Genomic DNA, 115343 nt, shown 5'->3' on the forward strand with positions numbered 1-115343 from the left:
CTGTCAGGTGACGTGAAAGACGTACTGCTGCTTGACGTTACGCCTCTGTCGATGGGTATCGAAACCATGGGCGGTGTGATGACCAAGCTGATTGAGAAAAACACCACGATCCCAACAAAGGCGAATCAGGTGTTCTCAACCGCTGAAGACAACCAAAGCGCGGTAACTATTCACGTGATTCAAGGTGAGCGTAAGCAAGCCATGCATAACAAATCACTGGGTCAGTTCAACCTTGAGGGTATTCAGCCTGCGCCACGTGGTGTGCCACAAATCGAAGTGACTTTCGATCTGAACGCTGATGGTATTTTGAACGTCTCTGCAACCGATAAGCAAACCGGTAAAGAGCAAAAGATCACCATCCAAGCGTCAGGTGGTCTGAGCGACGAAGACGTCGAAAAAATGGTTCAAGAAGCCGAAGCCAACAAAGAAGCGGATAAGAAGTTCGAAGAGTTGGTGACGTCACGTAACCAAGCTGACCAACTGGTTCACGGTACGCGTAAGCAAATGGAAGAAGCGGGCGATAAGTTGCCAGCGGAAGACAAAGAGACCATCGAAACCGCTATCTCTGAGCTGGAAACTGCACGCAACGGTGAAGATAAAGAAGACATCGATGCGAAGGTTCAAGCACTGGTTGCCGCGTCATCAAAATTGATGGAAATCGCGCAGCAGCAAGCGCAAGATGAGCAGGCACAGCAAGACGCCGGTGCAGATTCAGCAAAACAAGACGACGACGTTGTCGATGCTGAGTTCGAAGAAGTTAAAGACGACGACAAGAAATAAGCGAAAGCACTGTCGTTAATAAGCACGGGCGTAGGGGAGCAATCTCCTTCGCCCGTCGTTTTATCAAACAGTGATTGGAACGTCTTTGTTTTGTTGACGTAAACAGGTGCAGTCAGACCATGTCTAAAAGAGATTTATATGAAGTGCTCGGCTTAAGCCGTGATGCGAGCGAGCGCGATATCAAAAAAGCCTACAAGCGGCTGGCAATGAAGTATCACCCAGACCGCAATAAAGGCGATGATGCCGACGAAAAATTTAAAGAAGTGAAGTTGGCGTACGAAGTGCTGACCGATCCGCAAAAGCGTGCAGCCTATGATCAGTACGGGCATGCAGCCTTTGAACAAGGTGGAATGGGAAGCGGTGGCCATGGTGGCGGCTTTGGCGGCGGCGGTGCTGACTTTAGCGATATTTTTGGTGACGTATTCGGCGATATATTCGGCGGAGGTCGTCGTGGTGGTCAGCAACGCGCGCAACGTGGTGCCGATTTACGCTACAACATGGAGCTAACGCTTGAAGAAGCGGTCCGTGGCGTCAGCAAAGAGATCGAAGTGCCTACCTATGTTGGTTGTAAAACCTGTGATGGTAGCGGTGCTAAGCCAGGATCGAAAAAGCAAACCTGTGGCACGTGTAACGGGATTGGCCAGGTGCAAATGCGCCAGGGCTTTTTTGCCGTTCAGCAGGCCTGCCCGACGTGTCATGGCAGCGGTACCATTATTAAAGACCCTTGTAACAGCTGTCACGGGCAAGGTCGCGTCAAAGAAACCAAGCACTTGAGTGTGAAGATCCCAGCAGGGGTCGACACTGGCGATCGTATTCGCTTATCGGGTGAAGGTGAAGCCGGTGAAAACGGTGCGCCTGCGGGTGACTTGTATGTACAGGTCCACGTTCGTGAACATCACATATTCACGCGTGATGGCAATAACTTGTACTGCGAAGTGCCGGTTAGCTTTACCATGGCAGCGTTGGGTGGCGAGGTTGAAGTGCCTACCCTTGATGGCCGAGTTAGCTTAAAAGTGCCGCCAGAAACCCAAACAGGCCGCATGTTCCGTATGCGTGGTAAAGGGGTACAGTCCGTGCGTGGCGGAGGCATGGGCGACCTAATTTGTAAAATGGTCGTCGAAACGCCTGTTAACTTAAGTAGCCGTCAAAAAGAGTTACTTCAAGAGCTTGAAGAGTCTTTCAGCGGCAGCGAAGCGAAAAAGCACAAGCCGAAGTCAGAAGGTTTCTTTGACGGTGTCAAAAAGTTCTTTGATGATCTGACCGGATAAGCTTCGCCGAAAGCGCGTTTTTGCGTGCGTGTATCTTTTTTGCATACCTGTATAGCAGAGCGAAAAATGATGTCGACGTTAAGACATTGAATAGCCAGCCTCGAGCTGGCTATTTTTTTATCACGGCTACGGACTACCGTGAGACTGCGTGTTGCGCTGGGGTAAAGGGCAGGAAGTACTTGATGCTGTCGTTGTCACCAACCCATTAGGATAAAGCACCAGCTGACCACATGGATCATCGCGTTGCTGGCTATCCTCCCGAGGGGTTGCCGTAATCTTATATTCTCGTTTCCCGCCGTAAACTCTAAACTGATACTCCGTGGATAACTGACAATCAGGGCACAATGCGTGTTCCTCTAACACCGCAGAGTCGGACTCTGTTGGGTATTGTTCTGTCGTTATGAATCGCGTTTCCACCCAAGCTTGTAACTGAATCAAATGCCGGGTCGCTTCTTTCCTGACTTGTGTTTGTTGGTAGTCCGAGTAATGGGGTACGGTGATCCCCACTAATGTTGCGACTATCGCCAGTACCAACAACATCTCGATCAATGTCACTCCACGATGCAAATAGTGGTGAGGAGATGTGTGCATTTTCGTTAGCCTCTCGAAGACTTGATAACTAAAACGTTAGAGAGCCTAGGGCAGTGGTACGCTGCGCTCAATCGACGAGTAAGGATCTTGGGAGGCAGTATGCGTTTTCGAATCGCCGTCTCAAATCAAAAATTGAGACGAAATAACGGAGTAACGCTTATTGAGTCGTTAGTTGTACTGAGTGTGTTGGCTGTTATTTGTGCTGTTGCGTTTCCCCTTTTTGGCAATGTACGCCAATCGACATTGATTGCTAGCCGGAGTGCAGAGCTTGCAAGCTTATTCCAGCTGGCTCAAAGCCGCGCGATCAGTGAGAACCAAGCTTATTATTTATATTTACACAAAAATGAACATATTCAGTGTGTTATTGCAAGCCACTCAGAGCATAAAGGCGCCGCTGTCAATCAGGCAAGCGTGACGCCATTGATCAATTGCCAGCAAACGGTATCACCCATGGTGCGGATCCCAGAGAAGATCGCCCTACAGAAGAAAGTATCCAAGGGATGGGAGCCTTTGCCTGAAGGCGAACTATTCGAAATTGATTTTAGGACTCAACGGCCGAACCTCAATCTCACGGTCGGATTAGGCGCTAATCAAACGAGCTCGCCAGATTACATAGTGATGGTTCGTCAGTATCTTGGCTTTCACGCTTGTCAACGGGTAAGGGAAGACAATGCGTGCGGTTAATTGTGACGGTTATTCATTGATTGAGCTGTTAGTCGGGCTTTCAGTGAGCATAATGATAACCATGGCGGCGCTTGCGTTAATGACAACAGCAACAACAACTCAAAGTCGCTTGGATGGTAAAACGGTATTGTCTTTAGAAATAAGTCGGCTACTGACGTGGATGGAATCTGATATTCGTCGTGCTGGTCTGTGTTATCAATGTGGTGACACCTCGCCTTACCATTTTAAGCATAGTAACCGTTCTCATCTTCTTGCTATCGGTGGAGAGCTCGATCAATCTGAGGGGCAATGTTTGCGGTTTTCCTACCAACAAACCGAGACCTATCCCACACACTCCATGGGTAAAGATGATGCTAAAGGGTTTCGATTCGATGCGGATTCACAAGCGATAGAAATCTATGAAAATCATCGAGAGATCAAGAACTGGTCATGTGAATCAACGTATTGGCGAGATATCTCTTCACATGCGCTGAAGATAAATTATTTAACGTTTTCTCGTGATGAACAGCGCACGGCGAGCGGGCGGGTTGTGACCTCGCTGACGATCAAGCTTTCTGCGGCTTTGAGAGATAAGCCTAGTGAAAGTGAAACCCTCTCTCGCACACTGGTGCTCGTTAACACGGTTAATCCATCATGAAACAGGTAAAAAGCGGGAAGGGAAGCAATGGTATAGCAACCCTGGCGGTAGTAGCCAGTATTGCACTCATTACGCTTTTGATGGTGTTTGGTGTCAGTCGCCGTGTGGTCAATGATATTCAACAGGCTCAAGCGCGGATCAAAACAGAGCGCTCACTTTCAAAAGCTTGGGCGGCACTCGACTGTGCGGTGGCAAAAATATATCAAGACGGCCTCGACCTCTCATCCGGTGATACAACTGAAGGACTTAAACAGTTATCTGAATGCCAAGGAGTGGCAAACAGTCGGTTGCAGTTAGCGCGGTGGCAGAATAATCCCTCATTGTGGCGTTTGAGTGCTCATTCCCAACACCAGCAAGTAGGAGTGACATTGCAAGGCGCGGGAGGTGGTCGCGCGGCGGCGTTTGTCACTTCAGGTTCGGTGTTATTTTACGGTGGGAATGAGTGGCAGCCGGCGAAGGGTAAAAAACGCGATGGGGGCTATGAATGTCAGTCCATTATTGCAGGTGGTGATGTCAGGATTAGCCCGCGAAAGCCAGGTGAACCCCCCCCGAACGATAAAAGCAAAGACAGTAAAAATAATTTTATCGTCAGTTTAGGAGGAGGTGATGAATGCGCGCCTGAGTATAAAACTGAGGTGCTTGACTACCAAGTGGCAGATAGTACCGACGAGACAGGTGCGCTGCTGAAAAAAGATGTGAAAACCAACGTCGAGGAGATGGATGTATTCCAAGACTACTTTGGTGTCCCGCGTTCACGGTGGCCGATTGCCAAAGAACAGTTTATCGACCAAGGTGGGGTGACCGTTGATACGCATGGCGACGCATCGAAGTGTTTTGACACATTGGTGGAGGCTGTGGGACAAGGGCAATCTAACGTTAAAGTGTGGGTCAATGGTCCTTGTGATTTAAGCCGAGGAGGAAAGTTGCCATTGGCGAATGACTCGCCGATCTTACTGGTTGTACAAGACGGTATTATGGCGCTACGTGGTGCGATGAACCCATTTAACGGTGTCATCTATCAATTTAATCCCACGCTGAACGCGAATGAGTTTGCTAGGCAATGGGGCATGGAAAGCTCTCAGGGTGGGAAGGTGTCATGCACGCACAGTGATGCGACGATTCGCGAGCTTTGCCAGAATATCACTGCCAATGTGAAAAAACCGCAGCAGGCAAGTCGCGTCCCCTTCTGGTTTGATGGCAGTTTTAAAACCAATGGTGCATTTATTGTCGATGTCCCCGATGGCAATACAGTCGTAAATGGTTCGTTAGTTGCCAATTATGACGATGGTAACAAGAGTGCTAGTTTTGAGGGGCTCGGACAGTTACGGCCCTTACCCAATAGCTATTACAACCTGACACCACCCAGTGGAGGATAAGACGATGAAGTGTCAATCCGGTTTCTCCTTCTTAGAAATACTGATTGCGCTGGTCCTGGTGGTGGTGACTGGGGCGGGGGTCTATACCCTGACTGCCGGTATTCAAGCGAAGCAATACAATGTCCGCTTAGCCGAAGGAGCGATGCATCTCGCGAGTGATCAGTTAGCCCACTGGCGATTGATGAACACGGGAGCGTCCTGTAATGGAAGTAAGAGTGGGAACATAGTGTTAGGCAGCTTAGCGCAGTGTTTGATCAACACGGAGGGGACCGTGTATGAATTAGATGTGTCTGAGACAAAAAATATACTTTCCAACAGCGATGGTGTGTATGCAAAAACACTCACACTACTCGTTCGCTGGCAGGACAGTCGTGCTCGTAAGCAGACAATGAGCTTTTATTTCACGGGCTCAACACTGAGGAATCAAGCGCCCTAGTCGTTATCTTCTGTGTTGCGTTGAGAGAAAAAGAGGAATATTGGCTGCTTTTTGTCCGCTTGAAATGTTTTTATCAAAAACCCCTTGCGTCAAAAAATCACCTCTCTATAATGCGCTCTCGTTGGCACGGCAAGCCGCGCTAACAACGGCAAAACAAACAAGCAAAAACAAAAAGCTTGACTTGTTGCCAGGGTGGCGTAAGATGCCACTCCCGCTCAACATTGAGCGGCGCTCTTTAACAATTTGACCTATGCAATCTGTGTGGGCACTCGTTGAGAATAGACAAAAAGATTTATTCGATGAACTGAGTGACCAAACGATAACTTTTAGTTATTCGGCACAGTCAATTCGTTTGTCTCTTAGGAGACGAACAAAACAGTATTTATCGAGCCGTTTGTCTTTCCTTATGGGAAAGCGAACAAAAGAACTTAAATTGAAGAGTTTGATCATGGCTCAGATTGAACGCTGGCGGCAGGCCTAACACATGCAAGTCGAGCGGAAACGGCAGTATTAAAGCTTCGGTGGATTTACTGGACGTCGAGCGGCGGACGGGTGAGTAACGGCTGGGAACCTGCCCTGACGAGGGGGATAACCGTTGGAAACGACGGCTAATACCGCATAATGTCTACGGACCAAAGGTGGCCACTACATGTAAGCTATCGCGTTGGGATGGGCCCAGTTAGGATTAGCTAGTTGGTAAGGTAAAGGCTTACCAAGGCGACGATCCTTAGCTGGTTTGAGAGGATGATCAGCCACACTGGGACTGAGACACGGCCCAGACTCCTACGGGAGGCAGCAGTGGGGAATATTGCACAATGGGGGAGACCCTGATGCAGCCATGCCGCGTGTGTGAAGAAGGCCTTCGGGTTGTAAAGCACTTTCAGCAGTGAGGAAGGTAGTGTACTTAATACGTGCATTGCTTGACGTTAGCTGCAGAAGAAGCACCGGCTAACTCCGTGCCAGCAGCCGCGGTAATACGGAGGGTGCAAGCGTTAATCGGAATTACTGGGCGTAAAGCGCATGCAGGCGGTTTGTTAAGTCAGATGTGAAAGCCCGGGGCTCAACCTCGGAACCGCATTTGAAACTGGCAGGCTAGAGTCTTGTAGAGGGGGGTAGAATTTCAGGTGTAGCGGTGAAATGCGTAGAGATCTGAAGGAATACCAGTGGCGAAGGCGGCCCCCTGGACAAAGACTGACGCTCAGATGCGAAAGCGTGGGTAGCAAACAGGATTAGATACCCTGGTAGTCCACGCTGTAAACGATGTCTACTTGGAGGTTGAGGTTTTAGACTTTGGCTTTCGGCGCTAACGCATTAAGTAGACCGCCTGGGGAGTACGGCCGCAAGGTTAAAACTCAAATGAATTGACGGGGGCCCGCACAAGCGGTGGAGCATGTGGTTTAATTCGATGCAACGCGAAGAACCTTACCTACTCTTGACATCCAGTGAACTTTCCAGAGATGGATTGGTGCCTTCGGGAACACTGAGACAGGTGCTGCATGGCTGTCGTCAGCTCGTGTTGTGAAATGTTGGGTTAAGTCCCGCAACGAGCGCAACCCTTATCCTTGTTTGCCAGCACGTAATGGTGGGAACTCCAGGGAGACTGCCGGTGATAAACCGGAGGAAGGTGGGGACGACGTCAAGTCATCATGGCCCTTACGAGTAGGGCTACACACGTGCTACAATGGCAGATACAGAGGGCAGCGAGACAGCGATGTTAAGCGAATCCCTTAAAGTTTGTCGTAGTCCGGATTGGAGTCTGCAACTCGACTCCATGAAGTCGGAATCGCTAGTAATCGTGGATCAGAATGCCACGGTGAATACGTTCCCGGGCCTTGTACACACCGCCCGTCACACCATGGGAGTGGGCTGCACCAGAAGTAGATAGCTTAACCTTCGGGAGGGCGTTTACCACGGTGTGGTTCATGACTGGGGTGAAGTCGTAACAAGGTAGCCCTAGGGGAACCTGGGGCTGGATCACCTCCTTACTGACGCTATTCTTGCGAGTGTTCACACAGATTGTATAGGTTGAAATTGAAAGAGAGCACATCATTGCTTTGATGGGTCTGTAGCTCAGCTGGTTAGAGCGCACCCCTGATAAGGGTGAGGTCGGTGGTTCAAGTCCACTCAGACCCACCAACACATCCCCAAATGTGTTGGTTAACAAAGTAATCAATGTGGGGCTATAGCTCAGCTGGGAGAGCGCCTGCCTTGCACGCAGGAGGTCAGCAGTTCGATCCTGCTTAGCTCCACCACTTTTTAAGTGCATTTATGATGATAAGTGTCTTTAAAAAGTGGTTTGTCGTATTGATAGAATCACATGCTCTTTAACAATCTGGAAAGCTGACAAAGTCATTCTTTAAGAATGAAAGTAAAGTTCTCAATCAGTGACATGTAATGTCACTCACACAATCAAGTGTGCTTGGGCTTTGTCTTATTTGATAAGCAAAGTCTCTATTTTGAGTCCGGCAAAAACAAAACCTTAGTTGTTTAAACCGTTTGTTTTCACTTTTTAAAAGTGAAAGTAAATAAGCAAGACCTTTTGGGGTTGTATGGTTAAGTGACTAAGCGTAGACGGTGGATGCCTTGGCAGTCAGAGGCGATGAAGGACGTATTAACTTGCGATAAGCCCAGATAAGGCAGTAAAAGCCATTTGAATCTGGGATGTCCGAATGGGGAAACCCACCTGCATAAGCAGGTATCTTAGCGTGAATACATAGCGCTAAGAGGCGAACTCGGGGAACTGAAACATCTAAGTACCCGAAGGAAAAGAAATCAATTGAGATTCCGGCAGTAGCGGCGAGCGACCCCGGAGCAGCCCTTAAGCAGACTTGGCGTTAGGTGAACAGGTTGGAAAACCTGGCAACAAAGGGTGATAGCCCCGTAACCGACGGCGCCATATCTGTGAAAACGAGTAGGACGGGACACGTGATATCTTGTCTGAACATGGGGGGACCATCCTCCAAGGCTAAATACTCCTGACTGACCGATAGTGAACCAGTACCGTGAGGGAAAGGCGAAAAGAACCCCTGTGAGGGGAGTGAAATAGAACCTGAAACCGTCTACGTACAAGCAGTGGGAGCCTCCTTCGTGGGGTGACCGCGTACCTTTTGTATAATGGGTCAGCGACTTAATGTAAGTAGCAAGGTTAACCGCATAGGGGAGCCGTAGGGAAACCGAGTCTTAACTGGGCGCACAGTTGCTTGCATTAGACCCGAAACCGAGTGATCTAGCCATGGGCAGGTTGAAGGTTGAGTAACATCAACTGGAGGACCGAACTCACTAACGTTGAAAAGTTAGGAGATGACCTGTGGCTAGGGGTGAAAGGCCAATCAAACTCGGAGATAGCTGGTTCTCCCCGAAAGCTATTTAGGTAGCGCCTCGGACGAACACTACTGGGGGTAGAGCACTGTTAAGGCTAGGGGGTCATCCCGACTTACCAACCCTTTGCAAACTCCGAATACCAGTAAGTGCTATCCGGGAGACACACGGCGGGTGCTAACGTCCGTCGTGGAGAGGGAAACAACCCAGACCGCCAGCTAAGGTCCCAAAGTTATCGCTAAGTGGGAAACGATGTGGGAAGGCTCAGACAGCCAGGATGTTGGCTTAGAAGCAGCCATCATTTAAAGAAAGCGTAATAGCTCACTGGTCGAGTCGGCCTGCGCGGAAGATGTAACGGGGCTAAGCGATACACCGAAGCTGCGGCAATGCGATTTATCGTATTGGGTAGGGGAGCGTTGTGTAAGCCGTTGAAGGTGTGCTGAGAGGCATGCTGGAGGTATCACAAGTGCGAATGCTGACATGAGTAACGATAATGGGGGTGAAAAACCTCCACGCCGGAAGACCAAGGGTTCCTGTCCAACGTTAATCGGGGCAGGGTAAGTCGGCCCCTAAGGCGAGGCCGAAAGGCGTAGTCGATGGGAAACGGGTTAATATTCCCGTACTGCTACTTACTGCGATGGGGGGACGGAGAAGGCTAGGTGGGCCTGGCGATGGTAGTCCAGGTTCAAGGGTGTAGGCTGTAATCTTAGGCAAATCCGGGATTACACACGGTCGAGACCCGATGTCGAGCCACCAAGGTGGTGAAGTCATTGATGCCATGCTTCCGGGAAAAGCCTCTAAGCTTCAGGTAAGTAGGAACCGTACTCCAAACCGACACAGGTGGTCGGGTAGAGAATACCAAGGCGCTTGAGAGAACTCGGGTGAAGGAACTAGGCAAAATGGTACCGTAACTTCGGGAGAAGGTACGCTGCCCACGGTGAAGTCCCTTGCGGATGGAGCTATGGGCAGTCGCAGATACCAGGTGGCTGCAACTGTTTATTAAAAACACAGCACTGTGCAAAATCGAAAGATGACGTATACGGTGTGACGCCTGCCCGGTGCCGGAAGGTTAATTGATGTGGTTATCGCAAGAGAAGCCATTGATCGAAGCCCCGGTAAACGGCGGCCGTAACTATAACGGTCCTAAGGTAGCGAAATTCCTTGTCGGGTAAGTTCCGACCTGCACGAATGGCGTAATGATGGCCACGCTGTCTCCACCCGAGACTCAGTGAAATTGAAATCGCAGTGAAGATGCTGTGTACCCGCGGCTAGACGGAAAGACCCCGTGAACCTTTACTACAGCTTGGCACTGAACATTGAGCCTACATGTGTAGGATAGGTGGGAGGCTTTGAAACGGCGACGCCAGTTGTCGCGGAGCCAACCTTGAAATACCACCCTTGTATGTTTGATGTTCTAACTTAGCCCCCTTATCGGGGGTGAGGACAGTGCCTGGTGGGTAGTTTGACTGGGGCGGTCTCCTCCCAAAGAGTAACGGAGGAGCACGAAGGTGGGCTAATCACGGTCGGACATCGTGAGGTTAGTGCAATGGCATAAGCCCGCTTAACTGCGAGAGTGACGGCTCGAGCAGGTACGAAAGTAGGTCATAGTGATCCGGTGGTTCTGAATGGAAGGGCCATCGCTCAACGGATAAAAGGTACTCCGGGGATAACAGGCTGATACCGCCCAAGAGTTCATATCGACGGCGGTGTTTGGCACCTCGATGTCGGCTCATCACATCCTGGGGCTGAAGTCGGTCCCAAGGGTATGGCTGTTCGCCATTTAAAGTGGTACGCGAGCTGGGTTTAGAACGTCGTGAGACAGTTCGGTCCCTATCTGCCGTGGGCGTTGGATGATTGAGGGGAGCTGCTCCTAGTACGAGAGGACCGGAGTGGACGAACCGCTGGTGTTCGGGTTGTGTCGCCAGACGCATTGCCCGGTAGCTAAGTTCGGCACAGATAAGCGCTGAAAGCATCTAAGCGCGAAGCTGGCCCCGAGATGAGTCATCCCTAGAGCTTCGAGCTCTCTAAAGGGTTGTCGTAGACTACGACGTTGATAGGCAGGGTGTGTAAGCGCTGTGAGGCGTTGAGCTAACCTGTACTAATTGCCCGTGCGGCTTAACCATACAACACCCAAGAGGTTTTGGGTTGGACTCGAAATAAGCCAGTTGATTGTGGCGAGAACGAACAGCTTTCTAGATTACCGAATTTGCTTGGCGACCATAGCGCTTTGGACCCACCTGACTCCATGCCGAACTCAGTAGTGAAACGAAGCAGCGCCGATGGTAGTGTGGGGTCTCCCCATGTGAGAGTAGGACATCGCCAGGCTTTGATTATAAATTGCGCCTATTGCTTGCGATTTTTGATAGCTGCGATGCTCATGTATTGGCATACATTGTGCGTCTCGCTTCAAAACTCACTGCGCATAGCTCGCAATTTGAGCATCAAAGCTGATTGACGTAAGACTTTGATGAGACAGAATTGGTGCGGAGTGGTAGTTCAGTTGGTTAGAATACCGGCCTGTCACGCCGGGGGTCGCGGGTTCGAGTCCCGTCCACTCCGCCACTACTTAGAAACCCTGCTAAATTTAGTAGGGTTTTTTTGCGTTTGAAGCGCCCCTATAGTGTTAGAGTTATTGCTGGAGAATAAAAGACATAAAAAAAGCGCCTTGCGGCGCTTTTAATGGCTTAGGCCATCCCTTGGATGACCACAAATTTTTCTAGGAGCTGATCCTCAGTCTCGACATTATCGGGATCGGTGATAATGCATTTGGAGATCGGGCAGACCGACTGACACGTTGGCTTGTCGTAATGGCCTTTACACTCGGTACATAAATCTGGCTCGATCTCAAAGATCTCGGAACCCATCGAGATGGCCCCGTTGGGACACTCGGGTTCACACATATCGCAGTTTATGCATTTATCGGTGATGAGTAGTGCCATATTACTTACCCGATGGGTTACGTGTATCTTGTCCTGATTGCAGGTTACGCATCAGTAGCGCGTACTCTAGATCCATATCTTCTGGCACAGGGATAAATACGAAATGGCCGCTGCCTTTGGCATCAGTGATGGTTTCTGATTTGCGGTTCTCCATCGCTTCTAAGGTGAAATGGACATTGCCGCGTGGCGTCATTAGCTCAAGGCTGTCACCGAGCATAAATTTATTCTTCACTTCCACTTCGGCCAGATCGCCACGGCGCTTGCCGGTGAATTCGCCGACAAATTGCTGCTGTTCAGAAATAGAATAGCCGTAATCATAGTTTTGGTAGCTATCGTGGGTGTGGCGACGCAAAAAGCCTTCGGTGTAGCCTCTGTGTGCAAGGTTCTCGAGGGTGTTCATCAGGCTCTCATCGAACGGTTTACCGGCCACGGCATCATCAATCGCTTGGCGATACACCTGTGCTGTGCGTGCGCAATAATAGAAAGACTTAGTACGGCCTTCGATTTTTAGTGAGTGCACACCCATTTGGGTTAGACGTTCAACGTGCTGAATGGCGCGCAAGTCTTTCGAGTTCATGATGTAGGTGCCGTGTTCATCTTCATACGCGGCCATCAACTCCCCCGGGCGTCCACCTTCTTCAAGTAAGACAACCTCATCGACCGGCTCGCCTTCCCCCAGCGTTGGGGTCACTTCTTGGACCTGTACCACCTGGCCTGCATCATCTTCTTTGCCTTTATGAACTTTGTAGTCCCAACGGCAGGCGTTGGTACAGGTGCCTTGGTTTGGATCACGCTTATTAATATAGCCTGACAGCAGACAACGGCCTGAATAGGCCATACATAATGCGCCATGGACAAATATTTCAAGCTCCATCTCTGGGCAGTGCTGGCGAATATCTTCAATTTCTTCTAAAGATAATTCACGCGATAGGATCACGCGTTCGATGCCTTGCTGCTGCCAAAACTTGACCGTTGCCCAGTTAATGGCGTTGGCTTGCACGGAAAGGTGGATAGCCATGTCGGGGAAGTGTTCACGCACCATCATGATAAGGCCTGCATCTGACATGATCAGTGCATCAGGGCCCATCTCTATAATAGGAGTGAGATCACGGATAAAGGTTTTGAGCTTGGCGTTGTGCGGTTGAATATTACAGACCACGTAGAATTTCTTCCCCTGAGCATGGGCTTCATCAATCCCGATTTTCAGGTTATCGTGGTTAAATTCATTGTTGCGCACACGCAGGCTGTAACGTGGTTGGCCGGCATAAACCGCATCAGCCCCATAGGCGAACGCGTAGCGCATATTTTTTAGGCTACCGGCAGGGGAGAGTAATTCTGGCGTAAACATAATTCCAAGCTTGAGTCTGAGTATAAGTCAGGCACCTTCGAATCGAAGGTGAGTGTGGGCGCTATTTTACTGTGGCAGTGCCCACACTACCAGCCGTATTTACCCATTCTTTGTAGGGAATTAATCAGGCGTTCAGTTAATCGGTTTTAAGTCCGTCTAGTGCGGTAAATATACCGTCGAGTAGGGTGTCGAGCTCACCACACATCAGAGACAGATCGGCATCAAGGCGTGCTGCGACATCTTCACGATCAATATCGGCATTTTGATCGCGGATCTCCTCGGAGAATTTGAGCCGCTTTACACTCAGATCGTCGCCAAGAACGAAGTGAACGTGTTCTTGCCAATCCATCGACAGCTTAGTAACGTGTTTATCTGCTTCAAGGTGCGCCTGGATCTCTTCGCTTGTCAGATCTTGTTGTTTGCATTTGATCACGCCGCCTTCTTCGAGTAACGCTTTGAGTTCTGCTTCATCACCCAAGTGGAAGCCTTGCGGGGCTTGACCTTGCTTCACCCACTCCGTCATGGCTTGCTCAGCAGGCGTCTCGGTTTCAACGGGTACCACGGGCAAACTGCCAATGGATTTTCGCAATAGGGCGAGCAACTCTTCGCCTTTTTTGATGCTGGCGGCATCCACTAACACCAAGCCTTTGTCGGCCATGATCAGCGCACACATTTGGCTTTGACGGGTAAAAGCACGCGGCAAGAGCTCCATGACCACATCGTCTTTCAGGCTGTCCTTTTCACGCTTTTTCAGGCGGTGCCCTTGGGCTTGCTCCATCGCTTCCGCTTTTTCTTCTAGAGCATCTTTGATCACCGAGGCAGGGAGGAGTTTGTCCTCTTTACGGGCCCGGATCAGGATATTGTTACCGCTGACATGAGTGAGCATATCGCCGTGTTTACCTAATGCATTATCCCAGCCAAACTTTTGCATGTCTTGGCTACCGCAAGGGGTAAAGTCGAATTCCTTCAGCTGGCTTTCCAGTTGTGCGGGATCGAGGGGAATATCACGGGTAAGACGATAGACGAGTAAATTCTTAAACCAAATCATGGCGAGGCTTTATCCATCCTGTTGTGAGAAAGGCAACATGGTATTGCATTCACTCTCGAATGTCGCTGCAATTAGCGTAGAATTTAACCCTGCTCGCGACTTCAGCGAGACGAACTTGCCCAACTTCTTCAATCAAACGGATTGCCTCAGCTGTGTTAAAAATCATTCATACTTCCGACTGGCATCTTGGACATCAGCTTCATGGCTATGATCGCCAATATGAACATCAAGTCTTTCTTGATTGGCTCAAACAATGCCTCATCAATGAGCAAGCCGATGCGCTGTTAGTGGCGGGCGATGTGTTTGATAGTGCTAACCCGCCCGCCAGCGCTTGGCGAATGCTGTATCGCTTTTTAGCTGACGTTGCCAAAGCACTTCCACACTTAAATGTGGTGATCACCGGAGGGAATCATGACTCACCTAGCAAACTCGACGCGCCACACGAGCTACTAAAAGCCTTTGATTTACACTTAATTGGTGCCATTGCCCGTGACAATCATGGCGATTTAGATACGGAACGAATGCGGGTGCCCATTACCGATAGTACTGGCGATGTGGCAGCTTGGGTGTTGGCCGTGCCTTTTTTACGAAGTGGTGACTTACGTACCGAGGGGTTAGATGAAAAGGACGATCGGCTTATTGAGGGAGTGCGAAGTATTTATCAGCAAACCGAGCAAGCAGGGCGTGAAAACGCGCGTGCCGAGCAGGCGTTGATTGCGATGGGCCATGTGTATATGGCTAGTGGCGAGCTGTCAGAAATGTCTGAACGGCGTATTTTGGGTGGCAACCAGCACGCATTGCCCGCTGATATTTTCAGTGAGGATATTGCGTATGTGGCGCTTGGACATTTACACCTCGCGCAGAAAGTAGCGAAACAAACACGTATCCGTTACAGCGGCTCGCCAATCCCCTTATCACTCTCTGAGCGATACTATCGGCATCAAGTTCTAGTCGTGACCTTAGAAGGTAACCAACTGCATAATGTGGCGTCTCATCTTGTCCCACGTGCCGTCGATTTATGGCGGGTGCCAGAAAAGCCTGAGCCCCTCGATACCGTGCTGGCAACATTGGCAGAATTAGCCCCCGAGCCATTGCCGTTGGCACAGCAACCCTTGCTGGATGTCCCTGTGCTATTGGATAAGCCACAGCCGATGTTACGGGAGAAAGTGTTGGCGGTGTTGGAGGATAAACCTGTACGACTGGCCAAGATTTCGCCGTATTATCGCGAAAAACCGCAAGATGTAGGTTTTCGTCAGCAACGTTTATCTGACGTCGAGCCTTTTCAAGTGCTGCGCCATGGCTGGCAACAAAAGTATCAAGGTGAACCTGATACCGCATTATCAGCAACCTTTTCTCAGTTATTGGAGCAATTGGAACAGGACGAGGACGAATAAACCATGAAAATTCTGGCATTACGTGGCGAGAACTTGGCCAGTATTCAACACCCGTTTGCGTTGGATTTTTCACAAGGGCCGCTCGGTGACAGTGGTCTGTTTGCGATCACGGGTAAAACTGGGGCAGGGAAATCCACCTTATTAGATGCGATTTGCCTGGCACTGTATGACAAAATTCCGCGCTTTCAATCGAATAAAAAGCACGATGCTGATATCGGCCTAGGCGATCCTGCTACCCGAGTCAAAGCCAACGATGTGCGCAGTATTTTGTCGCGCGGGAAAGGTGAAGGGTACGCGGAAGTGGATTTTCTCGCCCATGATGGTAGTCGTTGGCGTGCACACTGGTCGGTGCGTCGTGCTAGAGGCAAAGCAGATGGCCGTATACAGGCCAGTGAACACTGGCTTGAAAATATCACTTCCGGTCAACGTATTGCGGGTAAAAAGCAAGAAGTCTTGAGTGAAATAGAACACTTGGTGGGGCTCAGTTATGAGCAGTTTCGTCGTGCTGTGATGTTGCCGCAAGGGGATTTTGCCGCTTTTTTAAAGGCCTCGGCAGATGATCGAGCGGCCTTGCTGGAGCGAATGACCGGCACTGAAATATACAGCCGACTGTCACAAATGGCGCACGAGCGGGCGCGAGACGAGAAACAAGCCCTGGATCAACTCACTCGCCAGCTAGGGGATATACAGCTACTCAGCGAGGACGATGAGCAGCGATTGCACCAAGAACAGGTTGAGTGTCAGCAACACATTCAAGTGCATCAGAGTGAACTTAAAAGGCTGAATGACTACCGTCAACAGCACGTTCACTTAGCCCAGGCACAGCAAGGGCTCGAATCGGCACAGCAGGCTTTGGATGAGGCGAGTACCGCTCGCGAAGAGGTTGCCACTCGGCGTGAAAAGCTGGATGAGATCGCGCGGGTTCAAGTAGCGAGAGAGGATTGGCAGGCATTACAAACGCATCAGTGGCAGCGACAGGCATTCACGATTGCTCTTCATCAATTAGCCCGAGAAGAGCGAGACATCGCGGAAGACTACGACGCTCAGGCCGAACGCTGGCGAAAGGCGAACCGAGCGTTAGCAGAGGCTGAGCAAGCTTGGTCTGACATTGAGCCTAAGGTACGCGAAGCCCAACAGCTTGATACGCAGCTGGCAGGGTTAGACAGCCAAATGCATGAGCAAAATTTGGCGTTGAATGAGCAACAGCAAAAGTACCGACAAGCGCAAGATACGTTGGCAAAAACGCAGGAGAATGCGCAACAAAAGCAACAGCGTGCACAGGCATTAGAGACGGAAATTAAACGTTATGGGGACTTTTCTCATATTGCTGAACATTACCAGCCTGTGTTCGATAATTTGCGTCAATACCTTGACTGCCAGGAAATACTGGCCGCGATGCAAGAGGAGCACCAGAGGCGTGCTCTCCAGCGCCAGCACTGGGCACCACAGCGAGAAAAGCTTGATAAAGACATCGCCCAAGTTGATGACAGTAGCGCGCAATTAAAAGCGAAACGTCAGGCTGCGAATCCTGATGAACTGTTGGCGGCTCAAGAGGCGGATCAAGCACGCTATAGCACACTGCATAAGCAAAAGCAGCAACAAGAAGCGGTGCTCAGTGAGGGACAAAATTGGCAATACTGGCAAGAGCGCTGTCAGCATAACCAAGCGGAACTTGAAAAGCATCAAGCATTGTTTGCCGACAGCCAAGCGCATTTAGTCCGCTTGAAAGACACGTTGACCCGAGAGCAGGCTCAGGTCGAAGAAGCGCAAAACAGCCTCCAACAGGCGATGGCGGTGGTCGAGCTTGATGATCTGCGCCAAACCCTACAAGTGGGGGACCCTTGCCCACTCTGTGGAGCAACTGAGCATCCTTATCTGCACCATGCCCCTGCGATTGAAGGAATGATCGCGCAGCAGCAGGCGCGTGTGGAGGCATTGCAAGCATCCTACAACCAACACCATGCTGAGTATTATTACTGGCAAAAGCAGCACCAACAAAGCCAGCATGCTTGTGCTGAGCTGAAAGAACAAGGTGCGGTTTGGCGAGCTGAACGACAGCAGTACGAGCGGGGAGTGCATGGGGCGATTGCCGAGTTGGATGAAACCATTGATCTGGCGCGTCCACTCAGCGATATCCTTGGTGAAATTGACGCGCAGGCACAGCAAACCTACGCCGAGTATCAAACCTGTTATCAAGTGATGACAGAGCGCCAACACCAATTAGCCCATATCCAACAAATAGACACCGCGCTCAGCGAATTACAGCAAGCTCGGGAGCAATTAGTGGCACGACGGCATCAACTTGATCAATCATTGACTGAGTGCGAGACGCGACTTCATGCGATTGATGAGCAGTGTCAGCAGCAACATGAGCAACTGACTCGGGTAAGCCAAGCACTTGATCAGCAACTCGGTGCGGGGCAGTGGCTTGCAAGCTTACAGCAGGTCGGCGCTGCGCGCTATATCCGACAAATGGAGCAAAAAATCCAAGGATATCGAGCGCTTCAGGAAGAAAAAGAGGCTTTGGCAACTCAAAAACAGCAGATAGAGACCGAGTTAGCTTCGTTAACACAGCAATGCCAGAGCTTATTAGACGATACGCAAGCACGGCAAGCGCAGTTGGTGATCCTCGCGCAAGATCATCAGCAGCGCAGTACAGCCCGCCAGGCTTTGATTCGTCAGTCAGATTTAGTGTCTCTTGAGCAAGATTATAAATCAGCCATCGAGGCGCAACGTGTCAAGCGAACTCACGCTGAGCAGGCCTATAATCAAGCCAGTGAAAAACGGGCAGGGGTTCAAGCACGCCAGCAAACCTTAATACAACAACGACACGAAGCGGCGCAACATTACCGTGCTAGCGTCAGACGATGGATCCAATGGCAACCGACGTTAGAGATGAGTCAGTATGATGTGCTGCAAGCTTTATCCTACTCTGAGAGTTGGCGCGCCAGTGAGCACCAAGCAATTAGTGAAGTAGAATCTGCGTATCAAGAAGCGAAAACGCGCGTTGATGAGCGTCAGCAGCAGCTGACACATTGCCAGCAAGCGATTGCCGACGCACAGGCTTGGCTTGATGCGCAGCAACTGTCGGACGATGATGAATCACTGGCGGCCCAACACGACGCCTGGCAGCAAGTGTTGGAATCGGCCGAGCAGCGATTATTTACCCTTCGCCATCAATTAGCCGAATCAGAAAAAGCCAAGCTACAGGCGGGGTCGCTGACGGAGAAAATTGACGCTCAGCGCAGCCAAACGGAGCAGTGGCTAAAACTGGCCGATTTAATTGGCTCGGCCAGTGGCGCGAAATTTCGTAATTTGGCGCAATCGCTCACGTTGGCGCAGTTGGTGGACATCGCCAATGAGCATTTAGCCTCGTTATCACCGCGATACGCGTTACAAACGGTGCCAGACAGCCTATTGGCGCTGCAAGTTGTCGATCATGATATGGGCGATGAAGTACGCAGTGTTGAGTCACTGTCTGGCGGCGAGAGCTTTTTGGTGTCTCTCTCACTGGCGCTTGCGCTGGCATCTTTGGCCGCGGATACCCGTCAACTGGGATCGTTATTTATTGATGAAGGGTTCGGTACGCTGGATCCAGACAGCTTAGAAATGGCATTGGCGTGCCTAGATACCTTGCAAGCGGATGGTCGGCAGATTGGGGTGATTTCGCATGTCAGTACCCTGGTTGAGCGGATCGGTGCCCAAGTGCGAGTCGACAGCCAGGGTGGCGGCGCAAGCCGTGTATTGGTATCACAGCAAGGTGTTGGCTAGGTCACACCTTGCTGTGACAGGGCGGAAATTGCTCGCCCTGGGTCACAAAAATGTCATAATAAATCCACATAATGGCGCCAGTTAAATGATAACACTAGGTAATTATCATGGTTAGACGGATTCTTGTTGTTGAAGACGAAGCCCCGATTCGCGAGATGCTTTGCTTTGTACTGGAGCAAAAAGGGTATCAAACGGTTGAGGCAGAAGACTACGACTCAGCGCTGGCGCAAATATGCGAGCCTTACCCAGAAATGATCCTAATGGATTGGATGTTACCTGGTGGGTCGGGGCTCAACCTGATTAAACATTTGAAGCGTGAAGAGCTCACACGTCAAATTCCAGTGGTGATGCTCACCGCTCGCGGTGAAGAAGAAGATAAAGTGCGTGGCCTCGAAGTGGGTGCCGATGATTACATCACCAAACCTTTCTCTCCAAAGGAGTTGATGGCACGCTTAAAAGCGGTCATGCGTCGGGTCTCACCGACTACCTTGGAAGATGTGATTGAAGTACAAGGCTTAAAACTCGATCCTGTCTCACATCGTGTGACGGCCAATGATGAGCCGCTTGATATGGGCCCAACTGAGTTTAAACTCCTGCACTTTTTTATGACCCATCAAGAGCGTGTTTATAGTCGTGAACAGCTGTTGAATAATGTTTGGGGCACCAACGTTTATGTAGAAGACAGAACCGTTGATGTGCATATTCGTCGTTTACGCAAAGTATTAGAAGCGGGAGGGCACGCAAAATTGGTGCAAACTGTACGCGGTGCTGGATATCGCTTCTCAACACGTAGCTAAATCCCGACGCAGTTAAATCCCGCCTACATCAGGTGTAGGCTGCATGGAGACGCAATGGTCGAACGACTGTCTTGGAAAAAGCTAGCCTGGGAGCTGGCTTTTTTTTATTTACCTTGGTTTATCGTGGGTTGGCTGTTTGGTGGCCTACCTTGGCTGTTATTATCCGCCACAGTGGCGATGCTGCTTTGGCACCTGCACCAGCAGATCAAACTATCAGACTGGTTGTGGAAAGATAAAAGCTTGATGCCCCCGTCTGGCACGGGCTCTTGGGAACCATTGTTCAATGGGATCTACCGCCTGCAAAAGCGCAATCGCCGCCGCCGTAAAGAGCTTGCCAATTTGATCCGTCGCTTTCGTAACGGTGCCGAATCGTTGCCCGATGCGGTGGTGGTGTTTGAGCGTGATGGCACCATTGTCTGGTGTAACAAGTTAGCGCAAGAACTACTGGGCTTACGGATGCCGGATGACAATGGCCAACATATCAGTAATTTAATTCGTGCGCCTGAGTTTGTCAGTTATATCGCGAATGCCAATTATGGCATTCCACTAGAAATGCGCTCTCACCTCAACAGCGCGCGTACACTCGAGTTCCGGACCATGCCCTATGCCGAAGGGGAGTACTTGATGGTGGTGCGTGATATTACTCAGCTGAAACAACTTGAAGGGATGCGGCGCAATTTTTTCGCTAACGTTTCGCACGAGCTACGTACCCCGATGACGGTATTGCGTGGGTATTTGGAAATGACGGGGGATCCCGATATGGTTGTCGGTCCGATGTGGCCCAAGGCGCATGGGGTGATGACCGAGCAATTATCTCGGATGGAGTCGCTGGTTGAGCAATTGCTGACACTGTCCAAGATTGAAGCGGCAGCCAAGCCTGACCTTGATCATCATGTCGATGTGCCAGCGATGTTAGATGTCTTACAAAAAGAGGCACAAGCCTTAAGCGGTGATAGTGAACACACACTTACGTTCGATGTCGATACCAGTCTTAAAGTCAAAGGCAATGATGACCAACTACGTAGTGCTATCTCCAATTTAGTTTATAACGCTGTCAAACATACGCCCGCGCACGCTGGAATTACGGTGCGTTGGTATCGCTCGAGAAAAGGCCCGCGTTTGGAAGTGCAAGACAGTGGCGAGGGAATTGCACCGCAACATTTAGATCGGTTGACCGAACGCTTTTATCGAGTTGATAAGGCGCGCTCACGAGAAACTGGCGGTAGTGGGTTAGGGTTGGCGATTGTTAAACATGCACTGAGCCACCACGACGCTGAGTTAGATATAAAAAGTGAATTGGGGGTTGGCAGTACGTTTTCATTTACGTTGCCGGAGCGGTTAGCATGTTAAAGCAAGTTATCTTAGCCACTTGTCTATTGTGGAGTGTTGGCGCCGCTAGCGAGTCTGATCGCTTGCCCGATTATCAACGCAGTAGCGGGGTATCTGGTAATTTGAGCTCAGTGGGTTCTGATACCTTAGCCAATATGATGACGGCTTGGACGGAGGGGTTTAAGCGTCTTCACCCTGGTATTAATGTACAGTTGCAGACCCCTGGATCTGCCTCTGCAGCCCCTGCGCTCGTAGAGGGAACGGCTCAATTCGGGCCGATGAGCCGCCCGATGCGAGTTAGCGAAGAAAACGCCTTTCAAGCACGCTTTGGTTATCCGCCGACAGCTGTCCCTGTTGCCGTTGATGCTATGGCTATTTATGTGCACCAAGATAACCCATTGCGTGCGATTAGTTTTCAACAACTCGATGCCATTTTTTCACGCACCCTATGGTGTGGCGCCCGTGAGCCCGTCACGACTTGGGGGCAGCTTGGTCTTTCAGGGCGTTGGCAGCATCGTGACCTGCAGTTGTTCGGCCGTAATTCGGTATCTGGCACGTATGGCTATTTTAAACAAGCGGCCTTATGTCGTGGGGATTTTCGTGCCAATGTCAATGAGCAGCCTGGGTCTGCGTCTGTGGTACAGTCAGTTGCATCATCGCTTAATGCGATGGGTTATGCTGGTATTGGCCACCAGGCCTCCGGTGCGCGTATGCTTGCGATCTCTCGCCAAGGTGGTAACGCGGTAGTCCCTAATGATCAAACGATAAAAAAAGGTGAGTACCCACTAACACGTTATCTTTACTTATATATCAATAAAGCACCGAACCAGCCGCTTGCCCCCTTAGAAGCGGCGTTCATGCGTTATATTCTCTCTCAGCAGGGGCAAAAAGCGGTGAGTGAGCAAGGGTATATTCCTTTACCCGCTGATACCGTGCGCGCTCAGAGGCAGGGACTTGCATTGGACTAATCGTTTAAAGTCAGACCCCAGTTGGCCGATTGCCAATATTGTTTTTCGGCTTCAAGATCCGCCGCTAACAAGCGATTATCTTGGAGCCAACCGGCAGGAAATTCGAGCTGCCATGTCCCTTTTTTATCCACGTTGAGTGCAATATCAGGCAGCGCTTGATCATTGCGTTGAGAGTGCAATACGCAAGCTAAGCGCAATGCACCAATCAAGGTTTCGATCAGCTTAGGCTTAAACAGCGTAAACTTAGGCATCTCATTGAGTTTGAGTGATTTACGGTGAAATCGAGCCAACGTTGCAAGCACTGTTTGTTGCTCTTGGTTAAACCCTGGCAAATTGGTATTACGCAGGATATAGGCCGAATGCTTGTGATAGCCTGGATAGCCAATGCTTAGGCCCACTTCATGGAGCAGTGCGGCCCAGTTAAGCAGCCCCGCCAATTCTTCTTTTTTACTGCCCTTATCGGGTTCCGCCTGTGCATAAAAGTGGGCCGCTGTTTGCTGCACACGTCGAGCATGGCTAAGATCGATATTGTAGCGAGCCGCCATGTCATCCGTGGTACGCCCGCGAATATCGGTACGTTGAAAACGATCTTCCATCTCATAGAGCAAGCCTTCACGTAATGCTCCATCAGAAAAACGCAGTGATTCGATGGTTAAGGCATCAAAAATCCCAGAGAGAATAGCGACACCCGCCGCGAAAACCGGTTGTCGGTCGGCAGTTAATCCCGGTAAATCGATACTTTCACTGGTTTTAAACTTAAGCAACTTTTCAATTAAAGCATCAAGGCGTTTGCGGGTAATGATGCCATCTTCGTCACCGAGACCGACGATGACTTCACGAATCGCTTTCACTGTCCCGGATGCGCCCAATGCGACTTGCCAGCCAGCCTGACGGTATTGGCTCGCTAAACTTTCTAATTTTTGTTGGGTGGCCAGTTGGGCTGCAGCAAACTGCTTGGCCGTAATGATACCTTTGGGGAAAAAACGCTCATTGTAGCTGACACAGCCCATTCGTTTGCTATTGACCAGAAAAGGATTGAAGTTATCACCAATCACTAACTCGGTACTGCCCCCACCGATATCAACCACCAATTTGCGGCCGACATTTTGCTGAGTATGTGATACCCCCATATAAATCAAACGGGCCTCTTCCTCACCAGAGATAATTTCAATCGGGTAGGGGAGAACGTGATTGGCGCGTTTGATAAAGTCGTCAACATTGCGGGCTTGACGTAAGGTATGCGTAGCCGCAATGCGAACGTTGTCCATTTCGATACCGTTGAGTCGCTCAGCAAACATGGCTAAACAGTCGACACCGCGTTCTATAGCGTCATCACTGAGGCAATAATTATCATCCAGCCCGGCGGCGAGACGCACTCGTTGTTTATGACGACTGACAATCTGCAGCCCTTCACCAACAACGCGTGCGACCACCATATGGAAGCTGTTAGAGCCAAGATCAACCGCGGCTATCTCGCGCGGTTTATCCTTTGATTGGGGGTGTGTCATGTTGCAACTTTTCCGCGTGTTTGAGTGCTTGTCGCTCTATGTGTTTAAGGTAATCATAGGTCTCGATTTGTGAACGGATCTTTTTCTTATTACCGCGTTTGACATAGGCGTTGGACATGGATTTGTCGATGACCCGAGCTTTTGCTCGATCGGCAAATTGAATTTCTAAGATCTCCATGATGCGATCTTGGAGCCGAGGATCTCGGATTGGTGCCCCAACTTCAATACGATTGTCGATGTTTCGGGTCATCCAATCGGCTGACGAAATATAGATATCACGTTCACCGCCGTTTTCAAAGGCGAATACACGTGGGTGCTCTAGGAATCGGTCGACGATACTGATTGCCTTGATATTTTGGCTGACACCTTTTACGCCAGGGACCAACGAGCACATCCCGCGCACTATAATTCGAATTTTCACCCCTTCATTACTGGCTTTGTACAAGAGGTTAACCAAGCCCTTATCAACGAGGTTATTCACTTTGAGTGTAATACCCGATTTACGCTTGGTGCGGGCATGCTCTATCTCGCGCTCGATCAATTTATACATGCGGCGTCGGGAGTTACGTGGTGAGACAATCAAATGATTAAATTTCACGGGTCGATAGGGGTTTTCAATAAACTCAAAGACCTTCCTGATCTCAGAGGTAAGCTGCTGGTCCGCGGTGAAAAGTGCGAAATCCGTGTAAATCCGTGCGGTTTTTTCATGGAAATTACCGGTGCCAATATGGCCGTAATCGCGTAGCACCCCATTTTCACGACGAGAAATTAAGCAGAGCTTAGAATGGATTTTGAGCCCTGGCGTACCAAACACGACTTTGACCCCTGCATCGGTCAGCACGCGTGACCATTCGATATTGGCTTCTTCATCAAATCGAGCCTGGAGTTCGACTACAACGGTGACGCGCTTCCCATTATTGGCCGCATCAATCATTGAATTGATAATGCGTGAATTTTTAGCAACGCGATACACATTAATTCGAATGCTGCGCACCTTGGGATCGAAGGACGCTTGGCGCACCAACTCGGTCATATGACGAAAGGTATGGTAGGGGTAATAAAGCAGAATATCGCGCTCTCGAATCGCCTGAAAGGCGTTATTTTGTAGCTGAAAATCGGCGCATTCGAACGGTGGCAGCGGTGGGTTCTCAAGGTATTTGCGCCCCACATTGGGAAAACCGATAAAGTCCCGGAAATTATGATATCGCGCACCAGGCAGCACACTGTCGTAATCTGAAATTTTTAAGACTTGAATCAACTTGCTGACCATCTCAGGTGGCATATCGCGTTGATAAACAAACCGAACAGGTAGCGCGGTTAAGCGTTGGTCCAAACTTTCTGACATATTTTCAAGCAGGCTGTGTTCGACCTCGTTGGTTAAGTCGTATTCGGCATCACGCGTCATTTTCATGGCGTAGGCGTCGACGGTGTCGTATTCGAAAAAACCACTAAAAATCTGGTCCAAGCAAAGACGGATAATATTATCGAGCAAGATAATGGTCTTGCGCTGCCGTTTTCCCTTGGGCTCAGGGACTTTTACGAAGCGCTCCAATTCGTCGGTGGGGATCTCAATCAGCGCATATTTGGGCTCTTCACCCGTTTTTTTCAGTTGCACGGCTAAATACGAGTATGCGTCTTTTAAGAAGCTTAAAACATCGACATCCTTGTTAAGCATAATGGGGGTGATGTACGGCAAAATATTGCTGCGGAAATAGCGCTTTAGCCATTGGGCCTGATGCTCGGAAAGCTGGCGTTCATTCACTAAAAAGATATTTCGTCGTGCCATTTCCAGCAAAATATCATTATAAAGATGGTCAAAATCTTGGTTGAGTTTGACTACTTTTGCTTGAATTTTACTGAGTAATTCCTTGGCATGGCTGTCTACTCCTCGCTCTTCGTCAATGATGATACGGCGTTTCACATCGGCAAACCGCACTTGATAGAATTCATCAAGGTTGGATGAAAAAATGCCTAAAAAACGAACTCGTTCGATAATCGGCACACTTTTATCGGCGGCCTCTTGCAGCACTCGTTCGTTGAAAGAAAGCCAGCTCAGCTCTTTGTCGATATGATGGGAGTCTAAAGTCATAACGCGTGAGAAAATCCTATTCTACTGAATGATGTTGCTGTCAAAGTCGACGATTAAATCATCGGACAGCGTTTCAAGGGCTTCGTGTAGTATGTTGATATCAGCCTTATCTGGGACGGTTAAATAAAAATCTGCAATGAAAATTTGTCCGCCTGTATTGGCGGCACTTTGTGTTTGCGTATTAAGTTTGTTGATAGTGACGCCGTGAGCCGCAAGTAATTGACTGAGTGTTTGCACAATGCCGCGTCGATCATTACCTGTGACGGATAGGGTATGCGTGATTGGCGATGGCGACACGGGGGTCGCATCGGTAATCAGTAATTGCAAACTATCAAGTGCGCGCAGCGCGTGAACCAACGCATCGGCATAGGTATCTGATACTGAGACATGGATGATGCCAGCAAATTGTCCAGCCAACTGACTTAGGCGACTTGCTTGCCAGCTGCCGTGATGGGCAAAGACTGTGTGTGATATGTGATCAACCAGTCCGGCCCGATCCGGACCCACTAAGGTAATAACAAAGTGCTTCATGCGTGATCCTTACGGCGATTGTTTATACAATTATTGAGGCCCGTCAAAGTGTTGTCTATGCTGCGAGGCGGTAAACTCACAAAAGTGTGCCCAATATCAACCTGGGCTAGCCTAAAGCCCGTTTGTTGCATATTTATTGCGTATGGTTCGGTGACCCATCGTTCCGTTACAGTGTGTACGAAGGCGCAAGCCATGGTGTGGTAGCCATACAAAAACGCGGTGCGCAGATGGCCAGAAAAGGCTGGCAAGCTGTCACAAAATTGTCACTGTAACGACATACAATACAGGGCTCTCTCAAAAATAAGAGGCACGAATGACCCACTCCTCACCATCATTAACGGACACCAATCGGACGCGACGTTTAAAAGACAAACTGACGCGTCAAACGGTACGTTTCGGCGGTGTGATGGTATTAGTGACCTTATTGCTTCTATTCTTTTACCTTTTAACGGTTGTGGTTCCGCTGTTTCATCAAGCCAGTGTGACCTTGAGTGAGCGCTTTTCTGTCTCTACTCTGGGCACGCCGAGGCATATTGGTACTGATAATCGTAACCAACTCGTTTATGGGTTGGATGATAAAGGTGTGTTAACCGTCGCTCGACGTCCCCATCAGTCGTCTGTACCAGAGACGTCGAACACATCGGTTCCGCAGGCTAAGACGGTTTTGCAACGTCCTTTATCAAAGATGGATAATCCTGTCATGAGCCATGTTCCCGCGACGGCTCCCTTTATGGCGGTAGAAAGTACACCGGGTCAGGTGAGTGTCTGGCAGTTGCGCTTTCGCACACACTACCAAGACAATAACGCGGTGGTGCCTCAATTATCGAGCTTGACCGCGTTTGGTGGGCGGGTTGATATGGACCCTCGTGCTCATCCGCTGAGCCAGCTCGCGTTAGCGATGCCTGATAGCTTACATGGGCAACCCATCGCTCCTATACTGGCTGCCGTTACCGCAGAGAATCAACTTGTGGTCTATCGTGGTCACCATCGAGAGGTTGCCTCACTGACGTCATCGGTGGACAACTTGGCGCTATCAGGGGATGGGCAACGGTTGTTTGTCCGTCAGCAAAATACCTTGTCGGTATGGCAGGTAGACGGTGCCGCCCTCAAAAAGCGTGAGACTGTGAACTTAGCCAATGTGGTCGATAGTCCAGTGGTTAAGATGGGACTATTAGCGGGTGGACGTTCGTTAATTTTGCAGCACCAAAATGGTGCGTTTACCCAGTGGTTTGATGTGGTGAAAAATGGAATACCTTCGCTCACTGAAGTACGAACATTCTTACCCGGCACGGGCGCAAAGCAAATCGCGCCGGAGTTGCACCGCAAAAGCCTGGCGACGGTAGATGAGACGGGGCGGCTCAGTCTCGTTCATGTCACCAGTGAAAAACAGCGGCATTTTGATAAGCGTTTTACCTCAGTGCCTGAGGCATTGGCTTTTTCGCCACGCGCCAATGCTCTGATGGCAGTGACACAAAGCCAGTGGCAGTGGTTTTCAGTCGATAATCCTCACCCTGAAGTGAGCATTCACTCTTTATGGCAAAAGGTGTGGTACGAGGGCTATTCTTCTCCCCAATATGTCTGGCAATCGACATCGGCTGACGATACGTTTGAAGCCAAACTCAGTGTGGTGCCCATGATCTTTGGGACATTAAAAGTCGCCCTGTTTGCCCTGGTTTTTGCTGTTCCAATGGCGATAGGGGCGGCAATCTACACGGCTTACTTTATGTCGTCAGAGTTAAGGCGCTGGGTAAAGCCCACGGTGGAAACTATTGAAGCATTGCCGACAGTGATCATTGGCTTTTTGGCGGGGTTGTGGCTTGCTCCCTGGGTTGAATCACATATTGCCAGCGTATTTTTGTTATTGGCTTTGACGCCATTGGTGTTATTGGGGTTGAGTGTTTTCTGGCGCATGATCCCTCGGTATGTGCGTCGGCGCCTACCGGATAATGCCCAAATATTAGTCATTATTCCCGCTTTGCTCTTTATTGGTTTACTGGCGTCGTATTTAGGCCCTTGGATTGAACAGGTGTGGCTAGGTGGAGATGCGCGCCAATTTATTACTCATGAACTCGGTGTGGGCTATGACCAACGCAACGCCTTGGTGGTTGGAATAGCAATGGGCTTTGCGGTGGTTCCTACCATTTTTTCGATATCGGAAGATGCGATCTTTTCGGTTCCGCCGCACCTAAAGAATGGGGCTTTAGCACTTGGAGCGACCCATTGGCAGACATTGATGCGTGTCGTGTTACTCACGGCCAGCCCGGGGATTTTTTCTGCCGTGATGATGGGCTTGGGTCGAGCGGTGGGTGAGACCATGATTGTGCTGATGGCAACCGGGAATACGCCTATTATGGATTGGAACTTGTTAGAGGGGCTACGTACATTATCGGCCAATATTGCCGTAGAGATGCCGGAATCGGAAGTCGGTAGTTCGCATTACCGAGTACTGTTTCTCACCGCCTTTATTCTTTTTGTTTTCACCTTTGTCTTTAATACTCTGGCGGAGCTGGTGCGCCAGCGTTTACGCGACAAATACAGTCACCTTTAACCAAGATGAGAATGCGCATGCGTCCATGGATAAAATCTGGCACGCCTTGGGTCTGGATGACCGCAGGGATGGTAAGCATCAGTCTTATTGCCATTCTTGGTGTATTGCTACTGCTTGGTTATCGCGGTTTGGGGTATTTCTGGCCAACGCCCGTCACCAGTTTTGAATTAGAGACCGATCAGGGGATTGAGACAGTTGTTGGGCAAATCTATCGGACCGATCAGGTGGATGCAACCCAGTTGATCGATGCAGGCATTCGCTTGCCTGAGTTCCGGCAGAAAACCTATCTGCGTTTGGTCGTCAAGATTGGCAATCGGGAACGAGAAGGTATTGATTTTCGACAATTACTGGCCTTTAAGGTTAAAAGCCAGCATACGCCAATAGAGATGGCAATGGTCGAACGGAATGAAAATGGCATGTTTTATGGTAAGCCGACGGCGTATCTCGATCAAAAAGGGAGGCGTCATGGGTTAGTGGTGTCTGAACTTCGCCAGCGGCTTGACGATTTAGCCGCGCGTCGCGAAGTGATCAATGATATTGAGCAAGTCCATTTGGCGAGCGTGAACTATCAACTTGAGCAGTTACGCTTAGAGGAAAAATCTTTAGCGCTTGGTGGTAAGCTGGATAAGCAGGCGCAAGGACGGATCTCTTCCCGTCGCGCCCAGTTGCTTGGACAGTATCAGCAACTAGAGAAAGCGCTAAATCAGTTGCGAGATAAACAGCAAACCGGACACCTTGTGATGGAAGACAGCCACGGTGATGAGGTGGTACTGCCATTAGAGAATGTGATGAATGTCTGGTACCCCAATGCGATGAGTAGCGTGGATAAACTGGCATTTTGGGGGCACCAGGTCGCCGCTTTTTTGTCAGAAGCCCCGCGAGATAGCAACGCTGCGGGTGGTGTCTTTCCGGCGATTTTTGGGACGGTTCTTCTTGTCTTATTGATGTCTGTCATTGTAACCCCTTTGGGTGTGGTAGCGGCAGTGTATTTACATGAATATGCGCCTAAAACGGGGTTTACGCGGCTTATTCGTATTGCTGTTGTGAATCTTGCGGGTGTGCCATCGATTGTTTATGGCGTGTTCGGTCTAGGCTTTTTTGTCTATTTCATTGGTGGCACCATTGATGACGTGTTTTATCAAGCGGCTCAACCTGCACCGGTTTTTGGTTCGCCGGGTATTCTTTGGTCTGCGTTAACGTTAGCGATTTTGACCTTACCCGTGGTGATTGTATCAACGGAAGAAGGGTTAGCACGTATTCCTACCAGCGTGCGCCATGGCGCCTTTGCCTTGGGTGCCACGCAATCTGAAATGCTTTGGCGGGTCGTCTTACCCATGGCGAGTCCTGCGATGATGACTGGGTTAATTTTGGCGGTGGCGCGTGCGGCTGGTGAGGTCGCGCCTTTAATGCTGGTGGGGGCGGTGAAAGTGGCCCCGTCACTGCCTATTGATGGAAACTTCCCATTCTTGCATCTAGAGCGGAAGTTCATGCACCTTGGCTACCATATCTATGATGTGGGTTTTCAAAGTGCGCACATCGAAACCGCGCGACCTCTGGTGTATGCCACGTCGTTTTTGTTAGTGTCGGTAATCGTGGCATTGAACTTGTCTGCGATTGGGATACGTCATTATTTGCGTGAAAAGTATCGCGCACTGGAACTGTAACGATAAGGATCCCGCTCGATGTTTTCGATAACGCCACCCATAGGTGTCATGCCTAGCTTAGATTTGGGGAATTTGCCGGATGAGCAAACCGCGTTAGCTATTCGGGATCTCAATCTCTATTACGGTGCGACCCAGGCACTGTTTGATATCAGCATGCGGATCCCGAAAGGCAAGGTCACTGCATTTATCGGCCCCTCAGGGTGTGGTAAATCGACGTTACTACGTTGTATCAACCGCATGAATGATCTGGTGGACGGCTGTCGTGTCCGTGGTGAAGTGACGCTGCACGGGCAGAATATTTATCATCGAGAGGTTGATGTGCCAGCATTACGCCGCAAAGTAGGGATGGTATTCCAACGCCCAAACCCATTCCCGAAGTCGGTCTATGAAAACGTGGTCTTTGGGCTACGCCTACAAGGGATCAATGAACCGCGGACTTTGGATGATGCGGTTGAGCGCTCTCTTCGTGGTGCCGCGCTGTGGGATGAAGTGAAAGATCGTCTTAATGATAATGCGTTTGGTTTGTCCAGTGGTCAGCAACAGCGCCTAGTGATTGCACGTGCGATCGCCATTGAGCCAGAAGTACTGCTGCTTGATGAGCCATCTTCTGCGTTGGATCCGATTTCAACGTTGACCATTGAAGAGCTAATTAATGATCTTAAAAATCAGTACACCGTGGTGATTGTCACCCATAATATGCAGCAGGCGGCACGCGTGTCCGATCAAACTGCATTTATTAATATGGGCCGTCTGGTGGAATACGCCGATACTGATACCTTGTTTACCACGCCCAAAAATAAACAAACAGAAGACTACATCACTGGTCGCTATGGATAAGGAGTAGGCCTTGGATAACCACAATATTAGCCGACATATTTCTGGCCAGTTTAATGCGGAATTAGAAGCGATTCGGACTCATGTGCTTGCCATGGGAGGGCTGGTGGAGCGTCAACTTACCGATGCACTCCGTGCCATGCACAATCAAGATGAAGAACTGGCACGCCATGTCATTCGTGAAGATCATAAAGTGAATGGTATGGAAGTGGCTATTGACGAAGCGTGTACACGGATCATTGCAAAGCGTCAGCCAACGGCGAGCGACTTACGTTTGGTGATGGCCATTATCAAAACCATCACGGATCTAGAGCGTATCGGCGATGTCGCAGACAGTATTGCAAAAATGGCTCTGGATAACTCTAGCCATTCTCAGCAACCGTTTCTGGTGTCATTGGAGGCATTGGGACAGCGTGCCGCGAAAATGCTTCATGATGTGCTTGATGCCTTTGCCCGTATGGACATTAATGCGGCGATGAAGGTATATCGTAAAGATGATTCGCTTGACCGAGAGTATGAAGGGATCATACGTCAATTGATGACCTATATGATGGAAGATCCGCGATCGATCCCTAATGTGTTAAAAGTGATGTGGTCGGCGCGCGCCATCGAGCGTGTCGGTGATCGTTGCCAGAACATCTGTGAATACATTATCTACTTTGTGAAAGGTAAGGATGTTCGCCATATTCAAAAAGAGGAGCTGGAAAAGCTCCTCAAATAAGCAGTTAGTCGTCTTCGATCCACTCACTGACTTGATCAGGAACAAAACTTTGATCATGAAGTGGCATGCGGACATAACCCGCCTTGTTAATCTCAGGAAGAGCGACGGCCGGATACTGAATCTCTTGGTAGGGGATCTGAGAGAGGAAATGGGCAATACAGTTCAGCCTCGCGTGTTTTTTGTTATCCGCTTCCACCACCCACCACGGACTTTCTTTGGTGTCTGTGTAAGCAAACATCCGGTCCTTGGCTTCACTGTATTGAACCCAGCGACTGCGAGACTCTAAATCCATCGGGCTAAACTTCCAGCGTTTTATGGGGGTATGAATACGCTCGGCGAACCGCTTTTCCTGTTCCTCGTCTGAAACGGAAAACCAGTATTTGATCAATATGATCCCGGCACGCATTAACATACGCTCAAGCTCAGGGCAGGTGCGAAGAAATTCTTCATACTCTTCATCGCTGCAAAACCCCATCACTCGCTCGACGCCTGCGCGGTTATACCAACTGCGGTCAAACAAGACAATCTCGCCGCCTGCAGGTAAGTGTTCAATGTAACGTTGAAAATACCATTGAGTGCGTTCGCGCTCAGTGGGTTTATCCAGCGCGACGACGCGGCACACTCGGGGGTTAAGCTTTTCGGTGATCCGTTTAATCACACCGCCTTTGCCTGCTGCATCACGCCCTTCAAAAATCACGACGACTTTTAACTGTTCTTGTTTTACCCATTCTTGCAGTTTAACAAGCTCAGTTTGCAGTTCGGACAGTTTCTTCTCGTATTGTTTTTTGCTGATTTTGGGTGTTTTTTTATCCGACAAAGCAGCACTCCTTTTACGACAGCGGTGTTTTTACGGTAGGTAACTCCACAAGGAGATGCAATGCCCTTACGGTGACGATGGGCGCTTCCGCGTAAAAAGGCTTAATGAGTCACAATGTGATGAGAGACGGAAGCGTATTTCATGTTAATTCAAGTGCGCAACAGCCTGTTTAACGGCCTTCACGAGGATGGGATCTGTGATGGGATAACCGGATTCATCTTCCTCGCCCATCGCGACTGTCGGTTTCGTGTGGGCAGAACTTGGTCGTGTCGTACGGGCGGAGAGGTGAATATCACGTGCGCCGGTATGGTCGATAATGTCCGCGGCATTCGTGACTGTGATCCCTGCGCCTGGCATGATGCGAAGCGAGGTGTGACGAGTATACTCTACCCACGTTTTTAACTGCGTTTTGCCTTGTGCCGCGGTAGTGGCACCGCCTGAGGTAAGAACCCGTTCTATCGTAGGTCGCGCAAGGATTGCGTCCAACGCCGTCATCGGATCGGCACAATGGTCAAATGCACGGTGGAAGGTGACTCCCATACCACCGGCTTCCTTAAGCATGGCATCGAGGAGGTCCAGATGGAGTGAGCCATCCGCATGCAAGGCACCGATAACCACACCGTGTCCCCCGGCCTGACGGGCGGTTGCAATGTCTTTTAACATGACTTCGGCTTCCTCACCGGTGTAGACAAAGTCTCCTTCACGTGGGCGTATGATGCTATAAATCGGCACATGTGCTTGCTTGATTGCCTGATAAAGGGTGCCGGCGCTGGGTGTCAGCCCGCCAAGTTTGAGTGAGGAGCAGAGCTCAATGCGATCGGCCCCGGCTCTCTGGGCAATCGGTAAAGATTGAATACTATCAATACAGACTTCGACGATAACGGTCATGGTAGGCTCCTTGTTCGCTAGGCATAGCATAACGCTAATCGCAGCAAGGGTCATGAATAAAGGTGATGAGGTGTGAAAGTCGAGGTACTTGGGGTAGGTAAGCGATAAACCGCTAAAAGCGAAGGTAAAAAAAGGGCCCGGTTTAGCCGGGCCTCATTGTTATCTCACATTGTCCAGTGCAGGGCACATAACCTATTTACAGGTCGTCTGTGTGCTGAGAAAGATACTTAGCCACACCTTCTGGTGACTCAGCCATACCGGCTTTACCTTCTTCCCACTGTGCAGGGCAAACTTCACCGTTCTTCTCGTGGAAGTTGAGTGCGTCAACCATGCGTAGCATTTCGTCAATATTACGGCCTAGTGGCAGGTCGTTAACGACTTGGTGACGAACAAGGCCGTCTTCGTCGATAAGGAAAGAACCACGGAAAGCAACGCCTGCTTCTGGATGTTCAACGTCATATGCTTTGCAGATTTCGTGCTTAACGTCAGCAACCAGTGGATATTTCACTGCACCGATACCGCCGTCTTCGACTGCAGTCTTACGCCATGCGTTGTGTGAGAACTGAGAATCGATAGACACACCGATAACCTCAACGCCTTTAGCTTGGAAGTCGCTTAGGCGCTTATCGAATGCGATCAGTTCTGATGGGCATACGAAAGTGAAGTCGAGTGGGTAGAAAAAGACAACTGCTTTCTTGCCTTTGGTGAACTCTTTCAGGTTGAAGTTATCAACGATTTCGCCATTACCTAGTACGGCAGCGGCAGTAAAATCTGGTGCTTGACGACCTACGAGTACCATATCTCAGCTCCTAGTTTAAATGTTTGCCTGATAATCAGGTTCCTATATAAGCGAGACAAACTATAGCTAACTTGTTAGATTGAAAAAAGTGGAATTAATAGATTGTAATAATCGGAAAATACGATTGTTTGAAATATGACCTTATGAACAAATATCCTTCATTAAAGCAGCTACACTATCTGGTTACTTTGTCTGAAACGCGCCATTTTGGTGAGGCGGCCAAATTGTGTTTTGTTAGTCAGTCAACTTTGAGCGCGGGGATCCAAAACCTGGAAGAGCTGATTGGCGCGCAGTTGATTGAGCGTGATAACAAAACCTTGGTGCTCACAGGCATGGGTGAAGAGGTGGTACGTCGCAGCCGAGAAATACTGGCTCGTAGCCAAGATCTGATGGAGCTGACGCAAGTGAAATCAGATCCTATGCACGGCAAAGTGCGATTGGGTTGCATCCCCACTATCGCGCCATTTTTACTGTGTGATGTGGTTCAACAAGTCAATCGAGATTATCCCAATTTGGATCTACTACTGCGAGAGGACACGACGGCTAACTTGCTCACGGCGCTTAAGCACGGTGAAATGGATATTCTGATCCTTGCGTTGCCAATGGACATTGGCACCATGACTCGCCGTGTGGTGGGCCGCGATCCCTTTAAAATGGTGATGAGCCAAAAGCAAGCTGCGCAGCTTGCATTACCGGTTGATTATGATGCCCTCCCGGATGAGTCCGTTTTCTTGTTAGAGCGTGAACACTGCCTCACCGATCATGCGGTATCTGCCTGCCAAATGACAGCTTCACAGAAGATCAATCCATTCATGGCGACCAGCTTACACACTTTGGTGCAAATGGTGGCAAACGGCAATGGTGTCACCTTTATACCGCAGATGGCGATTGAACATGGCCTGATTGACAATCTCGATGTGCACTTGGAAACGCCACCGGGTGAAGCGGCGTATCGTGATATTGGTGTGGTCTGGCGTCCGTCTTCCAGTCGGATTAATACGTTTAATAAGCTCGCTGATCTGGTTGCAGGACTACTTTCCCCAACAGCGAAGAAATAAAAGCGTTAAAAATAGCGGGTTTCACTGGTATGACGGCAATTATTTAGTTTAATCCTCTGTTGGAAGGCGGGGGGTAAACGAATAGAGTCGTTGGATTATTATCACGAAAAAAAGCAGCATTTTTAAATGCTGCTTTTTTGTTTTTTATAAAGCATTGAATATAAATGTATTTTTTCTTTATGGCTGATATGACAGTTTGCTTGTTATGTAACTTTATTACGTAACTGGTTACAAAGTGATGACAAAATCATGATCTCGGTAGCAGTGTTATATCATTCTGGCAATAGAGATAAAAAAGCATATTTGAGTTTATGCTCTAAATGTATCAATTTATTGTTTTAATTGGGTTTTGTTTGGTGACCTCTCTGCGTTTAAATTTATCATAGGTTGATTTTTGCGCGAATGTGAGCCAACGTAACTACACAGCGCTGCACAGCAAGCCCAAGACGATGCAGTGATGGTATTGTTGTGATTTGATTACAAATGATAAGCCAGGGAGGCGATATGACAGAAGCGTGCTCAACCTTACGCGAGTCGTTGGTGATTAACGAAACCGTCACCGCAGAGCAGGCAGAGATCCTAACCGATGATGCATTGTGCTTTTTGGCCGGTCTTGTTGAACGGTTTGCGGGGCCAGTGCCTGGACTCCTTTCGGCCCGAGAGCAGCGTCAGCAACGTATTGATGCCGGTGAGTTACCTGACTTTCTTCCTGAAACGGAGTCGATTCGTCAAGATGATTGGACCATCCGTGGCATTCCCGAGGATTTACAAGATCGGCGGCTAGAAATTACCGGACCGGTAGACCGGAAGATGGTGATCAACGCCCTGAACGCCAATGTGAAAGTGTTTATGGCAGACTTTGAAGACTCCTTTGCGCCGGCATGGCCACACGTGGTTGAAGGGCAGCGTAATTTGCGCGATGCGGTGAACGGCACCATCAGTTATCAGCAGCCTGACACAGGCAAGCATTACCAACTGAATGACAATCCTGCCCGCCTAATCTGTCGCGTACGTGGCTTACACCTCACTGAAAAACACGTGATGTGGCAAGGCAAGCCGATCCCTGGTGCTTTGTTCGACTTCGCGCTCTACTTTTTCCATAACTACCGTCGTTTGCTGGAGACGGGGTCGGGCCCTTACTTCTACCTTCCTAAGCTGCAAGCCTATCAAGAAGCGGCGTGGTGGAGTGAGGTATTCTCCTTTGCGGAGGACGAGTTTGGCTTAGGTCGTGGCACCATCAAAGCGACAGTCTTGATTGAAACCTTGCCCGCCGTGTTTGAGATGGATGAGATCTTGTACCACCTTCGCGACCATATTGTCGCCCTAAACTGTGGCCGCTGGGACTATATCTTTAGCTATATCAAAACATTGCGCAACCACCCCGATCGTATCTTACCTGATCGCCAAGTGGTGACCATGGATAAGCCTTTTCTCAACGCTTACTCGCGTTTACTGGTTAAAACCTGTCATAAACGTGGCGCATTGGCAATGGGTGGCATGGCAGCCTTTATTCCCAGTAAAGATCCAACTGAAAACCAGCAGGTGCTCGAGAAGATCGAAAAGGATAAAACCTTAGAAGCCAATAATGGCCACGATGGCACCTGGATTGCGCATCCAGGTCTCGCTGACACGGCCAAAGCGATTTTTGACCGCGCGCTTGGCGACAAACCTAACCAGCTGGCGGTGACTCGAGAGCAAGATGCAGAGATCACGGCTGCTGAGTTGCTTGCGCCTTGCGACGGCGAACGCACAGAAGCTGGCATGCGACACAATATTCGCGTAGCAGTGCAATATATAGAAGCCTGGATTTCAGGTAATGGCTGTGTGCCTATCTATGGCTTGATGGAGGATGCGGCAACGGCTGAAATCTCGCGTGCCTCTATTTGGCAATGGATTAAGCATCAAAAACCACTCAGCAACGGCAAGGTGGTGACCAAGGCGCTATTTACCCAATACTTGGAAGAGGAAATGGCGGTACTTGAAAAAGAGCTAGGCGCAGAGCGCTTTGCACAAGGGCGGTATCGCCAAGCGGCAACCTTGATGAAAACCCTTACCACTAGTGATGAGCTGGTTAACTTCTTAACCTTGCCAGGTTATGAGTATTTGCCGTAATGGGCATGGAAGCACAATAACAAACATGGAATGACAGTAAGGGGCTCGCATAGCCCTGCTAACAAAGAGGAATGGAACATGACTTTGACTCGCCAACAACAAATCGCGGAACTAGAAAAGGACTGGGCGGAGAACCCGCGCTGGAGACAAGTGAAGCGGCCCTACACTGCGGAAGAAGTGGTGAATATGCGTGGCTCTTTTGTCCCTGAAAATACCATAGCTAAACGTGGCGCCGCTAAACTGTGGGATCTCGTTAATGGTAGTGCGAAAAAAGGCTATGTGAACTGTTTGGGCGCGCTCACCGGCGGCCAAGCGGTGCAGCAAGCCAAAGCGGGCATTGAAGCGATTTATCTCTCAGGCTGGCAAGTGGCGGCTGACAACAATACGGCCTCGAGCATGTATCCAGACCAATCGCTATATCCGGTCGATTCTGTGCCTGCGGTGGTTAAACGTATTAATAATTCGTTTCGTCGTGCTGACCAGATCCAATGGTCGAAAGGGGGAACGCCAGAAGAGGGCACGGATTACTTCTTACCCATTGTGGCGGACGCAGAAGCGGGTTTTGGTGGCGTGCTGAACGCTTACGAGTTGATGCGTAATATGATTGAATCAGGTGCGGCAGGCGTCCACTTTGAAGATCAGCTTGCGTCAGTGAAAAAATGCGGCCATATGGGTGGGAAAGTGTTGGTGCCGACCCAAGAAGCGGTACAAAAACTGGTGGCGGCGCGTTTGGCTGCTGACGTGGCGGACACCGATACATTAGTCATTGCGCGTACGGATGCGAATGCCGCTGACCTACTGACATCGGACTGTGACCCCTATGATAAAGACTTTATTGTCGGTGAGCGCACGGCCGAAGGCTTCTATCGTGTGCGTCCTGGGATTGAGCAAGCGATTTCTCGTGGTTTGGCTTATGCGCCTTATGCGGATCTGATTTGGTGTGAGACCGCTAAACCAGATTTGGAAGAAGCGCGTCAGTTTGCAGAAGCGATTCATGCCCAATACCCAGACCAGCTATTGGCTTATAACTGCTCACCGTCTTTCAACTGGGAGAAAAATCTGGATGCCGAGACGATAGCGCGTTTCCAACAAGAATTGTCTGATATGGGCTATAAGTACCAGTTCATCACGTTGGCGGGTATTCATAACATGTGGTACAACATGTTCGATTTGGCGCATTCTTATGCGCAAGGCGAAGGCATGCGCCATTATGTCGAGAAGGTTCAGCGTCCTGAGTTCGCTGCCGCTGAGCGTGGATACACCTTTGTTGCACACCAGCAAGAAGTGGGCACTGGATACTTTGATCAGATGACCAATATTATTCAAGGTGGCCAATCATCGGTCACGGCATTAACGGGCTCGACGGAAGAAGATCAATTCTAGTCGCGCGATACCGGTTATCAACCTGATAAAAAGGGAGTCTCACACTCCCTTTTTTATTTATTCCCCCTCTTCAACCGGCTCACTTTCTTCTTGGATCTCCAGCAATGTCGACGCGATGGCGACAAAATCACTGTCGGTGATGATCCCAACCAAACGTTGGTGCTTCACCACCGGTAAGCAGCCTATTTTACTCTCGAGCATGGTTAGCGCCGCAGCCCGTAGTGACGCCCCGGGGTCGACTGTGACCAGTTGCCGCTCGATAAAGTGTGATAGGGGAGTATGGATCTGGTGATCGCCATTGGTCGTTTTGCCCAGTGAAGAGGCTTGTGCTGACAGCACATCTCTTTGTGTGACCAGTCCTAACAAACGCTCATCATCGTCAACGATGGGGAGATGGCGAAAGCGCTCTGCACGCATCAACGTATGCGCATCGTCAAGTGTGTGGTCAGGGCTCAGCGTGTGTGGATGCCGGGTCATCATATCATCAACAATAAACATGGCACCTCCTTGTTATCAGTGCACAGGATTACTTTTACTGTAGTGCACTTATCTTGGGTTAGACGTGATGCGCATCAACTATCAGCCCGAGTGTTGAAAACGATAAATAGAGGCAGTCAATCCACCTTGGCTAGGCTAACTGCTCTCAGGTTGCTTGATATTCACGGTGGGCTACCTATACTAGCGGCCTGCTTTTTATCTAGGCAAACGTCATGCAATTATCCGATTTTCACTTTGAACTCCCCGACGCGTTAATTGCACGCTATCCGCAGCCGGATCGCAGTGCAAGTCGCTTATTGTCACTCGATGGCACAAGCGGTGAGGTGGTACATCGTCAGTTTAAAGATATCCTCGAGCTGGTTGAGCCTGGGGATTTGATGGTGTTCAACAACACACGTGTGATCCCTGCGCGCGTATATGGCCGCAAAGCGTCGGGTGGCAAAATAGAGGTGCTGGTGGAGCGTGTGCTCGACGAACGTCGTTTTCTCGCCCATGTGCGCGCGTCTAAAGCACCAAAGCCGGGGGCTGCACTCTTCCTCGGGGATGACGGACAGATCCCTGCCGAAATGGTGGCACGCCATGACGCACTGTTCGAAATCCAACTAAACAGCGCCAAAGGGGTAGTTGATACACTTAACGACATCGGCCATATGCCTCTGCCGCCCTATATCGATCGTCCTGACGAGGAAAGCGATAAAGAGCGTTATCAAACGGTGTACAATCAAAAGCCAGGCGCAGTGGCGGCACCGACCGCAGGCCTTCACTTTGACGATGCTGTGATGGCAGCGTTAAAAGAGAAAGGCGTCAACATCGCATTTGTCACCTTGCATGTTGGGGCGGGGACGTTCCAACCGGTTCGGGTAGATAACATTGAAGAGCATGTGATGCATGCCGAATACGCCGAGGTGCCGCAAGAGGTGGTTGATGCGGTGAACCACACCCGCTCGCAAGGTAAACGTATCATTGCGGTAGGGACCACGTCGGTGCGCTCTCTAGAAAGTGCCGCACAGGCGGCCAAGCAAAAAGGTGAACCCCTGGCACCGTTTTTTAACGATACCCAGATTTTTATCTATCCTGGTTATCAATGGCAGCTGGTTGACGTGTTAGTGACCAATTTTCACTTGCCGGAATCAACGTTGATTATGCTGGTCAGCGCGTTTGCCGGTTACGACCACACCATGGCAGCCTACCGTGCCGCTGTTGAAGAGCATTATCGCTTTTTTAGTTATGGCGATGCGATGTTTATTACTCGCCAGCAGCGTGCTGGTTAATCATTTTTCACCTGGAGCAATGCATCCGGTGAGTTAAGCTTGCGACAGGGTTAAGCCTGTTAGCATAAGACACACGCCAGACTGTTTCTCTGGCCCCGAGGAGGATTCGTGGAATACGAACTGAAAAAAACCGACGGACGCGCACGACGTGGCCGTTTAATATTTGAACGCGGTACGGTCGAAACCCCGGCATTTATGCCTGTGGGTACATACGGTACCGTAAAAGGCATGACCCCAGAAGAAGTGAAAGGCACCGGTGCGGAAATCCTGCTCGGTAATACGTTTCACTTGTGGTTACGTCCAGGTCAAGAAGTGATGCGGCTACACGGAGACTTGCATGACTTTATGCAGTGGCATGGTCCTATCTTGACTGACTCTGGCGGTTTTCAGGTGTTCAGTTTGGGAGATATCCGTAAGATCACTGAAGAAGGGGTGCATTTTCGCAATCCAGTTAACGGTGATCGCATTTTCATGGATGCGGAAAAATCGATGGAGATCCAATACGATCTTGGCTCAGACGTCGTGATGATTTTTGATGAGTGCACCCCGTATCCTGCGACGCACGCCGAAGCGAAAAAGTCGATGGAGATGTCACTGCGTTGGGCCAAGCGTAGCCGGAACCACTTTGACAAACTGGGTAACAAAAATGCGCTGTTCGGTATTGTGCAAGGCGGCGTCTACGAAGACTTGCGGGATGTGTCCGTTGAAGGTCTCACCGAGATCGGTTTTGATGGGTATGCCGTTGGCGGCCTAGCGGTCGGGGAGCCGAAAGAAGACATGCACCGGATCTTGGAGCACACTTGTCCACAGCTGCCAGAAGATAAACCGCGCTATCTGATGGGCGTGGGGAAACCTGAAGATTTGGTCGAAGGGGTTCGTCGTGGTGTCGACATGTTTGATTGTGTGATGCCGACACGAAACGCACGTAATGGCCACTTGTTTATTACTGGCGGTGTGATCAAGATCCGCAATGCGAAACATAAAAGTGATACCTCGCCTTTGGATCCCGAGTGTGACTGTTACACTTGCCGCCACTACAGCCGTGCTTACCTCTACCATTTAGACCGCTGTAATGAGATCCTAGGCGCGCGACTCAACACCATCCACAACTTACGCTACTATCAGCGCGTGATGGAAGGTTTGCGTAACGCGATTGACGAAGGTAGATTAGATGCCTTTGTAGCGGATTTCTACGCGCGTCGTGGCAAGGAAGTGCCGCCGCTCGATTAATTTCGAATTCAACAACTAGAACGAGGACGTGATTGAATGTTTATCTCACAAGCTCACGCAGCCGCTGAAGCCGCACCACAAGGTGGCGGAATGCAGCTTTTTATCATGCTTGGTCTCTTTGCGGTGATTTTTTACTTTATGATCTACCGCCCGCAATCTAAGCGTGTCAAAGAGCACAAAAACCTTATGGCATCTATGAGCAAAGGGGACGAAGTGCTAACCGGAGGTGGTTTAGTGGGTAAGATCACTCAAATCGCTGAAGACAATGACTTTATTGTGATTGCACTCAACGATAATAACGAAGTGACCATCAAAAAAGACTTCGTGACGGCAGTACTGCCTAAAGGTACTATCCAGTCTCTCTAATTTTCGCAACCATAAAGGATGCATGCTGTGCTAAACCGTTATCCTTTGTGGAAGTACATCATGGTGCTAATAGCCTTGGTTATTGGCGTCGTGTATGCGCTTCCCAATTTATACGGTGAAGATCCAGCAGTACAAATTTCCGGGGCGCGTGGCGCCTCGGTAGATATGACTGCGTTGGACTCCATCAAACAGACTCTCGAATCGAACGACCTTTCCTACCAATCCATTGCGCTCGAAGACGGTACCGTCTTAGCCCGCTTTAAAGACACGGAAGCACAAATCAGTGCCCGTGATGCCTTGATGTCGCGTTTTGACAGTGATGACTATGTGGTCGCCTTAAACTTGGCGCCTGCAACGCCATCGTGGCTGGATACGCTGGGTGCTACCCCAATGAAGCTTGGCCTAGACCTACGTGGTGGGGTGCACTTCCTGATGGAAGTGGACATGGATGCAGCATTAGAAAAGCTGATCACCCAGCAAGAAGACAGCTTCCGTACCGACTTACGTGAAGCGCGTATCCGTTATAGTGGTTTACGAATAGAAGATAACACCCGTGTTGTGGTGAATCTGAGTAATGCCGAAGACACCAATAAAGCACTAGAACTGCTCTCGAACAACTACCTCGACATGAACTTTTCTGTCGATGAAGATGAAGGGCGATTAGCCGCGGTTTACAAAGAAGAGCGCCTCAAAGAGATTCGTAACTACGCGGTGGCGCAAAACATTACCATTTTGCGCAACCGTGTGAATGAACTGGGTGTGGCCGAGCCTTTGGTGCAACGCCAGGGCGCAAGCCGTATTGTGGTTGAACTTCCCGGTGTGCAAGACACGGCACGCGCGAAAGAAATTCTTGGTGCCACCGCGACCTTGGAATTCCGCGAAGTGGACCAGGACGCTGACCTATCTGCCGCCATGGCAGGCCGAGTGCCACCGGGCAGCGAGTTGATGCGTACTCGAGATGGTCGTCCCGCCGTGCTGAAAAAGCGGGTCATTTTGACGGGCTCGCACATTACTGACGCTAGCTCCTCCCGCGATGAATACAGCCGACCACAAGTTAACATCTCTCTCGACAGCGAGGGTGGTGACAAAATGTCTGACTTCAGTAAGCGTAACATTGGCGAGCTGATGGCAACGGTGTTTGCTGAGTACAAAGACAGCGGTGAGCGTGACGAAAACGGCAAAGTGATCTTGGAAAAACACGAAGAAGTGATTAACCAAGCCACCATTCAATCAGCACTCGGTCGTAACTTCCGTATTACGGGCATCGACTCGGCGGCAGAAGCGCACAATCTTGCACTATTGCTACGTGCGGGTGCTTTGATTGCACCAATTTCGATTGTTGAAGAGCGTACCATTGGTCCATCGATGGGGCAGCAAAACATCAACATGGGCATACAAGCCTGTTTATGGGGCCTTGTGGCTGTCATGTTGTTTACCTTGGTTTATTACCGTCGTTTCGGTTTATTTGCTAACTGTGCTTTGCTCGCGAATATTGTTCTGATTATCGGGATCATGTCGCTTATTCCAGGCGCGACCATGACGCTACCAGGGATTGCCGGTATTGTTTTAACCGTGGGGATGGCGGTGGATGCCAACGTATTGATATTCGAACGTATTCGTGAAGAGCTCCACGAGGGGCGTAATCCACAACACGCGATTGACCGGGGCTATTCCAACGCGTTTAGTACCATTGCCGATGCCAACATTACCACCTTAATCACTGCCATTATTTTGTTTGCAGTGGGGACGGGGGCGATTAAAGGCTTCGCGGTAACGCTGTCGATCGGTATTTTGACCTCGATGTTTACCGCTATCGTGGGAACGCGTGCGCTAGTGAATCTAGTGTATGGCGGTAAGCGCGTCAAAAAACTGTCGATTTAAGGGAGCCAAGCATGTTTCAAATATTTAAACCAGACATGTCGATCAACTTTATGCGTTGGTCTAAGTTGGCCTTCGTCTTTTCTATCGCCATGATCGCTGCCTCAGTACTCACGTTGTCAACAAAATGGTTGAACTGGGGGTTAGACTTTACTGGCGGCACCTTGATTGAAGTCCGTTTCGATCAACCGGCCGATCTCCCCGTGATTCGCGAAGCGCTGGCGACAGAAGGCTTTGACGATGCAGTGGTACAAAACTTCGGTAGTGCGACTGATGTTATGGTGAGGCTACGCCCCCGTGATGACATGGATGGCGAGAATCTCGGGAACGAGGTACTCAATGCCATTAAAGCAGGGACAGGCGATGAGGTTGAGATGCGCCGGATCGAGTTTGTTGGCCCCAATGTGGGTGATGAGCTGACCGAAGCGGGCGGACTTGCGATCATCATCGCGCTGGTTTGTATCCTGATCTATGTCTCGTTCCGTTTCGAGTGGCGCCTGGCTGCAGGGGCTGTCATGGCACTGGCGCACGATGTGATTATCACTCTGGGTATCTTTTCGTTGTTCGAAGTTGAACTGGATTTAACCATCGTTGCCGCTCTATTGACGGTGGTGGGGTACTCACTGAACGATACCATCGTGGTCTTTGACCGTATTCGTGAAAACTTCCGCAAACTGCGTAAAGGTGAGTCGAGCGAAGTCATTAACGCGTCTGTTTCCCAGACCCTTAGCCGGACCACGATTACGTCAGGCACGACCTTGTTCGTGGTGATTGCGCTCTTTACCTTGGGTGGCTCAATGATCCATGGTTTTGCCATGGCCCTGCTGATTGGTATTACGGTCGGGACTTACTCGTCGATTTATGTGGCGTCAGCACTCGCGTTGAAACTCGGTATCACGCGTGAGCACTTATTGGTGCCAGAAGTGGAAAAAGAAGGTCAAGAATTCGATTCAATGCCTTAATCGCATGTTAGAAAACAAAAAGCGGCGCTCATCGAGCGCCGCTTTTTTATGGTCTGTGCTTGAGTCTTCTATTTTTTCATCGACTCTGGGGCGTGCTCACGAACCTTGGCAAGCATGCCTTTCACCACGCGTGCGCCACCACTGACAATATTGCCAGAACGCATGTAGTCGGTACCACCGTTAAAATCGGTACAAATGGCACCTGCTTCACGGGCAATCAATTCCCCAGCGGCCAAGTCCCAAGGCTTGAGGCCTAGTTCAAAGAAGCCATCCACGCGGCCTGCGGCAACGTAGCAAAGGTCTAACGCGGCAGAACCAGTACGACGAAAATCGGCACAATCAACAAACAAGGCACTGACTACTGCCATAAAACCTTCTGCGTGTTGTTTCGCTTTGAAAGGGAATCCTGTCGCTAGGACAGTTCCATCCAGCTCTTTTGCGCTGCCGGTGCGGATACGCTTATTGTTGAGCTGTGCGCCTGACCCACGTTGGGCCGTAAACAGTTCATTGCGGATGGGATCGTAAACGCAGCCAATCTCAGTGCGGCCTTTAATGCGCACAGCGATCGACACGCTGAAATGTGGAAAGTCATTGACGAAGTTAGTGGTGCCATCCAGTGGGTCGATGATCCATTGATAATCGCTATCTTTTCCTTCTGCCACGCCTGACTCTTCGCCAATAATGGTGTGGTCCGGATACGATTTTTTGATGATGTCGATGATGATGTGTTCCGCACTTTTGTCAATATTGGTGACAAAGTCATTACTGCCTTTTTGTGCGGTTTCGATGTTGTCTCTGTTTTCTGCGGATTTAGCGATAAAATCGCCAGCCTTCCGTGCAGCACGGACGGCGATGTTTAGCATCGGATGCATACGGTTTTCCCAACGGATGTTAAAGAACGAAAGCGGCTCGGAGTATAACAGAGCCAGAGCAAAAGGAAAGTGGGTATTTTTTAACCATTGCTGCTCACGCAACGATCACGCTGACAGGTTTTGCTGAGAAGTATTATCGATTGCACTGTGATAAACTGCGCAGATCTGACAGACCCCTGTGCACTGAATTGATGGTGTGCAGAGCAAGAGACGAAAACAACATCATGCTAGATCAAATCCGCGTTGTATTAGTAGGCACCTCTCACTCCGGCAATATTGGCTCCGCAGCCAGAGCGATGAAAGTCATGGGACTTAGCCATATGACATTAGTTGCTCCTGACTGTGAAGTGGATGGCCAGGCCATTGCGCTCGCAGCTGGGGCCAGTGACATCGCGAATAATGCGCGGATAGTTGAAACATTAGAAGATGCGGTGGCTGATTGTGGTTTGGTCATCGGTACGAGTGCGCGCAGCCGCACATTAGATTGGCCAATGTTGGATGCGCGTGAATGTGGCCAAAAAGCAATTACCGAAGCGGCAACGCATCCCGTCGCGATCGTGTTTGGTCGTGAGCGAACCGGCTTGACGAATGAAGAGCTGCAAACCTGTCATTACCATGTATCCATCCCATCTAACCCAGATTACAGTTCATTAAATCTCGCCATGGCGGTACAAACACTGTGTTATGAAATGCGTGTTGCCTGGCTAGATAGCCAAGCCTACCAAGGCCCAAGCCTAGAAGAAACCTACCCATTAAATGACGATTTGACGCGTTTTTATCAGCACCTAGAAACGGTACTCACGAAAACGGGATTCATCCGCACCCAGCACCCTGGCATGGTGATGACAAAACTGCGTCGTCTATTCAATCGCGCGCGATTAGAAAGCCAAGAATTAAATATTTTGCGCGGCGTACTGTCATCTATCGAAAAGGTGACCAAGCAAACGGCATCGAGCGACCAGAATATCGATAATCATCGCGCGAATTGATCCTTTCAAACAGTAAGACGTAACCCACGGTGAAAACTTGACAAAAATACTCAGGTAAATACTTGACCAAATTACTCAGGTATGTAAGTATTTGACCATCTATTCACCACAGGTAGCGTGTTATGAGATTGACTTCGAAAGGCCGTTATGCGGTTACTGCCATGCTCGATGTGGCGCTTCATGCCGAGCAGGGCCCTGTGCCACTGGCGGACATTTCTGAGCGTCAAGGCATTTCATTGTCTTATCTTGAGCAACTTTTTTCGCGGCTCCGTAAGTCGGGATTGGTTAGCAGTGTTCGCGGTCCAGGCGGCGGTTATCGCCTTGGCGTGGCGGCGAATGATATTGCCGTTGGTGCCGTCATTGCCGCGGTGGACGAATCGGTCGATGCGACCAAATGCCAGGGTAAAGCAGATTGCCAAGGCGGAACCCGTTGTTTGACACATACTCTGTGGCACGACTTAAGTGCCCGTATTAGCGGTTTTCTTAACGACATCACGCTCGGTGAGCTGATGCATGATAACGAAGTGAAGCAAGTAGCAGATCGTCAGGACGCTAAACTGGATGCCTCATTGGCACCAAGGAACACGTTTAGCTCGAAGGTCAAACAAGATAGCGCCACCATAGGCGTGAACGTTCGCTCCTGATGACCAATGTCGGTGTAATTGGAGAAAAACATGAAATTGCCCATATATTTTGATTATTCAGCCACGTGTCCGGTCGATCCACGCGTTGCAGAAAAAATGATGCAGTACCTGACGATGGACGGGGTTTTTGGTAACCCAGCTTCTCGTTCGCACCGTTTTGGCTGGCAAGCAGAAGAAGCCGTCGATACCGCGCGTGAGAATATTGCCAACTACTGCAATGCCGACCCACGTGAAATCGTGTTCACCTCAGGAGCGACGGAATCAGACAACCTGGCTATCAAAGGGATTGCCAATTTCTACGCGAAAAAAGGTAAGCACATTATTACGTGCAAGACGGAGCATAAAGCGGTGCTTGACCCTTGCCGTCAGCTTGAGCGCGAAGGCTTTGAAGTCACTTATCTGGAGCCAGAAGAAAACGGCTTGGTCGACATGAAAAAGCTTGAAGCGGCTATGCGTGACGACACTATCTTGGTGTCAATCATGCACGTGAATAACGAAATTGGTGTCATTCAAGACATTACTGCGATCGGTGAGCTTTGTCGTGAGCGTAAGATCATGTTCCACGTCGACGCCGCGCAGTCTGTGGGTAAAGTGCCACTGGATGTCAAAGAGATGAAAGTCGATTTGATTTCTTTCAGCGCGCACAAAGCTTATGGCCCTAAAGGCATTGGTGCCATGTATGTTCGTCGTAAACCACGTGTTCGCATTGAAGCGCAGATGCATGGCGGTGGCCATGAGCGTGGTATGCGTTCAGGTACGCTGGCCACTCATCAAATCGTTGGGATGGGTGAGGCGTTTCGCATTGCTAAAGAAGAGCGTGAGAAAGATTTCCAGCACGCACTGGCGCTGCGCAATCGCTTTTATGACGGCGTAAAAGATTTAGAAGAAGTTTACGTGAATGGCGATATGGAACAGCGCGTTCCACACAACTTAAACGTGAGCTTCGCATTTGTTGAAGGTGAATCTTTGTTGATGGCGCTAAAAGATCTGGCGGTTTCATCAGGTTCGGCTTGCACGTCAGCGAGCCTTGAGCCTTCTTACGTGCTGCGTGCGCTTGGACGCGACGATGAGCTCGCACACAGCTCACTGCGCTTCTCATTCGGTCGTTTTACCACCGAAGAAGAAGTGGATTATGCGATTGAGAAAGTGCGTGAAGCTGTGAACAAGCTGCGTGAAATGTCACCACTTTGGGACATGTATAAAGACGGTATCGATTTAAGTACCGTTGAATGGGCGCACCACTAACTCGAAAAACGCGCCAGCTGGTAACAGTGAGCAATCATACAGAGGAAACAATTATGGCTTACAGCGATAAAGTAATTGACCACTACGAAAACCCACGTAACGTTGGCTCGTTTGAAAAAGGCGATCCATCCATTGGTAACGGCATGGTCGGTGCCCCTGCTTGTGGCGATGTCATGAAGCTGCAAATCAAAGTCAACGACGAAGGCATCATCGAAGACGCTAAGTTTAAAACGTATGGCTGCGGGTCGGCGATCGCGTCGAGCTCGTTGGTCACCGAATGGGTAAAAGGGCGTTCGATTGACGATGCCGCTGCAATCAAAAACTCTGAAATTGCGGAAGAGCTTGAGCTGCCGCCGGTAAAAGTGCACTGCTCTATCTTGGCAGAAGACGCCATTAAAGCAGCAGTTAGCGACTACAAGAAAAAACACCAGCAGTAAAACGAAGGGGTTGTTGATACTATGGCTATTACCATGACACAAGCGGCATCAGATCGCGTCAGAGCGTTTCTAGACAACCGCGGCAAAGGCATTGGCCTACGCCTAGGCGTACGAACGTCAGGGTGTTCAGGCATGGCCTATGTGCTCGAGTTTGCTGATGAGCTTCAAGAAGGCGATCAGGTCTTTGAGTATGATGATGTCAAGGTAATTGTCGACGGCAAGAGTTTGCTCTATCTCGAAGGGACGGAGTTAGATTTTGTCAAAGAAGGCCTAAACGAAGGCTTTCAGTTCAACAACCCTAACGTCAGTAGCGAATGTGGTTGTGGCGAAAGCTTCAACGTGTAATACGTGAGAGCACATGAATCATTTTGAACTCTTCGGGCTACCGTATCAGTTTGAGCTGGACGGTAGCTCGCTTTCTTCAACGTTTCGGGAACTGCAGCGCCAGTACCACCCAGATAACGTTGCCAGCCAAGACGAAAAAACGCGTCTTCAGGCGGTACAGAAAGCCTCGCAAGTGAACGACGCGTTTCAGACGTTAAAAGATCCCGCTCGACGAGCTGAATACATGTTAGCGTTACAAGGCATTGATTTAAAAGACGAACAGCAAACGATGCAGGATCCCGAATTTTTGATGCAGCAAATGACGCTGCGTGAAGAGCTAGAGTCGATCACTGATAGCCAAGATGATGCCGCATTGTTTGATTTTGGCGAAAAAGCACAAGCCCTTTATGACGCCTTGGTCAAAGAGGTTAAGCAGACCCTTTCCGCTTCCCAGTGGCAAGAGGCTGCGGTTATTGTGCGCAAGCTTAAGTTTGCAGAGAAGCTTCGTTATGAAGTGGAGCGCGTCGAAGATCAGTTAATGAGCTGATTGACGCTATTCGCCTGTCAACGCAGTAAAGTTTAAGGATTAGACATGGCACTGTTACAGATTTCAGAGCCCGGTCAAAGTGCCGAACCGCATGCGCATAAACATGCTGTCGGCATCGATTTGGGTACGACCAACACCTTGGTTGCCACGGTACGAAGCGGTACCGCAACCACCTTGAACGATGAGCAAGATCGGTCACTGATCCCATCAGTGGTCCATTATGGCGACAATGCCATCTCTGTCGGCTATGACGCCCTTCCCTATGTGCAAACAGACAGTGCCAACACCTTGGTGTCGGTTAAACGCATGATGGGGCGTTCGCTAGACGATGTTCAGGCCCGTTACCCTCAGCTGCCTTATCAGTTTTCACAAACCGAAAACGGTTTACCGCAAGTCGAGACTCGACGTGGTGCAATTAACCCCGTTCAGGGGTCATCAGACATCTTGCGTGCTGTCCGTGAACGTGCAGAAAGCAGTCTCGGAGATGCGCTGGAAGGTGTGGTGATCACCGTGCCCGCTTATTTTGACGACGCGCAGCGTGCGGGCACCAAAGATGCCGCCAAGCTGGCAGGTCTCAATGTTCTTCGCTTACTCAATGAACCAACCGCGGCGGCGATTGCTTACGGATTAGACTCGGGCCAGGAAGGGGTCATTGCCGTGTATGATTTAGGCGGTGGGACTTTTGATATCTCGATTCTTCGCCTCTCCCAAGGCGTCTTTGAGGTTATGGCGACCGGTGGCGACTCGGCCTTGGGCGGGGATGACTTTGATCATCTGCTAGAGCAGTGGATTAGTGAGCAAGCCGGGTTTAAAACACTCAGTGGTGACGAACGTCGCACTGTGCTGCATGCAGCGACCCAAGCTAAAATTACCCTTTCTTCTGCCGATCGCGCAGCTATCGATGTGCTAGGTTGGCAAGGCGAGTTGACCCGCGAAACCTTTGATGCCTTGATCGCTCCCTTAGTGAAAAAAACCCTGATGTCGTGTCGTCGTGCGCTCAAAGATGCAGGCGTAAAGGCTGAGGAAGTGCTTGAGGTGGTGATGGTAGGGGGCTCGACTCGTGTTCCCGCTGTTCGTGAGCAAGTGGGTGCCTTTTTCGATCGTGAGCCATTAACTAGCATTGATCCGGACAAAGTGGTCGCCATGGGCGCGGCAACGCAAGCGGATATTTTGGTAGGTAATAAACCTGATTCTGACATGTTGTTGCTCGATGTTATTCCGCTATCCCTAGGCATTGAAACCATGGGCGGCTTGGTGGAAAAAATTATTCCGCGCAATACCACGATACCGGTCGCGAAAGCGCAAGAGTTTACCACGTTCAAAGACGGCCAAACCGGCATGAAAGTGCACATCGTACAAGGTGAGCGCGAAATGGTAGATGATTGCCGCTCACTGGCACGTTTCTCGTTAAAAGGCATTCCACCCATGACAGCTGGCGCGGCCCATGTCCGTGTGACCTATCAAGTGGATGCCGATGGTTTGTTGTCCGTATCTGCGATGGAAAAATCAACCGGCGTTGAGTCATCTATCCAAGTGAAGCCATCTTATGGGCTTAACGACGATGAAATTGCCGATATGATTAAGTCATCGTTCACGCATGCAGAGGAAGACAAAGACGCCCGCTTTTTAGCTGAGCAACGGGTAGAAGCTGATCGTGTGATTGAAGGGCTACTCGTGGCGATGCAGCAAGATGGTGACACCTTGCTTGATCAAAATGAGCAACAGGCGCTCGTAAACGAGATTGAAACATTGATCGCCCTGAGAAACGGCAAAGATGGCACCGCCATTGAAGCAGGGATCAAAGCATTAGACAAAGCCAGCCAGACCTTTGCGGCACGCCGTATGGACCAATCGATTCGTAATGCGTTGGCCGGCCAATCCATTGATGAGGTGTAATCATGCCTAAGATTATTGTTCTACCGCACCAAGACTTGTGCCCCGAGGGTGCGGAGTTAGAGGCGAAAGAGGGCGAGACCGTCCTAGATGTGGCATTAAAAAATGGTATTGGTATTGAGCACGCGTGTGAAAAATCTTGCGCTTGCACCACTTGTCATGTCGTGGTTCGTGAAGGCTTTGACTCGCTGGACGAAAGTGATGAGCTTGAGGATGACATGCTGGATAAAGCCTGGGGACTTGAGCCTGAATCACGTCTTGGCTGCCAGGCAAAAATCACCGATGAAGATCTCGTGGTTGAAATTCCGCGCTATACCCTAAACCATGCGGCTGAAAATCATTAATCCAAGGCTGCAACGGACGGAGAAGCAAGATGAGCTTAAAATGGACAGACTCGCTCGATATTGCGATTGAGCTTTGTGACGCTTACCCAGATGTGGATCCTAAAACGGTACGTTTTACCGACTTGCATCAATGGATCACGGAACTGAATGAGTTTGACGATGATCCGGAACGCTCTAACGAGCGAATTTTGGAAGCGATCATTATGTGCTGGATGGATGAGTTAGACTGAGGGCTAGCTCTCGTGAGTGATTGATAATACTTGTGTTATCGTCACCGGCTCGGCACAGTATCTGCGGCCAAATTATATTATTGTGAAAAGCGGGCCAATGGGCTCGCTTTTTTTCATTTAGCTGGGAGCATTTACCGCACAAGCTCCCCAGTGAGGCACGCTGTACAGTAAAAAACAGCGCGAGAGTACAAGGAGTGCAAAATGTCAGAAACATTAAACGTAACCCTGTCGCATCAACCGGCAGCAGCGCAGTGGGGTGAGAACGCCCTGGTCTCATTTGATGCCGATAAAGCGGTTGTGCACGCGCCAACAGGCGAGACGCAACGCGATAAAGTACAGCAAGCGGCCCGTAAACTCGAAGGGCAAGGAGTCCCTGCATTAACCTTGACCGGTGAACACTGGAGCCTTGAATTGGTTTGGGCTTTTTATCAAGGACTTCGTGGACCAAAAAATAAGGTCGCTTTCGAACAAACCGTGCTGAGCGAAGCGGATGCCGCCGAGTTTACTTTACGACAAACCGTCGGTGATTGGGTTCGCGATATTATCAACCAAACCGCCGAAGAAGTTGGCCCGCATCAATTAGTTGCCCGTGCGGGGGAATTTGTAAAATCGATGGCACCAGATCATGTCACTTACAAGATTATTTCAGGCACGGATCTGCTAGAAAAAGGATGGCACGGTATTTATACCGTTGGGCGAGGCTCTGCCCGTAAACCGACCATGCTGCAATTGGACTATAACCCGACGGGTAATCCGGATGCACCGGTTTATGCATGCTTAGTCGGCAAAGGGATCACCTTTGATTCGGGCGGCTATAGCATCAAAGGATCTGACTTTATGACCACCATGAAAGCGGACATGGGGGGATCGGCAACCGCGACAGGTGCCCTAGCGATGGCGATTGCGAAAGGCCTCAATAAGCGAGTTAAACTAGTGCTTTGTTGTGCTGAGAACATGATCTCGAGTAGCGCTTACAAGCTGGGTGATATCATCACCTACAAAAATGGTGTCACGGTTGAAGTACTGAATACCGACGCCGAGGGGCGCTTGGTGCTTGCTGATGGTTTGATGTATGCCAGTGAGCAGAAACCGGAATTATTGATCGATTGTGCCACCTTAACGGGGTCGGCCAAAGCGGCTCTCGGTAACGACTTCCATGCGCTCTTTAGCTTTGATGAGAAACTAGCCCATCGTACGCTTGAGGCGGCACAACAAGAAGATGAAGGCATGTGGCCACTGCCATTGGCAGAGTTCCACCGTCAGCTTCTACCTTCCTCGTTTGCCGATATCGCCAATGCGTCGATGGGGGCATATATGCCGGGAGCAAGCACCGCGGCTGCGTTCCTGTCTTACTTTGTTGAAGACTACCAAAAAGGTTGGATGCATATCGATTGTTCAGGCACTTACCGTAAAGCAGCTAATGACAAATGGGCGGTAGGAGCGACCGGCATGGGTGTAAAAACGCTATCGCGTGTGTTGCTGGATGAAGCCAAGTAATCCGGACAAAGAGGGTGAGGTATTAACGAATTCTTTGTGTGAGTTAACGCTTCATCGTATTGCCGATAGGGACACACCATAAAGTTTGCTAGGGTAGGCACGTTGTTGCCCCCCTAGCGGGCCAGATTTAGACAGTGAAAGGATAAGCGAATGACCATTGAACGCACTTTTTCTATCGTCAAGCCTGATGCCGTAGAGCGTAATTTGATTGGCACGCTTTATCAGCGAATCGAAAGTGCTGGTTTGCGTATTGTGGCTGCAAAAATGCTGCACCTAAGCAAAGAGCAGGCAGAAGGATTCTATGCTGAGCACCAAGGCAAACCTTTTTTTGACTCTTTGGTAGAGTTTATGACGTCTGGGCCGATCATGGTCCAGGTGTTGGAAGGAGAGAGCGCCATCAACCGTTATCGTGAGTTGATGGGGAAAACCAACCCAGAAGAAGCCGCGTGCGGCACTTTGCGTGCTGATTACGCGGAGAGTATGCAATATAATTCAGTACATGGTTCGGATAGCCCTGGCTCCGCGGAGCGTGAGGTTGCGTATTTTTTCACCGCGGATGAGCTGCATCCTCGTTGCTAAATGAAGCTTGTATTCTATGTTTGAAAAAAGAGGCGAAAGCCTCTTTTTTTTATCCCTAAGACGCCTAACGCACATCGAATAACCCCGCTTAGAGAGAGTGGAAACTGTGATCTAAAGCCTGTACAATTTCGCGCCTTAAGCGCGTCCCGTTGAGAGGCCTTGGCGATGAACAAGGTGACTTATCCGGAGAACGCCAGGCGAATATTCGTGTCTTACCACATAGCTAGTTCTTACGAGGCAACCCCAATGACGACAGAGAAAGTTAATCTGCTTGATTTTGATAGGCAAGGATTGCGTGCTTATTTCGCTGATGAGCTCGGTGAAAAAGCTTTCCGCGCTGACCAAGTCATGAAGTGGATGTATCATTTTGGTTGCGATGACTTTGATGAAATGAATAACATCAATAAGAAGTTACGGGAGAAACTCAAGCGTGTGGCGGTGATCCAAGCACCGGAAGTAAGCGAAGCACATTACTCGAAAGATGGGACCATCAAATGGGCCATGAGAGTCGGTGGCCAAGATGTAGAAACCGTGTATATACCAGAAGATGAACGAGCCACTCTGTGTGTTTCTTCTCAGGTAGGCTGTGCGCTGGATTGCAAATTTTGTTCGACAGGTGCGCAAGGGTTTAACCGTAATCTGCGTGTTTCTGAAATTATTGGTCAGGTTTGGCGAGCAGCCAAGGAAATAGGCATAGAAAAAGAAACCGGACGTCGTCCTATTACCAATGTGGTCATGATGGGAATGGGTGAGCCTTTGCTCAACATGAAAAACCTCCTGCCATCATTGAACCTGATGCTGGATGATAACGCGTATGGTTTGTCAAAACGTCGCGTCACTGTATCGACCTCAGGAGTTGTTTCAGGCCTTGAGCAAATGATCGGGAAAATCGATGTGGCCCTGGCGATTTCTTTGCACGCACCGAATGATGCACTGCGTAGTCAAATCATGCCGATTAACGATCGCTGGGATATTGAGGCGTTTTTAGACGCTGTCCACCGTTATATCGCTACCTCCAATGCTAACCGTGGTCGCGTCACTATTGAATATATTCTGCTCGATCATGTTAATGATGATATGGAGCATGCGCGTCAACTCGCAGAGCTGTTAAAAGATACCCCAGCAAAGATTAACCTGATCCCATTTAACCCGTATCCTGGATCGCCATTCAATAAACCGAGTAACTCTCGTATTGATCGGTTTATGAAAACCTTGATGGAATATGATTTTACGGTGACGGTGCGTAAAACGCGCGGCGATGATATTGATGCGGCCTGCGGTCAACTTGCAGGTGATATCGTTGACCGAACGAAACGTGCCGAGAAGCGACTGGGCGCACAGGAGGTTATCCCTGTTCGACCTGTCTAGGTATGCGTTTTTGTGAGGGAAGAACATGGTAAAAACTGGCTGGATATTCGTGTTGATCGTCTCATTGGCGGCATGTGCCACGCCAGTTTCGCAGCAAAACGATACTAAGTTTGATAAAATACAAGCTGCAGAGGCGCGAATAGCGCTGGGATTAGGCTATTTAAACAGTGATCGCTATCAACAAGCGCAGCAAAACTTGCAGCAAGCACGCCAATATGCGCCTAATTACTATCGTACCTCGCTGTCTATGGCGTATTATCAACAGCGTGTCGGTGAAACTGAGAAAGCGGACCGCTTGTACCAACAAGCGTTATCGCAAGCGTCTGAAAAAGGTGATGTATATAATAACTACGGGGTATTTTTGTGCGAACAACAGCGTTTTGCGCAAGCAAAAGACGCTTTTTTGCAAGCAGTCGCACAACCGTATTATCATCGCGTGTCAGAGAGTTATGAAAATGCAGCGTTCTGCCAGCTGAAAGCTGGTGATCATGAGAACGCAAAAGCCTTGTTTGAGAAAGCGACTGATCATGATCCCCTTAATGTCCGTGCCGGCTTACAACTTGCCAAGTTAGAGATTGAAAATGGGCAAGAGACACGTGCCACCGCGCGCATTGAACAACTTCATAAACGCGTTGGTGTGCGTTCTGGCGGATTATTATTGTTGGTTAAAGCCTATCAGCAACAGGGCTACACGGAGAGAGCTGCCCATGACGCTCAGCGATTGGCGCAACGGTTTCCAGAATCCAAAGAATATCAATTGTACCTAGCGAATGAATACTGAACAGACGGAAGAGCAAGCGCAACCTGATACACAACCTGCGCCCGGGGAAGTATTAAAGCAAGCGCGAGAGAAAATGGGCTGGAGTGTTCGCGATGTGGCTGACCGACTGCGATTGCGGGCCAGTGTCATTGAGGATCTTGAAAACAATAATCCAGATATGGATCAGCTGGCCACGTTTACACGTGGCTATTTGCGATCCTATGCCAAGCTGATGCAAATCGATGCCGATCAGCTCTTGGGTAATAGCAACATGGACGCGAGCAGTGCTGCAACGGTACAGAAGATGCAAAGCTTCTCTCGTAAAACCCGGCGACAAAGAAGTGAGAGCCGGTTAATGTGGCTATCGTGGGTGATCATCGCTATCGCTGTCGGCATTACTGGGGTGTGGTACTGGCAAAACCAGCAAGCTATGACGTCGGTACCGACTCAGATGGACAATGAGCAAACGAACGAGATTGTGACCACCCCCTCTGAACAAGATAGAGCAATCATCGCGGCAGACTCTCAAGTTGCGGCAGATGCGATGGTTGCAGAGCCAACAGATACAGACACGCCTGCAGACCCAGGTGCAATGAGCGATACGGCATCTGAAAGTGAGAATGTGGTGCCTGATGTGTCCACTGATCTTACTGACAGCGAAGCGAATAATGAAGCTAGCGTTCAGGATGATGCCGAAGTCGAAGCACCGCGTGTTTCCTCGGAGGCACAAACCACGGTCAGCGCCCCCGAAAATCGTTTAGTCATGACCTTTAGTGGAGATTGCTGGATCGATGTTCGTGATGCGAATGGAGAGCGCTTGGCGACAGGGATAAAAGCAGAAGGTGAGCAAGTAACCCTAACGGGTGAAACGCCGTATCAATTGGTGCTGGGAGCGCCAAGCGTGGTGAAAATTACCTTTAATGGCGACAATATTGATCTTGATGGCTACCCAACCGGGCAAGTGGCTCGGTTGCGCCTTCCGCAGTAATCAGAGAACGTCGATATGCACAACGAAAACCCCATTAAACGTCGTCCGTCCAAACGTATCAATGTAGGTAATGTACCGATTGGTGATGGTGCACCTATTGCGGTGCAGTCTATGACCAATACCCGTACCACTGACGTGGACGCGACCGTCGCCCAAATCAAAGCGTTAGAAAATGTTGGCGCAGACATTGTTCGCGTGTCAGTACCCACGATGGATGCGGCAGAAGCGTTTAAATTGATTAAAGCGCAGACGTCGATCCCGCTGGTTGCGGATATTCACTTTGATTATCGTATTGCACTAAAAGTCGCCGAATATGGCGTCGATTGTTTACGTATCAACCCAGGTAATATCGGTAAAGAAGAGCGAATCCGTGCGGTCGTGGACGCAGCCCGTGATAAAAACATTCCTATCCGTATTGGTGTTAATGGCGGTTCGCTAGAACGTGACCTACAAGAAAAATACGGTGAGCCTACCGCGGATGCGTTGGTAGAATCGGCCATGCGTCATGTCGATATCCTCGACCGGCTCAATTTCGACCAATTCAAAGTCAGTGTTAAAGCCTCTGATGTTTTCTTAGCAGTAGAGTCGTACCGCAAACTGGCACAACAAATTGAGCAGCCACTTCACCTTGGTATTACCGAGGCCGGTGGCGCACGTGCTGGTGCGGTTAAATCTTCGGTTGGCTTAGGCATGTTGCTGGCTGAAGGCATTGGTGACACCTTACGTGTATCGTTGGCGGCCGATCCGGTAGAAGAAATCAAAGTCGGGTTTGATATTCTCAAATCCCTCCGTATACGCTCGCGAGGCGTGAATTTTATCGCGTGTCCAAGCTGCTCGCGTCAAGAGTTTGACGTGATAGGTACTATCAATGCCCTTGAGCAGCGGGTGGAAGACATTATTACGCCTATGGATGTGTCAGTCATTGGTTGCGTGGTGAATGGCCCAGGCGAAGCGGAAGCGTCTCATCTTGGTCTTGCGGGAGGCAGCAAGCGTAGTGCTTATTATCTGGATGGAAAACGTCAAAAAGAACGCTTTAATAACGATAACTTGGTGGATGAATTAGAAGCAAAAATCCGAGCCAAAGCGGCAATGATGGATGAGCGAAACCGCATCAAAGTATCTCAAGTCGATCAAGAAGGCTAAGCCGCCAGGCGGCCTTCTCCCCTTTTTTATATTATTTCGGTAACGGACGTTAACGTGGCTAAAACAATTCAAGCAATCCGAGGCATGAATGATTGTCTCCCGTCTCAATCTCCCTTATGGCAAAAGCTCGAAAACACCATCAAAAAGGTCGTGAGTGCTTATGGCTATAGCGAAGTACGCATGCCAATCGTGGAAGCGACTCACCTGTTTAGCCGTGCGATTGGGGAAGTGACAGACGTTGTCGAAAAAGAAATGTATACCTTCGAGGACCGCAATGGGGACAGCCTGACGTTGCGTCCAGAAGGCACCGCTGGCTGCGTACGTGCGGGGATCGAAAATGGGTTGCTATATAACCAAGAGCATCGTCTTTGGTATACCGGACCCATGTTTCGTCACGAACGCCCACAAAAAGGCCGTTATCGCCAATTCCATCAGTTTGGTGTCGAAGTGTTTGGCCTAAACGGCCCTGACGTTGATGCCGAGCTGATCATGATGACAGCACGCCTTTGGCGTGAGCTGGGTATTGCTGAGCATGTGCGCCTTGAGCTGAACTCGATTGGCTCCCCCCAAGCACGGGCCAACTATCGCCAAGCGCTGGTGGACTTTTTGATGCAGCACGAGTCCGTGCTGGATGAGGACAGCAAGCGCCGTATGCAGACCAATCCTCTACGTGTGCTCGATACCAAGAACGCTGATATCCAAGCCGTTTTAGTGGATGCCCCTCAGTTGGGTGACTACCTGGATGACGAATCAAAACAGCATTTTGCCGGCTTATGTGAACTCTTGGATGCCGCAGGTATCGAATACCAAGTGAATCACCGTTTGGTGCGTGGTCTCGACTATTACAACCGTACTGTTTTTGAGTGGATTACTGACAGCTTAGGCGCTCAAGGGACAGTATGTGGTGGCGGTCGTTATGATGGATTGGTTGAACAACTGGGTGGGAAGGCAACACCTGCTGTTGGTTTTGCGATGGGCCTAGAGCGACTAGTACTGATGTTAGAGCATCTGAGCCAAGATGCTGTGCGACCCGCCGTGGATGTTTATATGGTCACCGCAGGCGAAGGGGCCATGGTGGCGGGTATGAAGCTAGCGGAAAACTTGCGTGAACAAGTCCCTGGATTACGGGTTATGTCGCATTTTGGCGGTGGTAATTTTAAGAAACAGTTTAAGCGTGCGGATAAAGTTGGTGCGGCTGTGGCGATCGTGCTGGGTGAAGACGAAGTCGCTAACGGGACTGTGGCACTAAAAGATTTGAAAGGCGGCGAGCAACAAACGCTGACACAAAATGCGCTTGCCGCGACATTAAAAGCATTGATTTAGAGAGGACAGAGCGTGGACGTCTACACCACAGAAGAGCAGCAAGTCGAAGCCATTAAAAAGTGGTGGCGAGACAATGGAAAAGCCGTTGTCATTGGCGCCGTCGTTGGTTTAGGAGCATTGTATGGCTGGCGTTACTTCCAGTCTCAACAGCTGGAAAATAAGGAGCAAGCGTCACAGCAATACGAGCAAGCGCTAAGCACCATTGAACGTGGCGACACCGTGGCATTGAGCCAGCTGGAAGATCATGATGGTTACCGTGCCCTTGCCGCGCTGCAATTAGCGCAAAAACAGGTTGAGCAGGGTGAGCTCGAAAGTGCGCGCGAGCAGCTTCAAATCGCTAAGCAGTCTGTGAAAGATGAGGCGCTTTATGGTCTGGTCGTCACACGCTTGGCGCGCGTTGAAGCAGAATTAGGGGATTATGAAGCCGCATTGAATGAGCTTGATAACATCACCGCATCCAGCTGGACGGCAAAAGTACAAGAAATTCGAGGTGATATTTTGCTTCGTCAAGGTGATAGTGATGCGGCTCGTGATGCCTATGCTGCCTCGTTAGCCGCTGCCGATAGCCCAACCGTCAATATGAAGCTTGATAACCTCAGTCTATAAGGTCGTGGTATGAGAAAAGGATTATGGCGCATCGCTGCTGTTGCCACGACCATGGCGATACTGGCGGGTTGTGCAGGTGAAGAGGATGTGGTGCAAATGGCACCTCTACCGACAGTGACAGATAAAATCTCGTCATCACAGCGTTGGCAGGCCCAAGTGGGTGATGGGGTTGGGCAATATTACTCTGCTCTTCAACCAACTGTCGCCTACGACAAAGTATTTGCCGCGGATCGTCAAGGAATGGTTGCAGCGTTTGATTTAGAGAGCGGCGACAGCATCTGGCAGCAGTCATTGCAAGCGGATACGCCTGCGCTTTTATCTGGCGGCCTCAGTGCTTCATACGGAAAAGTGTATGTTGGTGGCGAGACCGGCGATTTATATGCACTGGATGCTGAAACGGGAGAACGGGTATGGCAGCAAAATGTTAACGGTGAAATTCTCGCAAAGCCTTTGGTCGATGCTGGGCTTGTTATCGTTAACACTAGCCGGGGTGAATTGGTTGCGCTTGATGCCGAATCAGGTGAACGACAGTGGAACAATACCAATGATGTCCCTAACTTAAGCCTGCGTGGCGAGAGTGCGCCAGTGACCATATCAGGCGGGGTATTCTGGGGCATGGCGAATGGGCGTCTTGGCGCGGCGATGATCGAAACAGGCCGTTCCATTTGGCAAATTCCTATTTCTACCCCCAAAGGCGCCACTGAAATAGATCGCCTTGTGGATGTGGATGCAACACCTGTGATTGATGGCGACCGTTTGTATGCGGTGGGCTATAATGGACAACTGGTTTCCATTGATTTACGTTCTGGAAAAGCAGCTTGGAAGCGCGACTTTTCGTCAGCCACGGATTTTCTGGTGACGGGAAATAGTCTTTATTTAATTGATGATAAAGATAATATTATCGCATTAGATGCGCGAAATGGGCTAGAAAAGTGGCGTAACACCCACTTACAGTACCGTATTTTGACTGCTCCTGCAGCCAGTGCCGGCTACTTAGTGGTGGGAGATAGCCAAGGCTATTTGCATTGGCTAGACCCACAAACGGGTGACTTTGTTGCTCAGCAATCATTAGAAGGTAACGGTATTGCAGTTGCGCCAGTGCAAACAGACAACGGCTATATTGTGATAACACGTGATGGCCAACTGAGAAAGCTGGCTATCGAGTAGTATCAGCCACCCAGTATTATATTTAGGCTCCTGGCTGCACGACAGTCGGGAGCCTTGTTTATTGATAAGCGAATGAAAAGAAGAGGTCTACATGATTCCTGTTATAGCCCTAGTAGGGCGCCCGAATGTGGGGAAATCGACGCTCTTTAACCGTCTTACCCGCACGCGCGATGCATTAGTAGCGGATTTTCCGGGACTGACCAGGGATCGAAAATACGGCAAGGCATTGCTGGATAATCACGAGTTTATAGTGATCGACACCGGCGGAATTGACGGCACTGAAGAAGGTGTAGAAACCAAAATGGCTGAGCAATCGCTGTCGGCGATTGAAGAAGCAGATGTCGTGTTATTTATGGTCGATGGCCGAGCGGGATTAACGCCGGCAGATCGGGACATTGCTCAGCATATTCGTACGCGTGAAAAAACCAGCTTTTTGGTTGTTAACAAAGTGGATGGTATCGATCCAGACACCGCCGCGGCTGACTTTTGGCAGTTAGGCATGGATAACATGTATCAAATTGCCGCCGCACACGGTCGTGGGGTCAGCGCACTGATCAACCGTGCTCTAACACCATTGGCAGAGCAAGCCTTACAACAAGCAAATGACGACGCTGGTTTCGTTGACTTGACTGACGAGCAAGATGCGTTTGATGGAGAAGAAAACCAAACCGCTAACACCGAAGAGCAGGCTGAAAGTGAGTACGAATACCTGCAGTCGCTACCGATCAAAATTGGCATTATCGGTCGTCCTAATGTGGGAAAATCAACCCTGACAAACCGCATGCTCGGTGAAGAGAGAGTGGTGGTGTATGATATGCCTGGCACCACCCGAGACTCCATTTATATACCGATGGAACGCGATGGCCGTGAGTATGTCATGATTGACACGGCAGGTGTGCGTCGCCGTAAACATGTCACGGATAAAGTTGAAAAGTTTTCAGTGATCCAAACGCTGAAAGCCATTGAAGACGCCAATGTCGTGCTTTTGGTGATTGATGCCCGAGAAAACATCTCTGATCAAGATTTGAGCTTGTTAGGCTTTGCGTTGAATGCCGGCCGTTCGATTGTGCTGGCGGTCAACAAATGGGATGGCTTGGATAGTGAAATCAAAGAGCGCGTTAAGTCAGAGCTTGATCGCCGCCTTGGTTTTGTCGACTTCGCACGTGTTCACTTTATCTCTGCGCTGCATGGCACAGGGGTGGGCCACCTATTTGAATCGATTCAAGAAGCGTATCAATCGGCGACGAAGCGCGTGGGAACTGCGATGTTGACCCGCGTTTTGAAAATGGCACAAGATGACCATCAGCCACCGATGATCCGCGGTCGCCGAGTGAAGCTGAAATATGCGCACGCCGGGGGCTATAATCCACCTATCGTGGTGGTCCACGGTAACTTGGTTAATGAATTACCAGACTCTTACAAGCGTTATCTCATGAACTATTATCGACGTACTTTGGATATTATGGGTACACCGATCAAGATCCAGTTCCAAAATAGTGAGAACCCTTACGAGGGTAAAAAAGAAAAACTGACCTTATCCCAGTCACGTCAACGTAAACGGTTGATGGACATGGTCAAAAATCGAAATAAGAAGTAACAAAGCGCCCAGCAGAGATGCTGGGCTTTTTTTGATCGGCACTACCAATGTGATCCTGATACGGATCACTCTTTTTATTAAAGTGATCTAAATCACATTAATGGCACTTAATGTGTGATGCCCTGGATCCCTGCATATTCTCCCTCCGCCTAGATGTTGAGCGGCGACAAATTCAACACCCCCTCAACAGATCGCCATTTCATTTATTCTGGATCAATGGATTATTTACCATATTAATAGTTTTTTATATCGCTAAAAATCCAAATGCAGAACATGTAACTTATGCTTTCGGGAAGTGTATTGATAAATATTCTTTTCAGGGTAGGAAGCTGATCAAGGGGAATAAACCCCAAGATCGGTAGATCGCTCATTGATCGGTCAGAGGTGTGTTGTACAGAGTTCAATCAGATGAGTGACTAGGATGGCGTTGTTGCACGACACTGGTGATATCACCGTTACGCAGCTGGGTATGCAAGGTATCGCCTTCTTTGAGTTGGCGGATATCATTAACAATTTTCCCTTCACTGTTGCGACTAATGGAATACCCACGGGAGAGCGTAGCAAGTGGACTGACGGCATCCAAGGTGGCGACGAGCGTACTGAGGCGTTGCTGGGCGTATGACAGCTGTGAGTCCATCGCATGAGTGAGGCGTTGGTGGTATTGCGCCACTTGTGCCTGATGTTGATGAATACGATGCTCAGGCGTCACGCGCAGTAACCGGCTATCCAGGGCATTAAGTTGGTGGTTATATCGTGAAAGCTGGTTCGTCAGTCCCTGATGGATGCGCCTATGCAGCTCATCAATATGCTGACTTTGCTGTTGCAAGCGACGGCGAGGGTGCTGATGAGACAAACGGTGTTCGTGCTGCGTCAGTGCCCGTTGCTGGCGATACAAGAGGGTGCCAATCGCATTTTTGAGCGCTTGCTCGCGCTGCTGATATTGCTGCAAGCGATAACTGAGGTCACGGCTCACTAATTCCGCGGCGGCCGATGGCGTTGGTGCTCGCACGTCGGCAACAAAGTCGGCAATGGTGACATCCACTTCATGGCCGACGGCACTGACAATGGGGATCTGACTGGCGGCGATGGTACGGGCGACGATTTCTTCGTTAAAGCACCATAAATCTTCGAGTGAGCCACCGCCACGGCCAACAATCAGCACATCACACTCGTTGCGGGTATTCGCGCGTCCAATCGCTTGCGCGATAGCCACCGCCGCCTCTTGCCCCTGAACCAAGGTGGGGTAGATCACGACCGGCAGACTTGGATCCCGACGTTTCAGTACATTTAGAATATCATGTAAGGCTGCGCCCGTTTTGGAGGTGATTATTCCAATACGACGGGGCTGAGTCGGTAAAGGTTGTTTGACATTTTGTGCAAATAAACCTTCTGCGGCTAAGGCTTGTTTACGCTGCTCAAACGCTTGTTGTAAGCGTCCGTCTCCTTCAGGCTGCATACTTTCCAGGATCAGTTGATAGTCGCCTCTGGGCTCGTACAGAGAGACTCGTGCGCGCACTAGAACCTGATCGCCATTCTTCGGCTTGAAAGTGACACGATGGTTATTGCCGCGAAACATCGCACATTTCACCTGGCTTTGGTTATCCTTGAGGGATAAATACCAATGGCCGGAGGTGGCAGCCGTAAAATTGGAGATTTCACCGGTTAACCATACGATACCGATGTTTTTCTCCAAACACAGACGCACCTCAGCATTAAGGCGAGAAACGGACAAGATATTTCGATTGCTAGCGGTCACGAGCGCCGATCCTTTTAATAAACCTGACCGCATAGTACCTGCCGCATACAGGGATGCCAAATTGGCATTCACTGATCCCTCAGGGGATTAAAAGCAATCGGTTGCGAAAGCGTGAAAATGATATCCGTTGATAAATCAACCGACTAAATATCTGTCATCCAGCAAATGCTCATTCTTAATAAAAATCGATAGCCAAACGTTTGCGCTACCCGTATAATGCTGCGGCAATATTTTGTTCCCCTTCACAACTTTTAGTGTGAGATATTGCAATGCTGAGAATCGCGAAAGAAGCGTTAACCTTTGACGATGTACTCCTCGTCCCTGCCCACTCAAATGTACTCCCTAACCATGCGGATCTACGGACCCAATTGACGCGTTCAATTAGCTTAAACATCCCTGTGTTGTCTGCAGCGATGGATACGGTCACCGAAGCCCGTTTGGCCATTGCACTGGCGCAAGAAGGTGGCCTCGGCTTTATCCATAAGAATATGACCATCGAGCAGCAAGCTGAGCAAGTCCGCTTGGTCAAAATCTATGAAGCGGGCATGGTGTCTAATCCGGTAACTGTTACGCCAGGTATGACCATTGCGGATGTTAAAGCCCTGACCGAACGTAATGGCTTTGCCGGTTACCCAGTGGTGAACTCTCAGAAAGAACTGGTCGGCATTATCACTGGCCGTGACGTGCGTTTTGTCTCAGACTTGAGCAAACGAGTTGAAGATGTGATGACGCCGAAGTCTCGCCTTGCCACCGTGCGCGAAGGGGCTGAGCGTGAACAAGTTCAACAATTGATGCAGCAGCATCGCGTTGAAAAAATCCTCGTTGTGAACCAAGACCATCACCTCAGCGGTATGATCACCGCCAAAGACTTCCAAAAAGCGGAAAGTAAGCCTAACGCCTGTAAAGACGATCAAGGTCGCTTGCGTGTCGGTGGTGCCGTCGGCGCGGGGGCAGGCAATGAAGAACGCATTGCAGCCTTAGTGGAAGCGGGAATCGACGTGCTGCTAATAGACTCATCACACGGCCACTCTGAGGGCGTCCTACAACGTATCCGTGATGCCCGTGCTGCGTATCCAAATCTACAGATCGTGGGTGGTAACGTCGCCACTGCTGAGGGCGCTCGCGCATTGATTGATGCGGGTGTGGATGCCGTGAAAGTGGGGATAGGCCCAGGATCTATTTGTACTACGCGTATTGTCACTGGCGTGGGTGTGCCGCAAATTACCGCGATCAGTGATGCGGCTGCCGTCGCTCAAGAGTACGGTATTCCCGTGATTGCCGATGGTGGTATCCGCTTCTCGGGTGACTTGTGTAAAGCCATTGCCGCGGGTGCATCCTGTGTGATGGTGGGATCGATGCTCGCCGGCACCGAAGAATCACCGGGTGAAGTGGAGCTTTACCAAGGCCGCGCGTACAAATCTTATCGCGGCATGGGCTCAGTGGGCGCCATGTCAAAAGGCTCGTCAGATCGTTACTTCCAAAGCGATAACGCCGCAGATAAGCTGGTACCTGAAGGCATCGAAGGGCGTGTTGATTACAAAGGCATGATGAAAGAGATCATTCATCAGCAAATGGGCGGCTTGCGCTCCAGCATGGGCCTCACCGGCTCTGCCACCATTGAAGAGATGCGCACCAACGCGCAATTTGTTCGCGTTACTGGCGCGGGCATGAAAGAGTCACACGCGCATGATGTCACCATTACTAAAGAGGCCCCGAACTACCGCCTCGGCTAAAGACATCACCACTGCGATGCATTTGAGAGGGGAGCATGGCTCCCCTTTGTTCCACTTAATTGAGAAAGCCAGATAATGACCCAGAACATTCATGCTCAACGTATTTTGATCCTTGATTTTGGCTCCCAGTACACCCAACTGATTGCGCGTCGTGTACGTGAAATCGGTGTGTATTGTGAGCTTTGGAGCTGGGATGTGGATGAGCAAGACATCCGTGACTTTGCACCTAATGGCATCATCCTATCCGGTGGCCCTGAGAGCGTGGCAGAAGCCAACTCGCCGCGTGCTCCGCAATATGTCTTTAACGCAGGTGTGCCTGTGTTGGGCGTATGCTACGGCATGCAAACCATGGCCGAGCAACTTGGCGGCAAGGTAGCAGGCTCTGAGCATCGCGAGTTTGGCTACGCGCAAGTGAAGCGCATCGGACAAAGCGCACTGTTTGATGGCATTGAAGATGCCATTGCCGATGATGGCCACCCGCTTTTAGACGTGTGGATGAGCCACGGCGATAAAGTGGTCGCGATTCCAGAAGATTTCGTCAAAATCGCCGAAACCGATACCTGTCCGTTTGCGGCAATGGCCAACGAAGACAAGCGTTTTTATGGCGTGCAATTCCACCCAGAAGTGACGCACACGCGCCAAGGCAAACGCATGCTTGAGCAGTTTGTGATGCAAATTTGTGGCTGTGAGCGTTTATGGACGCCGGCTACCATCATTGACGATGCGATTGAGCGGATCCGTGAACAAGTGGGAGATGACGAGGTCATTCTCGGTTTATCAGGTGGGGTCGATTCCTCCGTGGTGGCCATGCTGGTTCACCGAGCCATTGGCGATAAACTGACTTGTGTGTTCGTCGATAACGGCCTGTTGCGCCTCAATGAAGGCGAGCAAGTGCTAGAAATGTTCGGTGACCACTTTGGGTTGAACATTATTCACGTCAACGCCGAAGACCGTTTCCTGACCGCGCTGGAAGGCGAAGCGGATCCAGAAGCGAAACGTAAAATCATTGGCCGTGTATTCGTTGAGGTCTTCGACGAGCAAGCGAGTAAAATGGACAACGCCAAATGGCTCGCACAAGGGACTATCTACCCAGACGTGATTGAATCGGCGGCTTCGAAAACTGGTAAAGCCCATGTGATTAAATCACACCACAACGTCGGTGGCTTACCGGAAGAGATGGAAATGGGTCTGGTTGAGCCACTCAAAGAGCTGTTCAAAGACGAAGTGCGTAAAATCGGCCTTGAACTTGGCTTGCCATATCACATGCTGTTCCGCCACCCCTTCCCTGGGCCAGGCTTAGGGGTACGTGTGCTGGGCGAAATTCAAAAAGAATATTGTGACTTGCTTCGTCGCGCGGACGCTATCTTTATCGAAGAGCTGCGCAATGCTGACCTCTACGAGAAAGTCTCGCAAGCCTTCGCGGTGTTCCTGCCTGTTCGCTCGGTAGGCGTGATGGGCGATGGCCGTAAATATGATTGGATCATTGCCCTACGTGCCGTCGAAACCATCGACTTTATGACCGCACACTGGGCACACCTGCCATACGATTTCCTGGGTAAAGTGTCGAACCGCATTATCAACGAAGTCGACGGCATCTCCCGCGTCGTTTACGACGTCTCCGGCAAACCGCCTGCGACGATTGAGTGGGAATAATCCTCCTTTAAGAAAGGTCTGGCATTAACAGGCACTAAACCATACCTAAGTCCGCGTAATTGCGGACTTTTTTTGTTTTTGGCTTAGTCATTTTTGGCAATGTCTGGCAACGCCAAGCACGGTTTGACCGTGGTATTTTGATGGGTATGATTCATCGGTAATGCCATGGATTACGCCCGATACCATGCTGAGTGTTTTTGATGGGGCATGGTATTAAATTTTCATATCTATCTGTTTTATAAAGATTAATCTCTAGTTTTTTAGAGGTGTTTCAGCATGGTATCAAACAAGAATAAAAGGTCGAAACATGCTGACTGATACCAAGCTACGCAATCTCAAACCCAAAGATAAACTTTATAAAGTCAATGATCGTGATGGCCTCTATGTTGCCGTCACTACAGCGGGCTCTATCTCTTTTCGCTACAACTACTCGATCAATGGCAGACAAGAAACTATTACCTTTGGCCGCTACGGAGTAGGTGGCATAACGTTAGCAGAAGCGCGTGAGCGTCTCAATGAAGCGAAGAGAATGGTTACTGATGGAAAGTCACCGGCCAAAGAGAAAGCCCGTGCGAAGGCGAGAACCAAAGATGCTGAAACCTTTGGTGCCTGGGCTCAGAAATGGCTGCGTGGCTATCAGATGGCTGACTCTACCCGGGATATGCGTCGCTCAGTCTATGCCCGAGAGTTAGAGGGCAAATTTGGCAATCAGAAGCTCACAGAAATCACCCATGAAGATCTGCGAGCACTGACTGACGAGATAGTAGAGCGTGGCGCGCCCGCAACGGCTGTACACACGCGTGATATTGTACTCCAGGTGTATCGGTGGGCGATTGAGAGAGGACAGAAAGTTGAGAACCCAGCAGACCTGGTTCGGCCCGCAAGTATCGCTCGATTTGAGCCAAGAGACCGAACGTTAACACCGGCTGAAATCGGTTTGATGTACCGCTACATGGAAAAGGTAGGTACAACCCCTTCGATTCGTGCTGCGGTAAAGTTGCTGTTGTTGACTATGGTACGTAAAAGCGAGTTAACCAATGCAACCTGGAGTGAAATTAACTTTAGTGAAGCGTTGTGGACGATCCCCAAGGAGAGAATGAAACGACGTAACCCGCACCTGGTATTTTTGTCACGCCAGGCGATGGACATTCTCATCGCCTTAAAGACATTTGCCGGTGGGTCTGATTACATTCTTCCTTCCCGTTATGACTCTGATGCTCCAATGAGTAGTGCGACGATGAACCGAGTCATGGATTTGACATACAAAGCCGCGCAAAAGGAAGGTCAGTCACTAAATAAGTTTGGGCCGCATGACCTGCGTCGAACTGCGAGCACTTTGCTGCATGAAGCTGGATACAATACGGATTGGATAGAAAAATGCCTGGCACACGAACAGAAAGGGGTGAGGGCAGTTTACAACAAAGCCGAGTACCGAGAACAGCGCGCGGCCATGTTGCAGGATTGGGCTGACATGATTGATGAGTGGACAGTCTAGATATGTAGATGAGCGAATCAGGGTTATCGCAATAGCTAGATCAATAAAATTTACTTTTGAGCAAATTTTTTTTGTCATATGTGTTAGTTTGAATAGTTCTAGAGTTTTCAAATGATAGAATACCTATGCCAGTCAATAATATAGTAACTTCAATTATTTGAGTAGTTCGCTGTAATGACGATAAGTAGGGAGATGGCGGCAGGCAGAGGCTTGTCCACTTAATCAATCATTAGGACGAGAATGTGAACATATTTGATTACACACGTTATATTCTATCAATGGGTTCGGATGAACTGGAGATATTGGTTAGAAAGTGGGTAAGCGCCCAATCAAGTAAGTATGCCTCAGTACATCGGCCTGCGGGAGCCGGTGATAGAGGTTGTGACGTAATAGGTTTCTATACTCCAAATAAATTTGAAGGAGATTGGGATAACTATCAATGCAAACAATACAATAAAGCAGTCCCAACAGATAAAGGAATGCATGAGCTTGGAAAAATATTATATTATTCTTACTTAGGTGAGTTCTCAAAACCAAAAAATTACTATTTTGTAGCGCCAAAAGGTATTAATAGAAACCTTAGAACTTGGATATTAAACCCCTCACAATTGAAGAAAGGTTTAATAGAAAACTGGGGTAAATATTGTGAAGACACTATTGTTGATGGTAAGAAAATAATTCTCGAACCAGAGCTGTAACGATTTATTTTAAGTTATGATTTCTCTTCTGTAAGTATTATTGGAATAGATGATATAGTCGATGATTCGAATTTTAGAGCAATTTTAGTCGATTTATATGGTGGGGAGCTTCCTAGTGCTCCAGCTGTAGAGGTTCCTAAAAATATCGACGATAGTGAACTAAATTATGTTAATAAAATTCTAGATGCTTATAGTGATCATGACCAAATAATATACTCAAAGCCAGAAGAGGTGGTTGGCCATGATGAGTTTGAAGAAGACTTTGTGGAGCAAAGAGAACGTTTTTATAGTGCAGAAGCATTTCGTTTATTTTATAGAGATAATACAGTAGATGGTGTTTTAGATTGTTTTGAGAAAGAAATACTTAAAGGTGTAAAACCAACTCTTAGGTTAGATTATCCTAATTCATTTATAAGAATGTGTACTGTCTTGTCTGAAGCTGGAAAACTACAGCCATCTGGTAAATTAGCAATTCATGGAAAGATAGACGTCAAACAAGGGTATTGTCATCAGTTTGCTAATGAAGATAAGTTACACTGGAGGAAAAAATAATGTCCAATACACATGTTTTCAATAGCTCGTTAGAAGCCGGTGTTAGGACTATCTGCTTTCTTGATTCATACTTTCCAGAGAGTATGGATTTTGATGGATTGATGAAAATTGATTTCATACTTGTTCATTCTAGTGACTTTGGTGGCCCGGAAAGTCTTCATCCAGTAACACCTAATCGAAAAGGGGAATACTTTTCCCGTAGAGAGAAAGTCAGATCAGGACTTGATCTTATGAGAGAGTTTGGGCTTGTCGAAGTTGATTACACAAATAATGGAGTCGCTTATAAAGCATCAGAGTATGTTAGTCCTTACTTAGATCTAATGAAGTCCAATTATTCGTTATCATTAATTACAATATCAGAATGGCTAGCAAAAGAATTAAACAAAAATGGATTTGAAAAGTTTAACATAACTCTGGAAAATAAGGTGTTTTAATGAACTCTGGTTTTTTTATAAATAAAATACTATTTATTGGTGATGATAATAAAGCATCAATTGATTTTTCCAATCACCTTCATATTGTGCATGGTGCCTCGAATACAGGGAAATCTCTATTAATTGAAGCTATAGATTATATGTTTGGTTCTGAGGAGCTTAAAGAGGTTAAACCAGAAAGTGAAAAATACTCAGAAGTAGCAATGCAGCTTTATCTAAATAGTATACCTTATACTGTTTTTAGAAAATGGCCCTCGAACTCTTTTGAAATATATCATGATTTCGTTGAAGAAAAAGATGGTGCAAATTTTTATAGCTATTTTAAAGTAGGAAAAGAAAAAAAACAGTAAAAAATATTAGTGACTTTTATCTAAGTGGTTTAAGGGATGTAGAAATATCATCTAATCTATATGGTGAAAAAAGTTCTCTTACAATACGATTATTATCAAGGGTTTTCTTTTCTAGTGAGGAGAAAATAATTAGTTCTAACTCTCCGATTGTCGTTGGAGATACTAGCGAAGATAGTAAAAATAAAAATATATTTAAGTTTCTACTTACTGGAAATGATGACTCTAACGTAAAAACTGTAGTTCGTGGTAATGAATTTAAGAGCGAAAAGAAAGGGCAGTTAGATGTATTGAGAGATGTTGTAGAGACTTTACAATCTGATTTGATGTTTAAAGATGAGAGTTATGAAGATCTTAAAGAAAGAGAGGTTAAGCTAGATAGTACGATAGAAAAGTTGAATCATAGTATGAGTTTGATGAAAGAGTCTCTATCAGAAGTTGTAAAGAATAAAAGAAATATTGCCAATGAATTAATTAGTGTTGATGAAAGAAATGATAATATTAAATCAAATCTAGCTAATTTTGAAATATTAGAGAAAATATATATTAGCGATATCGAAAGATTGAGTTCTCAAGAGGAAGCTGCATTCCTATTAGGCGTCGGACATCATGCTCAATGTGAACATTGCGGTAAGACACCAGAGAAAATATGTGAAGACTTGATGGATGTTGAAAAATTAGCTAAATCATCTCAAATAGAAATTAAAAAAATAAAATATAAATTATTAGAGTTAAATGAAACAAGATTAAAATTAAAATCCCAGCTAGATAATTATTATTCAAGATCGCAAAGCTTAAGCTATGACTTGAAGTGTATAGATGATGAAGTTGAAAATAGAACTCCAGAAATAAAGATTATTGATGAAAAAATATCAGAGTTGACGGAAGAGCGAAATCTTGTTTTATCAGATATCCGATTGCTTGAACGTATAAATGTTTTCTATAAAAGACTCCAAGAAACAGAATTCGCCTCTACACCGAAGAAATATAAATCCCATGATTTTTATCCTGAAAATGAAGCTGTAGATAATTTTTGTAGGATATATAAAGATATTTTAAATCAAATAAATTTTCCTGGTAATAATGAGGTTTCTTTCGACTTTTCTACTTTTGATGTGGTTATCGATGGCAAGCCTAGAAGTTTAAATGGTAAAGGAGTTAGGGCAATATTACATTCAGTGTTTAAAATTGCTCTCCTTAAACACTGTAAGGAAAGTAGCCTTTACCACCCAGGGATTATTGTGCTCGATTCTCCTTTAGTTACTTATAGAGATCCATTTAAAAGTAAACATGGAGATTTAGATGATGATGAGAAAGAGTTGGCAAATACTAAGGTTAGTTATCATTTCTTAAAATATTTAACCGAAAATAATATTGGGCAATTTATTATTGTCGAAAATATAGATATACCCGATTCGCTCACAAATAGTATTGGTGTAGATACATTTTACGGTAATAATGCTGAAAATGGTCAAAGGGCTGGTTTGCTCTAAGGTTATAAGGTAGTACGTTAAACCTTAGTGGTGGAATAGGTTTAACGTATTCTTTAGTTACTTCTTTAGCCTAATTGAATCTTTGGTAGTCAATTAGTGCTTTTAGCCGCTAAAATTTTTAGATCTTCGAACCAGATAATAGAAACTCTTCACGAATTGACTTTATCGCTTTCGAAACAGCTTGATTTGACAACGGCTTACCTGTGATTTCACCCAGCAATATACCAATATTTTTATTAGATTTGTTCTGTTTGCGAAGAACCAACATGCGTTTTTTATTGTCCGTTAGCCGAGAATCTACCATCTTTCGTGCTAAGTTGCGCAGTTCGGACACATTCGTCGGGTCCAGTGAAGAGTTCAGCATGTAGTAGTAAAAGTACTTATCAATTAATCTATCTCCGGACTTAGCGTTATGACGGTCTGGATGCGCGATCTGGCGTCGTAATCTCAAGACTTCTTGCTCAAATTGTTCTGAAGAGCGTTTGGCTTGCTTATATAGAGAATTCCAAGAACCATCATGAAGCTTGGGGCGATGGGGTAGACAGTAATTCGTACTCAGATCCGGCCGCTTTTTTTTCCCTTCTTTTTCATCATTGTCTTCAGCATTGTCACGTTCATTGTTTTCTCTCTCAATATATCCGTGTTTTGTCCATGTGTGCATGAACTGTGAAAACTCTGTAGGGTTTCCACACAAGGCACACAGTCGTGTTTTTTTATCCGACTTAAAACTGATATCAGGCGCTAGTTTTGATCTATTAGGTTTCTTTCCTTCACAAATCATAAACAATGATTTGAGCATATCTTGAGTCGATATGAACAGTATGTCTTGCTCTGTATGGGAACTCTTGCCAACAAAGTCGCGTAAATAAAAATGAATTTGGTCGGCCGTATAACGAAAACCTCTCAACTTGATGAGGTCACTATAGTTACACTTTTCTCTTGAGATAGGGCAAAAGGACAAATACTGGTTTGGAAGGCTACTCAAGTATTCCGATACCACGGGATCAATCACCTGTTTAATCAAGTTTATGATGTTGTGGCTTTTAGACTCTTCCGAGTATGAATGCCATTTCTCCCTAAAAATGCGAATGGCATTTGCCACAGACTTGTCAGAGTTCTCCCATACAGGAATATAAAACGGACCTAGTCGTTCTGACGCATCTACCTCAGTTTCAAATATTTTCATATCCAACTTTTTTGTCCAATGATTAGTCTAATCTACAGGCAGCTCCTGGCATTATCAACCCAAGAATGTTGAAAAGGAGAGGGTTATGAATCCATCAATGACAAACAAAACGCTGATAAATCGCAAGACCTTACTCAGCATGATCCCTTTGTCTGATCGAACCATCTATAACTTGGAACAGCGTGGTGAGTTTCCTCGTCGTATTGTTCTGACCAGCCGAAGTGTTGCTTGGGACCTGGCTGAAGTGGAGAACTGGATAGAAGAAAAGCGCAGGTCTGCGTTAAAAGCCGCAAGACCCGGTTTTATTTGGTAAGTCTGAGTCCACATGACGCTTAAAGATGTAACGGATGTTCAGGCTAGGGGAACCAGTCGGCAAAAAAGTGCCTCGGGTGCCAGCGGTAAACTAGAGCTAAGCACGAAATATATAGACAACATCATAGCAATCCAGGAGTGCAGTGCTCAGGAGGCTAATGAACTCGGTTTTATTGCTCGGCTTCTGATTCAAGCAACCATACCGCACAGTAAGCCAGAATCGAATGAGTGGAGTCGGAAGAATGGTAATTTCACAATGCACATGATGGCCCCCTCATCGGTAGGTTTGCCTTACGGTTGCTATGCACGTTTGCTTCTGGTTTGGGTAAGTACACAAGCGGTGAGAAATAAGTCAAGACTGGACAATGGTTTTATCACTGAACAGGAAGCGCGAAAGCTTGATCTGGGACACTCTCAAAGACGTTTTATGGAAGAGTTAGGGCTGCGTTCAACTGGCGGAAAAAGTGGGACTATAGGCCCATTTCGAGAACAGATGCGGCGGTTATTTAAAACGACGATTAGTGTCAGTTTTACAGAGCTAAACGATGAAAGTGGATATATTTGTGAAGATGAAACTGGAGCCAGAGTTGCTGATATTTCCCATATTTGGTGGAGTACGAAGCAGCCTGATCAAGATTCACTATGGGAATCTTGGGTGGAACTGTCGCCTAAGTTTTTTCAACTGATTACTGATAAACCTGTCCCTCTGGATATGAGAGTGTTGAGGTTGATTAAGCGTTCTCCGATGGCCTTAGACATATATTGCTGGGCGACTTATCGGGTGAGTTACTTAAAGAGAGCAACAATTATCCCGTGGTCAGGTTTGATGGAACAATTGGGCTCTAATTACGCCAATGTAAAAAGCTTTAGACGACGGTTTAATGATGGACTTGAAAAGGTGTTGCAGGCATGGCCAGAGCTAGATGCTACTCCAACTGAAAAAGGGCTACTTTTGAAACCAAGTGCTCCACAAGTACCTCGACGGACAAAACGATAGAGTGAGCGGGATTATGTAGCGTGATGAAACAGATTGTATTCACCATTCTTGGCGTTAATAAGCCTGGGTATTTAGAAAGTTATCCACGCATGTTATGTCCCGCTTTAAAGGGGATATTTTGCGCATGTTCTGTCCCGGCTTACGCATGTTTTGTCCCAGAGTGCGCATGTTCTGTCCCGCGAAGTGCCAAAAAGTTTTTTAATAACAGGTAGTTGTAGAGCCCCCTATAGTACTTTCCTGTAGGTATACCTATATAGAAAATAAACCTGTAGTTGAATAAACAAGTATTGTGGATAACTTTGATAAATAAGTTGCTCAAAACTGTCAATGAAATCATTTTTTTGAAGTTGGTGTATTTTTAACTATATGAAAATAAAGTAAATTTTATTTTTGTTATCTTGATTTTTAAAAATTTATTGACACTTGAGGGGCGGTAAAATACGAACGCTCTGAACTTAGCCTAGAGCGGAAAGTGTTAGGAAAGCTGTGTTTTTCGGTGTCGTGATATTGAGTAAAGCCAACACACATAAATCGCTGTAAGACCGCTATTTTAGCGCTATTCAGTCGCTATAAGTGCGCTGTCATACCGTTATAAGTGTCGGACTTATCGAGTAAACATAGTTTACACAGGAATAAACAGTTAAATGCAGAGAAATGCACACGGGCATGCATAACTTTCCGTGATAAAACCAAAGTTGAAATACGGGCAGGATGTGTGAAGTAGGCACACCATGCAAGCATGGCGAAGCCTCTTCACTTTGGACTTATTCGCACCTTCGGAGCTCAACGTTAATCCTGCCCTGCGGGGCCAGAGAGAGGAGGCAAAGCATGGGGAACAGCACGAACAAGATCACTCGAAAGAATAGCCCACCGATTAAGGTTTACTGTCTGCCAGAGGAGCGTGAGTTGATCGAATCGCTGTCTGTGCAAGCAGGTCTTAGTACTTCTACTTATCTACGTGAAGTCGGCCAAGGTTATCGCATTCAAGGTATTACCGATGTAGAACAGGTACGCGAACTGGTAAGAGTGAATGGTGACTTAGGGCGTTTGGGTGGTTTGCTTAAGTTATGGCTTAGTAATGATGCCAAGGTAGCGAATGTGGGAGTCAATACAATCTTAGCGGTGCTTAATCGTATTGAAGCGACGCAAGATCAAATGAGCTCGCTTATGGAATCCATTCTTCGGCCAAGGGCCGATCAATGATAGTCAAGCACGTACCGATGCGTTCGCAAGGTAAGTCTGACTTTGCGGGCTTGGTGAATTACATCACCGATCACCAGAGCAAAGAGCATCGACTTGGTAGCGTTCGTTTAAATAACTGTGAAGCAGAAACCGTGCGCGATGCGATCAGTGAGGTGTTGGCGACTCAATTCGCGAACACCCGAGCGAAAAGTGATAAAACCTACCACCTCATAGTGAGCTTCCCTAATGGTGAACAGTTAAAAGCGCATACTTTGGCTGCGATAGAAGAGCGCATTTGCCAAGGCTTGGGTTATGGAGAACATCAGCGTGTCAGTGCTGTGCACAACGATACGGACAACCAACATATCCATATCGCAATTAACAAGATTCACCCTACTCGCAACACAATCCATGAGCCGTACTACCCGCATAAAAAGCTAGCGGAAATGTGCGAGGCCATCGAGCAGGATTTTGGTTTGCAGCCGGATAATCACATACCGCGCAAGCGCGGGGCCGAATTACGTGCGATGGATATGGAGCGGCATTCGGGTATTGAAAGCTTAGTGGGGTGGGTGAAGCGCGAATGCATGGACGAGATTAAATTAGCCAGTAGCTGGCAGGCGTTGCACCAGGTCATGCAGGACAATGGTTTGCAGTTAAGAACCAGAGGAAATGGTCTAGTGATCGTTGCCGATGGTGAAGCGATCATCAAAGCGAGCACCTTGGGACGTGAGTTTTCTAAACCCAAACTCGAAGCACGCATTGGTCCCTTTGAAGCGACTGCATCGGATTCTGTTAAGCCGAGCCGCCAATATACACACCGACCTGTTCGCTTAAAGGTGAATACCACCGAGCTATATTCCCGTTATCAAGCAGAGCAGAAACATGCTGCAGAGAGTAAAACGCAAGCCCTTGAACAGGCTCGTCGTGATAAAGATCGACAGGTTGATAACGCCAAGAGGAAAGGGCGTGGCCGTCGCGCAGCGATTAAGTTGACCGGTAGCAATCAGCTTACTAAGAAGCTTTTGTACAAACAGGCCAGCAATGCATTGAAAAGCGAGCTTGAGCGCATTCACAAGCGTTACCAAGAGCAACGGCAAACGATATATCAAAGCAATAAACGCCAAACCTGGGCGGATTGGTTAAAGAGCCAGGCATTACAGGGAGATGGAGAAGCCCTCAAAGCGCTACGTAGCCGAGAGGCTGCACAAAAGCTTAAAGGCAACACACTAAACGGGGATGCAGTTCAGGCTGAGCCCAAAGCAATGGTCGATACGATTACGAAAAAAGGCACCATTATTTATCGAGCAGGTAACAGCGCCGTGCGTGATGATGGTGAGCGTCTACAAGTGTCGACGGCTTCCAACCAAAGCAGTGTTTTAGCTGCGCTAAAGGTAGCAATGGAGCGTTATGGTAATCGTATTACCGTGAATGGTTCGCCTGAGTTCAAGGCGCGAGTAATCAAGGCGGCAGTAGATGGCAATCTGTCTATCAAATTTGCCGATCAAGGACTAGAACGCCGCCGTCAGGCATTAATAGCCCAGAATAAAAGGGCCAAGCGGTCTGATAAGCCTGGCGTGTTACCGATTGGCAAAGTGCCACCTTCACGCCGTGGCCGGCTGCAGAATCTATCTCAGTTAGAGGTTCTAGCTATTAAGTCAGGCCCTGTAACTGAAAAAACGGTGGTCATGCCAGCATTAGAGCAACGTAAAGCCAAGCTACAAGCTGAGCAGGCAGCTAAAAAAGCTAAACGACAACATAAGAGCCGCTCACGTTGATGTGATGGCAAAAGAATCGACGGAAGCCCTAACCGCTTCGGTTGGTAATGACACCGATGTTTAACCCTATTTGACCGCGCGTTTAACGGTGTCGCGCTGGTCGGGCGCCGAGATAGTAAGTGGCGAGCTAGCTCTGTACAGGCCCACATTCACCGCTGGTAACGGCAGGAGTAGAGATCAAGTTTCTACAGGTTGGTGAATGCAACTTTTAGTCATAACTACTAAGAGTAATTAACCATGCTAAAACGAAAAATTTTAGCGGCTAAAATTCCCGTGCTTGCCATCTCCTTGGCGTTAAACCTTTCTAATCCTGTATATGCGGGGATTCCGGTTGCTGATGGTACGAATCTAGTTCAGAACATCATGTCGGCAATGGAAGCTGTTACACAGACTGCTAAACAAATTCAGCAGTATCAAACCCAATTGCAGCAGTACGAAAATATGCTGCAAAACTCGATGGCCCCAGCTTCTTATATTTGGGACCAGGCGCAGCGCACCATCAACGATCTGAACCAGGCGACCAACACGCTCGCCTATTACCAGAACCAGCTTGGCAGCCTCGATGCTTACCTAGGCAAGTTCCAGGACGTGGCCTATTACCGCAGTTCGCCTTGTTTCTCGGCAGCGGGGTGCAGTGATGCAGAACGGGCCGCAATGACCGAGAACCGACGCCTTGCGTCTGAATCGCAGAAAAAGGCCAACGACGCACTGTTTAGGAGTCTGGAGCAGCAGCAAGATAACTTGGAAGCAGATGCCCGTCAGCTTAACCGCCTGCAATCTGGTGCTCAGAGCGCGGACGGCCAATTGGCGGCTATTGGCTACGCTAACCAGCTCGCTAGCAACCAGGCCAACCAGCTCCTGCAAATCCGAAGCCTATTGATTGCCCAGCAGAATGCCGTTGGCACTCGAATGCAGGCGGATGCTGACCGCGAAGCTCAATATCAAGCGTCTCGTGAAAGGTTGTTCGATATGGGCGAGCCAACCGACCGTTCAGAAAACAGGGGGTTTTAATCATGAAGAATATCACCCGAGTTTTTATCGTTAGCGTGTTGGCCTCTTTTGCTATGGTGGGGTGCGGCGAAGATGACGGGCCAAAGCCTGCAACGATCAACTGTGACAAGCCGAACCTGACGAAAGAGCAGAAGGAAAAAGGGAGCTGTCTTTGGGATATGGGCGAACCCACGGATCGCTCCAAGAACAAGGGGTTCTAATCATGACCAAGATATTTATTCGGCTTGTCATGCTCCTGGCAGTTGTACTTACTTCGCAAACAGCATCAGCGGCCATTGAGCCTAATGGTGTCTTGGATGAAGTGGCCGTGCGTTTCATGACGGCCAGTGCTACTTGGGGCACGGTAATTACAAACTATGCTGCCTGGCTATTCTGGACGCTGGGCACTATATCCCTTGTTTGGACTGGCGGGACCTTAATCCTTAAGCAAGCGGATATAAGGGAGTTTTTTGCCGAGTTCGTGCGCTTCATCTTGACGTTTGGTTTCTTTCTCTGGTTACTCAGAAACGGCCCAGACTTTGCCACGTCAATTATCGATTCATTGAGAACGATCGGTGCTCAAGCCGGTGGCCTTTCGAGAGACCTAACCCCGTCAGAGCCTATTAGTATTGCGTTCGACATTATTGTGAAAGCTGGTAAGTCATACAGCATCACCAGTCCGATAGATAACTTGTCTATCTTCTTGATAACGTTGGCAATTTTGGCGTGTATGGCGGTAGTGGCGGCCAATGTGTTGTTGGCCTTGGTGACGGCTTGGATATTAGTCTATGCCGGTGTTTTCGTGCTGGGGTTTGGTGGTTCGCGTTGGACTTCGGATATAGCAATCAACTACTTCAAAAGCGTATTAGGCGTTGCTTTGAAGTTGATGACAATGACGTTGCTTATTGGCATTGCCATGTCGATCATGGATGGTTTCTATGCCGATCTATCCAATGATGCTCCCATGCGTGAATTGTTGGTGATCTTTGTCGTTTCACTGGTTCTCGTGATGCTCATTCACTCGGTTCCCAATGTGGTCGCTAGCCTGGTTCCTGGAGGCGGCGCGGCGGCAGGTGCTGGCAGCATCAGTGCCGGTGCGATGGCCGGAGCGGCTGTTGCCACTGGTGGTATGGCTGTCGGTGCCGCAATGGCTACCGCCGGCGGTGCGTCTGCTATTCAGGCTGCATTTGCAAAAGCGGGTGAGAACGTAGCGAATAATACTGACGTTATGTCGAGCCTGGGCGGTGCATTTAGTGGCAGTGGCGATTCTGATGAGGCTGGCTCCTTCTCTCAAGCTTCCGGTCAATCTTCTGGCGGCGGCTTTAAAGGTAGCGCTGTAAAAGCGGGGCGTATTGCAGCGGATACCGGTGCGAATTTGATGAAGGGAATGGGTGATATGGCCGGGGATAGAATCAGCGGCACTACCGGAGGTCGTCTAGCTAGTTCGATCCGAAACAGTACGAAAGATAACGGGGATGATGACGATAAGGAGGGCGACTGACGACGCTTCCCCTGCATTTGACAACGATAGCTTAGGCGGTGGCGGCACTGGCTGGATGAATCAAACCGGCGGCTTTGATGACCTATCCAGTGAGGATAAGGAAGAAGCGCGTCAAGCACACGCAGAATGGCAAGAGCGCGATCCGGAAAAGCACACCTTCGATGTTGAGGACTACGTTTCATATGCCCAGGAACGCCAGCAGGAGCGTAACGAAGAGGTTGCCAGCTTTGTTAAAAAAGGTCGCATGGCCTAACTAAATAAGGATTATTGATTATGGAGTTTAACTTTCCACCTCAAAACCTTGCGGAGGTATTTGGTTTCTTCGCAGTGATGTTCATTGTGATGCTTGCTTTCTATTTTTTTGGACAGTGGCTACACAGCATCGGACACGGTCCGAAGTTGAAAGCCATTGCCGACAAAATGGAGGTTTTCCAAAACAGGTTGGCCGGGCGTGCTTACAAGGACATGACGAGATCGGTCGATCAAATCGACAAAATGAGACGTTGGCCATTTGGCCGACGCAAGTAGTTAGAAAGCACACGTGCCGGTGATGGTGTTCCACTTTGTACTGCTGCCCCCTCATTGAGACAGTATTAAGCCCCATAGAAAGAAACCACAACTAGGCTAATGTTGTGGTGGTGTGGTTAAATAAACCTAAATTATTGATATATTAGGTTTTATTTGTTTTTTTTGTCATCATTATAAATATGCTTTTTAATTGATTTCTATTGTAATAAATGCTATAAATTTACAAGTGACACAACAATATTGTTGGGGAGTTTCTAAAGGAATGATACCAGAATTTAATGAGTCGGGTAATTTGCCAGAAGGAGTGCATTTAGCCACGATGGAAGAATTGATCGCACGATTTGGCTACAACCCAAAGCGTGCTTGGTTAATTGATGGACTAAAGCTTCTAATTTCAGCGCTCGAAAGTGCGAACTGTAATTTGGTTTACATCGATGGAAGTTTTGTTACATCAAAGGAAATCCCTGGTGACTATGATTTGTGTTGGAGTCTACATGGTGTCGATGAGTCGAAATTAGATCGTGCACTTATTGATTTTTCTCCATCAGGTAGAAAATACATGTTGCAGAAATATCGAGGCGATATATTTCCTGCAGAATTACCAGAAGGAGGGTCGGGAAAGCTATTTGTCGATTTTTTTCAAACTGATAAAAACACCCTTGAGAAAAAAGGCATTGTGGCAATTAAGACTGGAGGTTCATCATGATTAAAAATAATAAGCAGTTAGCTTTAACCAAAAAACGTATACAAGAGTTTTCTGAAGCAATTGAAAAACTTAATAGAGAAGAGTCTAAATTTTCTCCATTGTTAGCGAAAGCTCAGATTGATGCACTAATGTGTCAGCGTGATGATTTGGTTGAGCAAGCGGAAGAATACGAACTACTGCTATCTGGTGAACTTGCTATTTTTGATGTGAATAGTATTTCTGACCTCCCTAAAGCTCTTATTATGTCTCGTATTTCAATGGGGTTAACTCAAAAAGATCTGGCTGAAAGACTAGGGATGAAAGAGCAGCAAATACAAAGGTATGAAAACACGGAGTATAGCTCCGCAAGTTTTAGTACTCTTGTTTCAATTGTAGATGCTTTAGATTTAAAAATAACAGAAGATGTCTTTTTACCTAAAGATTCTAGAGAGAAAAATATATTAATATCAAAGCTAAATGATGCTGGTTTAGATAGAAACTTTATTGAAAAGAGAATTTTACCTCGTGATTTGATGCCTTTCGAATATGGCCTTTGGGTAGAAAAAACAGTAGAAAAACTTCAATCTATATTTGGATGGAATAAGGATCTTCTATTAGGTGATAGGCCGTTAGTTTTTGGGCGTGATGGATCAATGGTTGCAAGGTTTAAAATGCCAGTAGGTGCTAACGAGCTATATACAAGTGCTTATACGCAATATGCTTATACAATTGCAAATATTGTAGCTAAGTACTGTTCTTTAGAAAAGAAAGGCATACCTCAGGATGCTAATGTAGTTAGAGGTGATATTCTAGATAAATATGGCGAGTTAACATTTGAATCAGTTTTATCTTACGCTACTGAACTGGGTGTTCCTGTTATTCCTTTGAACGATTCTGGAGCTTTTCATGGCGCGACTTGGCGTATAAATGGTAGAAATGTAGTTGTACTTAAGCAAAAATCTAGACATACATCAAAATGGATGTTTGATTTACTTCATGAGCTCTACCATGCATCCCAATCACCAGAGCTGGATGAGTTTACAATTGTTGAGCTTAGTGAGACAAGTGAAGAGCGGAGAAATGATCAAGAAGAAATTGATGCTAATAATTTTGCAGCAAGTGTTCTTCTCGGTGAAAAAGCCGGTAGTTATATTGAGCAATGCTTTAAAAATGCAAATGGTAATATTGCTTGGCTGAAAAATTCAGTTATTAAAGTCGCCGAAGAAAACGATTTAGATTGTGGTGTTTTAGCATATCAAGTAGCAAATAAATTGGACTCTATATCCAAACAGACTGGAAAGAAGGTCAATTGGTGGGGAGCTGCAAATAATCTGCAAAGGAATACTTGTGAGCCAAGTAATCTATGCTTTGATCAACTTTCAATAAGTGTTAATTTTGACCAAATGGAAGAGTTTGAGAGAGAATTGATTGAGCAAGTATCTGCTGATTAAATATACTTGAAATTAAGGAACATGAAAAATTTCATGATGCGGCGAGAGAGTGACTCCATAACTAGTGGTTGTATAAACTCTTTCATTAGCATTCTCGTTGGAATAGGCAAGGCTATAAATATATAACCTGGTCTTTACTTAGAAAACATGATGCCAGTCAGTATCGCTGACTGGCATTTTTTATTGGGATAATTGTTTATTAGTCTGCTGAATTCGGGAATAAAGATGAGTTATGTCAATGATGAGAGGCTAACAATTTTCAGCGTATTCACCAATTTGAACGATAACCTTTTCTAATATAGATAGATACTCATAGTTTGCAGTGTATTTAGTCTGAAAGCCATAATCTGCATGGAGTGCTTTAAGGTATTTTCGTTGCTCATTACAACGCTCAGCTATTACTTTATATAAGGTCTTTTGGTTTGTAATAGATTTTTCGTATTGAACCTTTAACTCAGATAATTCGCTTTGTGCACTTTTCAATTCCCTAGATAGGTGCTTGTTATCGTTTTCAAATTGAATTTTATGCATTTCTAAGTTTTTAGTTGCTAACTCTAGATTTTTCTTATCCAATTCTGTTTGCACATTGTAGTAGGCTAAACCAAGACTGAAGACCACTGCTCCAACTACAAAGCCTCCAATCCAAAACTCTTTAGTACCAACTCCCTTCAAAACATCTTGAATAGTGGGCGCACTTACTGTCATCAGTTTTCCTTTTTAGTAAAGAGTCAGTGTGACTTAATCTGACTCTATATTGAGGTAGCGTTACTTGGTAGAGGATTTACTCGGCTTTAGGCCTGGAGTGTTGCCTGGCGTTTTTTTGTTATCACGTCGACGTTGATCTGGCTTGCCGGTCGACTTGGCTATTGGTTTTGGTCCTGGTTTCAAACCCATAATTTTATCCTTGTTTATGATGAGGTTATCCCTCACTGTACACTATTTGGTCAATGCTAATGGTTTTCAAGATGTGTATGAAAAATAATCTAAAAATACACTTAAGGTTCCTTGCTGGTAACTCATGTTTTGATACGCTATCTAAAATGTACAACGACAAGCTGGAGATATAAGGTGGATAGAGTTGCATCGAGCCCGCGAGTGCTTACTGATGAAGAGAAACAAGAGCTTCGTCGTGACATGGCAGAATCGTCAGCCTGGGCCAAATCCGAACTAAAACGTCGGCGAACTGCAAAAAACCAAAAAAATTCTTTGCATGGTATCAATGATGGTATCGGCGAAGGTGGTATTTCTAACTAGCTGTTATTTAGTTAGATTTCATGCTTGTTGATATTCGAGTGGAGTAGGGCTGATTATAAATAGTTAATCAGGTCTTAGAAAATAAATGAAAAGCCAGTCAGTTTCTGACTGGCTTTTTTATGGCTTCTCACTTCATCCTCAAAACCTTGCGGAGGTATTTGGTTTCTTCGCAGTGATGTTCATTGTGATACTGGCCTTCTATTTTTTTGGGGCAGTGAATATTATGGGTATTCTGTTAGTAGTTAGTATGGGAAGCGAGTACATTTTTAATTGTTCATTAAATCTAACCGTGGGCTATATAACCGATAGAATAGATGTTGCCACTCATTTTATCGGCTAACTCTGGTTGAGCGAGCCACGAGACACTCACTGTCTCCCAAGAGGTAACATTGAGACCTTGAATATCCGCATTCTGACTGACCTGATTGTCTATACATGCAAACGAACATTCTGAATTTGGTATTGTTGGTTCATCCTCTATAAACCAAATCTTGACTTCCGGTCGACCAAATTGCTCACATAATCCTTTAAATCCTTCACTTCTAAGAAAAGTCATCATAGAGTGATGATCTCTCCAAACATAAAAGGGAGCATAACTGTTGCTGCTTGTATAATATTCTGCATTTTTTCGTGAATAAAGGTAGGCCTTAAAGACTAATCCAGGGTATCCATCTAATAAATTTCCTTTTTCCCTGATACGAGTTTCTATTTTTTCCATCGGATAATCCGACGGGAGAATAATTTTATATTGCATTGCTATCATTGTATTGTCTCCATTTCATCTTTCCATGACTGACCAGAAGAAAAAGACCAGTCTTCCGTGCTATTGAATTGAATAATGATCATAATATCTTCTTTACCAATCGGGGTTTGGACCTGAAGTTGCTCACACAGCGCTTTATACAAGGCTCGTTTTTGTTCATGGTCACGCGATTTCCCGGCGAAGATTTGAAAACAGTCTCCATTAGAGACATCAAAATAAGCCTCTAAACATTGCTGGAGAATATGCGAAATTTGATGCTGATATTTTTCAAATAATTCATTACCTAGTGAAATTCGCGTCATTGGCATGAGTCACTCCTCTTATGGTTCATTTCATCTAAACGTTCAAGTGCTGAAGCCGTGACAGGCCAGCCAGCATAAAATGCCAAATGCGTCATTGTTGCACTCAATTCTTTAACTGTAAGTCCATTGCTGCATGCCCGTGCTAAATGACCTGGAAGTTGTTCCACACGGTTTAAGACCACTAATGCAGTTACTGTTATCAAGCTTCTATCCCGAAGGCTTAGATTCTCGTCACGCCAAACTTGTCCAAACAATACCTCTTCCGTAAGTTGATAAAATTGTGGAGCAAGTTTGGCAAACAGTTCCATTAAATGTTGTTCTTTTGTATCCATATCTTTTCCTAGTTGATTGAGTTGACAGGAAAATAATAAGTTGATTTTTTAATATAAAAAATCAAAACTATTTTGATTGATAATTTTGATTTTCAGGATGAACAGCCATGAGAAGTCTGGATTTGGATGCCTTACGATGTTTTGTTTTAGGAATTGAATTGGGTAGCTTTGCAACTGCGGCAGAGCGACTAAATCGTTCGCCTTCAGCAGCCAGTGCCCAGTTAAAAAAGCTAGAACAGCAGTGTCACACTCCGTTGGTGACAAAAATCGGCCGACATCTAGAACCGACCGAAGCGGGTGAAATCATTCTGGCTTATGCCCGGCGCATGATTCAGTTAAATGACGAAGCTCTAAACCAGTTAGTGGGAAATTCACTGTCAGGGAAAGTAGTTTTTGGCTTACAAGAAGATTTTAGCGATGTGCTATTGCCACAATTGTTAGGTATATTCTCTCGCTCACATCCAAATTTACAGTTGCAATCCATTGTTGGGCGTCATCAGGAACTGATGGATGGTATTCAATCTGGTGAATTAGACTTTTCATTAGGTTGGAGAGGTGAGAGATCGGCACCATATAGTGAGCTTTTGGCAGAATTACCACTGTACTGGTATGGGCCAGCAAACAAATATTTTAAAGAATCCATTGATACCACTAAACCTGTACCATTAGTTATGCTTGATGGTTCTTGCATTATCAGACAACAAGCTACAGCAGCATTAGATCGAGGTGGAATTCCGTGGAAAATTACCTTTGTTGGCCGTAGTCTAAGTAACTTATGGAGTGCTGTTGATGCTGGATTAGGAATTACGGTTCGCTCTTCTTTCAGTCACCCGGATAATATTAGTAAGTTGGATGGTTTGCCGACTCTTGGAAAGCTTAGGTTGTGCCTCGATCGTAATCAATATAAGTTAGAAAAAGTACAGGATCAGTTATATAATGAATTAAAACAACAACTTACCATTCATCTCGAAAAATAAAACGATCAAATTACCACCAATCAATGAACACAGGCCAGTCCGCATTATTGCTGAATTAGCCCCGAATGAGTCATTACTCTTAGCAAAAATAGGGGCAAAAATGTGTTTGGGTTTTAATAACAAAAGTCAGTACCACTAACTCTGACTTGATATTGAGGTAGAGTTAGTCAAGGATTTTCTTGGCTTTAGGCCTGAAGTGCTTCCTGCCGTTTTTTATTGTCACGTCGACGAGACGAAAAAAATCAAAAAAATTCTGCGCATGGTATCGATGATGGTATCGAGAAAGTTGGTGTTTCTAACTAGCTGTTATTTCGGTGTATTTTTTTCCGTTGATATTCGAGTGGGAGTAGGGCTGATTATAAATAGTTAATCAGGTCTTAGAAAATAAATGAAAAGCCAGTCAGTTTCTGACTGGCTTTTTTATAGACTGATGCAATATCCTTAGAATAGCTTACCCTTGCCTTTAATTAGTCGTGTTCACTTTTCGCATAAACCACCAAGCGCAAATGGCGGTCTGCATCAATGATTAAAGAAGTGTGTTCAAACGTGATAGTCTCGCCGTCTACTTTGAGATCTCGACAACCATTGCATGGTGCATGTACATCATGTTGTTTCCACCAGGTATTGAAGTCGGGCGAGACTTTCTTCAACTCATCCACCAATGCTCGGAGGTCTGTTTCCTGACTGGCTTTTACATAGTCGCGGCGAAAGCTAGATAATATCTTTGGCGCTTCGTCCTCCCAGTGGCTAAGCAATTCTCGCAGAGCTGGGTCGGTAAAAAGTATCCACAACAAGTTACGCCTTTCGGGAGGATGCTGCTCGAAGTTAAACAGGTGATTGGCGGTCTCGTTATAAGCAAGTACATCCCAGCGCAGGTTTAAAACATACGCAGGATGCTGGGCGATGTCATCCATTAAGCGACGAATCAAAGCAGGCACGACACACCAAGTCTTGCCCGGATCGGTTGGTGGGCGCTCATGCGCTAACAGAAACAGATGCCTGCGTTCCGATGCATCGAGTTTAAGAACCTTAGCTAAATTGTCCAAAAATGTTGCAGATACTCCGATATCGCGCCCTTGCTCCAACCATGTATACCAAGTTAATCCGACACCCGCGAGTGCCGCGACTTCTTCTCGGCGTAAACCCGGTGTTCTCCGTCTTCCTCCATTTGGTAATCCGACATCATGAGGCGATAAACGCTCGCGGCGTGAGCGTAAAAATGTGGCAAGTTCTTCGCGCGTTCGTTGCATGGTTCGCATCTTGATTCTCTCTGACGGTATCACTATTAGTAATAGCATAAAGTGTTAAATTGTAACTGTCTACTGAGGTTATAAAATAAGATTTTTATGACTTTGGAGACACGTTATGAGTACAATTTCTACATCGGCAGTCGGTGATAATATTCCCCCTCACACAGCGCCATGGCGCGGTTTATACGTGTTGTTACTGGCGGGATTCGTGACTATTTTTGATTTGTTTGTCGTCAATGTTGCGATTCCCAGCATGCAAGCCAGGTTGGAAGCGAGCTTTTCACAGATAGGCTTTATCGTAGCAGGCTATGAGCTCGCGTTTGGCGTACTACTCATCACTGGAGGACGGTTGGGTGATATGTTCGGTCGCCGTCGGTTGTTTATTATCGGCATGTTGGGGTTTACTTTAAGTTCACTTTTGTGTGCTGCTGCGCCCACTGCTAATATCCTTATCGGGGCGAGAGTATTACAAGGATTATCCGCTGCGCTGTTGTTTCCGCAAGTTTATGCATCCATTCGGGTCAACTTTACAGGTGATGACAGCCGACGCGCTTTTGGGCTGTTAGGTATGACGCTTGGCCTTGCGGCTATTGCTGCTCAGGTATTAGGCGGGTGGATTGTTCATGGTGACTTTTTTGGTCTGGGTTGGCGTAGTCTTTTTTTTGATTAATCTTCCTATCGGACTCTTTGCCATTTTTAGCGCCCGTCTGATTCCCGAATCTAGATCCGAAGAACAACCCAGCTTAGATTGGGCTGGAGTGCTTTTGGTCTGTATTGCTCTGTCACTACTGTTACTCCCATTGATTAAAGGGCCTGAAGCTGGTTGGCCCTCGTGGACTTTGCTCTCACTGGCCGCGGCTGCAATGATGCTGATACTCTTTTATCGACAGCAGGAAAAGAGCAGGTTGTCAGGAAAGTTACCATTAGTCGATATGCAGCTTTTATCCCAAAAGCGATTTGCTTTAGGAACGGTATTGGTGCTGCTTGTTTATTTTACATCTAGCTCATTTTTTTTAAGTTTTGCGTTAATGATGCAAACGGGGTTTGGAATTGATCCATTTATTGCAGGTAGTATCTTTGCGCCATGTAGTATCGGTTTTGTTTTCGCTTCTCTCGTCACCCCTAAGCTCATCGTCAGGTGCGGTGAACGAATGATCGGTGTCGGCGCGTTAATCTATGCTGTATCGATAGGTGTTTTGATTTTACAAGTGTATGAGGCGGGGGCTGATTTAATACCAACTCATCTCATTCCAGTTTTGTTTATTGTTGGGTTTGGACAAGGAGCAATCATGACGCCACTACTAAATTTGGTACTAGGTTTTGTTAAAGAAAAACAGGCTGGAATGGCTTCTGGCGTTGTTTCTACTGTCCAGCAACTTGGTGCAGCGTTTGGGGTTGCTGTTATAGGAATTTTATTTAGTACAGCATTATCAACGAGTAATGAGTCTATAGAATTGGCAAATCAGTATTCGTCTGCGTTTGTGATAGGAATGCTCTATAACTTTGTTGCAGCCGTTATTGTGTGTTTTCTGCTTATGAAGTTGGTACCGGCGAAGCAGTGACGTCGTCTAAAGCCTTAACTGGAGAAGAGGAAGAATAAGCGAGCTATCTAAGATGTACTGCGAGAAGTTACCGGTACAAGGTGGATAGAACTGCATCGAGCCCGAGAGTGCTTACTGCTGAAGAGAAACAAGAGCTTCGTCGTGATATGGCTGAATCCTCAGCTTGAGCCAAAGCTGAACTAAAACGTCGACGAGACGCAAAAAATCAAAAAAATTCTGCGCGTGGTACAAATGATGGTATCGAGAAAAGCTAGCCTTCTAACTATCTGTTATATAAATACATTTTATTCTCATTGATGTTCGAGTGGGTAAGACTCGCTAGATAGCGAATTAAGCCTTGCCAACTAATAACAATGCCAGTCAGTTTTCCGACTGGCATTTTTTATGGTCATGTTAGTCATCACTTCTGTCGTCATGGTTACACAACACCTAAAACAGCCCTAAGATGGAAGCCATAGTCGACAAAAGTAAAGCGCATTGTTCATCAAGCAATTTGCCGTAAACGCTGTTTTACGTGAACCTTGCCGGTATGATTCAACCCCTCCGGTCATCTTGCAGAATTTCATGTTCACGACTAGTATTTGTTCATGATTCATGAACGGTTTTTATGTGTGAACAAAAACGCGACACTACTAATGCGAGCTTTGGATAATCTGCCTTCGCATATTCAAGGGGAGTCCTCTTTTGATCCTAAGCCGGATGGTGGGCCGTACACCGATGCCGAGGTGACTCTGACAGTGCACGGCCAACGCTATTTGTTTAGCACTGAAATAAAGCGTATCCATCGTAAAGAGAGCCTATCAGCATTACTAGGCCTTGCTCGTTCAGATACTCTGTTGGTATGCAATAGACTAACGGCTCATCTCGCCGATTTTTGCACCAAGAACGCGATCAATTTTATTGATGAGGCTGGTAATGCTCGCGTGAGCTTTAACGGGCTAAACCTATGGATTGAGTGCAAAAACCTCACTGAAAACCACCTTGCAATTCCACAGCCGGCAAAACCGGGGTTAGGTTTTATGAAGCTGTTGTTTGCTTTGTTGGCTCAAGAAGATGTGTTACATCTGCCGTTTCGAACCATAGCCGAGATGGCGAATATCTCATTAGGTATGGTGAGTAAGGGATTTAAATACCTAGAGGCTGAAAAGCTTGTCAGTATGGGTAGTACCCGTCGCATTCTGGATAAAGAGGCCCTTTATCAGATTTGGATTGAACACTATCGTACCGTACTTAGGCCAAAGCTCGGAGGGCTAAAATTAGTTGCGCCGGATGATTGGCGAGACATTCCTTTAGCATCCAAGGATTGCTGGGGGGGAGAAGTCGCTGCCGATGAACTGACACGCTATTTACAGCCTTATGAGTTACAGCTCTTTACCTTTGAGCCATTGCAAAAAAAGCTTGCACTGCTCAAGGCAAAGCCAGACGCTTCCGGCAGACTTTGGGTGGTGCCTGCATTCTGGGGAAAGGCGCTGGATATCAATATCAATGCCAAGGCGTTGCTGGCTGTTGCTGAGCTGCTAGCAAGCAGAGATAGCCGAAACAAGGAGGTTGCCGAACGCATCAATGAGCAATATCTACACCTTAAAACACTCCCTAAAACCTGGGTTTGAGCCTGTACTGACACTGATCATCCGCACAACTCAACAAACTGGAGTGCCATTTTTTGTTGCTGGGGCTACGGCAAGAGATCTCTTTTTGTATCATGTGTTTGGCCGTGACCCCGGTCGTCAGACTCGGGATATTGATACCGGCATTCTGGTACCGGGTTGGGACGCGTTCGCCAGCGTAAAACATGCTTTGTTGGATGCCGGATTAAGCGCGATCAATAAAGCGCATCGGCTTAAAGATCCTGACAGTGGTTTGCCAATTGATATTATTCCCTTTGGTGCCATCGCCGATGAAGCAGGTGAAATACAATGGCCACCGGAGCATGCTGTCACCATGACGGTAGCTGGATTTCATGAAGCTTACTATGCCGCTTTATCAATAGACCTAGGGCAGGGCGATATTATCAAAGTTGCGTCACTGGCCGGTCTGACTTTGCTAAAGCTGATTGCCTGGCAGGAGCGGGGGAACGAGAGCAGCAAAGACGCATCTGACTTTCTAACCATTCTTCTTGAGTATCAGCATATTCAGGCGGATCGTTTGTGGGAGCCTTATATCCCAGCAGAGCGCTTAGAGTATGATACCGAGCGGCAAGGGGCCTTCTTGCTAGGATACGATTTGAAAATGATCTTATCTGAGCCTGCTACCAACCCTGAGACCATCACCCGGATTACCGTATTGGCGGCGGATACGGATGGATTGGTCAGGGCTCAGTTCAGAAGTCAGAACCTTTGTAGTTATGAGAGGGTAGAGCAGCTGCAAAATGACTTTTGGGCAGGACTAGAGTTGTAAGAACAGTTTCAAAAAACAAAGTCCGCGTAATGGCGGACTTTTTTATTGGTATTCGCGGATGACGGCGCTCTTGACTCAGTCCCTATAGCTGCCCGAACTTGCCTGCTTGCAGATCGTTGAACGCTTGCAAAATCTCTTGCTTGGTATTCATCACAAAAGGACCATGACCGACGATGGGATCGGTGATGGGCTCACCACTGAGTAGCAAAATCACGCTATCTTGTGAGGCGTGCAATGCGACTTCGCGGCCTTGGCGGCTAAGCAGTGCTATATCGGCGTCGCCAATGGGGTCGGCGGCGTTGATACTGACGTTGCCCTCCAGCACCACCACCGCGGTGGTCCAGTCTTGGGGGAGCGTAAGCTGCGTTTTCCCGCCAGCGTTTAACCGTATATCCCAAACCTGCATAGGGCTAAAGGTTTTGGCTGGCCCCTGATGACCGTCAAACTCACCGGCTATGAGCCGTAATGTGCCTGCCTTATCGGCCAGGGTAACGTCGGGAATATCGGCTTTGCGAATGCCTTGATAACCCGGTGCGGTCATCTTGTCTTGTTTGGGGAGGTTAACCCACAGCTGCACCATTTGCAGCTCGCCGCCAGTGTGGCTGAACGCACTGGAATGAAACTCCTCGTGCATAATGCCGCTACCTGCGGTCATCCACTGTACATCGCCGGGGCCAATCACGCCGCCTTTACCGGTGGAATCACGATGTTCCACTTCACCTTGATACACAATGGTGACGGTCTCGAACCCGCGATGGGGGTGCTCACCCACTCCTCGCTTCACGCCATCGGCGGGGAAGTGCATCGGGCCGGCATAGTCCAGCAACAAAAAGGGGCTCACCTCCGCCGCTTGGTGGTGATAGGAAAACAGCGAACGAGCGGGGAAGCCATTGCCTACCCAGTGTGGCGTAGGCGCTTTAATAACACGCGAAAGGGATTTCATCATGCTCTCCTAGAGTTGCCTTACCCTAATCATATCGTTGATGTTGTAGATTGCTAGGGCCAGCATACGTCTTCCATGCTATGCGTTTTTTTGTTTCTAAATGTTTCATCTTTATTGGTAAGCATCCGTTTTTTGTGCTGCTTTTCTAACTATAAAACAATTTAACATTGGGTTAACGGGCCTACTTATGGCTAACTATGCTGTTTTTTGCTTTACTGGCGATGATTTGTCATTTTATTGTCATTAAAACCTGCGTGATCAGGTAAGCCAAGACACAACATCGAAAATAACGGAGTTCTCAGTGAGCCAACACATTAGCCAATCAACCGACACTGATCGACCGCGAGGGTTGGATCGGTTTTTAAATATGATAGAGCGCGCGGGCAACCGGATCCCAGATCCCGCCTTATTGTTTTTCTGGGGCTTGATTACCGTTTGGGTGCTTTCCGCTATTTTATCGCAGATAGAATTTAACTCGGTTCACCCTTTGACCGGTGATACCGTCCAAGTCAAAAACCTTCTTACCGGCACTGCGCTCGCCCACTTTTTAACCAGCATGGTTGACACTTTTACAGGATTTGCGCCGCTTGGGATTGTACTGGTAGCAATGTTGGGTGTGGGGGTAGCCGATCAGTCTGGCTTTATCACCACGGGGCTCAAGAAGATGCTGAGTGTGACACCGAAACAAGCGCTTACGCCGATGCTGATTTTGGTGGCGATCGTGTCACATACCGCGGCAGATGCAGGCTATGTGCTGGTGATCCCACTGGGCGGAATTATCTTCCACGCCGCAGGCCGCCATCCACTCGCGGGTATTGCAGCTGCTTTTGCCGGCGTGTCGGGTGGATTCTCGGCCAACTTTATTCCTTCAGGAATCGATCCATTATTGGCAGGCTTTACGGAGTCGGCCGCACATGTACTGGACGATGGTTATCAAGTGAATCCGTTGGCCAACATCTACTTTACGGGACTGTCGTCTATCTTAATCGTGGCACTCGGCTGGTTTGTGACCGAAAAGATTGTTGAGCCACGCCTTAACCGCATGTCTATCGATGAAGATGCCGAAGAGGCCCCTGACCTTGGCTCATTTACGACGATTGAAGGCAAAGCCTTTAACCGTGCTGGATTGGCGATGCTGGTTGGGATCGCAGCGCTGGTGGCGGCCTCATGGCCTGAAACCTCGCCGCTTCGGTCACCCACAGGCGAGCTGACCGCCTTTGATGCGCCGATTATGCAATCGATCGTGCCGCTGATTTTTGTGCTCTTTATTATCCCAGGCATTGTGTATGGCAAAACCGCGGGTACCTTTAAAACCAGCCAAGATGTGATCAAATCCATGTCTGACACCATGGCGACCATGGGCGCTTATATGGTGATGGCGTTTTTCTGCGCGCAATTCTTGGCCGCATTTACGCAATCAAACATTGGTACCTTGTTGGCGCTCAACGGCGCGGAGCTGTTGCAGTCAATGAACCTGCCCGGTGAGATGACGATTGTGGGGATGATTTTGCTGACGGCAATGGTGAACTTATTGATTGGTTCTGCGTCGGCAAAATGGGGCTTGATTGGTCCTATTTTGGTGCCGATGTTAATGGTCGTAGGCATTTCCCCTGAATTGTCGCAGGCGGCGTATCGTGTCGGTGACTCGGTCTCGAATATTATATCGCCTCTGATGGTGTTCTTCCCGCTGGTCGTGGTGTACTGCCAGCGCTATGTGAAAGCCACCGGGATTGGTACCGTGGCATCGATGATGATCCCTTATTCATTGACCATGCTGGTGGGGTGGACCTTGTTCCTATTGGCGTATTGGGCGTTCGGGTTGCCACTGGGTATTCAAGCCAGTTACCAGTATCTGGTGCAATAAGCGTTGAGTGGGCGATTTTATCGTCTATCGCTATTTTTCGGACACAAGCCGGCCTTCGAGCCGGCTTGTTTGTGTCGTATACTAGCCATTAATTGCGTAGCCAATGAATAGAGGTTGGAATGAACGAACCACAAGCGTCGGATACGATTCACGACGTTTACATGCGCCAGGCGATCACTCTGGCCGAGAATGCCGAGCAAGAAGGTGAAGTGCCCGTGGGGGCGGTGGTCGTCTATCAAGGCGACGTGGTTGGAATGGGGTGGAATCGCACCATTACGCAGCATGATGCAACTGCGCACGCTGAAGTGATGGCATTACGCCAAGCCGGCCAAGTGCTGGGTAATTACCGTTTATTAGACGCGGATCTTTATGTGACACTCGAACCGTGCCCGATGTGTGCCGCGGCGATAGTGCATGGCCGTGTCCGAAAAGTCTATTTTGGCGCGCCCGATCCCAAAACCGGTGCCGCTGGCTCGGTGATGAACTTACTCAGCTATGAGGGGGTTAACCATCATGTTCACAGCGAGGGTGGGGTGTTAGAAGCTGAATGTCGGGCTCAATTACAAGCCTTTTTCCGGCGGCGTCGGGCTGAAAAAAAGGCCGCAAAAAAAGCAGCCCGCCAGTCTTAATCTTGCTTGCCTAACTCAGGCAAAGTGTCCTAAAAAGCATCATCAAAGGCCGCAAATTCACGAATCGCAAAGGCACGTTGTCGCCAAAGCACCTTTTTATGCATATTTTGGCGCATACGCTTACGCCGGTTAGCGGATGAAATGTTGTTTTTGCGAAAGCTTTGTTTCACCAGCCGTTTTCTTGGAACCATGCTGTCCTCATCGCGGTTGCGTGTCTGATTGCGGTGTCGAGTTGTCCTCTGACAGTGATGACGCCGGATTTGGCGCTTGCTCGGTTGTTTTCTCGAGGGCTTGTGTCGACGGCTCATCGGGCGCGACTATTGTCTGTAGGCCACCGAGATCTTCAACTTGTTGGCTGTCGAGTGATTCTATATGTGCTTTCTCATAGCCTAGAATACTTTGGTAGTAGCGACGAATATTTTCGACATAGCTGAGCGCTTCGTAGCCACGTGCATAGCCGTAGCGTGTTTGGGTGTAATACTGGCGCTTGGCTAATAACGGCAGACGCTGCTTTACGTCACTCCAAGAGTTGGGATCGGCACCTTGCGCATCCGTCAGTCGCCGTGCATCCATTACGTGGCCAAAACCAATATTATAAGAGGCGAGGGCAAACCAGATACGTTCGTGCTGATTGACACTGTCAGGCACACGCTCGAGCACACGTTGCAGGTACAGAGCTCCCCCTTTAATGCTTTGTTCAGGGTCAAGGCGGTTTCTCACACCGACCGATTTTGCGGTGGGGAGTGTGAGCATCATCATGCCTCTAACGCCTGTTGGGGAAATGGCGCGAGGGTTCCAATGTGATTCTTGATACGACAACGCGGCAAGCAGGCGCCAATCAAAATCATTCGCGTGCTTTTTGAATAGCGGCTCCCATGTCGGCAATTTACTTTCAATGGCACGTAAGAAGGCACGTGTATCAACATAATCAAATTGGTCGACATGACCGAAATATTTTTCTTCTAGGATTGCCAACTCACCGGTTTGATTCAACTCGCCAAAAAAGTTGACCATGAGAGCATAGGCGCTGCTATCTCCCTTTTTTTTCATAAACCAGGCTACAGGTTCATCTTCGCTCAGCGCCATGGCTACAGCGATATCCGGATGGGTGCGTTGCATCAACGCAATATCAACCGAATCAGCGATGGTAAAATCAATGTCACCTTCTGCGACTTGTTTAAGCAGTTCGTCGTCGTCAGCGTCTTGCACCACTTTCCAGCTCAAATCGGGATGATCTTTTTTCAGTGTTTGTAAGGTCAGATCGTGGCTAGAATCTTCCACCACCGCCATGACAGCGTCTTCACGGTTAAAGTCCCCCACATCGCGTGGGCGCCAATGGCCTTTTTTGTAGACGACTTGTTGGCTGACAAAATAGTAGGCGGGGCCGGGGCGGAATTGTGCGAGTCGTTGATCGGTAATCGTGAGACTAGCGGCAATCACATCGACATCACCGCGTTCTAATGCGGGGAAAAGGCCTGATAGGGTATAGGTGGGGATCATTTCTAGCTTGACCCCAAGCTTATCGGCGAAACGTTTAGCGAGTTCGTAATCGAGACCGGTCGGGCCATCGGGGCCAATATAATAAGAGAGCTCGTTGTTTAGCGTCCCGACCCGAAGAACTCCACGGTCACGGATTTTGTCCAAGACGGTACGATCGTCGAATTGCCAATCACAGCCGACTAACACGAGGCTAAGCACTAACACGGCTAGGCTAGTCATCCATGATCGCAGAGAAAAGTCGCGCTGAGTCAAAGGCAGTCGCTCGCTATTGCAGGCCAGCATCATCGTGCTAGCGGTGATCGATAGACGCGATATTCTACGTGAATAGACCGCAGACCGATAGAGGGAAATTTTTTGCGCAAACGGTTGCGTCAGGTGTGTTGTCCCTGACACTTTTGCCCTATAATGGCGGCCGCTTGTTTAAAAGGCTAGCGCTTAACGGGCTTTTACTCTGTTCACCATTGCGGTAACGCGTGTGGTGATACCCAAGTTATCATGCCAGAGCGCGATAACTTAGGTATCCCCTTTCATTTACCGCTAACGAGAGACGTACGCACATGGATATTTTGCGTGGATCCCCCGCACTGTCTGAGTTTCGTGTCAACAAACTGCTAGCGAGCTGCCAAGCTCATCAGTTACCGGTGACGGCACTGTATGCTGAGTTTATTCACTTTGCTGATTTACAGCATCCGTTGGATGCGGCTGAGCAAGACAAACTGGAAAAACTTCTAGCCTATGGGCCCACCCTCTCTTCGCATATGCCTGATGGCACTTTGTTTCTCGTTACTCCGCGGCCAGGCACTTTGTCTCCGTGGTCATCAAAGGCAACCGATATTGCCCATAACTGCGGCTTGGATGCGGTTAAACGCTTAGAGCGCGGAACCGCGTACTATATCCAATTATCGGCGCCATTAAGTGATGAGCAACACGCGACCTTAATCGGATTGTTGCACGATCGAATGATGGAAAGTGTGTTCGGTGAGCTAGAAGCCGCAGCGGTGCTGTTCGAACAAGCGGAACCTACGCCGATGCATAGCGTGGACGTTCTCTCTGGTGGTCGAGCCGCTTTAGCTGAGGCTAACCAAGCTTTAGGGCTGGCACTGGCAGACGATGAAATCGATTATCTGGTCGAGAACTTCACACAGTTAGGACGCAACCCTAACGACATTGAATTAATGATGTTTGCGCAAGCCAACTCTGAGCATTGCCGACACAAAATATTCAACGCCGATTGGACCATTGATGGTGAGAAACAGCCCAAGTCGCTGTTTAAAATGATCAAAAACACCTACGAGCAGACACCGGATAACGTCCTCTCTGCGTATAAAGACAACGCAGCAGTGATGACTGGCTCAAACGTGGGGCGCTTTTTTCCCACCCCAGACAGCCACACCTATCAGTATCATCATGAACCTGCTCATATTTTGATGAAAGTCGAAACCCATAACCATCCGACGGCTATTTCGCCTTGGCCGGGCGCGGCAACGGGGTCTGGCGGTGAAATTCGTGATGAGGGTGCGACAGGCTTGGGCGGCAAACCCAAAGCGGGATTGGTTGGTTTTTCTGTTTCGAACTTAAAAATTCCCGGCTTTATTCAGCCTTGGGAACAAGATTATGGTAAGCCAGAGCGCATTGCCACTGCGCTCGATATTATGTTGGAAGGTCCGTTGGGCGGTGCTGCGTTTAACAACGAATTTGGACGGCCTAACTTACTCGGCTACTTCCGTACCTATGAGCAGTGGGTGACCTCCCATGCCGGAGAAGAAGTGCGCGGCTATCACAAGCCCATTATGCTTGCCGGTGGGATGGGAAATATCCGCGATGAGCATGTGCAAAAAAATGACATCGACGTTGGCGCAAAATTGATCGTGCTGGGCGGGCCTGCAATGAATATCGGTCTTGGCGGTGGGGCGGCATCGTCCATGGCATCAGGCCAGTCGGCAGAAGACTTGGACTTTGCCTCGGTGCAACGTGAGAACCCAGAAATGGAGCGTCGCTGCCAAGAGGTGATTGACCGTTGCTGGCAGCTTGGCGAGGACAACCCGATTGCCTTTATTCATGATGTGGGCGCCGGTGGCCTCTCGAATGCGATGCCAGAGCTGGTCGATGATGGCGGCCGCGGTGGACGCTTTAACCTGCGTGATATTCCTAATGATGAGCCGGGCATGAGCCCGCTCGCCATTTGGTGTAACGAGTCACAAGAGCGTTACGTGTTAGCCGTAAAACCCGAAAATATGCCGCGTTTTGAAGCCTTGTGTGAGCGTGAGCGCGCCCCTTATGCGGTGCTTGGTGATGCCACCGACGCGCGCCATTTGTCACTTAGCGATAGCTATTTTGACAATATGCCCATCGATATGCCGATGGATATTCTGCTGGGTAAAGCGCCCAAGATGCATCGCGACGTTACGCGTCAGCAAGTGACAGGCACCGCACTTAACACCCAGGGTATTGAACTGGCGGAAGCTTGTGAGCGTGTTTTACGTTTGCCTGCGGTGGCGGAGAAAACCTTCTTGATCACCATCGGTGATCGCTCGGTGACCGGGCTGGTGGCGCGTGACCAAATGGTCGGCCCCTGGCAGGTGCCGGTCGCGAACTGTGCGGTCACTGCGGCCAGTTATGACAGCTACCACGGCGAAGCGATGGCGATGGGCGAACGCACCCCTGCTGCCTTGCTCGACTTTGCTGCCTCGGCCCGTATGGCGGTGGGCGAAGCACTGACCAATATCGCCTGTGCTGATATTGGCAGCCTGACCAACATTAAGTTGTCTGCTAACTGGATGTCTGCGGCTGGGCACCCGGGCGAAGACGCTGGTTTGTACGAAGCGGTCAAAGCCGTGGGTGAGGAGCTGTGTCCGGAGCTGTCATTGACCATTCCGGTGGGTAAAGACTCGATGTCGATGAAAACCCAATGGCAGCAAGAAGGTGAAAACAAAACCGTGACGGCACCGATGTCGCTGATCATCACCGCTTTTGGGCGCGTAGACGATGTGCGCCGTACGGTCACGCCACAATTGCGTACTGATAAAGGTGACAGCCACCTGATTGCGATTGATCTCGGTGACGGGGCGCAGCGTCTGGGCGCGACCGCGTTGGCGCAGGTGTATCATCAACTGGGTGATCAGCCTGCCGATGTCACCAGCAGCGCGCGCCTAAAAGATTTTTTCCATGCGATGCAAACCTTGGTGGCAGAACAAAAGCTGCTGGCGTATCACGACCGTGCCGATGGCGGCTTGTTCGTGACCTTGGCAGAAATGGCGTTTGCCGGTCACACGGGCATTGATGTAGATATTGCCCGCTTAGGTGACGATGCCTTGTCGGTGCTGTTTAACGAAGAGTTGGGCGCAGTGATCCAAGTGACCGCGCAAGATCTTGAGCGCGTCAATGCCGTGCTAGCGGAGCATCAATTGACCGCATGCAGCCATCTGATTGGCGGCTTAAACGGTAGCGATGAGATTATCTTGCGTCACGGTGAGGCACCTGTCTATCAAGCCAGTCGCCAGTACTTACGTCAGATTTGGGCTGAAACCACGTATCAGATGCAAGCGCGTCGTGACAATCCCGATTGTGCGCGTCAGGAATTTGATGGCAAGCAGTCGGACGATCCCGGTTTGCACGCCTCGCTGAGCTTTGATGTCCACGAAGACATTGCAGCGCCGTATATTGCCACCGGCCAGCAACCGACCATGGCCATTTTGCGTGAACAAGGCGTTAACTCGCACGTAGAAATGGCAGCCGCCTTTGACCGTGCCGGATTTAACGCCGTGGACGTTCACATGAGTGATATTCTTTCAGGGCGGGTCAGCTTGGACGGTTTCCAAGGGCTGGTGGCCTGTGGCGGTTTCTCTTACGGCGATGTATTGGGCGCCGGTGAAGGTTGGGCGAAATCGATTTTGTTCAACAGCCGCGCGCGCGACCAATTTAGTGCTTTCTTTAGTCGTGAAGACACGTTGGCACTTGGCGTGTGTAATGGCTGTCAGATGCTTTCGAACCTGCATGAATTGATCCCAGGGGCGGCGCACTGGCCACGGTTTGTCCGCAACGAGTCTGAGCGCTTTGAAGCCCGCTTTAGCATGGTGGAAGTGCAATCGAGTCCATCGGCCTTCTTTGCAGGGATGGCGGGGTCACGCATGCCCATTGCGGTATCGCATGGTGAGGGCCGCGTGGAGGTGCGCGATGCTGAGCATTTGGCGGCGATTGAAGCGTCCGGCACGGTGGCGCTACGTTACACCGATAATCACGGCCAGCCAACACAAGCGTATCCGGCTAACCCGAATGGCTCACCAAATGGCATTACCGCGCTGACCACTGAGTCGGGTCGCGTCACTATTATGATGCCGCACCCAGAGCGAGTATTCCGCACCGTAGCGAACTCTTGGCACCCAGACGATTGGGGCGAAGACAGTGCGTGGATGCGCATGTTCCGCAACGCGCGGGTGACCTTGGGTTAGCCATTAAATGTGATATGAGCCGCCATCGTTTGGCGGCTTTTTTGTGTTATACGTGAATCGATGGATGATTTTTTATCCTGCTGCGATACAATTTCAGTTAAACAATTGATCCATCAGGACCGGCCAGTGGCCAACGAGAGGGATAACAGAATGAAAAAAATTGAAGCCATCATCAAGCCATTTAAACTCGATGACGTACGCGAAGCACTTGCAGACGTCGGTATTACCGGAATGACCGTCTCAGAAGTGAAAGGTTTTGGTCGCCAAAAAGGCCACACTGAACTGTACCGCGGTGCGGAGTATATGGTGGATTTTCTTCCCAAAGTGAAGCTCGAGGTGGTGGTGAGTAATGACGTGGCAGAGCAGTGCGTTGATACCATTATCGATACCGCACAAACCGGAAAAATAGGGGACGGTAAGATCTTTGTTTTTGATGTTGAGCGTGTAGTGCGTATTCGCACCGGTGAAGAAGACGAAGAAGCAATCTAATCGCGTGCTTGCAGTCGATACCGCTAACAGCAAAAAGCCAAGCATTCTGCTTGGCTTTTTTGTTTTGCTTAGTCTTGTTGTATTGATTGGCGTTGAGGTCGCTTAAACGCCTGGATGAGCGGGGTGCGCCTGATAGCGCCCGGGCTTGTGGTTCATCGCCAAAACCAAATTGAGCACAACCGCGCCAACCACAGACCACATCAGCAGATCCCGGTCGATGAGGAAGAAAGATAACGCGAGAATAGAGCAGTCGATGCCCATTTGTAGCTTTCCTGCCGAGATCCCAAACTTGTCCTGACAATAGAGCACCAGGACGTTAAAGCCGCCCAAGCTCGCGTTGTGGCGAAAGATCATCAGCATCCCAACCCCCATCAACAATCCGCCGACCACGGCACAGTAGGCGGGAGCGAGCCAAGTGATTTCGAAAAAATAAGCAATGTGATCAGCCATGACGGAGACGGCGCCACCCGCGAATAAACTTCGGACAGCAAAGCGCGGGCTCATTCTAAACCAAGCCATCATGTAAAAAGGGCAGTTACAGAGAAAATACAACGTACCGAACGATAGGTCGGTAAATTGACTGAATAACAATGCGAGACCTGTCGTGCCCCCTGTTAACAACCCGGCCTGCTGTAAAAAAAACACCCCTTGAGCGACCAAAAAAGCGCCGGAGGCGATGGCAATAATGTCTTCTTTCAAGCTGTGTTGATAACGGCTCACACGGCTTCTCCCTACAAAAATGTCAACAACAAAAAAGGCCGCCAAAACCCATGTGGGCCGGCGGTGAAAAAGGTTTTTGGGAATTTCGGGCGCGCATTTTATCGCCAATGGTGATTGATAGGAAGTCAATGGGGTAAATAAGCTGATCTTAAAACGTCAGTATTGTGATACTCCGCTGTAAAATCTTTACACTGTATTATTTAAAGTGCAGGCGTAAGCGAAAACAGACCGATTTAAAAGAAAAAGTGTGGCACAGGCTACCTGATAGGAGGGATTTTTTGTAGAATGGGAAACGCAGTCATGGCGGTGACGAAAACGTTTGCGTAGCGCCGCTGTAGTGAACGATTTTCCTTGGCTTAATCGCTTTGATTTGTCATGTTAAGGCGACTAAGCCAAGGCGTGATCTAAGCCATCACACCTGTACACATTTTTGCTAGGTGATTTGAAAGAGCCCTAGCTTCGCTTTTTGGGTAATTGCCCGCCAATGTTAAGTCAGGAGAGACAAATGCTAAAGCGTGACATGAATATCGCGGATTATGATCCAGCGCTGTTTGCGGCGATGGAAGAAGAAAGTACGCGCCAAGAAGAGCATATTGAGCTGATCGCCTCAGAAAACTATACCAGCCCACGCGTGATGGAAGCGCAAGGCTCTCAACTGACCAACAAGTACGCGGAAGGCTATCCCGGCAAGCGTTATTACGGCGGTTGTGAATATGTAGATAAAGTCGAGACATTGGCCATCGAGCGTGCTTGTGAACTGTTTGGTTGTGAATATGCCAATGTTCAGCCGCATTCTGGCTCACAAGCTAACAGCGCGGTATATATGGCGCTATTAAACCCAGGTGATACGGTGCTAGGTATGAGCTTGGCACACGGTGGGCACTTAACCCACGGCTCTCCGGTTAACTTTTCGGGTAAACACTATCATGTTGTCCCGTATGGCATCGATGAAGCCGGTAAAATTGACTATGAACAAATGGAGCAGCTAGCGCTTGAGCACAAACCCAAAGTGATCATCGGTGGTTTCTCTGCCTACTCACAAGTGGTGGACTGGAAACGCATGCGTGAGATTGCTGATAAGGTCGGCGCTTGGTTCTTTGTCGATATGGCCCACGTTGCTGGCCTCATTGCTGCAGGCGTCTACCCGGATCCTTTACCACATGCGCACGTGGTCACCACAACGACCCACAAAACACTCGCGGGCCCACGTGGTGGTCTGATCTTGTCGAACGCGGGTGAAGACATTTATAAAAAGCTCAATTCAGCAGTATTCCCAGGGGGGCAGGGTGGTCCGTTAATGCACGTGATTGCCGGTAAAGCGGTGGCGTTCAAAGAAGCGATGGAGCCTGAATTTAAGGCCTACCAATCACGTGTTATTGATAATGCACGTGCGATGGTAAAAGGCTTTCAAGCTCGCGGGTATAAAATCGTATCGGGGTCAACGGATAACCACCTGCTGCTCGTGGATCTAGTTGACAAAAATATCACTGGCAAGGAAGCAGACGCAGCACTAGGCGCGGCGAATATTACGGTGAACAAAAACAGTGTACCGAACGATCCGCGAAGCCCGTTTGTGACATCGGGGATCCGAGTGGGAACGCCTGCGATTACGCGTCGTGGCTTCACCGAAGACGATGCCGAGCAGCTCGCGCACTGGATGTGTGATGTGCTAGATAACATTAACAACGAGCAAGTGATTGCAGAGACAAAAGAAAAAGTCCAAGCCATTTGTCGTCGGTTACCTGTGTATGCCTAACGACGGGTAGGCAATCTGTATGATAAGTCAGGCGCCTTGGGGCGCCTTTCTTATTTGTTAGCCTATCTGTGACCCTGTTTGGGGCACAAAACCATTATAAAGTCCTCTTAGATAGGCTTTTTCATCTTCGCAAATCGGTTACACTAGCGGGATGATACTGAGGAGGCGACGCTCATGCACTGTCCATTCTGTGGTACCACCGATACCAAAGTGATCGATTCTCGGCTCGTAGCCGATGGTCACCAAGTTCGCCGTCGCCGCCAATGTTTGGCGTGCGCTGAACGTTATACGACGTTCGAAACGGCGGAGTTAGTCATGCCACGCGTGATAAAAACCAACGGGAACCGAGAGCCGTTTGATGAGGAAAAGCTTCGAGGCGGTATTCAGCGAGCCTTAGAGAAGCGCCCTGTCAGTGCGGATGATATTGAAAAGGCGATTAATAGTATTAAGTCGCGTTTACGCGCTACTGGAGAGCGAGAAATCGGCTCAGCGATGGTCGGTAATTTGGTGATGGAAGCACTCAAAGAGCTGGATAAAGTCGCTTATATTCGCTTTGCCTCTGTCTACCATAGCTTCGAGGATATTCGCGAGTTTGGTGAAGAAATCGCGCGGTTACAAAAATGACAGCCAGTCACCAAGATCAAACAATGATGGCACGAGCCTTAACGCTTGCCGCTAAAGGCCGGTATACGACAACGCCAAACCCCAATGTTGGCTGTGTGATCACGAGTGGAAATACCATTATTGGTGAGGGTTATCACGCCTTTCCTGGCGAACCGCATGCCGAAGTTCACGCCTTAAAAGCGGCCGGTGACAACGCCAAAGGGGCAACGGCCTACGTGACACTAGAGCCATGCTCGCATCATGGTCGTACACCGCCTTGTTGTGATGCTCTGATTGCCGCTCAAGTCAGCCGCGTGGTGTGTGCAATGCAAGATCCCAATCCACAAGTTGCCGGGCGTGGTATTGCGCGCTTAAAAGCAGCAGGGGTCGAGGTAGCCGTGGGATTAATGGCAGAGCAAGCTAAGGCACTCAATCCGGGCTTTATAAAACGTATGAAAACAGGCATGCCCTATGTGCAATTAAAGCTCGCGGGCAGCCTTGATGGGCGCACGGCGCTGGCAAACGGCGAGAGTCAGTGGATTACAGGGGCTGCTGCCCGTGCCGATGTGCAGCGATGGCGCGCTCAAGCCAGCGCGATCTTATCGACCAGTGAGACCGTGCTGGCCGATAATCCAAGCTTGAATGTTCGTTCAACCCAACTCCCCGATGATGTACAGAATGCATACCCCAAGGCGGATCTTCGCCAGCCAACGCGAGTGATCCTTGATAGATATAACCGTACATCACCAGACGCCACGGTCTATCAACTGAGTGGGCCGGTGATCCGGGTTGTTGACCAACCGAGTGATCACCTTTGGCCTGAACAGGTTAGCGAGTGGATCATGCCCGGTGCTGGCTTGGCGGAAATACTCCAGGTATTAGCAAAACACAATATGAATACGGTTTGGGTTGAAGCGGGCGCAACACTGGCTGGTGCCTTACTTACCGACGCGTTAGTTGATGAACTGATAGTGTACCAAGCGCCCGTTTTGATGGGAGCAGATAGCCGGCCATTGTTGGCTTTAGAAGGCTACCAGACTATGTCAGCCCTGACGCGATTTCACTTTGATGAGATCACGCCCGTGGGAGAGGATATACGTATGCGTGCCACCCTTTCAGAGCATGCGAGTAAAGCGAGCTTGCAACCGTTAAACAGGCAAAAATAGACCACTATGTTTACTGGAATTATTGAAGCCGTCGGCCGGATTAGTAAGCTGACGCGTAAAGGGCAAGACATGACGCTCACTGTAGACAGCGGTGCGCTGGATTTATCAGACGTTAAACTGGGTGATAGCATTGCAACTAACGGGGTGTGCTTGACCGTCGTCGCATTGACCGCAACGGGCTATAGCGCAGATGTTTCCTCCGAAACCTTGGCGCGTTCGTCACTGGGCGCCTTGTCGGTAGGAGATAGCGTCAATCTTGAAAAAGCCATGCTACCTACCACCCGTTTTGGCGGCCATATGGTTTCGGGGCATGTTGATGGCTTGGGAGAGGTGACGTCCGTTAACCAAACTGGCCGCGCCTGGGAGTACTGGATTGCATTACCGCCTGAACTCGCCAAGTATGTGGCATTGAAAGGCTCTATCACGGTGGATGGTATCAGTTTGACGGTGAACGAGGTGAACGGCAGTACGTTTAAACTCACCATCGTACCGCACACGGCTGAGCAAACCACTATTCAGCACTTTGCGCCTGGGCGCAAAGTAAACATCGAAGTCGATGTCATTGCCCGTTACCTTGAGCGATTGATGCTCGGTGACAAGGCCGCTGAACCGACACAATCAACGGGTGTCAGTCTAGACACATTGGCCCGTTCCGGCTTTTTGAAATAAGGAATTCAAGATGGCAATTAGTAGCGCCCAAGCAATCATCGATGATATTCGCCAAGGTAAAATGGTGGTATTGATGGATGACGAAGATCGCGAGAATGAAGGCGACTTAATCATTGCAGCAGAAGCGATTACGCCAGAAGCAATCAACTTTATGGCGACCCATGGTCGAGGTTTAATCTGCCTGACGCTGACTCAGCAACGCTGTGAACAATTGGGGTTGCCATTGATGGTATCAGATAACAATGCGCAATTTTCGACAGCTTTCACTGTCTCTATAGAGGCGGCAGAAGGCGTGACCACCGGCATTTCGGCGGCGGATCGTGCGCGCACCGTTCAAGCAGCGGTTGCCCCAAATGCAAAGGCGGCAGACTTGGTTCAGCCGGGCCATGTGTTCCCCTTGATGGCGCAAGAAGGAGGCGTGTTAACGCGTGCGGGCCATACCGAAGCCGGCTGTGATTTAGCCCGCCTTGGTGGCTTTGGTCCTTCATCCGTGATTGTCGAGATCCTTAACGAGGATGGCACCATGGCGCGTCGCCCCGACTTAGAAGTGTTTTGTGACCAGCACGGTATCAAACTTGGCACCATTGCTGATCTGATTGAATACCGTAATCTCAACGAGACCACCATCGAGCGGGTGGCGTCTTGTAAACTGCCGACGGAATTTGGTGAATTTGATCTTGTGACTTATCGTGACACTATTGATAATCAAATTCATTACGCTATGCGCAAGGGTGACATTACGGATGAAGCTACGCTGGTCAGAGTGCACTTGCAAGACACCTTCACCGACCTATTACGATCGGATCGTACGGCAGAACGTAGTTGGGGACTGACTCGCGCGATGAAGCGGATCAGTGAAGAAGGCGGTGTGCTAGTAGTTTTGGGTAAAGAAGAGTCGCCCGAGTCGATTATCAGCAAGATCAAAGCGTTTGAAGCGCAAGATAAAGGTGACAAACCGGCGGGGGCTAAATGGCAGGGCACCTCACGCCGAGTTGGGATTGGCTCACAAATATTGGCCGATTTAGGCGTCAAACAAATGCGTTTGCTCTCTTCATCAACGAAGCGCTATCACGCGCTGTCAGGGTTTGGTTTAAACGTAGTCGAATACGTGACCGAATAAATACAGAGAGAAACGGTGGGATATTGGCATTTTTCCCAAGACACTGAACATGGTGTCAATGGTCAAAAGTATGCTAGAATCGCGCGGTTTCTCATTCCGGAAAGCAAGTCACAGGAAGGCTCATGAACGTAATCGAAGGTGCATTTGCCGCGCCTAATGCGCAGGTTGCTATTGTTATCTCTCGTTTTAACAGTTTTATCAACGAGAGTTTGCTAGAAGGTGCGGTTGATGCACTCAAGCGCCAAGGCCAAGTCAACGACGATAATATCACCGTGGTACGTTGCCCCGGTGCTTACGAGTTGCCTGTGGTGACCCAAAAGCTGGCAAAAAGCGGTCGTTATGATGCGATTGTAGCACTAGGGTCAGTGATCCGCGGCGGCACACCGCATTTTGACTATGTTGCCGGAGAATGTAACAAAGGGTTGGCACAAGTGGCACTGGAATATGAAACCCCAGTTGCTTTTGGTGTGCTGACAGTAGACACCATTGAGCAAGCGATCGAACGCGCAGGTACCAAGGCTGGTAATAAAGGGGCAGAGGCTGCACTGAGCGCGCTTGAAATGGTGAATGTTCTGTCCCAAATTGAATCCTAAATGGGGGTTAAAGTGAAACCAGCCGCACGACGTAATGCTCGCCAATTCGCCTTGCAAGCCATCTATACATGGCAGCTCGCTAAAGGAAATGTCGCAGATATTGAAGCGCAATTCTTGGCCGCAGATAAATACGAAGAAGAAGATGAGCACCAAAAAAACGAGCCGCTTCTTCGTGAACCGGAAACAGACGTTGCGTATTTTCGCAATCTTTTCAGTGGCGTAGCGCTTAGCCACCAAGAGCTTGATAGTAAGATGCGTCCGTATTTGTCTCGCCCCTTGCAGGATCTTGACGATATGGAGCACGCTCTATTGCGTCTTGCGATGTATGAGCTGATAAAGTGCGATGATGTCCCCTATAAAGTGGTCATCAATGAAGCCATTGAGTTGGCCAAGCGCTTTGGTGCAGAAGACAGCCATAAATTCGTTAATGGCGTCTTGGATAAAGCGTACCCTCGGCTACGTTAATCCCTCCTAACTAGGCCAGCATTGCTGGCCTTTTTCTTGATCTAATCCGATAAATAGTTTTATGACGCGTAACGAATTTGATTTAATTCGCGATTACTTCGCTCGTCAACCAGTTAATCGTCGAGATGTCGCCCTTGGCATTGGTGATGATTGTGCCATTACAGAGGTACCTGAAGGCTGCCAACTGGTAGTGACCACAGATACGTTAGTGGAGGGCACGCATTTTCTTCCTTCAGCCAGTGCATCCGATGTAGCCCATAAGGCATTAGCCTCCAACTTAAGCGATCTCGCGGCCATGGGGGCCATGCCTGCTTGGTGCTCGCTCGCATTAACCTTACCTGACCCGGATGAAGCCTGGGTAGCAGGGTTCTGCCAAGGGTTTTCCGCATTAGCTGAATACTTTCAAGTGCAGTTAATTGGTGGAGACACCACGCGAGGTCCAAGAAGCATTACCATGACGCTTCATGGTCATGTGCCCAAAGGACAAGCGCTTACTCGTTCAGGCGCTAAGCCAGGGGACTGGATCTATGTCACGGGGACGTTGGGAGAAAGCCAAGCTGGGCTTGATTATTTGCTTGGTAAACCCATTGTTGATCAAGGGCGCGCCAATGGTCTGATTAACCGACATTACCGATCTCAACCCCGCATCGTGGTGGGGCAATCGCTACGTGGTATTGCGTCGTCAGCGATAGACATTTCAGATGGCCTGCACGCAGATTTGATGCATATTCTCAAGGCCAGTGATGTTGGCGCACAAATAGAGGTCACGCAGCTACCGGTGTCTGAACGTTTACGCGAGGACGTTGATAGCGAAACGGTAGCACAAAAACTGGCACTGACCAGTGGTGAGGAATATGAACTCTGCTTTACGGTGCCTGAAATGCACCGTGGTACATTAGAGACCGCGCTCAACCATAGCGGAGTCAATGTGCAATGCATAGGTCAAATCAATGGAAGCCAAACGTTAGAGCTGGTGGCGGAAGGAAAGCCACTCGATTGGGTGCTTTCAGGTTGGGATCATTTTAAGGAGCCACATTGTGACGAATCCTAAGCACCGCTTGTCGTTGACCAACCCCTTTCATCTATTAGCATTAGGGTTTGGTAGTGGTTTATCCCCGATCGTGCCAGGCACCGTCGGAACACTGTTTTCCATCCCGTTTTATCTCGTGTTTGTTACCTATGGTGGAGGCGTTGGGCTTTGGCTAGCCATTGTCGTCGGTAGCCTCGCTGGTATTGCGATCTGCGGGCGTGCATCGACAGATATGCAAGTTCATGACCATGGTGCCATTGTTTGGGATGAGTTTGTGGGTTTCTGGTTGACCATGGCTCTTGTCCCAACAACGGATTGGAAAACAGTATTGGCTGGTTTTGTTTTATTCCGTGTGTTCGATATGGTGAAGCCTTGGCCGATCAGCTGGTTAGACAAGCATGTTCATGGCGGATTGGGGATCATGATTGATGATATTCTCGCTGGCGTGATGGCAATGTTTAGCCTTTGGCTTCTTGTGACCTATATGTCCGGGCTTTTCTAGATTTATTGCCAATAAAGTTGGCGCTCCCACAGGGACTCGAACCCCGATCGATCGCTTAGGAGGCGACTGCTCTATCCTGTTGAGCTATGAGAGCGTACTGCCATTATACGTAAAAACAGGCGCGATTTAAGCGCCTGTTTTCATTTAGTTTACCCCTTTGGTCACGATATCACCGATTTGAATGCTACCGGTTAAGTTGTTCGGCTGAACAACCGCTTCTGCACTGCTTTCATAGACGCGAGCAACAGTCAGTGTGATACCACTTTTTCGACGCTGAGTGCGAACAATCCCCAAATCATCGGTGAAAGAAGCCACGTGCCAGAGGTTTAGTTGATCCCCTTGTTTTACACCGTTGATACGACCGACATTGATTTGTGCAATACTTTCTTTTAGCGACACAATTTTCGGTTTACTGGCTCGGCAAGCGAGGGAAGACTCGAGGTCCAGTAAGATGTTACGGCTCATTCGTCGTGCCATTTGCCCATACGGAGACTGCCAAAATCGCGCGGTTTGCGTATCGACTTGACTGTGGCGTTCAAATGGCCACTGAGCCACATCACGATATCGACGTTGGAAGATCACTTCACCACTTTCACTGTCCATCGCTTGCACGTTAATCGCTAATTGACGATTATTTTGAGCCTCGCTAAATCGGGGGCTCTCTGTGGTTGCGGACAAATCGGTGATCGCGCCCGTAACGACAAATTGTGCATCCTTATCTTCAGCCAGCATAGACGCCGCACGTGGCCTGTTGGGAGAAATATCAACATTGGCAATCCCGCGCCCGACAAAGCTTTGTGCATGTTGTTTAATCTCACGGTTTAAGAGCACCGAAAAATCATCACCAAATTGATAGATACCCCCCAGTGCTGCTTGTTGTGGTGAGATAATAGGAAATCGGGTTAAAACGATCCCCTTTCTGTATTGCGTTTTGTGGCAAGCGTTTGCCGATGGGTAGATATCTAGCCGCAGGTTAACCACATAATTGCCACCTTGAGTACCTTCTTCAAGTACTTGAACCTCGCGGACGGCATTGCCACTAAACTGATAACCAGGTTTTACTTGTGAGTAAAAACGTTTGAGCTGCTGCAAGCTACCCACGTCGGCACCGGCAAATTGTATGGCATCAAATGTCGCCGCTTCCAAGGCCCGCATACGCGCGGCTTGCTGGCTTTCCAGAATGGGTGAACTGGCTGATACCTCATACCAAGCGGCATGAGTGAACGGAGCGATAGCAAGGCTGACAATCAGTGTTAACCGCGCCAAAAAGGTTTTCATAGTCAAGATCTCACTTAGTGGGTATGGAAATTGCTTTCACTTTATTAACGCGTAGGGTAACGACCTACCAATAAGATGACGCAAAGACGCTGATGCAAGTTGTGTTCCTAAATGGGGGCTAGCAATCCAGGGTAAAGGTTTATCGACATTGACCGATACAGTAATTCACACACTTGTCTCACATCGATGACTGATCGCGGAGCATGATAGGATGAAAAAGTGGATAGTGGCGATAGTAGCGCTATTGGTTACAGGCTGCGCTTACACGCCGATTTATAACGGCAAAGAGCCGTATTCGGGCAGTGAGTTCTTTCTCAAGCAGCGACCACGCCACACTCTTGACTATTTTTTAAATAGCATGGCGGATGAGCTTTTAGCGACGAATGCGTACCTGACTGCAAGGACACCTCTGGCCGTCACCTCATTTGTCGATTTACAAAAAATGGACGAAACGAACTGGTTGGGAAATACCGTCACTGAAGGGCTTATCTATCAGATGCAGCGCCGTGGTTTTACTGTTATTGACTTTAAGTCGACGGGAGCCATCCGAGTGACAGAAGAGGGCGATTTCACGATCAGTCGCGATTGGAAAGAGTTAAACCCAGAACAGCAAATTGAGTATGTATTGACCGGCACCATGTTGCGTCAAGGCGGTGGCGTGTTAGTGAATGCGCGTGTCATCGGCATGGAATCTCGCGTTGTAGTTGCCTCGGCACAAGGCTTCTTACCTGCCGATCGCATTGGTCGTGATATCGATAGCTTATACAAGGTACGTAAGCGTGATGGGGTGATCATTAGAGATGATCAAAATCGCGTGAAACGGGAAACCGTGGTGCTTAAGCCCTAGTTCGGGAAAAAGTAAGGTAGATAAATGCTTAAAAAACATGGATTGCTTTTCGCCGTTTTGTTGATGATTTCTGCATGTCAGCCCCTCACTAAAATGAAAGAAGAAAATATCATTTCGGCAGTAGGGATGGCGTCGATTAGTGCGCAACAAGGCGCAACGCAAGAAGAAAAAGAAACCCGAGCCATGCGCGCTTCGAAAGTGGATGCGTATAAAGAATTGAGTGAGCAGGTGTATGGATTGCGAGTAAGCAGCCGTGCGCGTGTAGACGATCAAAGTTTAGGCCGAGACACTACCCAGGGTGCGGTGGATGGCATTATTCGCGGCGCAGAGGTCGTGGCCAGCTATAAAGTAGGCGATAGCTACGTCACTGAACTAGAGCTTGATCTCGATACCATGCAGAAAATGAAACGCTACGGCGAGTCTCAGCCGGTGCCAAGTAACAACAATATTATTTTCTAGGGTTCGTTTTTCAGCGTTGATGATCAAGAGACAAAGGCGGGCGGATGCTCGCTTTTTTCGTTTCTGCTAGACGGTGTCTAGACTGCAGTGTTACATGCCGTAAATCTGTTTGTGTTTTGAGGGACAGATTTGTGTTAAAGAGACAGAAAATTGACGCTTTGAGGCTGAAAGGTAGAGGGTGAGAGCTGTTGTTTACGCTTTTACGTTAGTGCCGAGGGTTTTTCGTCCAGAGGCATTTCCATCTTGATTGTAAGTAAGCT

The 115343-nt window shown here is 48.5% G+C and carries 107 protein-coding genes, 4 tRNA genes and 3 rRNA genes (2 of these 114 cut by a window edge); 88 read left to right on the forward strand and 26 right to left on the reverse strand.

The window, feature by feature from the left end; translation table 11 throughout:
- Together dnaK and dnaJ are read left to right on the forward strand one after the other, a co-directional pair.
- Window positions 1–780 carry the 3' end of a molecular chaperone DnaK gene (gene dnaK / locus BUQ98_RS00525; protein WP_074212008.1) on the forward strand. Its footprint begins 1143 nt before the window's first position, so 780 of the gene's 1923 nt are visible here — the last part of the coding sequence; its start codon lies off the left edge, out of view; its stop codon occupies window positions 778–780.
- A 119-nt stretch (window positions 781–899) separates the two neighbouring features.
- Window positions 900–2048 carry a molecular chaperone DnaJ gene (gene dnaJ / locus BUQ98_RS00530; RefSeq protein ID WP_074212009.1) on the forward strand — a complete coding sequence of 383 codons (1149 nt, stop codon included), beginning with the start codon at window positions 900–902 and terminating at the stop codon, window positions 2046–2048.
- A gap of 126 nt (window positions 2049–2174) precedes the next feature.
- On the opposite strand, the gene BUQ98_RS00535 is transcribed toward dnaJ, so the two are convergent.
- Window positions 2175–2639 carry a type IV pilin protein gene (locus BUQ98_RS00535; RefSeq protein WP_074212010.1) on the reverse strand — a complete coding sequence of 155 codons (465 nt, stop codon included), beginning with the start codon at window positions 2637–2639 and terminating at the stop codon, window positions 2175–2177.
- A gap of 99 nt (window positions 2640–2738) precedes the next feature.
- On the opposite strand from BUQ98_RS00535, the gene BUQ98_RS00540 reads away from it, so the two are divergent.
- The 10 genes from BUQ98_RS00540 to BUQ98_RS00590 all read left to right on the forward strand — a co-directional run bounded on the left by BUQ98_RS00540 (window position 2739) and on the right by BUQ98_RS00590 (window position 11652).
- Window positions 2739–3323: a pilus assembly FimT family protein gene (locus BUQ98_RS00540; RefSeq protein ID WP_074212011.1), complete on the forward strand. Its 585-nt coding sequence runs from the start codon at window positions 2739–2741 to the stop codon at window positions 3321–3323.
- Window positions 3310–3960 (forward strand): PulJ/GspJ family protein, encoded by a 651-nt coding sequence (locus BUQ98_RS00545; protein WP_074212012.1) that lies wholly within the window; start codon window positions 3310–3312, stop codon window positions 3958–3960. Before BUQ98_RS00540 ends, BUQ98_RS00545 begins: the two co-directional genes overlap by 14 nt.
- A complete protein-coding gene (locus BUQ98_RS00550) occupies window positions 3957–5336 on the forward strand; it encodes a hypothetical protein (protein WP_074212013.1) in 1380 nt (459 codons plus the stop codon). Before BUQ98_RS00545 ends, BUQ98_RS00550 begins: the two co-directional genes overlap by 4 nt.
- A 4-nt stretch (window positions 5337–5340) precedes the next feature.
- Window positions 5341–5772 (forward strand): type IV pilus modification PilV family protein, encoded by a 432-nt coding sequence (locus BUQ98_RS00555; protein ID WP_074212014.1) that lies wholly within the window; start codon window positions 5341–5343, stop codon window positions 5770–5772.
- 430 nt (window positions 5773–6202) lie between these two features.
- Window positions 6203–7757 (forward strand): 16S ribosomal RNA (locus BUQ98_RS00565).
- A gap of 74 nt (window positions 7758–7831) precedes the next feature.
- A tRNA-Ile gene (locus BUQ98_RS00570) sits at window positions 7832–7908 on the forward strand.
- Between the two features lie 40 nt (window positions 7909–7948).
- Window positions 7949–8024 (forward strand) — tRNA-Ala (locus BUQ98_RS00575).
- Window positions 8025–8323: 299 nt separating this feature from the next.
- A 23S ribosomal RNA gene (locus BUQ98_RS00580) occupies window positions 8324–11213 on the forward strand.
- Window positions 11214–11299: 86 nt separating this feature from the next.
- Window positions 11300–11415, forward strand: a 5S ribosomal RNA gene (gene rrf, locus BUQ98_RS00585).
- The 16S, 23S and 5S rRNA genes sit together here with 3 tRNA genes alongside, the layout of an rRNA operon.
- 160 nt (window positions 11416–11575) lie before the next feature.
- Window positions 11576–11652: transfer RNA gene (locus tag BUQ98_RS00590), tRNA-Asp, on the forward strand.
- Between the two features lie 122 nt (window positions 11653–11774).
- On the opposite strand, the gene BUQ98_RS00595 is transcribed toward BUQ98_RS00590, so the two are convergent.
- From BUQ98_RS00595 to rdgC, 3 genes are all read right to left on the reverse strand, one after another.
- Complete coding sequence (locus BUQ98_RS00595; RefSeq protein WP_021022889.1) at window positions 11775–12029, reverse strand: YfhL family 4Fe-4S dicluster ferredoxin; 255 nt, start codon at window positions 12027–12029, stop codon at window positions 11775–11777.
- Window position 12030: 1 nt separating this feature from the next.
- The gene (gene yegQ, locus BUQ98_RS00600) at window positions 12031–13377 is read right to left on the reverse strand and encodes a prephenate-dependent tRNA uridine(34) hydroxylase TrhP (protein ID WP_074212016.1); all 1347 of its coding nucleotides are present in this window, start codon (window positions 13375–13377) and stop codon (window positions 12031–12033) included.
- A gap of 136 nt (window positions 13378–13513) precedes the next feature.
- Window positions 13514–14422 (reverse strand): recombination-associated protein RdgC, encoded by a 909-nt coding sequence (gene rdgC / locus BUQ98_RS00605; RefSeq protein WP_175566304.1) that lies wholly within the window; start codon window positions 14420–14422, stop codon window positions 13514–13516.
- Window positions 14423–14577: 155 nt separating this feature from the next.
- On the opposite strand from rdgC, the gene BUQ98_RS00610 reads away from it, so the two are divergent.
- From BUQ98_RS00610 to BUQ98_RS00630, 5 genes are all read left to right on the forward strand, one after another.
- Entirely contained in the window at window positions 14578–15819 is a 1242-nt protein-coding gene (locus tag BUQ98_RS00610; protein ID WP_074212018.1) for an exonuclease SbcCD subunit D C-terminal domain-containing protein, read from the forward strand.
- Between the two features lie 3 nt (window positions 15820–15822).
- Window positions 15823–19590: an AAA family ATPase gene (locus BUQ98_RS00615; RefSeq protein ID WP_074212019.1), complete on the forward strand. Its 3768-nt coding sequence runs from the start codon at window positions 15823–15825 to the stop codon at window positions 19588–19590.
- Between the two features lie 107 nt (window positions 19591–19697).
- The gene (phoB, locus tag BUQ98_RS00620; protein ID WP_074212020.1) at window positions 19698–20387 is read left to right on the forward strand and encodes a phosphate regulon transcriptional regulator PhoB; all 690 of its coding nucleotides are present in this window, start codon (window positions 19698–19700) and stop codon (window positions 20385–20387) included.
- A gap of 54 nt (window positions 20388–20441) precedes the next feature.
- Complete coding sequence (phoR, locus tag BUQ98_RS00625; protein ID WP_074212021.1) at window positions 20442–21737, forward strand: phosphate regulon sensor histidine kinase PhoR; 1296 nt, start codon at window positions 20442–20444, stop codon at window positions 21735–21737.
- Window positions 21731–22684 (forward strand): PstS family phosphate ABC transporter substrate-binding protein, encoded by a 954-nt coding sequence (locus tag BUQ98_RS00630; RefSeq protein WP_074212022.1) that lies wholly within the window; start codon window positions 21731–21733, stop codon window positions 22682–22684. Before phoR ends, BUQ98_RS00630 begins: the two co-directional genes overlap by 7 nt.
- On the opposite strand, the gene ppx is transcribed toward BUQ98_RS00630, so the two are convergent.
- The 3 genes from ppx to BUQ98_RS00645 are packed head-to-tail and all read right to left on the reverse strand — an operon-like array spanning window position 22681 to window position 26812.
- Window positions 22681–24192, reverse strand: coding sequence for an exopolyphosphatase (gene ppx, locus BUQ98_RS00635; RefSeq protein ID WP_074212023.1), 1512 nt, complete (start codon window positions 24190–24192; stop codon window positions 22681–22683). The two genes, BUQ98_RS00630 and ppx, sit on opposite strands and share 4 nt — an antisense overlap.
- Window positions 24167–26281: a polyphosphate kinase 1 gene (ppk1, locus tag BUQ98_RS00640; RefSeq protein WP_074212024.1), complete on the reverse strand. Its 2115-nt coding sequence runs from the start codon at window positions 26279–26281 to the stop codon at window positions 24167–24169. The genes ppx and ppk1 overlap by 26 nt, the downstream gene beginning before the upstream one ends.
- 21 nt (window positions 26282–26302) lie before the next feature.
- Window positions 26303–26812: a glycine cleavage system transcriptional repressor gene (locus BUQ98_RS00645; RefSeq protein WP_074212025.1), complete on the reverse strand. Its 510-nt coding sequence runs from the start codon at window positions 26810–26812 to the stop codon at window positions 26303–26305.
- Window positions 26813–27125: 313 nt separating this feature from the next.
- Between BUQ98_RS00645 and BUQ98_RS00650 the strand changes: the two genes are divergently transcribed.
- Genes BUQ98_RS00650 through phoU form a run of 4 tightly spaced genes read left to right on the forward strand, consistent with a single transcriptional unit; the run spans window position 27126 to window position 32579 of the window.
- Window positions 27126–29360 (forward strand): ABC transporter permease subunit, encoded by a 2235-nt coding sequence (locus tag BUQ98_RS00650; RefSeq protein WP_074212026.1) that lies wholly within the window; start codon window positions 27126–27128, stop codon window positions 29358–29360.
- A 17-nt stretch (window positions 29361–29377) separates the two neighbouring features.
- Window positions 29378–31024, forward strand: coding sequence for a phosphate ABC transporter permease PstA (pstA, locus tag BUQ98_RS00655; protein WP_074212027.1), 1647 nt, complete (start codon window positions 29378–29380; stop codon window positions 31022–31024).
- Between the two features lie 18 nt (window positions 31025–31042).
- Complete coding sequence (pstB, locus tag BUQ98_RS00660; protein ID WP_074212028.1) at window positions 31043–31861, forward strand: phosphate ABC transporter ATP-binding protein PstB; 819 nt, start codon at window positions 31043–31045, stop codon at window positions 31859–31861.
- Between the two features lie 10 nt (window positions 31862–31871).
- Window positions 31872–32579, forward strand: a complete 708-nt coding sequence (phoU, locus tag BUQ98_RS00665; protein WP_074212029.1) for a phosphate signaling complex protein PhoU — start codon at window positions 31872–31874, stop codon at window positions 32577–32579.
- A 4-nt stretch (window positions 32580–32583) separates the two neighbouring features.
- Here phoU and ppk2 read toward each other — a convergent pair whose 3' ends face one another.
- From ppk2 to BUQ98_RS00680, 3 genes are all read right to left on the reverse strand, one after another.
- On the reverse strand, window positions 32584–33396 hold the full coding sequence (ppk2, locus tag BUQ98_RS00670; RefSeq protein WP_074212030.1) for a polyphosphate kinase 2: 813 nt from the start codon (window positions 33394–33396) through the stop codon (window positions 32584–32586).
- A 144-nt stretch (window positions 33397–33540) separates the two neighbouring features.
- The gene (locus tag BUQ98_RS00675; RefSeq protein ID WP_074212031.1) at window positions 33541–34284 is read right to left on the reverse strand and encodes a copper homeostasis protein CutC; all 744 of its coding nucleotides are present in this window, start codon (window positions 34282–34284) and stop codon (window positions 33541–33543) included.
- A gap of 196 nt (window positions 34285–34480) precedes the next feature.
- On the reverse strand, window positions 34481–35083 hold the full coding sequence (locus BUQ98_RS00680; protein ID WP_074212032.1) for a peroxiredoxin C: 603 nt from the start codon (window positions 35081–35083) through the stop codon (window positions 34481–34483).
- Window positions 35084–35226: 143 nt separating this feature from the next.
- On the opposite strand from BUQ98_RS00680, the gene BUQ98_RS00685 reads away from it, so the two are divergent.
- From BUQ98_RS00685 to aceA, 3 genes are all read left to right on the forward strand, one after another.
- The gene (locus tag BUQ98_RS00685; protein ID WP_074212033.1) at window positions 35227–36141 is read left to right on the forward strand and encodes a hydrogen peroxide-inducible genes activator; all 915 of its coding nucleotides are present in this window, start codon (window positions 35227–35229) and stop codon (window positions 36139–36141) included.
- Window positions 36142–36624: 483 nt separating this feature from the next.
- On the forward strand, window positions 36625–38253 hold the full coding sequence (aceB, locus tag BUQ98_RS00690; protein ID WP_371515100.1) for a malate synthase A: 1629 nt from the start codon (window positions 36625–36627) through the stop codon (window positions 38251–38253).
- A 78-nt stretch (window positions 38254–38331) separates the two neighbouring features.
- Window positions 38332–39636, forward strand: a complete 1305-nt coding sequence (gene aceA, locus BUQ98_RS00695) for an isocitrate lyase (RefSeq protein WP_074212035.1) — start codon at window positions 38332–38334, stop codon at window positions 39634–39636.
- Between the two features lie 57 nt (window positions 39637–39693).
- On the opposite strand, the gene BUQ98_RS00700 is transcribed toward aceA, so the two are convergent.
- Window positions 39694–40134: a CBS domain-containing protein gene (locus tag BUQ98_RS00700; RefSeq protein WP_074212036.1), complete on the reverse strand. Its 441-nt coding sequence runs from the start codon at window positions 40132–40134 to the stop codon at window positions 39694–39696.
- A gap of 212 nt (window positions 40135–40346) precedes the next feature.
- Between BUQ98_RS00700 and queA the strand changes: the two genes are divergently transcribed.
- From queA to secF, 5 genes are all read left to right on the forward strand, one after another.
- Window positions 40347–41405 (forward strand): tRNA preQ1(34) S-adenosylmethionine ribosyltransferase-isomerase QueA, encoded by a 1059-nt coding sequence (gene queA, locus BUQ98_RS00705; RefSeq protein WP_074212037.1) that lies wholly within the window; start codon window positions 40347–40349, stop codon window positions 41403–41405.
- Window positions 41406–41513: 108 nt separating this feature from the next.
- Window positions 41514–42635, forward strand: a complete 1122-nt coding sequence (gene tgt, locus BUQ98_RS00710) for a tRNA guanosine(34) transglycosylase Tgt (RefSeq protein WP_074212038.1) — start codon at window positions 41514–41516, stop codon at window positions 42633–42635.
- 36 nt (window positions 42636–42671) lie between these two features.
- Window positions 42672–43001, forward strand: a complete 330-nt coding sequence (yajC, locus tag BUQ98_RS00715; protein ID WP_046075016.1) for a preprotein translocase subunit YajC — start codon at window positions 42672–42674, stop codon at window positions 42999–43001.
- 27 nt (window positions 43002–43028) lie between these two features.
- Complete coding sequence (gene secD, locus BUQ98_RS00720; protein WP_074212039.1) at window positions 43029–44882, forward strand: protein translocase subunit SecD; 1854 nt, start codon at window positions 43029–43031, stop codon at window positions 44880–44882.
- Window positions 44883–44893: 11 nt separating this feature from the next.
- Window positions 44894–45841: a protein translocase subunit SecF gene (gene secF, locus BUQ98_RS00725; protein WP_074212040.1), complete on the forward strand. Its 948-nt coding sequence runs from the start codon at window positions 44894–44896 to the stop codon at window positions 45839–45841.
- A 68-nt stretch (window positions 45842–45909) separates the two neighbouring features.
- Here secF and suhB read toward each other — a convergent pair whose 3' ends face one another.
- Window positions 45910–46713: an inositol-1-monophosphatase gene (gene suhB / locus BUQ98_RS00730; RefSeq protein WP_074212041.1), complete on the reverse strand. Its 804-nt coding sequence runs from the start codon at window positions 46711–46713 to the stop codon at window positions 45910–45912.
- Window positions 46714–46937: 224 nt separating this feature from the next.
- Here suhB and trmJ point away from each other — a divergent pair, with 224 nt between their 5' ends.
- The 19 genes from trmJ to der all read left to right on the forward strand — a co-directional run bounded on the left by trmJ (window position 46938) and on the right by der (window position 64394).
- Window positions 46938–47702: a tRNA (cytosine(32)/uridine(32)-2'-O)-methyltransferase TrmJ gene (gene trmJ / locus BUQ98_RS00735; RefSeq protein ID WP_074212042.1), complete on the forward strand. Its 765-nt coding sequence runs from the start codon at window positions 46938–46940 to the stop codon at window positions 47700–47702.
- 122 nt (window positions 47703–47824) lie between these two features.
- Window positions 47825–48346 (forward strand): Fe-S cluster assembly transcriptional regulator IscR, encoded by a 522-nt coding sequence (gene iscR / locus BUQ98_RS00740; protein WP_074212043.1) that lies wholly within the window; start codon window positions 47825–47827, stop codon window positions 48344–48346.
- Window positions 48347–48376: 30 nt separating this feature from the next.
- Complete coding sequence (locus BUQ98_RS00745; RefSeq protein WP_074212044.1) at window positions 48377–49591, forward strand: IscS subfamily cysteine desulfurase; 1215 nt, start codon at window positions 48377–48379, stop codon at window positions 49589–49591.
- Between the two features lie 53 nt (window positions 49592–49644).
- A complete protein-coding gene (gene iscU, locus BUQ98_RS00750) occupies window positions 49645–50028 on the forward strand; it encodes a Fe-S cluster assembly scaffold IscU (protein WP_069363254.1) in 384 nt (127 codons plus the stop codon).
- Window positions 50029–50049: 21 nt separating this feature from the next.
- Complete coding sequence (gene iscA / locus BUQ98_RS00755; protein ID WP_074212045.1) at window positions 50050–50373, forward strand: iron-sulfur cluster assembly protein IscA; 324 nt, start codon at window positions 50050–50052, stop codon at window positions 50371–50373.
- A 13-nt stretch (window positions 50374–50386) separates the two neighbouring features.
- The gene (hscB, locus tag BUQ98_RS00760; RefSeq protein WP_074212046.1) at window positions 50387–50899 is read left to right on the forward strand and encodes a co-chaperone HscB; all 513 of its coding nucleotides are present in this window, start codon (window positions 50387–50389) and stop codon (window positions 50897–50899) included.
- Between the two features lie 45 nt (window positions 50900–50944).
- Window positions 50945–52795 (forward strand): Fe-S protein assembly chaperone HscA, encoded by a 1851-nt coding sequence (gene hscA, locus BUQ98_RS00765; protein WP_074212047.1) that lies wholly within the window; start codon window positions 50945–50947, stop codon window positions 52793–52795.
- 2 nt (window positions 52796–52797) lie between these two features.
- Window positions 52798–53136, forward strand: a complete 339-nt coding sequence (gene fdx / locus BUQ98_RS00770; RefSeq protein WP_074212048.1) for an ISC system 2Fe-2S type ferredoxin — start codon at window positions 52798–52800, stop codon at window positions 53134–53136.
- A gap of 29 nt (window positions 53137–53165) precedes the next feature.
- Complete coding sequence (gene iscX / locus BUQ98_RS00775) at window positions 53166–53366, forward strand: Fe-S cluster assembly protein IscX (protein ID WP_074212049.1); 201 nt, start codon at window positions 53166–53168, stop codon at window positions 53364–53366.
- Window positions 53367–53567: 201 nt separating this feature from the next.
- Entirely contained in the window at window positions 53568–54863 is a 1296-nt protein-coding gene (gene pepB, locus BUQ98_RS00780; protein ID WP_074212050.1) for an aminopeptidase PepB, read from the forward strand.
- Between the two features lie 150 nt (window positions 54864–55013).
- Entirely contained in the window at window positions 55014–55442 is a 429-nt protein-coding gene (ndk, locus tag BUQ98_RS00785; protein ID WP_074212051.1) for a nucleoside-diphosphate kinase, read from the forward strand.
- Between the two features lie 246 nt (window positions 55443–55688).
- A complete protein-coding gene (locus tag BUQ98_RS00790) occupies window positions 55689–56810 on the forward strand; it encodes a dual-specificity RNA methyltransferase RlmN (protein WP_074212052.1) in 1122 nt (373 codons plus the stop codon).
- A 25-nt stretch (window positions 56811–56835) separates the two neighbouring features.
- Entirely contained in the window at window positions 56836–57591 is a 756-nt protein-coding gene (gene pilW / locus BUQ98_RS00795) for a type IV pilus biogenesis/stability protein PilW (protein ID WP_074212053.1), read from the forward strand.
- The gene (gene rodZ, locus BUQ98_RS00800) at window positions 57581–58558 is read left to right on the forward strand and encodes a cytoskeleton protein RodZ (protein WP_074212054.1); all 978 of its coding nucleotides are present in this window, start codon (window positions 57581–57583) and stop codon (window positions 58556–58558) included. The genes pilW and rodZ overlap by 11 nt, the downstream gene beginning before the upstream one ends.
- A gap of 15 nt (window positions 58559–58573) precedes the next feature.
- Entirely contained in the window at window positions 58574–59701 is a 1128-nt protein-coding gene (gene ispG, locus BUQ98_RS00805; RefSeq protein ID WP_074212055.1) for a flavodoxin-dependent (E)-4-hydroxy-3-methylbut-2-enyl-diphosphate synthase, read from the forward strand.
- Window positions 59702–59755: 54 nt separating this feature from the next.
- On the forward strand, window positions 59756–61024 hold the full coding sequence (gene hisS / locus BUQ98_RS00810) for a histidine--tRNA ligase (RefSeq protein ID WP_074212056.1): 1269 nt from the start codon (window positions 59756–59758) through the stop codon (window positions 61022–61024).
- Between the two features lie 12 nt (window positions 61025–61036).
- On the forward strand, window positions 61037–61630 hold the full coding sequence (locus tag BUQ98_RS00815) for a YfgM family protein (RefSeq protein ID WP_074212057.1): 594 nt from the start codon (window positions 61037–61039) through the stop codon (window positions 61628–61630).
- A gap of 9 nt (window positions 61631–61639) precedes the next feature.
- The gene (bamB, locus tag BUQ98_RS00820) at window positions 61640–62797 is read left to right on the forward strand and encodes an outer membrane protein assembly factor BamB (protein WP_074212058.1); all 1158 of its coding nucleotides are present in this window, start codon (window positions 61640–61642) and stop codon (window positions 62795–62797) included.
- A gap of 91 nt (window positions 62798–62888) precedes the next feature.
- On the forward strand, window positions 62889–64394 hold the full coding sequence (gene der / locus BUQ98_RS00825; protein ID WP_074212059.1) for a ribosome biogenesis GTPase Der: 1506 nt from the start codon (window positions 62889–62891) through the stop codon (window positions 64392–64394).
- 400 nt (window positions 64395–64794) lie between these two features.
- Here the strand turns inward: der and xseA are convergent, their stop codons facing one another.
- The gene (gene xseA / locus BUQ98_RS00830) at window positions 64795–66150 is read right to left on the reverse strand and encodes an exodeoxyribonuclease VII large subunit (protein WP_074212060.1); all 1356 of its coding nucleotides are present in this window, start codon (window positions 66148–66150) and stop codon (window positions 64795–64797) included.
- A gap of 269 nt (window positions 66151–66419) precedes the next feature.
- Between xseA and guaB the strand changes: the two genes are divergently transcribed.
- The 8 genes from guaB (at window position 66420) to BUQ98_RS00870 (ending at window position 74555) form a co-directional block, all read left to right on the forward strand.
- Window positions 66420–67883, forward strand: a complete 1464-nt coding sequence (guaB, locus tag BUQ98_RS00835; protein WP_074212061.1) for an IMP dehydrogenase — start codon at window positions 66420–66422, stop codon at window positions 67881–67883.
- A gap of 75 nt (window positions 67884–67958) precedes the next feature.
- Window positions 67959–69536 carry a glutamine-hydrolyzing GMP synthase gene (guaA, locus tag BUQ98_RS00840; protein WP_074212062.1) on the forward strand — a complete coding sequence of 526 codons (1578 nt, stop codon included), beginning with the start codon at window positions 67959–67961 and terminating at the stop codon, window positions 69534–69536.
- A 307-nt stretch (window positions 69537–69843) separates the two neighbouring features.
- A complete protein-coding gene (locus BUQ98_RS00845) occupies window positions 69844–71031 on the forward strand; it encodes a tyrosine-type recombinase/integrase (RefSeq protein WP_074212063.1) in 1188 nt (395 codons plus the stop codon).
- A gap of 242 nt (window positions 71032–71273) precedes the next feature.
- Complete coding sequence (locus BUQ98_RS00850; protein ID WP_139294606.1) at window positions 71274–71729, forward strand: hypothetical protein; 456 nt, start codon at window positions 71274–71276, stop codon at window positions 71727–71729.
- 144 nt (window positions 71730–71873) lie between these two features.
- A complete protein-coding gene (locus BUQ98_RS00855) occupies window positions 71874–72281 on the forward strand; it encodes an ABC-three component system protein (protein WP_371515108.1) in 408 nt (135 codons plus the stop codon).
- Window positions 72281–72715: an ABC-three component system middle component 2 gene (locus tag BUQ98_RS00860; RefSeq protein WP_074212066.1), complete on the forward strand. Its 435-nt coding sequence runs from the start codon at window positions 72281–72283 to the stop codon at window positions 72713–72715. The genes BUQ98_RS00855 and BUQ98_RS00860 overlap by 1 nt, the downstream gene beginning before the upstream one ends.
- Window positions 72715–73065 (forward strand): hypothetical protein, encoded by a 351-nt coding sequence (locus BUQ98_RS00865; RefSeq protein ID WP_074212067.1) that lies wholly within the window; start codon window positions 72715–72717, stop codon window positions 73063–73065. Before BUQ98_RS00860 ends, BUQ98_RS00865 begins: the two co-directional genes overlap by 1 nt.
- 323 nt (window positions 73066–73388) lie before the next feature.
- Window positions 73389–74555: a hypothetical protein gene (locus BUQ98_RS00870; RefSeq protein WP_074212068.1), complete on the forward strand. Its 1167-nt coding sequence runs from the start codon at window positions 73389–73391 to the stop codon at window positions 74553–74555.
- A gap of 118 nt (window positions 74556–74673) precedes the next feature.
- Here BUQ98_RS00870 and BUQ98_RS00875 read toward each other — a convergent pair whose 3' ends face one another.
- Complete coding sequence (locus BUQ98_RS00875) at window positions 74674–75741, reverse strand: transcriptional regulator (protein WP_074212069.1); 1068 nt, start codon at window positions 75739–75741, stop codon at window positions 74674–74676.
- An 85-nt stretch (window positions 75742–75826) separates the two neighbouring features.
- Between BUQ98_RS00875 and BUQ98_RS00880 the strand changes: the two genes are divergently transcribed.
- The 11 genes from BUQ98_RS00880 to BUQ98_RS00930 all read left to right on the forward strand — a co-directional run bounded on the left by BUQ98_RS00880 (window position 75827) and on the right by BUQ98_RS00930 (window position 85165).
- Window positions 75827–76054 carry a helix-turn-helix transcriptional regulator gene (locus BUQ98_RS00880; RefSeq protein ID WP_001069954.1) on the forward strand — a complete coding sequence of 76 codons (228 nt, stop codon included), beginning with the start codon at window positions 75827–75829 and terminating at the stop codon, window positions 76052–76054.
- Window positions 76055–76066: 12 nt separating this feature from the next.
- Entirely contained in the window at window positions 76067–77050 is a 984-nt protein-coding gene (locus tag BUQ98_RS00885; RefSeq protein WP_074212070.1) for a replication protein RepA, read from the forward strand.
- Window positions 77051–77878: 828 nt separating this feature from the next.
- Window positions 77879–78253, forward strand: coding sequence for a conjugal transfer transcriptional regulator TraJ (gene traJ, locus BUQ98_RS00890; RefSeq protein ID WP_074212071.1), 375 nt, complete (start codon window positions 77879–77881; stop codon window positions 78251–78253).
- Window positions 78250–80010 carry a TraI/MobA(P) family conjugative relaxase gene (gene traI, locus BUQ98_RS00895; protein WP_074212072.1) on the forward strand — a complete coding sequence of 587 codons (1761 nt, stop codon included), beginning with the start codon at window positions 78250–78252 and terminating at the stop codon, window positions 80008–80010. The genes traJ and traI overlap by 4 nt, the downstream gene beginning before the upstream one ends.
- 237 nt (window positions 80011–80247) lie before the next feature.
- Window positions 80248–81021, forward strand: coding sequence for a P-type conjugative transfer protein TrbJ (gene trbJ, locus BUQ98_RS00900; protein WP_065770638.1), 774 nt, complete (start codon window positions 80248–80250; stop codon window positions 81019–81021).
- A gap of 2 nt (window positions 81022–81023) precedes the next feature.
- Window positions 81024–81221, forward strand: a complete 198-nt coding sequence (locus BUQ98_RS00905) for a hypothetical protein (protein ID WP_074212073.1) — start codon at window positions 81024–81026, stop codon at window positions 81219–81221.
- Window positions 81222–81223: 2 nt separating this feature from the next.
- Window positions 81224–82501 carry a P-type conjugative transfer protein TrbL gene (trbL, locus tag BUQ98_RS00910; RefSeq protein WP_074212074.1) on the forward strand — a complete coding sequence of 426 codons (1278 nt, stop codon included), beginning with the start codon at window positions 81224–81226 and terminating at the stop codon, window positions 82499–82501.
- A 55-nt stretch (window positions 82502–82556) separates the two neighbouring features.
- Entirely contained in the window at window positions 82557–82754 is a 198-nt protein-coding gene (locus BUQ98_RS17095) for a conjugal transfer protein TrbL (RefSeq protein WP_254813904.1), read from the forward strand.
- A gap of 20 nt (window positions 82755–82774) precedes the next feature.
- The gene (locus BUQ98_RS00920; RefSeq protein WP_000395517.1) at window positions 82775–83029 is read left to right on the forward strand and encodes a hypothetical protein; all 255 of its coding nucleotides are present in this window, start codon (window positions 82775–82777) and stop codon (window positions 83027–83029) included.
- 190 nt (window positions 83030–83219) lie between these two features.
- Window positions 83220–83735, forward strand: coding sequence for a DUF6932 family protein (locus BUQ98_RS00925; RefSeq protein ID WP_254813855.1), 516 nt, complete (start codon window positions 83220–83222; stop codon window positions 83733–83735).
- On the forward strand, window positions 83732–85165 hold the full coding sequence (locus BUQ98_RS00930) for a helix-turn-helix domain-containing protein (RefSeq protein WP_074212076.1): 1434 nt from the start codon (window positions 83732–83734) through the stop codon (window positions 85163–85165). Before BUQ98_RS00925 ends, BUQ98_RS00930 begins: the two co-directional genes overlap by 4 nt.
- A 249-nt stretch (window positions 85166–85414) precedes the next feature.
- Here the strand turns inward: BUQ98_RS00930 and BUQ98_RS00935 are convergent, their stop codons facing one another.
- Window positions 85415–85870: a hypothetical protein gene (locus BUQ98_RS00935; protein ID WP_000218515.1), complete on the reverse strand. Its 456-nt coding sequence runs from the start codon at window positions 85868–85870 to the stop codon at window positions 85415–85417.
- 363 nt (window positions 85871–86233) lie between these two features.
- On the opposite strand from BUQ98_RS00935, the gene BUQ98_RS16875 reads away from it, so the two are divergent.
- Window positions 86234–86419: a hypothetical protein gene (locus BUQ98_RS16875; RefSeq protein WP_057565199.1), complete on the forward strand. Its 186-nt coding sequence runs from the start codon at window positions 86234–86236 to the stop codon at window positions 86417–86419.
- A gap of 283 nt (window positions 86420–86702) precedes the next feature.
- Here the strand turns inward: BUQ98_RS16875 and BUQ98_RS00940 are convergent, their stop codons facing one another.
- Genes BUQ98_RS00940 through BUQ98_RS00950 form a run of 3 tightly spaced genes read right to left on the reverse strand, consistent with a single transcriptional unit; the run spans window position 86703 to window position 87816 of the window.
- Complete coding sequence (locus BUQ98_RS00940) at window positions 86703–87182, reverse strand: DUF4865 family protein (protein WP_074212077.1); 480 nt, start codon at window positions 87180–87182, stop codon at window positions 86703–86705.
- Window positions 87179–87490 carry a tautomerase family protein gene (locus BUQ98_RS00945; protein WP_074212078.1) on the reverse strand — a complete coding sequence of 104 codons (312 nt, stop codon included), beginning with the start codon at window positions 87488–87490 and terminating at the stop codon, window positions 87179–87181. The genes BUQ98_RS00940 and BUQ98_RS00945 overlap by 4 nt, the downstream gene beginning before the upstream one ends.
- Window positions 87481–87816: a carboxymuconolactone decarboxylase family protein gene (locus tag BUQ98_RS00950; RefSeq protein WP_074212079.1), complete on the reverse strand. Its 336-nt coding sequence runs from the start codon at window positions 87814–87816 to the stop codon at window positions 87481–87483. The genes BUQ98_RS00945 and BUQ98_RS00950 overlap by 10 nt, the downstream gene beginning before the upstream one ends.
- Before the next feature lie 107 nt (window positions 87817–87923).
- Between BUQ98_RS00950 and BUQ98_RS00955 the strand changes: the two genes are divergently transcribed.
- Complete coding sequence (locus BUQ98_RS00955; protein WP_074212080.1) at window positions 87924–88793, forward strand: LysR substrate-binding domain-containing protein; 870 nt, start codon at window positions 87924–87926, stop codon at window positions 88791–88793.
- Between the two features lie 467 nt (window positions 88794–89260).
- On the opposite strand, the gene BUQ98_RS00960 is transcribed toward BUQ98_RS00955, so the two are convergent.
- Window positions 89261–90043 carry a helix-turn-helix transcriptional regulator gene (locus BUQ98_RS00960; RefSeq protein ID WP_254813856.1) on the reverse strand — a complete coding sequence of 261 codons (783 nt, stop codon included), beginning with the start codon at window positions 90041–90043 and terminating at the stop codon, window positions 89261–89263.
- 115 nt (window positions 90044–90158) lie between these two features.
- On the opposite strand from BUQ98_RS00960, the gene BUQ98_RS17100 reads away from it, so the two are divergent.
- From BUQ98_RS17100 to BUQ98_RS00975, 4 genes are all read left to right on the forward strand, one after another.
- Window positions 90159–90713: an MFS transporter gene (locus tag BUQ98_RS17100; protein ID WP_254813857.1), complete on the forward strand. Its 555-nt coding sequence runs from the start codon at window positions 90159–90161 to the stop codon at window positions 90711–90713.
- The gene (locus BUQ98_RS17105; RefSeq protein WP_254813858.1) at window positions 90667–91605 is read left to right on the forward strand and encodes an MFS transporter; all 939 of its coding nucleotides are present in this window, start codon (window positions 90667–90669) and stop codon (window positions 91603–91605) included. Before BUQ98_RS17100 ends, BUQ98_RS17105 begins: the two co-directional genes overlap by 47 nt.
- A 611-nt stretch (window positions 91606–92216) precedes the next feature.
- The gene (locus BUQ98_RS00970) at window positions 92217–93215 is read left to right on the forward strand and encodes a type IV toxin-antitoxin system AbiEi family antitoxin (RefSeq protein WP_083605243.1); all 999 of its coding nucleotides are present in this window, start codon (window positions 92217–92219) and stop codon (window positions 93213–93215) included.
- Window positions 93169–94002: a hypothetical protein gene (locus BUQ98_RS00975; RefSeq protein WP_074212083.1), complete on the forward strand. Its 834-nt coding sequence runs from the start codon at window positions 93169–93171 to the stop codon at window positions 94000–94002. Before BUQ98_RS00970 ends, BUQ98_RS00975 begins: the two co-directional genes overlap by 47 nt.
- Window positions 94003–94084: 82 nt before the next feature.
- Here BUQ98_RS00975 and BUQ98_RS00980 read toward each other — a convergent pair whose 3' ends face one another.
- The gene (locus tag BUQ98_RS00980; RefSeq protein WP_217693625.1) at window positions 94085–94948 is read right to left on the reverse strand and encodes a pirin family protein; all 864 of its coding nucleotides are present in this window, start codon (window positions 94946–94948) and stop codon (window positions 94085–94087) included.
- A gap of 364 nt (window positions 94949–95312) precedes the next feature.
- Here BUQ98_RS00980 and BUQ98_RS00985 point away from each other — a divergent pair, with 364 nt between their 5' ends.
- Window positions 95313–96809: an AbgT family transporter gene (locus BUQ98_RS00985; RefSeq protein ID WP_083605244.1), complete on the forward strand. Its 1497-nt coding sequence runs from the start codon at window positions 95313–95315 to the stop codon at window positions 96807–96809.
- Window positions 96810–96928: 119 nt separating this feature from the next.
- Complete coding sequence (tadA, locus tag BUQ98_RS00990) at window positions 96929–97438, forward strand: tRNA adenosine(34) deaminase TadA (protein ID WP_074212086.1); 510 nt, start codon at window positions 96929–96931, stop codon at window positions 97436–97438.
- 29 nt (window positions 97439–97467) lie between these two features.
- On the opposite strand, the gene BUQ98_RS16990 is transcribed toward tadA, so the two are convergent.
- Together BUQ98_RS16990 and mltF are read right to left on the reverse strand one after the other, a co-directional pair.
- Window positions 97468–97629, reverse strand: a complete 162-nt coding sequence (locus BUQ98_RS16990) for a hypothetical protein (RefSeq protein ID WP_167369481.1) — start codon at window positions 97627–97629, stop codon at window positions 97468–97470.
- A gap of 7 nt (window positions 97630–97636) precedes the next feature.
- Window positions 97637–99157, reverse strand: a complete 1521-nt coding sequence (mltF, locus tag BUQ98_RS00995; protein ID WP_074213536.1) for a membrane-bound lytic murein transglycosylase MltF — start codon at window positions 99155–99157, stop codon at window positions 97637–97639.
- Between the two features lie 338 nt (window positions 99158–99495).
- Between mltF and purL the strand changes: the two genes are divergently transcribed.
- On the forward strand, window positions 99496–103386 hold the full coding sequence (purL, locus tag BUQ98_RS01000) for a phosphoribosylformylglycinamidine synthase (protein ID WP_074212087.1): 3891 nt from the start codon (window positions 99496–99498) through the stop codon (window positions 103384–103386).
- 150 nt (window positions 103387–103536) lie between these two features.
- Window positions 103537–103875 carry a nitrogen regulatory protein P-II gene (gene glnB, locus BUQ98_RS01005; protein WP_025673037.1) on the forward strand — a complete coding sequence of 113 codons (339 nt, stop codon included), beginning with the start codon at window positions 103537–103539 and terminating at the stop codon, window positions 103873–103875.
- A 102-nt stretch (window positions 103876–103977) separates the two neighbouring features.
- Here the strand turns inward: glnB and BUQ98_RS01010 are convergent, their stop codons facing one another.
- Window positions 103978–104595 carry a DUF6198 family protein gene (locus tag BUQ98_RS01010; RefSeq protein WP_074212088.1) on the reverse strand — a complete coding sequence of 206 codons (618 nt, stop codon included), beginning with the start codon at window positions 104593–104595 and terminating at the stop codon, window positions 103978–103980.
- 505 nt (window positions 104596–105100) lie between these two features.
- Here BUQ98_RS01010 and glyA point away from each other — a divergent pair.
- The 9 genes from glyA (at window position 105101) to pgpA (ending at window position 112499) form a co-directional block, all read left to right on the forward strand.
- Window positions 105101–106351 (forward strand): serine hydroxymethyltransferase, encoded by a 1251-nt coding sequence (gene glyA, locus BUQ98_RS01015; RefSeq protein WP_074212089.1) that lies wholly within the window; start codon window positions 105101–105103, stop codon window positions 106349–106351.
- Between the two features lie 174 nt (window positions 106352–106525).
- Entirely contained in the window at window positions 106526–106975 is a 450-nt protein-coding gene (gene nrdR, locus BUQ98_RS01020) for a transcriptional regulator NrdR (protein ID WP_074212090.1), read from the forward strand.
- Complete coding sequence (gene ribD, locus BUQ98_RS01025; protein WP_074212091.1) at window positions 106972–108120, forward strand: bifunctional diaminohydroxyphosphoribosylaminopyrimidine deaminase/5-amino-6-(5-phosphoribosylamino)uracil reductase RibD; 1149 nt, start codon at window positions 106972–106974, stop codon at window positions 108118–108120. Before nrdR ends, ribD begins: the two co-directional genes overlap by 4 nt.
- Before the next feature lie 6 nt (window positions 108121–108126).
- Window positions 108127–108789, forward strand: a complete 663-nt coding sequence (locus tag BUQ98_RS01030) for a riboflavin synthase (protein ID WP_074212092.1) — start codon at window positions 108127–108129, stop codon at window positions 108787–108789.
- 10 nt (window positions 108790–108799) lie between these two features.
- On the forward strand, window positions 108800–109909 hold the full coding sequence (gene ribBA / locus BUQ98_RS01035; RefSeq protein ID WP_074212093.1) for a bifunctional 3,4-dihydroxy-2-butanone-4-phosphate synthase/GTP cyclohydrolase II: 1110 nt from the start codon (window positions 108800–108802) through the stop codon (window positions 109907–109909).
- 122 nt (window positions 109910–110031) lie between these two features.
- Window positions 110032–110502, forward strand: coding sequence for a 6,7-dimethyl-8-ribityllumazine synthase (gene ribE / locus BUQ98_RS01040; protein WP_025673041.1), 471 nt, complete (start codon window positions 110032–110034; stop codon window positions 110500–110502).
- Window positions 110503–110967, forward strand: a complete 465-nt coding sequence (gene nusB / locus BUQ98_RS01045) for a transcription antitermination factor NusB (RefSeq protein ID WP_074212094.1) — start codon at window positions 110503–110505, stop codon at window positions 110965–110967.
- A gap of 61 nt (window positions 110968–111028) precedes the next feature.
- Window positions 111029–112018 carry a thiamine-phosphate kinase gene (gene thiL / locus BUQ98_RS01050; RefSeq protein ID WP_074212095.1) on the forward strand — a complete coding sequence of 330 codons (990 nt, stop codon included), beginning with the start codon at window positions 111029–111031 and terminating at the stop codon, window positions 112016–112018.
- Window positions 112005–112499, forward strand: a complete 495-nt coding sequence (gene pgpA / locus BUQ98_RS01055; protein ID WP_074212096.1) for a phosphatidylglycerophosphatase A — start codon at window positions 112005–112007, stop codon at window positions 112497–112499. The genes thiL and pgpA overlap by 14 nt, the downstream gene beginning before the upstream one ends.
- 18 nt (window positions 112500–112517) lie before the next feature.
- On the opposite strand, the gene BUQ98_RS01060 is transcribed toward pgpA, so the two are convergent.
- Together BUQ98_RS01060 and BUQ98_RS01065 are read right to left on the reverse strand one after the other, a co-directional pair.
- Window positions 112518–112593: transfer RNA gene (locus BUQ98_RS01060), tRNA-Arg, on the reverse strand.
- 50 nt (window positions 112594–112643) lie between these two features.
- The gene (locus tag BUQ98_RS01065; protein ID WP_074212097.1) at window positions 112644–113777 is read right to left on the reverse strand and encodes a flagella assembly protein FlgT; all 1134 of its coding nucleotides are present in this window, start codon (window positions 113775–113777) and stop codon (window positions 112644–112646) included.
- Window positions 113778–113988: 211 nt separating this feature from the next.
- Between BUQ98_RS01065 and BUQ98_RS01070 the strand changes: the two genes are divergently transcribed.
- Complete coding sequence (locus tag BUQ98_RS01070) at window positions 113989–114624, forward strand: FlgO family outer membrane protein (RefSeq protein WP_074212098.1); 636 nt, start codon at window positions 113989–113991, stop codon at window positions 114622–114624.
- A gap of 24 nt (window positions 114625–114648) precedes the next feature.
- Window positions 114649–115083 (forward strand): LPP20 family lipoprotein, encoded by a 435-nt coding sequence (locus tag BUQ98_RS01075; protein WP_074212099.1) that lies wholly within the window; start codon window positions 114649–114651, stop codon window positions 115081–115083.
- Window positions 115084–115275: 192 nt separating this feature from the next.
- Here BUQ98_RS01075 and BUQ98_RS01080 read toward each other — a convergent pair whose 3' ends face one another.
- Window positions 115276–115343, reverse strand: the final stretch of a protein-coding gene (locus tag BUQ98_RS01080) for a flagella synthesis protein FlgN (RefSeq protein WP_074212100.1). Its footprint extends 367 nt past the window's final position; only the last 68 of its 435 coding nucleotides appear in the window; its start codon lies off the right edge, out of view; the stop codon is at window positions 115276–115278.

This window comes from Salinivibrio sp. ES.052 (assembly GCF_900141775.1).
GTDB lineage: Bacteria > Pseudomonadota > Gammaproteobacteria > Enterobacterales > Vibrionaceae > Salinivibrio.

Bases quoted from the DNA above. Each gene is read 5' to 3' on its own strand.
- dnaJ (WP_074212009.1), top strand. From the start codon at position 900: ATGTCTAAAAGAGATTTATATGAAGTGCTCGGCTTAAGCCGTGATGCG.
- BUQ98_RS00535 (WP_074212010.1), bottom strand. From the start codon at position 2,639: ATGCACACATCTCCTCACCACTATTTGCATCGTGGAGTGACATTGATC.
- BUQ98_RS00540 (WP_074212011.1), top strand. From the start codon at position 2,739: ATGCGTTTTCGAATCGCCGTCTCAAATCAAAAATTGAGACGAAATAAC.
- BUQ98_RS00545 (WP_074212012.1), top strand. From the start codon at position 3,310: ATGCGTGCGGTTAATTGTGACGGTTATTCATTGATTGAGCTGTTAGTC.
- BUQ98_RS00550 (WP_074212013.1), top strand. From the start codon at position 3,957: ATGAAACAGGTAAAAAGCGGGAAGGGAAGCAATGGTATAGCAACCCTG.
- BUQ98_RS00555 (WP_074212014.1), top strand. From the start codon at position 5,341: ATGAAGTGTCAATCCGGTTTCTCCTTCTTAGAAATACTGATTGCGCTG.
- BUQ98_RS00595 (WP_021022889.1), bottom strand. From the start codon at position 12,029: ATGGCACTACTCATCACCGATAAATGCATAAACTGCGATATGTGTGAA.
- yegQ (WP_074212016.1), bottom strand. From the start codon at position 13,377: ATGTTTACGCCAGAATTACTCTCCCCTGCCGGTAGCCTAAAAAATATG.
- BUQ98_RS00615 (WP_074212019.1), top strand. From the start codon at position 15,823: ATGAAAATTCTGGCATTACGTGGCGAGAACTTGGCCAGTATTCAACAC.
- phoB (WP_074212020.1), top strand. From the start codon at position 19,698: ATGGTTAGACGGATTCTTGTTGTTGAAGACGAAGCCCCGATTCGCGAG.
- phoR (WP_074212021.1), top strand. From the start codon at position 20,442: ATGGTCGAACGACTGTCTTGGAAAAAGCTAGCCTGGGAGCTGGCTTTT.
- BUQ98_RS00630 (WP_074212022.1), top strand. From the start codon at position 21,731: ATGTTAAAGCAAGTTATCTTAGCCACTTGTCTATTGTGGAGTGTTGGC.
- ppx (WP_074212023.1), bottom strand. From the start codon at position 24,192: ATGACACACCCCCAATCAAAGGATAAACCGCGCGAGATAGCCGCGGTT.
- ppk1 (WP_074212024.1), bottom strand. From the start codon at position 26,281: ATGACTTTAGACTCCCATCATATCGACAAAGAGCTGAGCTGGCTTTCT.
- BUQ98_RS00645 (WP_074212025.1), bottom strand. From the start codon at position 26,812: ATGAAGCACTTTGTTATTACCTTAGTGGGTCCGGATCGGGCCGGACTG.
- BUQ98_RS00650 (WP_074212026.1), top strand. From the start codon at position 27,126: ATGACCCACTCCTCACCATCATTAACGGACACCAATCGGACGCGACGT.
- pstA (WP_074212027.1), top strand. From the start codon at position 29,378: ATGCGTCCATGGATAAAATCTGGCACGCCTTGGGTCTGGATGACCGCA.
- pstB (WP_074212028.1), top strand. From the start codon at position 31,043: ATGTTTTCGATAACGCCACCCATAGGTGTCATGCCTAGCTTAGATTTG.
- BUQ98_RS00675 (WP_074212031.1), bottom strand. From the start codon at position 34,284: ATGACCGTTATCGTCGAAGTCTGTATTGATAGTATTCAATCTTTACCG.
- BUQ98_RS00680 (WP_074212032.1), bottom strand. From the start codon at position 35,083: ATGGTACTCGTAGGTCGTCAAGCACCAGATTTTACTGCCGCTGCCGTA.
- BUQ98_RS00685 (WP_074212033.1), top strand. From the start codon at position 35,227: ATGAACAAATATCCTTCATTAAAGCAGCTACACTATCTGGTTACTTTG.
- aceB (WP_371515100.1), top strand. From the start codon at position 36,625: ATGATAAGCCAGGGAGGCGATATGACAGAAGCGTGCTCAACCTTACGC.
- aceA (WP_074212035.1), top strand. From the start codon at position 38,332: ATGACTTTGACTCGCCAACAACAAATCGCGGAACTAGAAAAGGACTGG.
- BUQ98_RS00700 (WP_074212036.1), bottom strand. From the start codon at position 40,134: ATGTTTATTGTTGATGATATGATGACCCGGCATCCACACACGCTGAGC.
- queA (WP_074212037.1), top strand. From the start codon at position 40,347: ATGCAATTATCCGATTTTCACTTTGAACTCCCCGACGCGTTAATTGCA.
- yajC (WP_046075016.1), top strand. From the start codon at position 42,672: ATGTTTATCTCACAAGCTCACGCAGCCGCTGAAGCCGCACCACAAGGT.
- secF (WP_074212040.1), top strand. From the start codon at position 44,894: ATGTTTCAAATATTTAAACCAGACATGTCGATCAACTTTATGCGTTGG.
- suhB (WP_074212041.1), bottom strand. From the start codon at position 46,713: ATGCATCCGATGCTAAACATCGCCGTCCGTGCTGCACGGAAGGCTGGC.
- trmJ (WP_074212042.1), top strand. From the start codon at position 46,938: ATGCTAGATCAAATCCGCGTTGTATTAGTAGGCACCTCTCACTCCGGC.
- iscR (WP_074212043.1), top strand. From the start codon at position 47,825: ATGAGATTGACTTCGAAAGGCCGTTATGCGGTTACTGCCATGCTCGAT.
- BUQ98_RS00745 (WP_074212044.1), top strand. From the start codon at position 48,377: ATGAAATTGCCCATATATTTTGATTATTCAGCCACGTGTCCGGTCGAT.
- iscU (WP_069363254.1), top strand. From the start codon at position 49,645: ATGGCTTACAGCGATAAAGTAATTGACCACTACGAAAACCCACGTAAC.
- iscA (WP_074212045.1), top strand. From the start codon at position 50,050: ATGGCTATTACCATGACACAAGCGGCATCAGATCGCGTCAGAGCGTTT.
- hscB (WP_074212046.1), top strand. From the start codon at position 50,387: ATGAATCATTTTGAACTCTTCGGGCTACCGTATCAGTTTGAGCTGGAC.
- hscA (WP_074212047.1), top strand. From the start codon at position 50,945: ATGGCACTGTTACAGATTTCAGAGCCCGGTCAAAGTGCCGAACCGCAT.
- fdx (WP_074212048.1), top strand. From the start codon at position 52,798: ATGCCTAAGATTATTGTTCTACCGCACCAAGACTTGTGCCCCGAGGGT.
- iscX (WP_074212049.1), top strand. From the start codon at position 53,166: ATGAGCTTAAAATGGACAGACTCGCTCGATATTGCGATTGAGCTTTGT.
- pepB (WP_074212050.1), top strand. From the start codon at position 53,568: ATGTCAGAAACATTAAACGTAACCCTGTCGCATCAACCGGCAGCAGCG.
- ndk (WP_074212051.1), top strand. From the start codon at position 55,014: ATGACCATTGAACGCACTTTTTCTATCGTCAAGCCTGATGCCGTAGAG.
- BUQ98_RS00790 (WP_074212052.1), top strand. From the start codon at position 55,689: ATGACGACAGAGAAAGTTAATCTGCTTGATTTTGATAGGCAAGGATTG.
- pilW (WP_074212053.1), top strand. From the start codon at position 56,836: ATGGTAAAAACTGGCTGGATATTCGTGTTGATCGTCTCATTGGCGGCA.
- rodZ (WP_074212054.1), top strand. From the start codon at position 57,581: ATGAATACTGAACAGACGGAAGAGCAAGCGCAACCTGATACACAACCT.
- ispG (WP_074212055.1), top strand. From the start codon at position 58,574: ATGCACAACGAAAACCCCATTAAACGTCGTCCGTCCAAACGTATCAAT.
- bamB (WP_074212058.1), top strand. From the start codon at position 61,640: ATGAGAAAAGGATTATGGCGCATCGCTGCTGTTGCCACGACCATGGCG.
- der (WP_074212059.1), top strand. From the start codon at position 62,889: ATGATTCCTGTTATAGCCCTAGTAGGGCGCCCGAATGTGGGGAAATCG.
- guaB (WP_074212061.1), top strand. From the start codon at position 66,420: ATGCTGAGAATCGCGAAAGAAGCGTTAACCTTTGACGATGTACTCCTC.
- guaA (WP_074212062.1), top strand. From the start codon at position 67,959: ATGACCCAGAACATTCATGCTCAACGTATTTTGATCCTTGATTTTGGC.
- BUQ98_RS00845 (WP_074212063.1), top strand. From the start codon at position 69,844: ATGCTGACTGATACCAAGCTACGCAATCTCAAACCCAAAGATAAACTT.
- BUQ98_RS00860 (WP_074212066.1), top strand. From the start codon at position 72,281: ATGTCCAATACACATGTTTTCAATAGCTCGTTAGAAGCCGGTGTTAGG.
- BUQ98_RS00865 (WP_074212067.1), top strand. From the start codon at position 72,715: ATGAACTCTGGTTTTTTTATAAATAAAATACTATTTATTGGTGATGAT.
- BUQ98_RS00870 (WP_074212068.1), top strand. From the start codon at position 73,389: ATGTTTAAAGATGAGAGTTATGAAGATCTTAAAGAAAGAGAGGTTAAG.
- BUQ98_RS00875 (WP_074212069.1), bottom strand. From the start codon at position 75,741: ATGAAAATATTTGAAACTGAGGTAGATGCGTCAGAACGACTAGGTCCG.
- BUQ98_RS00880 (WP_001069954.1), top strand. From the start codon at position 75,827: ATGAATCCATCAATGACAAACAAAACGCTGATAAATCGCAAGACCTTA.
- BUQ98_RS00885 (WP_074212070.1), top strand. From the start codon at position 76,067: ATGACGCTTAAAGATGTAACGGATGTTCAGGCTAGGGGAACCAGTCGG.
- traJ (WP_074212071.1), top strand. From the start codon at position 77,879: ATGGGGAACAGCACGAACAAGATCACTCGAAAGAATAGCCCACCGATT.
- traI (WP_074212072.1), top strand. From the start codon at position 78,250: ATGATAGTCAAGCACGTACCGATGCGTTCGCAAGGTAAGTCTGACTTT.
- trbJ (WP_065770638.1), top strand. From the start codon at position 80,248: ATGCTAAAACGAAAAATTTTAGCGGCTAAAATTCCCGTGCTTGCCATC.
- BUQ98_RS00905 (WP_074212073.1), top strand. From the start codon at position 81,024: ATGAAGAATATCACCCGAGTTTTTATCGTTAGCGTGTTGGCCTCTTTT.
- trbL (WP_074212074.1), top strand. From the start codon at position 81,224: ATGACCAAGATATTTATTCGGCTTGTCATGCTCCTGGCAGTTGTACTT.
- BUQ98_RS17095 (WP_254813904.1), top strand. From the start codon at position 82,557: ATGAATCAAACCGGCGGCTTTGATGACCTATCCAGTGAGGATAAGGAA.
- BUQ98_RS00920 (WP_000395517.1), top strand. From the start codon at position 82,775: ATGGAGTTTAACTTTCCACCTCAAAACCTTGCGGAGGTATTTGGTTTC.
- BUQ98_RS00930 (WP_074212076.1), top strand. From the start codon at position 83,732: ATGATTAAAAATAATAAGCAGTTAGCTTTAACCAAAAAACGTATACAA.
- BUQ98_RS00935 (WP_000218515.1), bottom strand. From the start codon at position 85,870: ATGACAGTAAGTGCGCCCACTATTCAAGATGTTTTGAAGGGAGTTGGT.
- BUQ98_RS00940 (WP_074212077.1), bottom strand. From the start codon at position 87,182: ATGATAGCAATGCAATATAAAATTATTCTCCCGTCGGATTATCCGATG.
- BUQ98_RS00945 (WP_074212078.1), bottom strand. From the start codon at position 87,490: ATGCCAATGACGCGAATTTCACTAGGTAATGAATTATTTGAAAAATAT.
- BUQ98_RS00950 (WP_074212079.1), bottom strand. From the start codon at position 87,816: ATGGATACAAAAGAACAACATTTAATGGAACTGTTTGCCAAACTTGCT.
- BUQ98_RS00955 (WP_074212080.1), top strand. From the start codon at position 87,924: ATGAGAAGTCTGGATTTGGATGCCTTACGATGTTTTGTTTTAGGAATT.
- BUQ98_RS00960 (WP_254813856.1), bottom strand. From the start codon at position 90,043: ATGCAACGAACGCGCGAAGAACTTGCCACATTTTTACGCTCACGCCGC.
- BUQ98_RS17100 (WP_254813857.1), top strand. From the start codon at position 90,159: ATGAGTACAATTTCTACATCGGCAGTCGGTGATAATATTCCCCCTCAC.
- BUQ98_RS17105 (WP_254813858.1), top strand. From the start codon at position 90,667: ATGGTGACTTTTTTGGTCTGGGTTGGCGTAGTCTTTTTTTTGATTAAT.
- BUQ98_RS00975 (WP_074212083.1), top strand. From the start codon at position 93,169: ATGAGCAATATCTACACCTTAAAACACTCCCTAAAACCTGGGTTTGAG.
- BUQ98_RS00980 (WP_217693625.1), bottom strand. From the start codon at position 94,948: ATGATGAAATCCCTTTCGCGTGTTATTAAAGCGCCTACGCCACACTGG.
- BUQ98_RS00985 (WP_083605244.1), top strand. From the start codon at position 95,313: ATGATAGAGCGCGCGGGCAACCGGATCCCAGATCCCGCCTTATTGTTT.
- tadA (WP_074212086.1), top strand. From the start codon at position 96,929: ATGAACGAACCACAAGCGTCGGATACGATTCACGACGTTTACATGCGC.
- BUQ98_RS16990 (WP_167369481.1), bottom strand. From the start codon at position 97,629: ATGGTTCCAAGAAAACGGCTGGTGAAACAAAGCTTTCGCAAAAACAAC.
- mltF (WP_074213536.1), bottom strand. From the start codon at position 99,157: ATGACTAGCCTAGCCGTGTTAGTGCTTAGCCTCGTGTTAGTCGGCTGT.
- purL (WP_074212087.1), top strand. From the start codon at position 99,496: ATGGATATTTTGCGTGGATCCCCCGCACTGTCTGAGTTTCGTGTCAAC.
- glnB (WP_025673037.1), top strand. From the start codon at position 103,537: ATGAAAAAAATTGAAGCCATCATCAAGCCATTTAAACTCGATGACGTA.
- glyA (WP_074212089.1), top strand. From the start codon at position 105,101: ATGCTAAAGCGTGACATGAATATCGCGGATTATGATCCAGCGCTGTTT.
- nrdR (WP_074212090.1), top strand. From the start codon at position 106,526: ATGCACTGTCCATTCTGTGGTACCACCGATACCAAAGTGATCGATTCT.
- ribD (WP_074212091.1), top strand. From the start codon at position 106,972: ATGACAGCCAGTCACCAAGATCAAACAATGATGGCACGAGCCTTAACG.
- BUQ98_RS01030 (WP_074212092.1), top strand. From the start codon at position 108,127: ATGTTTACTGGAATTATTGAAGCCGTCGGCCGGATTAGTAAGCTGACG.
- ribBA (WP_074212093.1), top strand. From the start codon at position 108,800: ATGGCAATTAGTAGCGCCCAAGCAATCATCGATGATATTCGCCAAGGT.
- ribE (WP_025673041.1), top strand. From the start codon at position 110,032: ATGAACGTAATCGAAGGTGCATTTGCCGCGCCTAATGCGCAGGTTGCT.
- nusB (WP_074212094.1), top strand. From the start codon at position 110,503: ATGGGGGTTAAAGTGAAACCAGCCGCACGACGTAATGCTCGCCAATTC.
- thiL (WP_074212095.1), top strand. From the start codon at position 111,029: ATGACGCGTAACGAATTTGATTTAATTCGCGATTACTTCGCTCGTCAA.
- BUQ98_RS01065 (WP_074212097.1), bottom strand. From the start codon at position 113,777: ATGAAAACCTTTTTGGCGCGGTTAACACTGATTGTCAGCCTTGCTATC.
- BUQ98_RS01070 (WP_074212098.1), top strand. From the start codon at position 113,989: ATGAAAAAGTGGATAGTGGCGATAGTAGCGCTATTGGTTACAGGCTGC.
- BUQ98_RS01075 (WP_074212099.1), top strand. From the start codon at position 114,649: ATGCTTAAAAAACATGGATTGCTTTTCGCCGTTTTGTTGATGATTTCT.